Raw genomic sequence first — 115343 nt, forward strand, 5'->3', positions numbered from 1 at the left:
ACGATGCAAAATACTGCCTTTGAAATCGCTGTTTTGATCGTACGTTCTTTCCCAGACCCAGATCGTTGCCGCGCTCAGGCCATGAATGCCTCCTTGCCACAACACGGAACGCACATGCGGCGCAAACTCTGGAATATAGCGCTCCTCGCCGTCCACGATCATATGATGCTCTGAATTGAAGACAGGAGCCTGCTTCATCGAAGTCTGCAAATCATAAAATTTCAATTCGCTTGTAAAGTTTCTGGTTGGGCTGCCATAAATATTGTAGTTATCATTGCCATTAATTTGGGAGAGTTGGCTAAATTCCTCCGGATCTACTCCCCATGTCAAATTGCCAATCTCATCTAGTGCACGATTCATAATTTTTGCATGCAGAGGAATATCGGGCGCCATTTCATGGATGATATCCCCCATCCACTTATGCCAATCAGAAAACAATTTATTATTGAATTTCACATAATCATAGAATGCAGGTGTTCGGGTTACTCTGTCCGGCAGCGCCACATCGGAAAAGCTCGTATAGCTTGTGCGATGCAAGGCGTTAAGAGCTGCAATATCGCCCTCGTATTTCTCCTCCAAATAAGATTGCCATGCCGGCGTATTCGCTTCATCCATGTTGGAATGGTGAACGCTTTCATTAGATAGCGTAATACTATGCAACGATTTGTAATCCTTGACTAAAGGAATGACCAGCCGCAAATAGTCCTCCATCAATTGTCGCGCCCGCGGGTTGTCAATCGTGAATTTGATCCCTAAACTGTTGCTGCGAAGCTCAGGCCACTTCTCCAAAGCCCATGCCGGAAAATAATGCGGCGACAGCAGAAGCGTAACCGCAACATCGTTTTCCTCGGCTGCTTTCAGAGGTTCAATAACGTTTTTTTGAATAGGAACAATATCCCCAACATAATCGTCGTTGCCTAACTCAACGAATTTATTGGCATCAAAACTTCCATTGACCACCAGATTCTCGCCGGATCCATTTTTGACATACATGCGCACATCGTCAATCCATAGATTTTGGGTCACATTTTCTGAAGCAATCATCAATCGAAACTTGCGATCATTTTGCCCGCTCTTATACTCATAAGTGAACTCCTGCCAATCAAAGGTGCCTTGCGGGAACGAGGAGCGATGTACCCAACCCGGACCTCCCGGAAACCATGCATTGTTCACCTCTTCTCCTTTGGCCCACACTTTGATTTCATAGGTCGTGTCCGGTTCAATATTTACTTCCTGCCAAACATTTATATATTTCCCAGGGCTTTTAGGCGTCTGATTGCTAATGCGAAGCGACCCGCCGCTATCGCCATGACCGATCACCAAATCACGTACTGCTTGAGCGGATACGCTTGATTTATCGATATTCCAATCCGTAAAGTTTTCCTTGGGCTTAATCACCGAGTTAGGTCCAATCTCTATTTGGATCGCATTAGCCCCGTATTCCTTAAATAAAGGAATATCTTTTTTCGCCTGTGCGAAATGGCCATATCCCGTGAACAACACGGGTTTACGCACAATTTCATCACTTATCGAGGAACGAGTGTCTGCAATAAAAGCCGTTTTGTCGATATCAATAGAACCTGTGACATATCGATTCACCGCAAACGGTATCTTCTCTCCGCTTATATACGCTTGCACATTGCCGGCAGCCTCCTCATACAGCTTCTCAAGCTCTTTAATTACATAGGAAGCCCGATCATAATATTGCCGATCAATATCCTCTAGTCCATAAGCAATAAACTGATCGATAATCGTATAATTTACCCGCTCATAATCAACGGCAAGCCCGGCTGTTTCAGCCGTCGTCAACAATGCTGCGAGCGCCGGCAACTTTAAACGCAATTGCTCAAATTCCACTGCCAGATCCTGCGGATTGGCCAACACATTAATCGCGAACTGATCCTGCTTTACCAGATTGCCTGCTAGTGACTGTGCAGATACAGAGAGTGTGTAACTGCCCAGCTCCCTCATAGTAAGCGGAAGCTCCTTTTTCCACACTTTTCCGCCCGGTATCACTACCTCATAGTTTTGAAGCCCTAATATTTCAGAGGTAACGGCCAGTGTAATGGTTTCCTCGCCAAAGTTAGGAATTGCTAGATCGTATTGTTGATTGAAACCAGCAGCGAACTCAGTAGGTCCATCCAGTACGACTGTCCATGTTTCGTCTTCCTGGAGCAGCAGCAATTCAGCCATATCCTTCGGGTTTTTCCCTCTGCCGATCGCTCCCGTCCATTCAATCCAGCCCCTTCTGGCGTTACCATCATTATCATTGATGAGCAAAGTCATCGATACTTTGCTGTCGGGTTTATCTGCCAAAATGGCCTCCCAGGGCAGCTTGGCTTCATAATTTGTCGTGGTACCGTTTCTGCTGACATGATATTCCACCGCCTCCTTGGGCAGCTTTGCCTCTCCATCACTCCATCTCCAAATTTGCTTTCGCCCGTCGTTAAGTACGTTGAAGCCATACTCGGGCCCATACAACTCTGTATCAGGCGTAAACGCAAGTTGCAAACTGTCCCCTAGCCACATGTCGCCGTCTGCCACTCCGTGATGGATGTTATCTTCAACCTTGATCGCAATGTACAATGCATCATCGTCGTAAGCAAACTTGGCCTCTGCCGACAAATCCTCCGGGCCTTTCCAATCCGACATCAATACTTGCCGTTCTTTATCACCAGGCAATAAAATACCGGTGGACGAATGCCATTTGTCCCAGTTGCCGTCAACTTCCAGCGGCGCCGTTTTTCCAATCGGGACCTTCCGTCCTTTTCCGGCGGCTGCTATGTAAGCTTCAAAATCCAGCAACTCCTCTCCTTCCGCTTCAGCAGCAATCGTATAGTTGAACGCAATCGGCTCTATTTCCCCTCCATCACTTGTTCGCGCGTAAGCTTTAATCCGAACCGCCTTATCAATCATTATGGGCTGTTCGTACGCTTTCGCCGTCGCAGAATGATATGGATCGCTTCCGTCAGTCGTATAATAAATGGTTGCTTCCTGTCCTTCTGCAGCCAAGGAAAGCTTCGTCCCTCTCTTTACTTCTCCTGAGGGAGGATTGGCTGAAAGTACAATCGACTTGCCCTCGAAACTTCCATTTCGAATCAGATTGCCGTCGGTTCCCTGCTTAACCATTCTCACTTCATCTACCCATAAATTCGTGGTCCGCCCCTCCAGCAAAATCATAAAGTCAAAGGAGGTTTGGTTTGATCCGGTTTTATAATTGATGCTGAATTCCTTCCAGTCGTATGTTCCTGTCAAGTTGCTCCGAAGCGCCCAGCCTGGTCCCCCGCCAAACCAGGCTCTCCCTACGGAGTCCCCCTTCGCCCACAGGCTGATGGAGTAGTTTGTATCTGCTTCCACAGGAATGCTTTGTTTGGCAAAATAATATTTATTCGGCACACTATCCGCGTTAAACTCGAACTGCAACGCATATTTGCCTTGATGAACGTCAGGCTCGCCGACCAGCTCATAACTGCCGGCGGACACTCCTTCAAACTTCCAGTAGTCGACTTTCTCCGGTGCGCTGTCCGCAGCAAACACTCTAACGTGGGACAGGTTCGTTGCTAGCAACGATACAATCAAACTTACTGCAAGTATCCATCTTCTAAACTTTACTCGAGTCATCTTATCCCTCTTTTCGATTCAATTACGGATCGGTCACAGCTTTTGGTTAAGCGCTTTCACTTTTCGGCATCTAACACATTTCTCTTTCTGCTGCTCCGGCAAGAACATTCGTATTGCCGGAGTAAACCAACAGCAGAACACTTACTATTAGACATTTGGTTTGTTATAGAGTCGTTCACCCTTTAACAGCCGAGCTGGAGAATCCTTGAATAATATACTTCTGGCCCAGAAAGAAGACGATGAGCAGCGGTACGACGCCTGCGGTGGCGGCGGCCATCATCATGTTGTAGTCCACGCCCGCTTCCAGCATAAAGTTCTGCATGCCAAGCGGCACCGTGAACAGCCTTTTGTCCAACAGGAAAATCAGGGCGTTCTCATAATCGTTCCATGTCCATGTGAAATCAATAATGGCGAAGGTCGCCAGGACCGGTTTGGAAAGCGGCAGAAACAACTGAAAGAAAATCCGGAAATGGCCCGCGCCGTCAATAAAAGCCGCTTCCGATATTTCATGGGGAATGCTCATAAAAAACTGCCGGATCATGAAGACGCCAAATACCGTAAACAAGCCCGGGAGAATGAGAGCCCAATGGGTGTTGTAAATATTCATCCAATCAAACATAATAAATTTCGGGACGAACAGCACTTGCTGCGGAATCATCATCAGACATAAATAGAGGAGAAAAACGGCGTCCCTGCCCTTGAACGGAATGCGGCTGAAGCCGTATGCGGCGAAAGCGGCCAGCAAAGGCGCTCCAATCATCAGAACAAGGGAGATTTTCAAGGAGTTTAAATAAAACATCGCAAATCCGTCTCCGGTCGTCCAGACCTTGATGTGATTGGTCCAGACCGGGTCGGTCGGAATCCACTGAATCGGATAAGTAAACACGTCGATTGCTTTCTTGAAGGAAGTGCTGATCATCCAGATCATGGGCGACAGCAGCAGCAGGCTGGCTAGCGCCATCAAGATCGTGTTAAAGGTTTTGGTCGATTGTTCTCTGACTTTTCTGATTTTTCTGTCTTTAATAGCATCCATGTTGCGAATTCCCCTCCGTTAGTAATGGACCCACTTTTTCTGGCCTGCCCACTGAATCAATGTAATAAACAAGATAATCAGGAACATGGTCCATGAGACGGCTGACGCATACCCCATTTCGTAGAAGCTGAACGCTTTCTTATAAGCGAAAATGGAGAAAACCGTCGTACTATTGGCAGGGCCTCCCTGAGTGATGGCGTAGATCATGCCAAAACCTTTGATGGAGCCGATAAAGCCGGTAATCGTCAGAAATAACGTCGTCGGACTGACCAAAGGAAAAATGATCTGGCGCAGCAGTTGCCCGAAAGTCGCTCCGTCTATCCTCGCGGCCTCCAGCTGCTCCGAAGACAACTCCTGCAGCGCAGCCAAATAAATAATCATGTTGTACCCGATGCCGCCTGCGGTCATCATGACCAGCACCGCATACATCGCCGTATCCGGCGAAGCGAACCACAGCGGCGGATCGGATATGCCCACGGAACGCAGGAACGCGTTAATCGGGCCGTTTGTTGGCTGGAACAGCACCATCCAGACGAAGGCAATGGCAATTCCGCTCGTGAAATACGGAGCGAAGAAAAAGGCCCGCAGCGTCTTCTGAAAGTAAGTCCTGTTGTTAAGCATGACCGCGATCACAAAACCGAGCATGATTGAAATCGGTACGGGGATCAACACCAACAGGGTGTTTTTGACCGATACAGCAAAGAGATCGTCTCTCACCATCATCCTGAAATTATCCAATCCGATAAAACGCGGGGGTTGCCCGCTAGCAAATACCCAATCCGTAAACATCAAGTAAAAGGAGAACAGGGCCGGAATGAGCATAAACACCGTCATTCCGATTAGATTGGGAGCAATGAATACATAACCAATCAGCCTCTGCCGCTTCATCCAGTTCACGATCGGTCACCGCCTTTCTCTATAAGTTGGAAGAAACGCAGGCCTCTAGTCCGCGCTTCTCCCGAGCATTTCCGCTATTGCGATGACGTTTTCAAATTTCCGTTATGGACCCGCGCCAATTCCTTGGCGCCTTCCTCCGGAGTCAGCTTTCGGGAAAATACATTGTCGTAGATGGCCTGCTGTTCGCTTCCCGTCTTCCGATCCAGACGGCTTAAGCCCAGCGGAAGGTCTCCGAACATAACCCGCTTGATCGAATCCAAATCATAGGTATCCTCTACGCCTTTAAACATGAGAGCTACAGCCTCATCGACAGGGAAATCCTTGGATGCAGGCACTCTTCCGCCAGCCGCCATCGGCAGCATGCCGCTATCCGCGTACCATTTGATAAACTTCTGCGCGGCTTCCGGATGTTTGGTACGGGGATTGATCGAGATCACGTCGCCCAGACCGCCGGCGTTAATGTAATCGGATTGATCCTTGTTCACTCTGGGAGCCGGCGCTGCCGCCACCTTGAACGTCCGTGGATATTCCGCCATATTGTTCGTCGTGCGGAAAACCTGGTTTGTGGAAAACAGCATGGCCGTTTCGCCTTTTACAAACATCTGGTCCAATGCGGGCTTGGACGTTATCTGCTCGGTATGAGGCATCAAACTTTTGTCCGTGAACATCATGTCCGTATACACTTGCAGCGTTTTGACCGTCAGCGGATTATCGAAAGCCGAGGTGCCGTCCGGGTTGGTCAAGGTCAGGCTCTTTTTCAGCATGGAACCGTTGATAGGCACATTGAAGTAGTAATCGCTTTGCGCCAATCCCCAAACATTGTCATCCTTCAGCTTGGCTGCATATTCCCGAAACTCGTCCAGTCCCCATTCCGTTGGGACAGGCAGTCCTTTGGCGTCGAGCATATCTTTGTTAAGCCAGACTAAGGACGGCCCTTTCGAGGTAGGTACGCCGTAATATTTGTCGTCCACCTTCCACAAAGCGGCTCCTTCGCCCATTTTTTCTTCCACGCCGAAATCGGTGAAACCGCCTACATCAAGCGCGTTGCCCGCTTTGACCCGCTTCTCGTAGAGGCTGTAATCATAGCTGACATACATGTCCACGGGCTGACTCGAAACAAGCGCCGTATCCAGCTTCAGATTGCCGGCTTCGTCATTGACGAACCGCACATACTCCACTTGAATATCCGGATTTTCTTTGTTCCAGTTGTCGACGACTGTCTGAGGCCCGTTCTCCACCGGTACAGCTCCCCAGAAGGTGAGCTTGATTGGATCAGCGTTGGCCGTCGCGCCGGGTTTGGCGCTCGGGGATGATGCCGGCCCCTCCGTTCCGCCGTTTCCATTCCCGTTTCCGCTGCAGCCGGCAAGCATGAGAGACGCCACTACGGACCATGCCACGCCTGCGGTCAACCACTTTCTGTTTTTCATTGTTCTTGCAACCTCCCTAATGAGATGTTTGTTACATCCCAACTATATCAATTGGCTCCCGGGCCAATAAGGGACGAAACTTGCCGATTAGCCGTACAAAACTTACTTATTGTTGTCTCTCCTGAAGGAGCTGGGCGTTTGTCCGGTCATACGCTTGAATGTTTTGATAAAGTAGGCATCGTCGGCAAACCCCGTCTGGCTTGCGATTTCTTCCACGCTTAATTTGGAGTAAAGCAAAAGGCGTTTGGCTTGCTCGATCCGGATGTTTCTCAAATAAGCGATAGGAGTCAGCCCTGTTTTTTTGCCGAATATGGTGCTTAGATAGTCCACGTTGATAGCGACCAGCTTGGCCAAGTCGGTCACCTTCATATTTTCCCTGTAGTGCTCCAGCATATATTGAATAACCCGGTTAACCTCCGGATGGTCCGTATAGCTTACTTTCTCCTCCTGCTTCCGCCTAATGTGGTCCTGTATCGTCTGTTGCACAAGCGCTAGCAGCGATTCGTGGCTCTTGGCTGCGTTGACGAACGCCACGTCCTTGTACAAATCCGTGCCATCCTCCGCATTCCTTCCGGCTATCATTTCCAATACATGCAGCAAGCGGACAGCCAGTTGTTTTACGTCGATATGCGAGAACGACATCCGCTTCATGCTTTCCCAAATCAAGGCAGCCGTCTCGGCGCATTTGGCTGCATTGCGTTCCTCGAAAGCGCGCACCAGCGCTGCCTCCAGCTCGCCGATTGGCGGCAGCGCCGTCTCCTCCCCGACAGGCAGCTCCATGATGCCATACCAGCTGGCGTTCAATTGGTTGAGCACTCGCCGCCACTCCCGGGCGAATTGTTCCAGACCGCCGTCCACTGCCGGTTCGCCGGGACGGCAGAACCCGCTGTCGCAAGTCTGGCCAGCCTTGTCGGGGAAGCTCCAGCAGAAGAAGGTCGTCTGCCCGCCGTCGCAAAAGGATTGCACCAGCAGATACTCCTCCGTCAGGATTCCCGCCTGATGGGGAAGCGCGGGATCGGCTTCGCTCAATACGGCTGCTATATGAAGCCTCAGGCTATGGAATTTGCCGGCGGCTGCGGGCAGCGCGGTCGGCGCTGCATGCGCAGGCACGCGATTTCCGCTGATTTCCGCCCAGATTCTATAATACAGCGGATACAGCGCCTCCCCCGCTTCCTTCAGCTCTCCCAGCAATTCCTCCCTGATCCTGGCCAGATTCTCCAATAGAACCTCATCGCTCAGCGATAGCTTCAGCAAATAATTAAAAGCTCCGTATTGAAGCGCGTCGCGCGCATAATCAAATTGGTTCATGGCCGTCAACATAATAAACCGGCTGCGGATTCCGGCCTTCCGCGTTTCCTTAAGCAATTCGATCCCGTCCATGCCCGGCATGACAATATCGGCAATGACCACATCCGGCTTCCACTCCAAAATGGCCTCCAGAGCTTCCCTGCCGGTCCCCGCTTCGCCCGCAACGCAGAAGCCGTGGCTTTCCCAGTCCAGCGTTTCCCGAATCGCCTCGCGGACATACCCCTCATCTTCCACCAGCAAAACCGTCCACATGGCCACTATCCCCCTTCTCCGAATATGGCGCGGCGATCAGTAATGGCAATCGAATCCTGACCGTCGTTCCTTGCTCCCCGGATATAATCTCGAGATTGCCCTCCCGCTTGAACAGCAGTTGCAGCCGCTCCCTCAAATTGCTCAGCCCGATCCCGTGACCGCTGCGCCTGCCGGGCCTTGCAGCCGCCTTCTCCATGCCAATGCCGTTATCCGCCACTTCCAGCACAAGCTCGCTTCCCTCCGCGCGCGCCCTGACCCGAATGATGCCGCGACCTTCGGAAGCGTCGAAACCATGGACGATGCAATTCTCGACAAGCGGCTGCAAGCTAAGCTTGGGGACGAGCGCGTATTGCACCGCCTCTTCCGCTTCATACACCATTGTAAATTGCTCCCGAAAGCGTAATACCTGAATCGATTCGTACGAACGCAGCAGCTTGATTTCTTCCTTTAAGGCAATCAACTCAATATCTGAATTGAGACAGGCTTCCAGGATGGACCCGAGCGAGGTGCAGATGCCGGCAATATCGCTCTGCTTTTCTTTTCTTGCCATCCATTTAACCGTGTTCAGGGTATTCAGCAGAAAATGCGGGTTCATCTGAAACAGCAGCATCTGGAAGCGGACAACCTGCTTTTGCCGCTCTTCCTGTTTCAGCCTGTCAATAAGTTCGATGACATCGTCTATCATCCGATTAAAGCTTTCGCCAAGCGAACGCACCTCGACAGTCGCTCCCGTGCCGACGGATATTTTTACGTTCAGCTTTTTGTCCGACGCTTCCTCCATACTGCGCTTCAGAATATTGAGCGGCTTTGTCATACGCGTTGCCAAAAAGAAAGTAACCAGCACAAAAACGACCACCAGCACGCCCAAAAACAAATAAACGATTAATCTGAGCCGCTGAACCTCCTGTTGCAGCTCGCTTAAGGGCATTTGGCTGACCACATACCAGTCCAGCTCTTCCAAATAGCTGTAATGGACCATCGTCAAAGCTTTTGAATCCTTGTAGTGTCCTTCCTTCTCCCGGGCTGAGATCATTCTGTCCATATCGCTCGGGCCAAAGGAGGTATCCGCGTTCTGCAGCACGATTTCCCCCTCGCCGGTAAAGATAGTCAGATCGCGGCTGGCCGGGCTGTCTTTTAACGTGTTACGGAACCATTCCTGTATGTTGATGCTGATGCGCGCCAGCCCGTATTTCCCCCTGAGTTGGTCATCGAGCAGCGTGTACAGGCTGAGCAGCTTGTCCCCCTGGCTGTCCTTTATATCATTCCAGTCATCGGCTACCCAGCGGTAAGGACGTGCGCCAACCTGCAATCTGTCCTGCCAAGCTTGCAATTCCGCCAGATCATTGGTCAGCTGCGCGTTGGGGGCGTACGATGTATATACATGGCCTTTGCGGTCAATAAAACGAAAATAAAGCTCCGTTTGATGGAAAAAGAAGCTGTTGTTGATGCCGAACATTTTGCTCTCGATCACTTTTTTTCTGTGGAGAGGATCGTAGTTATCCGGGTCGTGCATAATCTGAATCAGGCTTTCGTCCTGACTCAGCATGGTATTGGCCTTATAGGCAAACGCCATCATATCGGTGAGAGAGGTATGAACCTGCTGCATGCGCTCGGACATGCGCTCCATCATATCCTGCTGCCGGATGGATTCGAAATGCTGGAATAACCAAAAAATGGCGATGCACAAAGGAAGCATTAAAAGGAGAATATATGCCGTAAAAAGTCTGTATTTCAACGTGTTCGGAAGCCACTGCCGCCATTTCCGCGCCATCTCCGACTCACTCCCCGCCGATATAGTCATGTCTTCAACTCATACTTTTTATTGTAACATGCCTTAGAGCGGGGACGGCATGCCGAAAACTTGCAACTTCGTATGACAATTCCTAGAACTGAACAGCTTGCGATACTCCTCCTAATCCCCTTGATCATGAGAAAATACTCCCTTCTATTTGCCGAACAACGCAGATAGAAGGGAGTATTTATATGGAGCTACCGCTATTATTATTTTCCGGCTTCCATTTTCGATAAAATTCGGCTTTTTGGCAGCATCCTATTTTGCGAAACAGGCATTTTACTTAGGATTCTTATCCCTATCATTTTAAAGAGAAATTTCATAATCTATCTTACACTGATATGGAGGGTGATAAAATTGGCAAATCGAGATGTTAGATTGTCCCTGTTTATGGATAATAACTTTTCTGGAAGAAGGATTTTATTTAGACGCGGTGGAGTAGCTATCAGAGACTTAAATGCATTTCGTTTCAATGATGTGCTCTCTAGCTTTAGATTGCGCAATGTTGTAAGTAGAAGACAAGTCACGCTTGTACTATTCTCAGATATTAATTTCCAAGGCTCTGTGCGTATATTCCGCGGCAGTCAGAACGTAGCGAGTCTCCCAAATTTTAACGATGTAACTTCTTCCCTCGTTCTCGTAGGACGCAGACTGACGAATTCTCAGATTAACGAGATTCGTCGCACGGGCAATCCGCCAAGAGATGTTTTAACCATTAGCCAATGAAGTTGTTGCCAAATGCCGATCATCATTGATCGGCATTCTTGTCATTTATAGGAACGCATTCTTGACATCCGATAAGATGTCAGAGGACAAGAACATATAGGCATTAGAAACCGCATAATGTTCCAAGCTTTAAAAACAATCGATAGTTTACCTCGAAAGCATAAATATCTGGACCACTTATACCTAATAAAAACTTCATTCGCTGCCCTATCTGCTTACCAGTTTGTAGAGACATCGTTCTATCCACAAGCGACAGCTCCACAACTTCCTCGTCCAGCTCGAAGGTTCCCGCTTCCGTCCAGCGGAAGCCTTCTTGTCCATGGGTGCCGAACGTCTTATTGACCCGATGCCCGTCGACCTCCACCTGGAACGTTCTGGTCCCCGGCATATTTGTAGCGTAATCCCGATCACGAACCCAAACAAAAAGCTTGGATAATCTCTTAGTGAAAGAGATTTCCAAGCCTGTTAATTGCATTTCGTTTATTCCCACTCGATCGTTGCTGGCGGCTTCGACGTCACGTCGTAAACGATACGGTTGACATTGTCGACCTCGTTGACGATACGGACGGAGATTTTCTCCAGCACGTCCCAAGGAATACGCGCCCAGTCGGCCGTCATGCCGTCGATGGACGTTACGGCGCGGATGCCTACCGTGTAGGAGTAGGTGCGTGCGTCGCCCATGACGCCAACGCTCTTCATGTTCGGGAGCGCCGTGAAGTATTGCCAGATTTCGCGGTCCAGACCCGCTTTCGCGATCTCGTCGCGAAGGATCGCATCGGACTCGCGTACGATGTGCAGCTTCTCTTCCGTTACCTCGCCAAGGACGCGAATCGCAAGGCCCGGACCCGGGAACGGCTGGCGCCATACGATGGCATCCGGCAAGCCGCACTCTTCGCCGACTTTGCGCACTTCGTCTTTGAACAACGCTTTAAGCGGCTCGACGAGCTTGAACTTGATGTCTTCCGGCAAGCCGCCAACGTTATGATGGGACTTGATCGTTTGCGCGGTAGCCGTGCCGCTCTCTACGATATCCGTATACAACGTGCCTTGCGCCAGGAATTCGAAATCGTCCAGCTTGCCCGATTCCTCCTGGAATACATAGATAAATTCGTTGCCGATGATTTTACGTTTTTGCTCGGGATCGTCAACGCCTTTCAGCTTGTCCATAAAGCGGTCGCGCGCGTCGATCTTCAGTACTTTCATATCGAATTTGCCGACGAATGTTTCCATGACGCCTTCCGCTTCGCCCTTGCGCAGCAGATTATGGTCGATAAACATACAAGTCAGTTGATCGCCGATCGCCTTGTGAAGCAGAATAGCCACTACGGACGAATCAACGCCGCCGGACAATGCGCAAAGCACTTTTTTGTCGCCGACTTGGTCGCGAATTTCGCGAATCGTATCGTCAATGAACGTTTCCATCGACCAATTGCCGTCGCAATCGCAAATGTTGTACAGGAAGTTGCGGATCATCTCGTTGCCGAACTCCGAGTGGCGCACCTCCGGGTGGAACTGAACCGCATACAGCTTGCGCTCCTCGTTGCTCATGCCGGCGATTGGCGCGTGCTCCGTGCTTGCATCGACTTTGAAGCCTGCAGGCGGCTCGATGACGAGGTCGCTGTGGCTCATCCATACCGTCTGCACGCGGTCAAGACCGTGCGCAATGTGGCCGCCCTCCGCGAATTCCACTTGCGCTTTGCCGTATTCGCGTTTGCCCGCGCGTTCGACTTTGCCGTTTAGCTGGTGGGACATCAGTTGCATCCCGTAGCAGATGCCGAAGATCGGCACGTTCAAGTCGTAGATCGCAGGATCTACAAGCGGCGAATTTTCTTCGTATACGCTAGCCGGTCCTCCCGAGAATATGATGCCTTTCGGCGCCAATTCGCGGATCCGTTCCACCGGCGTGTTATATGGCAGCAGTTCGCTGTACACGCCCAAATCCCGAATGCGGCGCGCAATCAGCTGGTTGTATTGTCCTCCGAAATCGAGAACAACGATAATTTCATTTTGCTTCGTCATGACCGAGCCTCCCTCAATTGATGCAGTAATTATACATAAGCCGCTCAAATAGAGTCAAGGTGCGAAGCGCGTTCTCGGGTGCTTCCTTCGACAAAAAACATCCCTCTCGCATATATTCGAGAAAGGATGTTTCGTCGTTTAACGCTTTTTCTCTATCCGTGCGCCCAAAAAAGACGTTAATTTGCCCCCGCCTGCTCCTTCGCTTGCATCTTATTGGAAGCAGCTCGCATCTTGCTTCCGCTTCTTTGCGAACGTTTCAACAATAAACGGCACATGCTGCGCAGCTCTTCCGCTGTCGGCGCATTGCGCAATGCTCCAGGCGGCTCATAATAGGAAGCCTCTAGCCAATTCACCAATCGAGAGAGACGATCGCGCCCGCTTTGGTCCATCGTCTCGCCTAACAGATCGGCGGTTTCGCGCAATGTTAATGCGGTCGACAGCTGCGCAGCACCGTAATGCTTGATCGCCCGGCTCCGAAGCAGCTTGATGACAGTCTCCGCCGCCAGAATCAACCCGGCTCTCTGGCGTGCCTTCGCCGTATGCAGCCGGGCTGAAGCAGCGGCTTCTGCAGCCGCCAAGCTGCGACTGCGCGGCTTCCATTCGACAGTGCGATCCTGCTCGGGATCGCCCATGCCCGAATTTTCTCGACGCGGCAGCTCCGCTTGGGTGTCCGCGCGTCTTAATTTTTCGCGCACCACAACCGGCAAGCTGCGACTGCGCGGCTTCCATTCGACAGTGCGATCCTGCTCGGGATCGCCCATGCCCGAATTTTCTCGACGCGGCAGCTCCGCTTGGGTGTCCGCGCGTCTTAATTTTTCGCGCACCACAACCGGCAAGCTACTCGCACGCTCGATGTTTGAAGCCGGCACGCTGTTGCTTGCTGCATCAGTTGCGCGCACCGCGCCCCACGGCGGCTCGCCGCTCGCAGCGCTCCGCGCGAGCACAGCGCTCGCCGCGCCATAGCGCCGCAGCGCGCCCCGCAGGCGCAGCCGCTCCCGCTGCGCCACAGCCGCGGCCGCGGCTGCCGCCGCTAGCGCGGCCCCGCCTGCGGCGGCAGCTGCGCCCGGCGACGCCGCCGCAGCGTCCCAGGCGCCGCGCGCCGCGCGCGCGAGCCATGCGGCCGCTAGCGCCACTGCAGAGGCGGCCTCCTCAGCCGCCGCCTCGAACCTCGCAAGGCCGGTCGCGCCTCCGGCTAGCCCGGCCGGCACAGAGCCGTCCGCGTCCGCCGACGCTCCCGTACCATCGCCTGCGGCTGCCGAAGCGATCTCCGTTGCGCCGCCATAGCCGGGGGTCGGGTCGAACGGCACCCATCCCGCCCCGGGAAAATAAACCTCAACCCAGGCATGCGCATCCGATCCGCGCACTTCATAGACACGCTCGGCCGCCGCTCCCGCGCTCCCTCCGCTGCCCGTCAATGCGATCTCGCCCGTAGCATCGCCTGGCGTGAAACCCTTGACCCAACGCGCCGGAATACCTTGCGAACGCAGCATAACGACCATTGCCGTAGAGAAATGGACGCAATAACCTTGACGCTGCTCGAACAGGAAGTGGTCGACGAAGTCGCTTCCCTCCGGCGGCAGCTCGCTGCCCGACTTCGTGTAGCCATACGTGGTCTCCAGGTAGAGCTCCACCGCCTTCACCCGGTCGTAGAGGTTAGTCATGCCCGCTCCAGCCACCTCGGCCGCCAGCGCGGACACCCGGCTTGGCAGCGATGCCGGCAGCTGGAGGTACGGCTTAAGCTCCGCCTCCGTCAGTGCGCCGCTTGACAGGGCCGTGTTTGTCTCCCGCGATTTTGCGCCAGGCCTGCCGCCATCATCGACTGCTTGGACGGCGCCGCCGCTCCCCAGCGAACGCAACGCCTTCTCCTCCGTCACCGGCATATAGCTTGTAACGGTATAACGCTCCAGCTTCGCCGTCTCGGAAGGCGCATACAGCGCGTCCGCCGCCTCGTTAACCAAATAGCTGCCCAGCTTGCGCCTTGGATCGGCCGCGATAAGCTCCGTCACTTTCCCGTTTACGCCAGACGCAATAATCGGCATCTCCGTCGCCGGTTTTTCCCACACTAACGTTTGCCGAATAGGCCGGCCAAGCAAGGCACCGGCACCGCCTTCACTTCCGTTGCCCGCCGCTCCTGCCGACTCCGTACCTCTGCCCGTTCCTAAAATAGGCTTCAGGGTAAGCGCCCTTTCATCGCTGATCCACCCCCTGCCGTCGTACGTGGATTTGGATTCGCCGCGCCAATACGCGCGTACGGGAGATAGTCCTTTAAACATGATGCTATCGTCGCTGCTGAGCGGCATGCCTAACTCGCTGTCGTCAAAACCGTACCCGGTCAACGCTCTGCCAAGCTGTCCGCCGTTCCAGCTTCTCATCGTCGCCACGGCTTTGCCGTCGCCTCCGATGGATTGAAAGCTCTGCTGCAGCCGGTCCGTCATGACCGTCGTCCACTTCGCGGGCGCCAGCTCGCTCTCCCTGTCCACGGTCGCCAGAAGCGCGCCGCCTGCGATAACCAGCGTGACAAAGAGCGCGCCGGCAAGCCAGCTTTTGTCGATATCCTTCAGTCGCTTCTCGCCGATGTCCAGCACGCGCCGAACTCTCGGCACAGCCACGATCGCGGCCAGCAGCAGTCCTTCCGCCGTCGTGCGCAAAAAACCGGCAAGAACGTCCATACCGAGCCAGATGTGCAAAATGCCCAGGTACAACATCGTTGCCGCCGCAATGCCAAGCGCCGCCTGCCTGACCCAGACAAGCGCCTGCAGCGCCGGCGCCAGCATAGCCCAGCCTGCGAACAGCATAAGCGTCCGGAGCTCTCCCGACATGGCCCAGAGCCCGCCTTGTGCCATTAGCCCGATATTTTCTCCGATCAGTCCAGGGAAAGCCAGGAACCATTCCGCCGGGCTTTGATCCTGTCCCTTGTACAACCACATGATGCAAAAAAGGCATATACAGGCATGCAGCAGCACGGATAACATCCATGGCATGCGGATAAGCCCCGCGGCGAGCATGCAGCATATAATAACCAACAGAGGCATGGGATGATAGATGACCGCCCATTCGCTCGCCCCCGTCCAAGGCAACAACCATTCCGCCAGCAAACCGAAAAGCAGGAGGCTGGTCAACAGCCTGTACATCAGCGTTCCTTCCGAATGCCGATCATGAACATTATCCGAGGGCATAACGATCCGCCCCCTTCCCGGCCTTGAGCCATGCCGCTACGGCTTCTGCAGGAGGCAGCCAGCGAACACGCACGCCAAGCTTTTCCAGCTCCCTTTGGCTGCTCTGCATCTCGCTCGTCACATCAGTGCCCTCCATAACCAGATGGAGTGCCGGTCTCCCGGCTTGCTCGGCGGAATAGGCTGGCAAAGGCAGCCATCGATGAGCTTCCTTCCAATTGCCGCTGAACACATGCACGGCCCCTCTCGCCGGCAGCGAAGCATGGCCGGGCCAATCCCGCCCGCTTCCTTCCGTCTCGGCCCGCAAGCATGCCAGCAAGCCAAACAACTCCTGCAGTTGGTTCGTATTGGCGGAAGTCCCGTCCATTTCGAACGTCCAGCCAGGCGTTACGATCCTGACAAGCGCTCCGGCGTCGAATAACGTTTTGGCTTCGAAGGCAGCCCAAGAGAGACAAGACTCGAATCTGGCATCTTGACCTCCATAAGACTCCGCCAACGTATCAATGTACATGGTCGAGGACGGATATTGCTCCAGCATGGCCGATTTGACGCGCAGCCCTCTCCCCCTGGCAGCGGCCCGATAGTCAAGATGGCGAATGGAGTCTCCCTCGCGGTAAGGCCTGCTGTCCGGCCCGGAACCGGATACGGTTCTTTTGCTCATGTCACGGTCGCCAATCCTGCTGCCCCATTCCGCGGAAGCCTCCGAATCATTGGCTGGTTCGTCGCCGATTGCCCCTGTTATGGGCAGCATCGTTAATCCGGCTCCCTCCGGCAAGGACGGCCATACCCTCAGTTCATCGCGTATGATCAGCGTTGTCCGAATAGCCGTTAATCCCAGCCAATCGCCAACGGTAACCGTTATATTCCTGAATGCGTAAACGCCTCTGTTTCGGAGAGGAAGAACATACCTAACGACGCTTCGAACCTCCGAACCCGGAATCCCCACATTGCGGTAAGTCATCGTGGAAGGAGACATCAGCGATTCATTGCAAATATCATCCTCCACGGCGAACCAGACAAAAGGAAACCGCCAGCGCCTTTCGACTTCAACGGAAATGACGGCTTCTTCCCCCGCGGCTTTCCCCTCGCCAGGCAGCGCCCGAACGATCTTCAAACCTCTGGATGCCGCAAGTGGCAGCACGCCGCTGAACAAAGCAACGCCGAGCAAAACGGCAAAAGCGTACCATTCGAGCGCGCCGCCGCGTATGACAGCCGCGCCGCCGCAGCACGCCAGCGCCAAAATAATGACGCACCAGGCAACCCGGCGCGTGCGGTAATAAGGCTTGTCAACCTCGGGCCACCCGCCTGCCGCATTCGACTTCCTTCCATCTTGCTCCGCTCGCTGCTTATCCCGCTTCCTTCCGTCTTGCTTCGCTCGCTGCGTCCCCCGCTTCCTTCCATCAAGACCGGCTTCCCCCGGATTTTGTTTGCTCGCTCCTCCCGGCATCATCGGCGCCCCCTGCTATTGTAGACGGCTCCCGCTTCCGGCGGGAAAGGCGTCGATCGAACGATAGAGGCCATTAGTCCGCTTGCGTCTCTGCCGCCGGCTCCCGCTCTTCCCCTGAGCGCAAGTCTATGCGACAGCACAGAATCGGCGGTACCCAGCAAATCGTCGGGAATGACATAACCTCTTCCCTCGATATATGCGGCGGCCTGCGCAGCGCGAAGCCAATCCCTGAGCGCGCGCGGACTCAGTCCGAGTGCAATGTCAGGCGATCTGCGGGTAGCGTCCGCCACCGCGACCATATACTCCAGCAGCGAGGAATGGACATGAGCCTGCCTGGCTTCGGCTTGCATCTGCAGCCATTCCTGCGGCGCCATGACAGGCCTGATGCGTTCAGGCTCCACGCGTCTTCCCAGCGCATATTGCTCCAGAATACGTTTCTCGTCGGCAATGCCCGGGTATCCGATCGACAATCGCATCATAAACCGGTCCATCTGCGCCTCCGGCAGCGCGTTCGTCCCTTCGAAGTCTAGCGGGTTCTGCGTCGCGATCAGCATAAAGGGTACAGGAAGCCGTCTCGTTTTCCCCTCTACCGTCACTCTCCTCTCCTCCATCGCCTCCAGCAGCGCGGATTGCGTGCGCGGCGACGTCCGATTGATTTCGTCGGCCAATACGACGTTCGCCATAATCGGTCCGGGACGGAATTGCAGCTCGCCCGACCGTCCGTCCAGGACGAGACCGCCCGTCACATCAGCAGGGAGCATATCGGAGGTAAATTGAATACGCTTGAACTCGCCGCCCACCGTTCGGGCTATCGCTCCTGCCAGCATCGTTTTGCCTACGCCGGGAATATCCTCCAGCAGCACATGTCCGCCTGCCAGCATGCTGGTTAACATTTGTTTTATAAGGGCACCCTTGCCGACCAACACCTGCTCCACCTTGCCCTGAAGTCTGTGCAGCAGCGCCTGCGGCGGCTCCGCCCAGGAATGGCCGGGACTGCCTGTCGTTTCTACTTGCTCGTAATCTGTTCCTATAAATTGAGGGGTTATCATCGTACTGTCGCCTCCCGAAAAATAAATCTATCTATTTTTCAGTCTCGCCAGTATCGCCCCTGTTTAGACCTGCTAGATTTCCTTGTCGGTCTTACTCTGCTCCGCATTCCCGGACTATCGTTAATCTCGCATTTCCTCTACTGCCCGATCCAGATCTCTCTCCGCTCCTTCGTCAATACATAATCCTCAATTTCCATCCCGAACTGAGCCAGCGTCGCCCGGATTGGTACATCCAGCTTCGCCTCGTTTCCCTGTCCCGATGACGCCTGGTCCGTCAGCCAGAACCATTGTCTGCCGTCCAACGTCACTTCGATGACGCCTTCCTTCTCGTCGAGCTCGGCCTTGCCGCCAAGCCATTCGCTCAGCTTGGTCAGCGGAACGCGTATGGTGCCGTTCTGCAGCGTATATTCGGAAGCCTGGAGCTCCAGACTTTTTTCTCCGCGATGAATGATAAGCGCCGGTTCAGCCTGCTTCTTGATGCCTCCCTTCCGATCCAGCCTGGAGGCGAACGCTGCCAGCGATTGCTTGTCCGACTCGGTAACGCTCCCCCTGCTCCACTTCGATTGACTCGCAACCTTGAACTGCATAGGATCAACCCCATCGCTCAGAGCGGCAAAAGAATAACCCAGTTGCTTATAGTAAGCAATGATAGAAGGCAGCGCCTTCACCGTCTCCGCGTGACCGCCGCTGTCATGCATAAGCACATTAAGCGTGTTTGCGATTTTGGATGCGCGTATATTCGCGATTATTTCCGATGCCGGAACGCCAACACGCTTGGAATCGCCGCTGTCGACGTTCCAGTCATGCACCTTGTAGCCCGCCGCCTTCATTGCGTCGAAGTATCCCTGGTCGAAGTTGGCATACGTGCCGCCCGGCGCCCGGACGAGCGTCGTTCGGATGCCCGCGGCCTGGAAAATCGCGTCATCCGTCCGCATAATTTGGTCCGCGAAGTTCCGGAAGCCGCCATACAGCTCCCTGTAGACATGATTGTATGTATGATTGCCGATGGCATGACCTTCGGCAACGATCTGCTTCACCATATCGGGCTGGCGCTCCACCTGCTGACCCAGCAGAAAGAACGTCGCGGTCACACCCTCCCGCTTCAAAATACTCAGCACCTCAGGAGTATGCTTGCTCGGGCCATCGTCGAACGTCAAGTAGACGATTTTCTCCGGCTGCTTGGAAGCCGGAACATCCTGGGCAGTGACCGTTCCCGTGCCATCCGTCTTCGTGCCTCGGGATGTTTGGCCAGACTCCTCAACGCCGACCGATCCATCATTGGTCGATTTTGCAGTCTCAACTCCGCTATTCGCTCCGTCGCTGGTCGACGCTACTGTGCCCTTGCCGCCATTCGCTCCGTCGCTGGCCGACTTTATTGTACCCTTGTCGCTACTCGTTCCGTCGCTGGTCGACTCTGCTGTACCCTTGCCGCCATTCGCTCCATCGTTGTTCGACTCTACTGTAACCTTGCCGCCATTCGCTCCGCCGTCAGCAGACTTTGCCTTATCAGCGCCTCCTTGGTGTGCCCCGTCATGAGTGGTACGGTCGACACTCTCCCCGCTTGCAACGGTACTGATTCCTTCCATCTCCGGTTGAGTCTCATCGTTTCCTCCTCCTGCTGCTCCCGCTTTAACTTTCTCCAAATTAGTCGTTTCCGCTGTATGGCCATCTCTATCATTAGGCGAAGGAGCTTCTCCCGCTTTGCCGTCCGGCTTTGCAAGCAGCGTCTTCGCCTCGTACTGATAAGTAACTGTCCGCAGATCCCCGACGTTGCTCGCCGCACCCGCCGCTTTCCCCTGCCAGCCCAGTCCGCCGTCCAATTGCATAACGCCGAACCACAATATCGTTACGCATAAAGAAGCTTGTACTACTCGTCTCATCGGAATGCACCATCCTCTATCGTGTTCCTTCTTATTACCGAATTGATAGAGTATATGAATCAGCATTCCGCCTGATGCCTGCAATCTTGCGGCTTTTCTCGCATTATCTATACCAAGCAAAAACGCCCTCCGAAGTAGGTTCGGAAAGCGTCTTATTGTATATATTAGTCTGTCGGTCTCGCCGACTTAAAAGCCATCAACCGTGCGTAACCGCAAGTTTAAGTCGGCCATACCGACTTAAATGCCACCAACCGAGCGTATCCGCAAGTTTAAGTCGGCCGTACCGACTTAAAGTCCACCAACCGAGCGCATACGCTAGTTTAAGTCGGCCATACCGACTTAAATGCCACCAACCGAGCGTATCCGCAAGTTTAAGTCGGCCATACCGACTTAAATGCCGCCAACCGAGCGCATACGCTAGTTTAAGTCGGCCATACCGACTTAAAGGCCATCAACCGTGCGTAACCGCAAGTTTAAGTCGGTCTCGCCGACTTAAATGCCGCCAACCGACCTCATCCGCAAGTTTAAGTCGGCCATACCGACTTAAAGGCGATCAACCGTGCGTAACCGCAAGTTTAAGTCGGTTTCGCCGACTTAAAAACCACCAACTGTGCGCATCCGCTAGTTTAAGTCGGTCTCGCCGACTTAAAAGCCACCAACCGACCGCATCCGCTAGTTTAAGTCGGTCCCGCCGACAATCTCGCTCGCCTCAGCAACCGCCACCGGCCCAGCTAACCGCCTCTCCGCTCGCACCGCGACGCTTAAGCGGCTACTTACGCTTAGTTCTCGCGTTCAGCGTTTTGGCGGCCTCCAGTACTTCGGCTGCGTGGCCCTTCACCTTGACCTTGCGCCATTCTCGGACCAGATTGCCCTTCGCATCGATCAGAAAAGTCGAACGCACGATGCCCATATACTCCCGGCCGTACAGCTTCTTCAACTGCCAAACGCCGTACTGCTCGCATACCTTGTGCGCCTCGTCCGCCAGCAGCAAGTACGGCAGCTCCTTCTTCGCGATAAAGTTCAAATGCGACTTCACGCTGTCCGTGCTGATGCCGAGCACCACCGTATTGTGGTTCTCGAACCCGCTATAGTTGTCCCTCATATCGCAAGCCTGCTCCGTGCAGGTCGGCGTCATATCCTTTGGGTAAAAAAACAGAACAACCTGCTTCCCCCGCAAATCCATAAGCGACAGCATCTCGCCAGTCGAAGCAGGCAGCTTGAATTTAGGTGCTTTTTTGCCTATTTCCAGCGTCATCGTTTCTCTCTCCTCTCTCAGCCCATCCGCAATCTAAGATCCCGCCCCGCGATACCGCTTCACGCCGTGATTCCATAGAGCAAGGCCGAGTCCGAATACGATCAGTCCCATGACCGGCGTCAGCAAAGCAAGCTGCGACAAGTCATCCGCTTTTTTCTCCAGGAAGAACGATGCCGGGATAACCCCCACGAACGCGAACGGCAGCAGCCAGGTGAGGAAAAAGCGGATGATTTTGTTATAAATGTTCACGGGGTAACGCCCGTAATTCTGAATGTTGTAGATCAACGGCACGATGCCCGTCGGGGCGTCGGAGTAAAAGGATATCGCGCTCAGCGCCGTATACATCCCCGCATAGATCAGCACCGCGCCAAGGACGAGCAGCAGCAGCACCAGCACATCAAGCACGCCGAACGGCAAGCCGAGCTCCGCCCAGCAAAGCCCCATAATGATAGCTCCGACCAAGGAGCCGATCAGCGATGGCGGATCAACATTCTCCAGCAGCACCTGGAACAGACTATGCGCGGGACGCGTCAGAACGCGGTCCATCTCGCCTTTGACAATATAACGTTCGCTGAAGTTCCAGATGCCAAAGAACGTGCTAAAGACGCCATACGGAATCATGAAGAAGCCATATACGAACACAACCTCCGCCTCCGACCAGCCGCCGAGCGTTGGCGTGTGCTGGAACACGACGAGGATGAAGATAAGGTTCATCCCTTGGAACAACAGGTCGGAGATGACCTCGATCCAGAAGTCGGCACGGTAGGTGAGCCTTGTTTTGGCATAGTTTTTGATATACTCCCAAAATAAAGCCATATATCGAATCATGTCTTAACCCCCTTGCACGAACAGCCGCTTGCGAGCCGCACGCCATGTCAGCCCGATCGGAACGAGCAGCAGCAAGAACCAGAACGCTTGAAGTCCGAACACTCCCGCGGCTTCGCCGATGGGGGTCCGCCCCGTAAAGACCGAGCTCGGCAAATACGTGATGGCCTGGAACGGCAGCCACTGCATAATCCCCGACAGCCAGCCCGGGAAAAAAGCGATCGGCACGACGACGCCCGAGAACAAATCGACCATGACCCGCTTCATCCGCATCATGCCCTCGTTGTTCTCGACGAAAAAGGCGAACAGTCCCGTCAAAATATTAATCTGCGAATTAATCAGGAAGCTGAAGAACAGCATGACCAGATACACGAGCCATACGACAGGATCGGTCGGAAGCTTTACCGGGAACAGCAGGCATACGATCGCCAGCCCCGGAATCATGAACAACATGAAGCGGAACAAACCTTCCCCGAAGCCCTGCATCATCTTAACCAGCAAGTAAGAATAAGGCCGAATAAGCTGCACGGATACGCTGCCGTCGCGAATCTCGTTAGCGATTTCCCGATCCAGATTGTTGAAATAAAACGCCCGAGCCATCCACGAAACCGCGATGTAAGTCGTCATTTGGGGAACGGTGAAACCCGCCAGCGACTCCTGACTTCCATAGATAGCCAGCCACAGAAAGTAATACGCCCCGATATTAATGGCATAAATTACGATGCCGCTGTAATAATTAACGCGATAAGCAAGCATCATCAGGAACCGGATGCGAATAAAATCCAGATAGGCGCTCGTCATGACGAAGCGATCTCCTTTTTTGCCGCTGCCGCCTCCGCGGAGCCGGATTGGTAGATCGCGCGGACGATCTCGTCCGTGTTCGTCTCGAAAATTTTAATGTCGCGAATATCCGCTCCCCCGACGACTCTTGCCATCGCGTCGGATACGCTGACCGAATGAGGCACGAACAGCTTGGCCGTCACGTCGTTTTCGACACTCCAAGACACATCCAGCCCTTCGGTCAATCCGCTTAGCCTGGCAATCGGCGTATGGGCGGCGAATTGGAACTGGATCTCGCGGCCTTTGCTCCACCTGGCTTTGAGATCCTCCAAACCTCCATCATAGATGATTTGCCCGTCGTCGAGCATAATGACACGTGAACATAACGCCTCGATATCCTGCAAATCGTGCGTCGTCAGCAAAATCGTCGTTCCTTCTTCCTTGTTCATCTGCATAAGGAAGTCGCGGATTTCCGTCTTGACGACGATATCGAGGCCGATCGTTGGTTCGTCGAGAAACAGGATCGACGGATTATGCAGCAGCGACGCCACCAACTCGCAGCGCATCCGCTGACCGAGACTCAGCTTGCGGACGGGGCGGTTCAGGAGATCCCCCAGTTGCAGCCTTTCGACGAGATTGTCGAGCCGCTTGCGGAAGTCGGGTTCTGACACCCGATATACCTTGCGAAGCAGCTGGAACGATTCGATAACGCCGATATCCCACCAAAGCTGGGAACGTTGTCCGAAGACGACGCCGATTCCGTTCACGAACTTCTCGCGATCTTTGAACGGAACGTAACCGTTCACCTTTAATTGACCGGCTGTAGGCACAAGAATGCCTGTCAGCATTTTGATCGTTGTCGACTTGCCGGCGCCGTTCTCTCCTATGTATCCGCAAATCTCGCCCTGTGGAATCCGGAACGAAATATCTTTTACCGCGCGGACCTCCCGATACTCTCGCTTGAACAGATCCTTGAAGGCCCCGGAGAGTCCTTCTCTATTCTTTTGCACGCGGAAGTCCTTGCGCAAATCTTTGACATCAATAGCTAACATTGCGTTGTAGCAGCCCCTCTCGCTTCGACATTTCCTGGGAAATAGCGATTATATTGTACCCCAAATGATAAAACTTGCAACTATATGCGCCTGAGCTTTATAATTTTATGATATGTAATCATACCTCAGTTATCGTGGGTCGTAAACGGAAGGTTACAGGGAAGTCCTATGCAGCCTTAATCTATAGCAGCGGCACAACCATGATCTGAATCAACTTGGCGTCTATTCGAAAGGAGACCTATTAAACGCAATGCGTACGCGGTCAGAATCCCCTAAAAAACAGTCACGTTGGAAGTGGCTTATCATTACTTTATCGATCATCATCGTCGCCGTAGTCGCGGCCCTCGTCTATTGGGGAGTCGGCGTCTACAGCGCGCTAGATGATTTTAAGAAGGAGCCGGAAAAGTCCCGGTTCACCGATGTCACTCCCGAGAAGCCCGTCGAGGTTCCCAAGTGGGAAGGCAAGGAGCGCGTGAACATTCTGCTGCTGGGCGGCGACGTCCGCGACGCGGACGAGAACGGAATAGCGCGGTCCGACTCCATGATGGTCGCATCGTTCGATCCCGTCACGAAGAAGGCCCATCTTTTTTCCGTGCTTCGAGATACTTATGCGAGAATCGAAGACCACGGCAAGGGGCGCATCAACTCCGCCATTACAATGGGAGGACCTAATCTCGCCATGAAGACGGTTGGCGACCTGCTTGGCCTCGAAATCCAGTATTTCGTCTACACCGACTTCGAAGGGTTCAAATCGCTCATCGACACGATCGGCGGCATCTACTTCGACGTTGAAAAGGATATGCGCTATACGGACAACGCGGACGGCAATCGCTACGACATCGATCTGAAGCAAGGCTACCAGCTGCTGGACGGCGATAAGGCGCTTCAGTACGTACGCTTCCGTCACGACGCCATGAGCGATTATACGCGGACGGAGCGTCAGCGTAATTTCCTTAAGGCTGTTGCCTCCGAGCTGCAGTCCGGCTGGAACCTGATCCGAATGAAAGAAATTCTGGAGAGCGTTTCGCCTTATATCGAGACGAACTTGACCGTAGGAGATATGCTGAAGCTAGGACAGCTAGGCGTAGAGAGTCATGTCGGCGGTACGGCTCAGATACCTCCGATGGAGCTTGTCAGCGAAGAGCATGTAGGCGGCGCGTCCGTCATTGGCATTCGCGACGAAGACGCGCTGATCGGATTCGTGCAGGAAATCCTGTCGACGGACGAGACGATCCCGGTTCCTACGGAGTCGCCCGCAGCGGACGGATCATCGGAGGGCGATGGTGACGGCACGAATAGCGGCTCCGGATCTTCCGGATCTTCAAACCGCTCCGGCTCGAGTTCTTCCGCCCGCTAACGGGGCGCAAGAGCAGCCGCCACTCAAGATCATCTGCTTAAGAGTGGCGTCGGGCCCTGCAAACCTATATCGCGCAAAATGAATAGAGCACCTATGTGCTCTATTTCCTTGTTCCGGCTAAGTTGTAGGCGCTACGAATTACTATTCGCCCTACTTTCGGCGCTCTCGAGCTACATAGGCGTTTTAAACGCCTATACGCCCTATTTTCAGCGCTCTCAGCCTACATAGGCGTTATAAACGCTTATACGCCCTACTTTCGGCGCTCTCGAGCTACATACGCGTTATAAACGCTTATACCGCCCTACTTTCGGCGCTCTCGAGCTACATAGGCGTTTTAAACGCCTATACGCCCTATTTTCAGCGCTCTCGAGCTAGATAGGCGTTATTAACGCCTATACGCACCAATTTCGACGCTCGCGAGCTCCAGCTTTTTAACCTTATTAACTATTCATCTCCACTCGAAAGGGGTTCTCCTACTCATGACCATTCATCGTCCCACCTCCGATCGACTCTATCAAGAAGCGCTTCAGCATATCGTCGGCGGAGTCAACAGCCCTTCCCGCTCTTACAAAGCCGTCGGCGGCGGCGCGCCCGTCTTTATGAAACGCGCCGAAGGCGCCTACTTCTGGGATGTCGACGACAATCGATATATTGACTATCTGGCCGCTTACGGCCCCATCATTACGGGACATGCCCATCCGCATATTACGGAGGCCATTATCGAGTCCGTGCGCAACGGCACGCTGTACGGCACGCCGACCGAGCTCGAAATCAAGCTGGCCCGCATGCTCAAGGAAGCAATCCCTTCCATGGACAAGGTAAGGTTCGTCAATTCCGGCACGGAGTCCGTCATGACGACGATCCGGGTAGCCAGAGCCTATACGAAGCGGAACAAAATCATCAAATTCGCGGGCTGCTACCATGGCCATTCCGATCTTGTCCTCGTCGCGGCCGGTTCGGGTCCATCTACGCTGGGCATCCCGGACAGCGCGGGTATTCCGACAAGCATAGCCCATGAAGTTATCACCGTTCCGTTCAACGATCTGGAGGCGCTTAAGGAAGCGCTGGAGCGCTGGGGCGACGATACCGCCGCCGTTATGGTGGAGCCGATCGTCGGCAATTTCGGCATGGTAATGCCGCATGAAGGCTACCTAGAGGGTCTCTGCAAGCTGACGCGCGAAGCAGGAGCACTAGTCATCTATGACGAAGTTATTAGCGCATTCCGCTTCCACTACGGATCGTCGCAGACCTATCATGCCTTCCCTGATCACAAGGCGATCGAACCGGATCTCACCGCACTGGGCAAAATCATCGGAGGCGGCCTTCCCATCGGAGCTTACGGCGGTCGCCGCGAAATTATGGAGCAGGTCGCGCCGCTCGGCCCCGCTTATCAAGCGGGAACGATGGCCGGCAACCCTGCTTCCATCTCAGCCGGCATCGCCTGCCTGGAAGTGCTGCAGGAGCCGGGCATCTATGACCGGATGGATCGTCTGGCCGCCAAGCTGGCCGACGGAATGAGGGAAGCTGCGGCGGCGAACGGAATTCCGCTGACGGTTAACCAGATCCGCGGTTCGTTCTCCGCACACTTCTGCGATCATCCCGTCACGAACTACGACGAGGCGCAGGATACGGACGGCGAACGCTTCGGCGCTTTTTTCCGCGCCATGCTGGATCAGGGCATCAATCTTGCGCCGTCGAAGTATGAAGCCTGGTTCTTGACGACCGCGCACACGGATGCCGATATCGACGCAACGATCGAAGCCGCCAGAAAAGCTATGGCGCAGCTGTAATTTCCGCACCGCGTGCAAATCCCAACGCGCGGTTAGGCGGTACGGGAGTCATGACCCATTACCAAAAGAAACATTCCATTCGGGAGAGGAGTTGCTTGGACGATGAAGGAAGAGTTGCTGACTATTGTGAAACGATTGGACGAGCGCCGCGAGACGGCGCCGTTATCGCCTGCCCAAGTATGGGACGCAAGCCTTGACGAGGATATCGTAAAGCTCGGGAAGAAGCATCCGCCTGCGAACAAGCAGGACATCGCCCTGATGGCCGGCTTGCATCTTCGCAACGACAGTCTGGATCGTTCCCACTCGTACGCTCAACAGATCGAGGACGATGCAACGGGAAGCTACTGGCATGCGATCATGCATCGGATGGAACAAGATTTCTGGAACAGCAAGTACTGGTTCCGCCAAGCGGGCCGCCATTCCGTCAAGGAGCGCACACGATCTGCTATTGCGAAGTGGTTGTCAACGCAGCCTGGCCTGGACGACCTTTCCTCGGCTCCCATCGTTAACGCCCTTAAACGATTCCGGGACGACGACGGCTGGAATACGGACGACTTCGTCGACATCATCTCCATGCAGGAATCCGGCAAAGCCACCGAGGATACCCGACTTCTGCTGGAGGAGCTTCAGCGGATCGAGTTGATGGAGCTGTTCCGCTACACGTTGGAAGCAGCGAATCGATAACGCCGCGCCGCGACAAAGAGCCTGTCTCATCAATGAGACAGGCTCTTTGCGCGTCAAGGGCTCATCAAGCCGGATAATCCATAACAACCAGCCGATCTTCCGCCTCCGAGGAGATTCCCCCGCGACCGTCGGTGTTGTTGGTGATGAAATAGAGCTTGTTGCCGACCAGCTTGACATCCCGGATCCGGCCCTCGTCCTTATGAATGATCTCCATCTCGCCAGAAGATGGCGTATACCGGTAGATCGCCTCGCCTCGGAGCGTCGCGATGACCAGCCTTCCCTCGTCGTCGATAACCGTACCGGATGGCGCGACCGCGGGGTCTCCCGTATGGTACACCGGAGGCGTCAGTCCTTCCTTCTTATCGTCTCCATAGACGGTCGGCCAGCCGTAATTGGCGCCAGGCTGGATGACGTTAATCTCGTCATGTCCGCCAGGATTGCCAGACGGGCCATGCTCAGTACTATACATGCTGCCGTCCTTCGTCCACGCCAGCCCTTGCGGATTGCGGTGTCCGAACGAATATACGTATGAGTTCGTGAACGGATTGTCGGTCGGGATATCCCCGTCCAGCGTCATCCGCAATATTTTGCCGGCCAGACTGTCCCGGTTCTGCGCTTCGCTTCGATTTTCCGCATCGCCCGTCGTCGCGTAGAGCATGCCGTCCGGCCCGATCGCGAGCCTGCCGCCGTTATGGTTGGCGCTGCCGGGAATCCCCTCCAGAAGCGCCTTCTGCTCGGACCATTCGGCGCCTTCCCGCTTAAGCTGGACGATGCGGTTCAACGCCTTGCCTCCCTCCTCGTATGTATGGTACACATACGCGAGTTGAGACTGGTCAAAGTCCGGCGCCAGCAGGAGGCCCAGCATACCTCCCTCACCTCGATGCAGCACGGCCTTCTCCAGCCTTACGTTCTGACGCTTCTGCTGCCCGTCGGCGATGACGACGATATTCCCCTCACGCTCTGTCACAATGAACTCGGATCCATAGATCGCAATGGACCAAGGAATTCGGAGCTTCTCGGCCAGAACGGCGTACGATTCTCCGTCATCGCTCTGAGCGGGTTCCTCGCTAGCGCCAGGCTTCTCCGTGGGCGCCAAACTCGGTTCGATCGTCTCCGTCGGAGACGCAGAAGGAGACGGAGACGATCCTCTCTCTTCATTATCCGCCCCGCTGCAGCCAGCTAAAATCGCAAGGCTAAGCATCCATGCCAGGGTAGCCATCTTCGTTCTGGACATCATAACATCCCTCCTGAGAGTTAACAGATTTTTATTAAGAGGTAGTTTTTATCGCCAATAAGAATTTATTTTACAGCAAGCCGAAAACGTTTAAGTCTTACGTGGTCAAATAAGGGAAAAACTCCCTTTAGTTGACTGCCCTTTCGTTTCTTCGAGATGCTAGAAGGAAATTCCCCCTTAGAGGGCGATTATCCCCTTGTTCTCTTTACGACTGCGGCACTCACATCATGCTCGATCAGCGCGCAACGTTCGTCGCCCCCTCTAACAAACAAGGACAACATAGCGCCTTGGCGTCTCTGTTGTCCTATCCTTCGAGCATGATTAGCTTCATCGGCTATATGGACGGAATGTCCCATTATCCGACCGCTTCCGCCCCGGCCAGCTTGTCTAGCAGTTCAGCATGCACAAGCCCGTTCGTTGCGGCTATATTCCGAACCGCAAGATTATAGGGACGGCCATGCGTGTCCGTTACCAACCCGCCGGATTCCTGTACGAGTAGCACTCCTGCCGCAATATCCCAGCTGCTGAGGCCGATCTCCCAGAAGCCGCTGAGCCTGCCGGCTGCGACATATGCAAGATGTATCGCCGCGGATCCTGCGATCCGAAGATTGCGCACCTCCGGCGCCACGCTCTGGATACCCTTTAAGTTAAGCGGCAGGGCATAATGATGATCCGCCGGCAGTCCGGTCGCAATCAGGCTGCCGCGCAGCGTCTCTTCTCCGGAGACGCTCATTTTTTTGCCATGCACGTAAGCGCCTTTCCCCTTCTCCGCCACAAACAATTCGTCCTTGCACGGATCATAGATGACGCCTACGATGACTTCACCCTGATAGGCTAGCGCAATAGAAACACAGAAGAATGGGAAGCCGTGCACGAAATTAGTCGTGCCGTCGATAGGATCGACGATCCATAAGTATTCCGCGTCGCTCATCTCTGCAAGCGCTCTCGACGACGCTTCCGGTCCAGGCTCTACGCCTTCTTCGCCCAAGAAAGAATGATGGGGGAAGTGCGTTCCGATCAAGTTGCGGATCAGCCGCTCCGAGCCCTTGTCCACCTCGGTCACAAGGTCGTGAGCCGAATATTTGAGCTCCAGCTTGGAGTAGCCGCCCAGCTTGGTCATAATCCATTCGCCCGCCTTGGCGGCGCAGTTGATGGCAACCGCGGTAAAGCTCTTGCCGCCAATGATCGAGCCGTTACTGCTTTCGTTCAAGTCTATCACTCTCCCAGCTATAGAGGTAGTTGTCCATTCCGAATTCATCTTTTTCCGTTCATATCTACTCATCTTATTATAATACGTCCGTTGCCCGTGACTGGTTTCATCGTAATCCATCGAATGCCTGCTGTTCGTCAGACGGCAGATATACCTTCGAATATGAGCTGGATCGCAAGCGCCAGCAGCGTAATCCGGAGCAGCCACAGCAGCTTGTTGCCGCTCAGCTTCACTGCGATTCGTGCGCCGATCCGTCCTCCGATCCAGGCTCCCGGAACCAGCGCAGCCACTAACAGCCAGTCAATCTCGCCTAAAGCTACATGCATGCCGCTCCCCAAAATGGCAGAGAGGAAGATGACGAACATGGACGTTGCGGTCGCTACATGCGGCGGGAAGCGGTAGAGAAGCACCATCATAGGTACGAACAAGGAACCCCCGCCTATGCCGAACAATCCGGAGATCAAGCCGACGCCGAATCCAATAGCCAGAGCCGACCATAGACCGTATCCATACGTATGAACGTTTCCTTGCGCATCTGTGATCGAACGCTGGATAGGCCACTCCTTCGCAAACGGTTTCATATAGTCCCGTCCGATCAATAGACCTGCCAGAAGCAGCATCAGCGAACCGAACAAGAGCTGGAACACGCCCGCCTGCATAAGGCCGGTCAGCGCCGCGCCCAAAATGGAAGCGGGACCGCTCGTAATAAAGAAAAGCAGGCCGCTTCTGAAGTCCACAATTCCCCTCTTCGTGTAGCTTAATGTTGAAGCAAGCGCCGTCACGATCAATACCGTAAGCGAAATACCGACTGCCGTCGCGTGTTCGATCGGTTCGCCGATCAGCGTCGGGGCGAATAAGAGCAGGCCGGGAACGATGATGATCCCCCCGCCCAACCCGACGAGACTGCCGAAAGCGGCAGCCACAACGCCCAGCAGCATTAACAAAATCCATTCCATTCTTTGAAAGCCACCTTATCTATTCCGAATCGCTTATGGCAAAATTCTCAATCGTAGAACCATGCCATTATTATCCGTTCGGTTCAATCTCCACACAGCCGCCGTCCAGCACCTTTACCCCTTCGCCTCTCCGCTCCAGCTCCTTCAGATCCTCCATCAGCTGTAACAGCGCCGCGTCCTTGTGCTTCGCCTCCAGCATACAATCAAGCGCCGACGTCGTTCGCGCCGCTTGCCGCAAGAAGGCCAGCACGGGCTCCGCAGCGACCAGATCGGCATGGCCGCGCGGATCGGACAGGCTCTTGGGACTGGAGACATGAATCTTGGGAGGCAACTCCCGCTCAGTGCCGAGTCCCAGTCTGTCCCGCTCTATCCGCCAGGTTTCCGAGATGCGGGGCCAAAGCGCTTCTGTAAGCTCGTCTTCCGGAATGTCGCCTGGATTAACGGCGTGATGATGGATGTCGAGCACCATGGGCACGCCTGCCTCCTCCGCCGCTGCCAGCGTCTCCTTTACGTTAAACGTCTTATCATCGTTCTCGAGCGTCACGCGCCGCTTTATTCGATCTTCCAGCTCTCCGAATTGGCGAACGAAACGTTCGGCCGAAGCAGGCTTGTCTCCATAAGCGCCGCCCATATGGATGTTATTTTTGCTGCGCTCGTCCAGCCCCATTGCTTCAAGCATCCGTACATGGTACTCCATATCCCTGATGGAGCTCCGCAGCACTTCGGGACGCGGCGTACTGAATACGCAGAAGTGATCGGGATGGAAGGAGACACGTATGCCTTGCTTCCGTGCATAATCGCCCACCTCGCGAAAGGCCTCTTGCAACGCCTGGAACGGGTCCCAGTCTAACAATGCATCATGAGTGGCGAGCGGAATCAGCTTGGAGGAGAACCGATACATTCGAATATCGTGCGCCATACAATGTTTCAGAATCCGCAGCGTGTTCCCCAAGTTCTCTTCTGCCAGCCTCTCCAGCCTTCTGAGCGCCGCATCGCGATCGCCCAACTTCGAGAAGTTGGCATAAGTCTGAGTACGGGAAGGCGAGGCGTTCTGGACGACCAGACTCATGGCGACGAATCCGAACCTTACAATCATGGTTTATTCCCGCTCTCCGAAAAACATTTCGTGCGCAAGCGCTGTCTGCACCCTGGATTCTTCTTCCGTCAGCTTGCGCACAAGCTCCATCTCCACTTGGGTGACTTCTTCTCCCTGGAAATTGATCTCAGCGATCGACGCCAGTATGCGTACGATGGCAATTGCCTGGTTGCCTGGCGTATAGGCGATGACCTTTTGCCCAGTCGGGAAAACGCGGAAACCGCTTTTTACCATCTTGCCCTTGCCGTACTCCAACAATTCATATAACTCCTGCTCCGACTTAAACTTGCATACCGAGTTAAACTCCGTCTCGAATCCCATATGTATGCCTCCCTTGTATATCGATTAGCTGTAATCATAATTGCCCTATATGGACGGGTACAGCCGAGACGCTTCTTGCGCGCCCCGGCCGCTGCCGAAAGTCCCTTCCTACTTTTTGAACTCGCATTTATTGCACGCTTTCTCCCGTGTAATCGATGCGTTGCTTGGCAGCATGGCGTTCGACAGCCAGATCGATCAAGCTGGTAAGCAACTTTTTATATGGCAGTCCGGATTCGCGCCACATGAGCGGGTACATGCTAAATGGCGTAAAGCCCGGCAGCGTATTGACCTCGTTAATGAACAGCTTGTTGTCTTCCTTGCGCAGGAAGAAATCCACGCGCGATAGTCCCGAGCCGTCGATCGCCAGAAATGCCCGCACGGCCAGCTCGCGTACTTGCTCCGCGATCCCTTCCGGCAGCTCGGCCGGAATGATCATGCTGGACTTGCCATCGATATATTTTGCCTTATAATCGTAAAATTCATTAGAAGGCGCAATTTCGCCGGGCACGGATGCCTTCGGTTCGTCGTTGCCGAGGACGCTAACCTCGATCTCGCGCGCGTCTACAAACTCCTCGACGATAACCTTGCGGTCGAAGCGCAGCGCATAATTAACCGCCTCGATCAGTTCTTCTCTGTTGCGAGCCTTGGACACGCCTACGCTGGAGCCCAAATTGGCCGGCTTTACGAAGCAAGGATAACCAAGCGACACTTCGCATTCCATAATAAAGAAAGAAGCGTCCTTTTCCCACTGCGTGCGGTTGAAATACCGGAAGACGCATTGCGGCAGTCCCTCCTGCGCGAATACCTTCTTCATCATGATCTTGTCCATCCCTACGGCAGAGGCGAGAACGCCGGCGCCTACATAAGGGATATTCGCCATCTCGAACAAACCCTGGATCGTGCCGTCTTCTCCGAACGTGCCGTGCAAGAGCGGGAACATGACGTCGATCGGCGCCTCGGCCGACGTATCGCCGCTAATCGCGATAACGTCAGTCTGTCCGCTAATATGCGCCTCTCCGCCGGGAACGATTGCCGTATGGCCAACTTGTCCCGAACCGTTGTCAAGCGCTGCGAACAGCGGTGCCAGCGAGCCGGACGAGCCGTTTTCGCTGGATAGGAATCTCAGCGCCTCGGCCGACTCCGGCGGAGACAGCAAAACGGGACCGCTCTTCCATTCGCCTTGCTTTGTAATATAAAAAGGTTTGATTTCGTATTGTCCGTAATCGAACTCGCCCATTACGGCGAATGCCGTCTGCAGAGACACCTCGTGCTCTCCGGATTTCCCCCCGTATACAAGACCTACTCTAACTTTGCTCCCCATGGCAATCCTCCGGTACGTTTATATATTTGCGCTCAGGTCGCCTGCGCTGCCATGCCGAATCAACATCAGATCATATCGGAGATATGGAAGAAACGATATCTTGTCGCAGGCGTCCAAGCATAAGAATCGCGATAATCCCAGTAACGGTGCCTGCTGGCGACCGTATTGGCGTTCACGAGCGGCTGGCCTGCGGAATCGAAGGCGGTGACGATGGTGCTGTGCTGGAATCTCCCGTCGCCATTCCAATCATAAGTAATGACGTCGCCGAGCCCGAGCTCGCCCGCCGATTGCACCACAGTGGCGCGAAGACCGGATTTGCGAGCGGCGCTCAAAAACGCCGTCATGGAATTGGCGACCGCCCAGCTGTAGCTCCACCACTCCTGGCCTTTGTTGCGGCCCTTGTACCACCATCCGCTGCCCCTTCTACCAGTATAGTCCATCGTTGCATTGCCTGCAAAGAGACATTGGGAAACGTAATTCGTGCAATTCACCTCGAACAGCTCATAAGCCGGGTTGCCTTCGTTCCACCAACGATCCGCATAGGCGGCAGCCAAATCCCTCCTGTAACGAATAGCTGCCGACCGGAGTTTGAAACCCGGCATTAGGTCATAATTTAAGTAAGGCATTGACGGCGCGATCGACGCGGCGTCAGGAGCGGCTTCCTGCTCCTCTTGCCATTCATGAACGGATGCCCCGTACTTGGGACGGCGTTCGGCAATGACGGGTTCGATCTGCATGACTTGCCATCCCCCGTCCGCAAGCCTTAGCCAGAGACGCTCGACTTCATAACGCTCTTCCATGTAGAATAATCCAGACTGTTCCATTCTGCGCTTTACGTGCAGGCGCAGCAGGACGGATACTTCGCCGGCAGACTCGTTTACTCGGATCAACTCGGCTTTCGTCTCGCTCCCGGCCGGAAGAACGCCGCGGAACAGATCCCGCTCGCGAAGCCTCTGCAGCCGTTTGCCGAAGCGTTCGCCGTGGACGGGATCAAGCACGTAATCCGTCAAGACCCGGGCATGCTGATCCGTCTCCGCTTGATTGTACAAGCGGACATAATGCTGAATCGCCGCCTTCCAGTCCTTCTTTCCCTCATGCGGCTGAGAGACAAGTCCGGAGGACTGCAAAAGCGAGCTGAGCTTCGCTTCCTTCTCCGAGGCATTGGCTATCCTCTCGGGCGCCGGCTCGGAGCGCGGCCGTCGATTCGGAGTCCCGGCTGTCGTCGACGTTTTCGCGGCGCGCTTCTGCCGCCCGCCGGCGGCCCCGATTCGGCTGCTTGGTTTGGACATCGTAATCCCTCCTGGCTATCAATATCCATGAACAAGGTGAAACGGCTGTCGCCGTCCTTTGAAGGTGCAGCGCGTTTCGTTCTAATGGCACCGAACGCGTTTGCAAGAAGGGAGTCACCGTCCTCGCGAGACGCGCATAGAACAACTGGTTCATTATATGACGGAGCCCGCGAAATCATGTGAATTGTGGTCATAATTGGACTTTACGATGCCCTGTTTTAAAGCTATACTAGAGGCATAAGGTTTTTGAAATCGTGTTTCACAGAATGAAACAACGATCATTTTTTAAGAAGAGGAGAATAATGATGTCCAAACAAAATCAATATTCTGTTCGCACGACGCTGGAATCGGGCGGCAAATCTTATGCCTACTACCGTCTCGGCGGCCTGGAAGAGCAAGGCCTGGGCGACATTTCCAAGCTTCCGTTTTCCATCAAAGTTTTGCTGGAGGCAGCCGTTCGTCAATTCGACGGCCGCGGCATTACTCCCGAACATGTAAAGCAATTGGCCAACTGGGCAAACGGTCGCGAAGACAAGGAAATTCCTTTCATTCCTGCCCGTATCGTTCTTCAGGACTTCACGGGCGTACCGGTCGTCGTCGACCTTGCGGCAATGCGCGACACCGTCAAAAAAGCCGGCGGAGATCCGAAAAACATTAACCCGCTCGTGCCGGTCGATCTCGTAATCGACCACTCCATCATGGTAGACGCCTTCGGCAGCCCTCAAGCGCTTGAGTACAACACGAAAGTCGAATTCGAACGCAACGAAGAGCGTTACCGCTTCCTGCGCTGGGCGCAGACGGCATTCGATAACTTCCGCGCCGTTCCTCCGGGCACGGGCATCGTTCACCAGGTTAACCTGGAATACCTTGCTTCCGTAGCAGCTACAAAGACGGTTGACGGCGAGACGGTCGTTTATCCGGATTCCCTGGTCGGCACGGATTCCCATACGACAATGATCAATGGTCTTGGCGTAGTGGGCTGGGGCGTTGGCGGCATCGAGGCGGAAGCCGGCATGCTGGGCCAACCGCTGTACTTCGTTATGCCAGAGGTTATCGGCTTTAAGCTGACGGGCAGCCTGGCGGAAGGTTCCACGGCTACCGACCTTGCTCTCACCGTTACCCAGATCCTCCGCAAAAAAGGCGTTGTCGGCAAGTTCGTCGAGTTCTTCGGACCCGGCCTCTCCAACATCAGCCTGGCGGACCGCGCTACCGTTGCCAACATGGCTCCGGAATACGGCGCTACGATCGGCTTCTTCCCTGTCGATGGCGAGACGCTGGACTTCATGCGCCAAACAGGCCGCAAAGAAGAGCAAATCGCATTGGTAGAAGCTTACTACAAAGCACAGGACATGTTCCGTACGGACGAGACTCCCGACCCCGTGTTCACCGACGTAATCGAGCTGGATCTGTCTTCGATCGTTCCTTCCCTTGCTGGACCGAAGCGTCCTCAGGACCGCGTCGAGCTGACGTCGATGAAGGAAGCTTTCAATGATATTATCCGTACTCCGATCGATAAAGGCGGCTACGGCCTGTCCGACGAAAAGATCGCTGAGCAGGTTCCGGTACAGCACAATGATGGCGTTCAGTCCAAAATGGGTACTGGCGCGGTCGTGATCGCCGCGATCACCAGCTGTACGAATACATCCAACCCTAGCGTTATGCTCGGCGCGGGTCTCGTCGCGAAAAAAGCCGTCGAGCGCGGCCTTACGAAACCTGCCTATGTAAAGAGCTCCCTGACTCCAGGCTCTCTGGTTGTAACGGAGTACCTGAAAAAAGCCAATCTGCTTGACTCGCTCGAAGCGCTTGGCTTCCACGTTGCCGGCTACGGCTGCGCGACTTGCATCGGCAACTCCGGCCCGCTTCCTGACGAAGTAAGCAAGGCCATTGCCGACAACGATATGACGGTAGCTGCCGTATTGTCCGGCAACCGTAACTTCGAAGGCCGCGTCCATGCGCAAGTAAAAGCCAATTACCTGGCTTCTCCACCGCTTGTCGTTGCTTACGCGCTTGCAGGCACGGTTAATATCGATCTTACGAACGATCCGATCGGTCACGACCAAGATGGCCAGCCGGTGTACCTCAAGGACATCTGGCCAACGAACGCCGAGATCAAAGACGCTGTCGCAACGGCTCTGAATCCGCAAATGTTCAACGACAAATACGAGAACGTATTTACGCAGAACGAGCGTTGGAACGCCATCGACGTGCCGGAAGGCGAAAGCTACGAGTGGGATGCGAAGTCGACATATATCCAGAACCCGCCGTTCTTCGAGAACCTGGGCTCCGAACTGTCCGATATCTCCGATATCCATTCGGCTAGCGTGCTTGCGCTCATGGGCGATTCCGTTACGACGGACCATATCTCCCCTGCGGGCAACATTACGGTTAACAGCCCGGGCGGCAAATATTTGATCGACAACGGCGTAGAGCGCAAGGACTTCAACTCCTACGGCTCCCGTCGCGGCAACCATGAAGTCATGATGCGCGGCACGTTCGCCAACATCCGGATTCGTAACCAAGTGGCTCCGGGCACGGAGGGCGGCGTAACGACTTACCTGCCGACCGGCGAAGTCATGTCGATCTACGATGCATCCATGAAGTATCAAGCCGAAGGCAAAAACCTTGTCGTTATCGCAGGCAAGGAATACGGAACAGGCAGCTCCCGCGACTGGGCAGCCAAAGGCACTTACCTCCTGGGCGTGAAAGCTGTCATCGCCGAAAGCTTCGAGCGGATTCACCGCTCCAACCTGGTCGGCATGGGCGTTCTCCCGCTGCAATTCCAGGAAGGCAATGGCTGGAGTACGCTTGGCATTACGGGTCGCGAAACGTTCGACATCGTCGGCCTGTCCAATGATGTTAAACCTGGCGAAACCGTAACCGTTAAAGCTACCCGCGAAGACGGCACTACGTTCGAATTCCCTGCGGTCGTTCGTCTGGACTCCCTTGTGGACGTGGACTACTACCGTAACGGCGGCATCCTCCAAACGGTGCTTCGCCAAATGATCGCGAACATGAACTAAGAAATAAAGATTAAACAAAAAGAACCTCACAACACTATTTTGGTGTGTGGGGTTCTTTTTTCATCCCGGGCTTACTTGCTCATCGTCCCCATCCGCTTTGCCGATTCTTTGATGACCGGGGCATATCCGCGCATCGTCTTTAGCGTCATGCGGCTGGAGGGCCCTGAAACGGATAACGCCGCAGACAGATTGCCGGATCGATCAAAGATGGGAGCCGATAGCGCCGCGGCGCCGGCTTCGCGTTCCTCGAAGCTTGTCGCATAACCCAGCTCCGTCACCTCTGTCAGATTCCTCGAGTATTGCTCCTTGTCAAAAGAATCCGGCCACTCCAGCGATTCGAGGATACTGTTCCTTACCGACTCCTCGGAGAAGGCAATCAACACCTTGCTTGACGCGCCGGCATAGAGCGGCAGCCTGACGCCAATCGGCGCCACGCGGCGCACAGCCTGGTTGCTCTGCACTGCCTGTATGCGAATCCGCTCCGAGCCGTCCCGCACGTAGATACTGACGGTCTCGCCCAGTTGATCGCGCAGGCGCACCATCTCCGGCAGCCAGATTGTGGCCTGGTCGTCGGAACCCGACAAGTTGGCCGACAGCTCCCACATCCGCAATCCCAGATGGTAGCGGTCCGTCGAACGGTCGCGCTCGATAAAACCCTTCTCTTCGAGGGTAGCGAGCATCCGATGCACGGTACTTTTGTGCAAGCCGACATGTTCCGCAATCTCCGTCATTGCCCAATCGGTTCGATGCGTAAAGCACAATAATATATCCAACGCGCGGTCAACGGCTCGCACGGTCGATTTCCCATCCTCCACGAACACGCACCTCCTCTACTTATAATATATATGTCCCCATTAAGTTTCAATGAATGAAACCGAATTCCATAATGATTGAAATCTATTCTCATTAGTATACATGAATCGCTCCATGGACGTAAAGATAATTGAATCATTACAAAATGATTACAGTCTATTAACATCCCCCTAACAATGCCTCGACATGAATTGACAGGCCGCCCGTATAGGACTACGATTAAAGTACTATACAATTAATAGCGCTTACATCGTCTTCATAACATAATCGCTTTTACAGAAGGAGGGCATGACGATGAACGCAACTATCGGAACTCCGCAGCCGCTTGAGAGCGTTGGACTAAGCGCCGTCCCTCAAGCCTTGCCCCTTCCACCTTTTCTAAAAACCAGTCTTGTTGTAGCCCAGCGGCGCAAGCATAAATGGATTGCAACGATTGCAGCTATAATTGCCATGTTTTTTATCGCGATTGTCATTTTCCATGGTTATGTAGCGTGGATGCTGGCTTATCCTTATGTTGCCCCGCTTGCCTCCAATCCCAAGGAAGCGATCGGCATCGATTACGAGGAAGTTATATACCCGAGCCATAGCGGCGAGACGACCGTCAGCGGCTGGTATCTTCCCGCTCCGGCAGTAGATGGATCTAGCGATTCGAAGCGTACCGTCGTCTTTAGCCACGGATACGGCGCGAACCGCGAGGAGAGCTGGGTGCCCATGTACGATCTCGCCAAGCTTCTTCACGATTTAAGTTACAATGTCCTGTTATTCGATTACGGCTATGCCTCCAAACAATACAAAGCTCCCGCTACAGGAGGCCGAGAGGAATCGCAGCAACTGCTGGCTTCCGTCAACTACGCGCGTTCCCGCGGCGCGGAGGATATCGTCGTATGGGGATTCTCCATGGGTGCGGGCACGGCGCTCCAGACGGCGCTCGTAACGGACGATATCGACGCGATGATTCTGGATAGTCTGTTCGTCCCGAGCTCGGAAGCGCTGTTCGATAATTTGAACCAGTTCGTGGAGCTTCCGAGATTCCCGTCGCTCCCTCTCATCGAGACGATGATTCCGCTCTGGACTGGTACGGACTTCGGATCCATTCCGGCGGAGGAAGTAGTAGCGCATCCCTACGATATGCCCATCTACATCATACACGGGACAAAGGACGCCAAGGCGTCTTACGAGACGGCGCAAGCGATCTCGGCGAACCAAAAAAATGCGATGTCCCGCTCCTGGATTGTGGAGGATGGACAACACGAAATGATCTTCCGGAAGCATCCTACAGAATACATCGGCCGAGCCGCGATGTTCCTCAGCCAGGTCGATTCCGTCATCGCGGCGGAGCATGAAGGCGAGCCCGCCGTCCAAGTCGCGGCTGCCGAATAACAGAAAGGAGCAAGGAGCATGCCCTGATAAATGCGGGCAGCTTCCTTGCTCCTTTCATGCGTTCCTTCAAAAGATTTATTGCTTCAGCAATGCCAGAAATTCCGAGCGCAGCGGCGAGCTTGTTCTGAACTCGCCTCGAACGGCAGAGGTTACCGTCTTGCTGCCAGGCTTCTTTACGCCTCTAGAGCACATGCAGAGATGTTCCCCCTCCACGACGACCATAACGCCATGGGGAGAAAGTTCTTGCTCCAGAATATCGGCGATCTGCGTCGTAACTCGCTCCTGCACTTGAAGCTTTCGCGTAATCGCATCGACCAGACGCGCCAGCTTGCTAAGTCCCGCGATCTTGCCGCTGGGAATATAGCCGATATGAGCCTTCCCGAAGAAAGGCGCCATATGATGCTCGCATAGGCTGTAATAGACGATGTCTCTGACGATGACCAGCTCTTCGTGCTGCTCGTCGAACGACACGCCGAGCACTTCGCGGGGATCGACATCGTAGCCCGCGAAAATTTCCTCATACATCCGTGTAACCCGCGCCGGCGTTTCTAGAAGTCCTTCCCGCTCGACATCCTCGCCGATCAGCTTCAGAATTTCCTTCACATGATGTTCGATTTGCTCCCGGTTGCTTGCCACTTTCGAATTGACGTAATCCTTCCGTCCCGCCATTCGCCACCGCTCCTTCCGCTCACTGCCGGTCCCCCGTTATTTGCGGGGAAACTTTTGATTTTTCATCATATTTTGAGCTTTCGACATTTGTTGTTTGTTTAGATTGTAGCCCATTTGCTTCGCCATCTTCTGAATCATCGCAGGATCGTTTTGCATACGCTCGATCTGTCTGCGAAGATAGAAAACGCCGATAAGAAATCCACCAACCGCTCCGAGAATCAAAGTAACGATCGGGATTACGATATTGTACCATTCCATGCCGTTCACCTGCACCTTTCCATATTTCGATAACACTTACAAAGCTGACATCCATGTATCATAGCATGTCCAAGCCCTGCGGCGCAATGAATTCGCACAAGGTAAAACGGTTGTATAGTCCCCTTGCAGCCCAGCGAGTATAATTAGGCGAATTACGCACGTTCTTGCTCCCGTATCGCCTCTATTGCCGCTTCGATCGAAGCAATGGCTTCCTCGTCCCGTTCCCTCATCGAAGCCTGTTCCAGAGCTTCCGCCGCGGCCTCGCCGCCGATCCGGCCAAGCGACCAGGCAGCCGTCCCGCGCAGCACCGGCCTGGGATCATCGTGGAGTACACGAATAAGGTCCGGTACGGCACTTGCTTCCTTAAAGTTGCCAAGCGCGATGACCGCGTTGCGCTGAATCGGCTTCCGTCCGCGCCAAGCGGAGGAGGTATGACCGTAACGCTCCTTGAACTTCTTGTTCCCCATCGTCAACAGAGGAATGAGAAGCGGCTTGGCGAGCTCGTTATCCGGCTGCAGCTCGGGCTGATTGGTCCAGTTTTTGCCCCGGTTGACGGGACATACGATCTGGCATGTATCGCAGCCGTACAGACGATTCCCGATCTTGCGCATAAATTCGTCCGTCACCATTCCCTTCGTCTGGGTCACGTAAGAGATGCAGCGCTGAGCGTTCAGTTGGCCCGGAGCGACGATCGCCCCGGTGGGACAGGCGTCGATACACTTCGTGCAAGAGCCGCAGTCTTCCGTTACGGGCTCGTCGGGGGGCAGCGGAAGATTGGTAATCATCTCGCCCAGATAAATCCAAGAGCCCAGTTCGGGGGAGATAATCGAGCAGTTTTTGGCGCTCCAGCCAAGCCCTGCCCGCTCGGCAACCGCCCGATCCGACAGCTCTCCTGTATCCACCATGCTTTCGACTCGTACGTCCGGAACGCGCTCCCTCAGCCATTGCTCGAGCCTCGCCAGACGGTCGCGCAATATTTTGTGGTAGTCCTCGCCCCATGCGGACCTGGACATGATGCCTCTCCTGGCGCCGGGTTCCGACTTCGGCGGGTCGATCAGCTTGGATGGGTACGCAACCGCTATCGCTATAATGCTTTGGGGGCGATCGAAAATCAGCGACGGGTTCGTGCGTTTCTCGATATCTTGCTCCTCGAAGCCGGATTCATAGCCGAGCTCGCGATGGCGAATGAGGCGTTGCTTGAGCGTTACGAATGGGTCGGACGATGCGACGCCAATCGCGTCGATGCCCAAACTTTGCGCAGCCTCTTTCATCTCGTCTTTCAACGCTTGCCACTCGTCTGTCATCGCCATCGGCTTATAACCGTTTGATCGCTTCGCGCGCCAACTCGTCGCAGCGATTGTTCCATTCATTGTCGCTATGGCCTTTCACCTTTACATACTCCACCTTGTGCTTGCCCATCAGCTCCCACAGCTGCTTCCACAGATCCTGATTCTCCACGGGCTCCTTCTTGCTGTTCTTCCAGCCGTTGCGCAGCCAGCCATGAATCCAGCCCTTCTGGAAGCAATTAACGACATAGGCAGAATCGCTGTACACTTTGACCGTGCAAGGCTCCTTAAGCAGCGCGAGTCCCTCGATCACGGCCTGGATTTCCATTCGGTTATTCGTCGTCGCCTTCTCCCCGCCGGAAATCTCCTTTTTATGCGCACCGTAAAACAATACGGCTCCCCAGCCGCCGGGGCCCGGATTGCCCGAACAGGCTCCGTCTGTATAGATCATGACATCTTTCATTGGTAACCCCCCATTCTTTCTAGCATAGATCTTGATATATCCTGACTTTTACAACAGCCTCAACTGCGGGATTGGCCATAATATCGCTTCCGCCCGGCCTATGATTAGTTCTCTTGGTACGGCATGAAACGTTCGGCTATCCAGGCTCGCCCGCTCACGCCGATTGTCCCCCATCACGAAGAAATGCCCTTGCTGGATAACTTCAGGTCCGTAGTTCATACCTTCGATAGGCGAATCCGTATACGGCTCGTCCACCAGCTCGCCGTTAATATACAACTGCTGCCCCGCTATCTCGACCCGGTCGCCCGGCATGCCGACGATTCGCTTTACGAGATATCGCAACTTGCCCTCCGATCCCGACGGGTCCTCCAGCACGATGACATCGCCCCGGCCAGGACTCCCCAGCAAATAGCCGATTTTGTTAACGAACAGCCACTCGTCTTGTACCAGCGTAGGCTCCATGGAGCGGCCATCCACGGTTGAGAGGTTAAATACGAAATAATGTAATAACAATACAAGTCCTAATGATAAAAGTATCGTCTTTAGCCAATCCATCAACTCGCGTCGCAGCTTCTTCATTGTTCGGCTTCTCCAAACCTCGTAAGCCATTCCTCGTAGTAACGTATCACCAAGTCGTCCTGAAACGGCTCCCTACTGTTTTCAATCCGCGACAACAGAGCATTCAGCCCTTCCCGCACCTTATCCTCGACTTGTCTTGGATAATGGTACAACTGCTTGTGCTGTTCGTATTCGTCCTGATCGACGATATAACGGCTTCCGTCGGCCGTTCTAATGACATCAAGATCATAGTCGATGTACGTCAATACGCCGCCCTGCAAATAAGGAGGGGATGCCACGTTGCAATAATAGCGCACCCCGTTTGTCTCCAGCAGCGCAACGACATTAAACCACTCGCCGGGGATAAAGAAGGACACGGCCGGTACTCTGCTGATCCACTGCTTGCCGTCGGATTCCTGGATGGGAGTCTGTCTGTTAATGAGCACGATCATCGATTCGGCCCGATGCCCGGGTGCGAGCGCATCGTCCGGCACAAGCCAATTCTGCTGCCATAGCCGGTGGATTTGACCATTGTGTTTGAAGCTTTTAATCACGCATCGTTCATATATTTCCATGCTGTTCATGCTCCTTGCTAATGGTAGTTCGAACGCGCATATATAGTAATAAGAAAAGCATATCCGAGCGCCAATTGCAACGGCGATGCTGGATATGCCCCTAATATACCGTCCTTGAAGGACTAACTCTCTATTTACCCGGCAACAATGCTAAGCTTCTGGAACGCATGGAAGAAATCCGACGTTTCGTACCCCATCGATTCATACAGAGGCAGTACAGGCTCATTATGTTCGTCAGCCGTAATAAGGATCTTGCTGACGCCACGCTGTTCGAATCGTCCGCGCAAACCCGTTACAAGGGCCTTGCCGATGCCGATCCGTTGATGCTCGGGGGAAACTGCGATGCGATAATAATACCCTTTGTTATTGTCGATCGTGCCGATAATCATGCCCACGATCTCTGATTCTTTGACAGCGACAAGCACCAATTCGCTATCCCATGACAATTGGCGAGCAAATGCTTCCATCGTTTGCTCATAACATTCCTCGGTAAGCACTTCCTCAAGCAATGCAGTAAGTGGTTTGTAATCGGATAATTGGAAGGAACGAACGTTCATACCTTAACACCTTCTATACCTTGTCATAGTCGAGTACTTGTCTATCATACGACGAATTCCGCCAAAATCACACTAAAAAATTTAAAATTCTTAAAAAAATCTATATAAATCGCCCATTTTCTATTGAAAACGCTTAATATTAAGCGCTTACACGATTTATCGCTTATGCAATTTTCATTTTTTCCATAATTATGCGTTTCTTTTGCATAAATCAAGGAAGCTATGGGAAATCTACAGGTTGATGTCGGCGGGAAAATCGCGTTCAAGCATTGACTTTTTCAACAACGATGTTGATTTATTCATTCCGATAGAGGATAATGGGAATGATTACACACTACATACCATTTAGGAGGACCTTATCAATGGCACATCAACTTCCTGCTCTGCCTTACGCGCACAACGCTTTGGAACCGCACATTGACGCAACGACAATGGAAATCCATCACGGACGTCACCATAACGCTTATGTAACAAACCTGAACGCTGCACTGGAGTCCGCTCCCGAGCTGCAAGAGAAATCGATCGAAGATTTGATCGCTGATCTTGCAAGCGTACCTGAGTCGATCCGCACGGCTGTCCGCAACAATGGCGGTGGACATGCTAACCACAGCCTGTTCTGGGAAACAATCGGACCGAACGCGGGCGGCGCTCCTTCTGGTGCTCTTGCAGCGGCTATCGAGAGCGAGCTGGGCGGCTTCGACACGTTCAAAGCCGACTTCGCTAAAGCTGCGGCTACTCGTTTCGGCAGCGGCTGGGCGTTCCTGGCAGTAGCTAACGGCAAGCTGAAAGTATACAGCCTGCCTAACCAAGACAGCCCGATCATGGAAGGCGAAACGCCAATCCTCGGCCTGGACGTTTGGGAGCATGCTTACTACCTGAACTACCAAAACAAACGCCCTGACTACATCGCAGCGTTCTGGAACGTTGTGAACTGGGACGAAGTGGGCAAACGTTACGAAGCAGCGGTTAAGTAATATCCGCTTGGGCTATACAAAAAACGTCAACCTTCCGGATCACCGGCGGTTGACGTTTTTTTGTTGGCGCTCACGCCCGCCAGCGCCCCGTTGTACTCGCTTTTTCATACACATTCGCCCGTCCACGCCTGCCAGTGCCCCATTGTACTCGCTTTTTCATACACATTTGCTCGTCCACTCCCGCCAACGCCCCGTTGTACTCGCTTTTTCATACACATTCGCTCGCCCCCGTCTGCCATCGCCCCATTGTACTCGCTTTTTCATACACATTCGCCCGTCCACGCCTGCCAGTGCCCCATTGTACTCGCCTTTTCATACACATTCGCTCGTCCACGCTTGTCAGCGCCCAGCTGGAGCGCCTTCCGTTTTTCACAATTACCTAATCACTGGCTGCTAAAAGTTTAATCTCACGAACATTAAGAATTACATCCTTTTTTCTGAGAATTTGTGGTTCCGTCAAAACCACTCTTACACTGTCTCCTATCTTGTAATCATCATATTTTAAATCATTCCCTTGTATATCTTTGAACATAATTTCACTAACGATTTTTATCACACAATAGTATCCTATATCGTCACCTGGTCCATCATCAATCGGACAACTCACATAAAACTCTTCATCATCAATTTTGGAGATAGAAGTATCGAAAGATTCTATCTTTTCTTTGCCACACCCTACTAAAATTACACTCACAGCAATTAGAAATATCCAGATTTTTTTATTCATGTTATCCTCCTTTAAACTTTTTACAAATAGACTTACGCATCTTATTATACACATCCCTCAGGTATATATTTCCATGTTAAACCAGCGCTCTTCTTACGGCTATACATGACCTTCTCGATTTCTGGCTCCCGGGATGTGAATGCGGGCAAACACCTCGGCTTCGTTAAACAGAAACAGATTCATCTCCACGTTATGTTTCAAATTTGACAAACAGGGTTAATGAATGAACAAGCAGCCGATCACCTAGCCGCATAGTCGGTAGCAACTCCCATCGACGCTGCAAATCTATGGAAAGAGGTGCTTTCGAAATGAGTACAACGAATACTTCTTACCGAACAGGTGAATACGCGGAACGGGAAGGCGATTACATCTGTGAGGCGGGACGCCGTCTTACGCTGAAAGAAGGCGACAAGTTCCCTTACTGTCCCATTACAGGCCTCGACACGAACTGGTACTACGCAGAATCCTAACAAGCAGCCTTCTAAGTGAGAACAAATAAGAATATCCACAGCGGAGAAGAAGCTGTCCCAAAAGCAGTTTTATTCGCTTGACGAGACAGCTCCTTCATGAAAGAAACAGCAAAAACAAAGAAATGGCGGTGCTCGGGTTCAATCCCTGCACCGCCATTTCTGTCTTTTGATCCATTGATGCTTTCTTGAGTGAACTGGTTTTCTGTACCGATCTGCACATTGTAGCCAGGTTTAAATCTTCACTTAACGTGTGCCTTGCGCATGCTCCTCCAACTTGTGGAACAAATCCTTGAAAATCGCATCCCGATTGACCCCATAGGCGCAGCGAATCAAATGACGGCCGTGATCCACGCTCCAGGTCACCTGATCCGTCAGCAACGGACTATGCACAAAATCGGTCGGGACATACGAAGGATCCAGCAAGTACGCGACAGCTGACAAATCCCAAATAACCCGGGAATATCCAAAATGATCGCCGCTGCAGCCTTCATAGCGTTCCGCCAGAAAATCGCCAATTTCCCCTCTGCCTCGCACATAACGCTCGATCTCCGGCAAACTTGTAATCAGATGAGAAGCAACGCCGGCGCATGGAATGAGGACGGACGGTACGCCGCTGTCCAGAATGACCCGCGCCGCATGTATATCTTGAACCAAATTGAATTCTTTCGTATCCCTCCATGAGAGCGCGTGACCACCGAGCCAAACGACAACGATTTTGCGAATAATGGAAGGTTCCAGCAAAATCGCCGACGCAACATTCGTGATGGCGCCGATCGCGACAACGTACAACGGTTCGTCATCGGGCATCGCAAGCGCTTTGGCAACGAGATCGCGCGCCGCCGGGCTGTCGACGGGCGTATTCGCGCCGGGCAAATAGCTTTCCGAGCCGCGAAATACGACTCCCTCTTTCATTCGCTTCAGCCTGGTCAGAATGTGCACGATTTCGTCGTAGCTTTTTTCCATCCCGTCCTTGGGTCCGTTGGACAGCTCATTGAAGAATGGAGCGGCATAGACCGCCTCCAGCCGCAGTCGTTCCGGGGACAGAAGCGCATGGGAAAGCGCGAACTGGTCGTCAATCTCGTTGAAAGCGTCGGTGTCGAGCACCATGCGAATTATTCCGTCGCGGGGTTTCAAGCGTTCCACCCGAAAGTTCTCGTCAAGCTCTGGATACATAATATGCGCCGCCTTCTTGTTGGTCATTGACCTGGCCTCCCTAAAATTATATGATTTGGTTTAATGATTTTATTTTCAACCCAATTGTACAGAAAATTAAGGTATGATGGTTACACCATCCGGCTAATTTATTTTATGATTCGGCTATATTACAAGGAGAGGACAAATGAGATGAGCACTCGCACAGACTTCATCTTTCAAGCTTGGCACGAGGCCGGAACATCGGTTTCCATGCACCGGCATCGCTGTTATGAAATTGTTTATTACCGGCAAGGCAGAGGGTCAACCCGCATCGGCCGGGATGAATACGTCTATGAGCCCGGAAGCTACGCTGTCGTACCTCCCGACACGCTTCACGACGAGATTCGCCGCGAGGCTACGGAAGTGCTGTGCGCCGGCTTCCGGCTGATCGATTCCGAGTTTCCGTCTTCCGTTCGGGAAGGGTTATATAACGATGATGACGACTGCACAATTGGCAAGTTGCTGCTCGCGATGCAGCACGAAATCACAGCGAAGCCGCCGCTCTATGCGATTCGGCTTAATCTATGTATAAGCGAGCTTCTCGTTGCGCACTTTCGTCTTTGGGGCGTAGCCGAACGGGACAAGCAGGATCGGCCGCTCTATTTTGCCCGCAACTATATGGACGAGCATTATCAAGAGCGGATCGATATCGCCAGCTTGGCGCGCATGTCGGGCTATAGCTACGATAGATTCCGGCATCTGTTCAAGTTGGCCTACGGTGTATCCCCGTTGAATTATGTATTGGAGCGACGAATCAACTTGGCGAAAAAACAGTTGGAGCAGACCGAAGTTACGGTATCCTCCATTGCCGCCGGCTGCGGCTTCTCGACAACCGCGCAGTTCTGTACATTGTTCAAGCGGGAGGCAGGATTGAGCCCGCTGAGTTATCGAAAAATATCGAGAATGGCTGACTTCAAATCGTCTGAACATGCAAGTATGTCTTCGCGCCCTGTGGACGGCGGGGATTCTTTGTAGTCAAAGATATGCAATGTATTGAAAACACCGCCCGGTGATTGCTCCCTGGCGGTGTTTCGTTGTCAAGATATCGACTGCGGCATTGGAGGCAGTTGTGGAGTCGCTGTTATCTTATAGATCAAGACCAAGCTCAAGCGTTTTGTTCAGCATCCGAACAACTATCGCCACCGCCTCATTACGGCTTGCTTTATCATCAGGCTTGAATTGATTGCCGCCAGTACCGCTGACGATGCCCGCGTTATATAGTTGCTCGATGGCCTGCTGAGCCCAACTGTTCGACGTATCCGAGAAGGAGCTCGTCGTAGCCGAAGTCATGCTCATGACACGAGCGAGAATTGCAGCGATCTCCGACCGGGAAATCGCTTGGTCAGGTTTGAAGAAACCGTCACCGGCACCATTCAGAATACCGGCATTCCTCAAAACAGCGATAGCCGAATCGGCCCAGTGACCTTGCGTATCCGTGAAAGCGCCATTGCTTGTTGCATGAGATATGTCCATACGCAAGGCTCTGACGATCATGGTTGCGAACTCGGCGCGAGTTACATTAGCATCGCCATGGAACTGCCCGTCCGGCTTGCCGGCAATAATGCCAAGTTGTGCCGCAAGTTTTACGCCGCGTGCGCTCCAGCTATTCGACTTGACATCAGGAAACGCGATCGTTGGAGCTGAAACAAGAGCTTGCTTGATCGCCTTCTGCACATCAGCCGGGCTGGGAACCAGGCTCGAATTTAAAACAGGATGCGTATCCGTCGGAACCGTCGGGAGCGACGGAGCCGGCGTAGACGTCGCAGCAGGCTCAGAAGTCGGGATCAGCGCGCTTAAGGTCGCCGCCGTATTGGCTGCATTTACCGTCACGGTATACGTCACTTTCGTTGTCCCGTCTTCCGCGGTTACAATGAGCTTCTTGCCGGTTGCCAGTGTGGTGGCGACGGTCGTGCCGTCTTCATCGTACACGTCAAACGTGGCATTCGCCGCCGGTGTGATTGCTGCCTTGAACGCGTCCAGCGATGTGCCATACGGGATGTTCGTGATCGTTTCATCCGTGGTTCCGGCCGTGCTTACCGTCCCGATGGTCGAGGTTAGCGTTGCCGCCGTGCTTCGCACAGGCCCAAATTTTACCGCAGGCATTCTTGACGAAATATACTTATTAAATTCTACCGGATGCGCAGCGTTCGAAACTTGAACCTGCGAGCCATTGTTGTCCAAGTATGCAAATCTTATCGTTAATTTAATTTCTTTTCCGTCTTCTATCGCCTCTTGGATGGACGGCACATCTTTAAGAGGGATCAAGCCTTCGCCCTGATATCCCTTGCCGTCTGGTTTCTCCCAAAGATTCAGCTTAAAGTCGTTTCTGTTTGCATACACGGAGGATGAAGTTCGCACATCGACAAGAAAAGAGCCGCCCGATGCAGTTCCGCCCATAAATATTTGTACGCTTGAATCATTGGTATTTTTGACAATCTCCATTGGATCATCCGAAGCAAGGTTGTCTGTCGCAAAAATCTCGACGCCGCTGCCCTGCCAGTAATTTCCCGAAATCCAGGACAAATTATGATCGGTTACGTCATAGTTGAAATAAATGTTATCATCATCATGTGCGAGCTTGACCTGATTAACCTTAAATTGCTCAGGATCAGGATTCGCCACGCTCAGCCCGGAACCCGTAAAACCAACCATTTGGACAGCGTTGCCCAAAATACCCCAATCACTTATATCCGTATCCGCAACATCGATGGCCCCGTTAGGAATCTTCTCTACATAAGCCGTTTGCGGGATTGCCTCGCTGCCGATATCGCTTGAATCAATGCCCTCGTTGGAAATCAGATTAAACGTGTCAAGATCCAGACCGGCGCCAACCGAAAGCGGCTTAAAGTCGGATGTACTGTTCGGTATAACACTGTTTTTTTCCACTGTTACATTTTTGGAATACGCAAGGCCGATACCCGAGTTTAAATGGGCGCTTTTGGCATCAAGCCCGGACTTTGATATCAGATTGTGGGCAATGTTGACATCATCCGAAGAAATAATATAGACACCTGCATTTCCCGTATTGGCAATAAAGTTATTCTCTATGGCAAGATTATTAAAAACGCCAGTCGCACCGTACATGCTGTTGCTTGCCCAAGCCACAGCCGATATATCACCATCCGTTCTAATATACGACGGTCCAAAATTATTGCCGACCATTTTATTGTTTTTCACTATAACATCCCTTGAACTGAGTGATTCATACCAATAATTGCTGTCTGTATAGATAAAAACCGCGCCTGAACTGTTATTTGCAAATGTATTGTTTTCTATCCTTGCATCTCTTGTTTGAACCAATACGCCGCGAGCCCGTTTATTGCGGACAAGGTTGTTTTTAAATACCAGCTTGGGCGTGCGGGTAGCGTTGGCGATTACATCTCCGATTGCAACCGTATCGGGGATCGGCTGGTCGACCTGTATGTCAAAGCCGTTGCCGCTTGCATGGTCCGTTATGCTTACAACGTTGGCGGAAAAAGTAGGTTTTAGCGTGGATGCACGTTCAAATTCGAGAGAATCTCCTACTTCGGGTTTAAAATTGTATCCACGTGGATTAAAAGCATAGACCGTTGTGCTGTCTATTTTTTGATTAATGGTGAGATAAGCGCCATGAGCGTTCAAAGCATCGTCCCCGGTGTTTTCAAAGATTGAATTTGTCACCTGTAAATCTCCGCCGCAATCCATACAGTGCATGCCATCCGCAGTTGTTGACATCATACGATCGGTATCGTCACGAAGTTTGATATTAAATCGGTTAAAGTAAAGATCTTCGCTGGAGTAGCCCAGGAAACCCATTCCGGGCGCCGTGTAAATAGTGACGCCTTCAAATTTCATGTTGTTGCTGTTCCTTGCAATTATCCCATCATATTCATAGATATGGTGACGGAGAATGGCAATGGTTCCTACAGGAGCGACAGCATGATCCGTTTTAAACGTTATGAGCAGTTTCTGACTGCCAAGATATAGAACCCGATCCACATCGCCGTAGATATCGTTGCCGTTTACCCGCGGAGTGTTTGTGGCAGGGTCATATTCAAGCAGACCTTTAACGGCCGTACTCGCATCTACCGGATATCCATTATCAACCTGAATTTCGAATGTCTTCCCATCGCTTTTGGTTATGACACCCATCGAAAACGGAGGACGTCCCCAATCTATGCTTATTCCGGCAGTCAAAATATTCGTGCAATTCTGAAATTCGATCGCCCGAAAATCCCCATGAAAAACAAGCGATGTCGAATTGCCGGCAAGTACGATATTGCTCATGTCCTCGAATAAAATGCCGACCGAGGGATCCTGATCGTTCATGCCTTCGATAAAATCGAGTTGGCCGCCTGGCAGGTTTATTTGAGTAAGTTCTCCGTTGAATGCTTTGGCGGCAGCAATGACGCTAATCATTGCTTTTGTGTCGTCGTACTGGTCATCGGCCACAACCCCGTAATCAACCGCATTAACGATATGCATGACTTCCGATGGTATCGGGTACAGCACCTGATTATTTAATGCATCGGTATTAACGCCAACATTCCACGGATCGGACAGACCGGGATTATCCAACATTTCCTCTCCTCCACTTGCGTATGCTGTACTGCTTGTCATTCCAATCGCTGAAATAATAAGAAAAGTGAATAAGCGATGAGCTATTCGAACTTTTTTTTTCTTCATTCCAGTGTCTCCTCCAAGTGAGCGTTTATTTGCGGCATCATTATGGCTTTCTGTAAATCCGAAGATTATCAACAAGCACCTTTCCGCCATTTGACGATGGGAACATAATTATCATCGGATAATAGTCATTGTAATCATCAAGCCTAAATTCGCCGGTAAAATGAGTGATAGCTCCCGTAGTATCCACCTGTACGGTCTTGTCATGCGAGTAGCCCGCCGTATCGGATCGGAACACCAGAAATAACGAATCCGGCGCATTAACCGCCTTATAATCAAACGAAACCTCATAAATTCCATTGTTGGCAAGGCCGAGATTGGGGAATGCGGCTACGGATAAGTTTCCCGGCGGCAAATCATTAAACAACATCAACGCATTTCCGCTGTCTATCGTCTCATCAACGGCTGCTGAAATATAAGAATAGTCAAGTGTATGATTTATAAATAGTATATTTTTAGCGGCTGTCGTATCATCTTCAAAATCCTCTGTAAAGCTTTCTCCCGGATCAAGCCAAAGCTTGGTATCGACGCCGGAAGCAACACCGCCAACAGCCTCGTCACTCCACACTGTCACCCTATTGCCTTTACTTGTCATTGAACGCGGCACAACCTCAAAACCGATATACTTTCCATTCAGTTCCGATGTGAGGTGCAGATTGCTGCTGTTTTCACCATTAATCAACGTTTTATTGAGGCCATTACGGTTAAGAGCCGCATACCACTTTATTGTGGTGCCGCTTTCAACATCGTCATCCGGATTTAAATAGATATAGGAGCCTGTAATCGTCGAATCAATCGCAAGATCACCGGTGATTGCAGCATCAATGGCGAGCGGTCTGGCATTCATACGGGTTATTTTTATATTGTCGACTGATATTTTACCGGGAGCTGCCGCAAAGATCATTGCATAATAATCCGAATAAAGACCCAGTTCCATGGTTATGTCTATATGCCCGGCAGCTCCATCCGCTCCCGAAAACTCTACAAACCGGTCACCGCCCGTACCGCTGCTGTCGGCCCGAAATTGAAAATAGAAAGCAGAGGAAGCTTTGATGATTTTGTAGTCAAATTCAACTCTGTATGTTCCTCCGGCAACAACACGCATATTTTTAAGAAGCGCCCCGATGAAATTCCCCGCCGTACTGTCTACAAAAAGGGAGTTGCTGCCGTTGACTGCCACTGCGGCATCGCTTGTAATGGAGACATTGGCATTGCCGTAAGAGGAAGCTGCCAACCCCCTGTTAAAATACGATGTCGATTCATCAAAGCTTTCGGTATAACTTCCCCCTACGCCAAGCGGGATTCTGCTCTGCTTTAGCTGCGACCATTCAGGATCAAGGGGCTCAACTACAACATTGCTGCCTGCGCCTCTCATTCCTTTCATAAGATTATCGTTGAGCAGGTCATCCACTCCCGGAACGCCGTCATTATTACCGGAACCATAAACGGATAAAGTAAATCCCATGATTATCATTAAAAAACAGATTCCCAGCAATACTGCTTTCTTATGCATCAAGACTCCTCCTTGTATAATCGTATTTGCAAGATCCGGGGCAGGATTTCAAGCCTGCGCTCTTGCGGCCTCATCCTTTCACTCCCGTCGTCACGATCCCTTCGATCAGATAGCGCTGTCCGAGGAAGAAGACAAGCAGAACCGGGATCATGAACAGATTGGCGCCGGCGACCGCGACTTGCTGGATGGTGATTGGGGTGCCCTCGAGCTGATAGCCGATCATGCTGAGCGCCGTCGCGAGCGGATAATGATCTACCTTGAGGAACATAAACGGCGTCATGAAGTCGCCCCAAGCTCCCTGGAAATTCATGATCGACACGGTAGCCATGACCGGAAGCGAAAGCGGCAGGAAGATGTTCCAGTACGTGCGGAAGATCGAGCAGCCGTCGATGCGCGCCGCCTCCTCCAGCTCTTTGGGGATGGCGGAGAAAAATTGGCGATACAGGAAAATGAAAAACGCATTCCCGCCAAGCCCCCAGAACACCCATGGCCAATACGTGTCCAGCAGGTTGAAGCGATGGAACAGCACGTAGGTCGGAATCTGGGTGACGATGCCCGGAAGCATCATGGTCGAGAGCACGATCAGGAACAGCCCCTTGCGTCCGGGCGCCTTGATTCTGGCAAACGCGTAGCCGACAAGGCCGCTCGTCAGCGTCGTCGTGACAAGCCCGATGACGCACAGCACGACCGAGTTTTGAGCGAATTTCCAGAAGTCGATCATCGTCACGGCATCACGGTAGTTGCTCCAATAGAAACCGTTCGGAAGGACGCTCGGAACCGACATCCACTTCTGAAGCGAGGCCACGATGGATAGATAAAGCGGAAACAGGAAAACGATCGAGCACGCGAGCAAAAAGGCGTATAGCAGCCAGCGTCGCGCATTGAAACTTTTTGTCGACATATCCACGGTTTACCCCTCCTGATCCGTCTCGTAATGAACCCAATATTTGCTCGTGGTGAAGATGGTGACGGAAAGTATCAGAATGACCACGAACAGTATCCAGAGCAGCGCCATGCCGTAAGCGAAACGCTGAAAGGCAAAGATTTGCTGGAACGCGTGGACGACATACAGATAGTTGGGACGGATCGGCGTATTGAGCAACCCCGTGCCCGACAGCAGAATGGGCTGCAAATAGATTTGCAGGGAACCGATGATGCCCATGATGACATTAAAAAAAAGAACCGGCGTCATCATCGGCACCGTAATGGCGCGAAATGATTGGACCGCCGAAGCTCCGTCGATCGAGGCGGCCTCGTACAAATCGTTCGGAATCCCCTTGAGTCCCGCCAGATTGATCAGAATGCCGCCGCCCGCTCCCCAGAGCATCATCAGGATCAGCGATGGAGTTGCCCATTCGTACCCGAGCCAGTTGATCGCCGGCAGGTGGAAAAATCCGAGAATGGCATTCAGAATGCCGTCATTGGTGGAGAACATAAACTTCCAAATCATGATGGCGGAAATAGCGGGGATGATGGACGGCAAGTAAAAAATCGTTCGGAACACGCCGACACCGCGCACTTTGCGGTTCAGCAGCAGAGCGAGCAGCAGGCCGATGATCACTCCGAGCGGCACGTTGATCAGGGTCACGAGCAGCGTTCTCCCCAGCGCGTACATCGCGTCGGAATCCGAGAATACCGTCTTGTAATTGGCCATCCCGACGAATTTGAGACGGTCGATGTTAAAGCCAAAATAATTCGTAAAGCTTAAATAAAGCCCGTACAGAAGCGGATATAGGCCAAAAAAAATAAACACGATGAACCAGGGCGAAATCATCAGATAGAAAGCGGTCGTTCTTCGGGTCGAATCCCTCATTCTCGTTCACACACTCCTTCAATAAAACGGGAGAGTTCCGTTCGGGCGAACTCTCCCTTTCTGTCTGCTGTGACTTAGGGTGCGACGGCCCCTTTGGACTCGGAGATCATAATATTGGCGTCTTTTGTCATGCTCTTGACGGCATCGTCGACCGTCGACTTCTTGAAGTAGACCGGCGTCATATATTTCTGTATCAACGTGTTTGCATTGCTCAAATACGGATTGACCGTCAAGTAGCCGTTTGTATATTGCAGCTCGCTTTGCAGGATCTCATATGTCCGCTTGTCGAAGTCCATCTCTTGCGGCATCAGGCTCATTAGCGAGCCGGTAATCGGAACGCCCCATCCTAATGACGCGCGATCCTGGGCCGGCTTGCCGACGAAGAACCATTCGAAGAACTTCCAAGCTTCTTCCGGATGCTTCGTGTTCTTATTAATGATAAGGCCGGACGCGCCTCCCGTCGGAGATACGCGGATGCCTCCTTCCGCGATCGGAGCAGGCAACATGCCATAGTCCTCCAGATGCGTCTTCGCCTTCTCGTCGCCGCGAATGACGCCGGAGAACCAGTAGCCTGCGGCGATCATTGCCACTTTGCCGTCTACGAACTGAGGCATGCCCGGCGTCGTGTCGTTGTTAATCGAATTGGGGCCGATTCCGGCTGCAACGGCGTCAGACCATAGATTAAAAAACTCTTTGACCTCAGGCGTATCGAAGTTGATGGCATCGAATCCGTTCGCGTTCAAATCTGCTCCTTTGCTCGCCAAGAATTGCAGCAGCATCGGGTATCCCGCTTCTGTTTTGTCGTTATCGTACAAGGCGAGGCCGTACTGCTGAACCTTATTGTCTTTCACGATCGTCAGTTGCTTCGCCAGATCGAACACTTGATTCCAGGTCATCGGCACGCCTGCGTCAGGAACGGGGACGTCCGCCGCATCGAACAACTGCTTATTGTAGAACAATGTGAAATCGGGCGACCAGTCCTTGGGCAGGCCATAAATCGGTCCTTGTCCGACGGTTTTGCCGTCGAAGCGGTAGACGTTGGCGACCGGCAACAGATCGTCGGCTTTGATCGCGTCGCTTGACTCGATCCGGGACGTAAGGTCCATTGCGATACCTTTGATTACGTATGAAGGCAGCTCCGTAACCCCCTGCACCCGAATCAGATCCGGTGCGTCGCCCGTTGCCAGCTGGGCGGCCAGTTTGGTTGGGTCCGTGTCTTCGCGCTGAATCTTGATGCCGGGATTCTCTTTCTCGAATTCGGCGATTTGATCCTCCGTGATTTCTCCGGCTTGCAGATTCATCCTCACCGTGACAACTTCTCCGCTCGCCTTGCCGCCGCCAGTCTGGACCGTCGCCGCATCCGGCGAGCCGGCAGGCGAATTCCCCCCGCTTTCGGATGCGCATGCGGATGCGCCGACTGCGACGAGCATAGCCATCAGCACCAACACTGCTGTTCGTTTCATACTTTCTACTCTCCTTTGTGGTCTTGGTAGACTAGGGCGTGTCTGAAAACCCGCTCAGGGGCATCTTTCACCGCCTTTCCGCCCCCTGCTTCGTCACTTTTGCTTGAAGTACCCCCGGTACGTCTTCACAAAAGTTCCTTGCATGAAACGAAAATTCGGCAAAATCTGCTCCCCTCGGAGTATCCAGACACGCCCTAACAGATGTCTGAGAGAAGTATATCAACCCCGGGATTACGCCGGTATCCGGTAATCTTCCGATTTCTAATAAATTCTTCATCGAATGGGTTCCGCGAGCGGAAGATCCATGCGGACGGACGTCCCCTTCATTCGCGCGCTGGAAACTTCCATCGCCATGTCGTCATGATAGAACAGACGGAGCCTGTGATAGACGTTTCCGAGCCCGATGCTGCCCTCTTGCCCGTTCCACTCGCCCAGACCTTGTCTCATATCCGCGTTCAGCCAGTCCAGCCTCTCCCGGCTCATGCCGATCCCATTGTCGCGGATGTCCAGCAGCAGCCTCCCGTTCGTTTCGGACACGGCGATGCGGATCAACCCGCCTTCCTCCCAACCCTCAAAGCCGTGCTTGATCGCGTTCTCCACGATCGGCTGCAAAATAAAGCGCGGAACTTTGGCTCGCCGCAGCGGCTCCGGAACGTCCAATTCCAGTTCGAAGCTGTGGTCGAAGCGGATTTGCTGGATACGCGCATAATTGCGGACATGACCCAACTCCTGTTCGAGTTCTACCTCGTCTCCCCCGCGCGTAATGCTGTAACGGAAAAGATCCGCAAGCGCCTCCACCATGACGTTGACTTCCTTGTTCCCGTTTCTCAGGCTGCGCATGTTGATCGCTTCGAGCGTGTTGTACAAAAAGTGCGGATTGATCTGCGCTTGCAACATCTGCAGCTCCGCACGGGTTTTCATCGCGATCAGATCGTTCTCGCGAATCTTGTTGTTGGCGTTTTCTTCGGTCATTTGCAGATTGTGTTGAATTTCCATCTCCAGTTGGCGCACCATCTTGTTGAAACTCTGGATGATGCTGCCGATCTCATTGCGGCCCTCGAATGCGACCTGCCTCCGCAAGTCCCCGTTCCCGACCGCGTCCATCGTTCCGACCAGCGCCTTGATCGGCCGCACCAGTATGCCGGAGATCGCCATCGCCCCGCCTACGGAGAGCATAAATACAATAAAAATAATCAGAATATACTGCGATTGATACTCCCTGCTTCGGGTGAGAATGTCGTAATCGGCATAGGCGATCGAAATGCTCCACTTCGAATCCGGAATCGGCTCCGCGAACCGAAGAAATCCTTGCTGGGACGCCTCGGGGTACAAGCGGGATTGATAAACCGTCTTCCCGTTCTCATCGGAGATCGAGAAATAGGTGCTCGTCAGACCGTACCCGACGTTCTCGAAAACGGATTCCTTGGGAACGAGCAGCAGATAGGTGGCTCCGCCTCCGTCTTGGGCTTGCGGCATCCTTTTGACGACGGCGGCCGTCTTGTGGTCGAACACATCCACGTATTCGGAAATCCAGTACAGATCGTCCTGCTCTTTCAAATAGACGGATTCCGTTTTGAAAATATCTTTGTTGTTCGAATACATCGAAGAGTAGATCGCGTTGCCCTTTTCGTCCAACAGAACAAAATAGGATACCTCATTGAGCCCTGGGAACATGGAGATCGTGATGGCGTCCCAACCGGGAGAAGAGGTGTTGACCGAACGGTCGGCCAAATACGTCTCGAACTTCTGGCTGACGGACAACTGGTTCATCAGGCTTTCCAAATATCTCACCCGGGTTTTGATATTCATACCCGAGAAGTCGCCGATCTCCTTGAGCGATGCGTTCATCTGGCTCTGGGCCGCCTGGGTGGAAAATCGGGAGTAGAGGAAGCCGTCGGAGATGGTCGGAATCATGACCGCCGTGCACAGCACCAGCATAAGTTTGGTGCGCATGGAAGCGGCTTGGAAGCGGCTGCTGCCAAGCTGTTCGGGAATGACCCGGAGCGCCTTCTCCCCTCCGATGGACTGGCTTCGAAGCAGTTGGGAGATCTCGCGGAAAGGCTTGAATACCTGCTTCATGTAGAACCAGCTGATAAGCAGCGTCAGCACCATCGCGGCGGCCGACAACACAATCATCTTGACGAACAGCCCATGCTCCGAGAAATACCGCTTTCCTTCCTGCACGGAATAGACGATTTGGGATTTGAAGGGGGCCAGTCCTACTATCCGGCTCGCATAAGCGGCGCCGTTCAGTTCGAAACGGTACTGGCCTCCGCTCAGCGCCTGTCGCGCTTCTTCGTTGCTTGCGCTGGTCCAGATCAACCTCCGGTCCGGGGACAGGATCGAAAAGATCGATTGGTCCGAATAGTCCGGAGGCAAGCCGGATTCGAAAAAGCCGTCGGCCAGCACGATCACAATCAAAACACCGTTCAAGCCGCCATTTGTCAGGATCAGCCGATCCTCGATATGCGAAACAAAATCGCGCACCGCGTCGGCCTCGGCCGTGCCGAGCAGCTTGCTGCGATAGGACACAACATTGTCGAAGTCATCCTTGCCATAAGACGTGAATTGATCGTGATCCTTCAGGATCAGCTGGTCCAGCTTTGCGAATTGCAGCGAGTCTATGCTCAGATGCCCAAGCTCCTCGAAGCCGGAGGAGCCGGCCCGCTTGCGAAGCGCCGCCTGATTCTCGTCGGCTCCGATCAAGTAGATGGCGTTCACCGTTTGCGGAGATATATACAGAGTGTCGATCTTATCCAGCAGAGCCCGCCGCTCCGCCGCCTCGGTATTGGCATCGCGAAGCGGCATATTGCTTTTGAAGTAGCCGCTGAACTCCGAAGTCTGCAGCAGCTGAAGCAGATTGTTGATGTCGTTCATCAAATACAAGGAGCTCTGCTGATATTGGCTGAGCACGTTCTCCGACCTCTTGTCGCTGATGCTGCGATCGATCGAATTCGCATAGGTAAGGCCGATGTTCAGAAGCACGGCCTGTGCGATGAAGGTCAACAGCACCGCCAGAAGCACCGTACGGCCCAACGTTGGACTGAATCTTGCGAGCAGCTTGTCCACCGTTAGTCTCTCCCGTCCACGGAAAGGCTGCTGCGATATTCGAACGGCGTTTTCCCCGTATGCTTCTTAAACACCGCCGCGAAATAGGCCGGATCGGAATAGCCGACCATCTCCACGATCTCGTACACTTTCTTGCCGACATCCGGCAGCAGCTCCATCGCACGCTGCATGCGAAGCGATGTCAGATGCTTCAGAAACGTGTCGCCCGTCTCCTTGAACAGGGACGACAAGTGGCCGGGAGAGACATACACATGGGCGGCCACATCATGAAGCGTAAGACTGCGATGGTAGTTGGCTTCCATATATTGCTTAGCCTGGGCAAGCACATAGGATCTGCCTTCCGCTTTATCCGTTCCGTCATTCGCCGCTGTTTCCGGCTCTGCCAGAGCGGTTTCACCGGATGGGACGGGCCTGTGCCTATGCAACTCATCGAAAACAACAACGGCGCCCGGCTCCGGGCAAGAAGCCAGCGACTGCAGCGCGGCCGTCGCCGATGCCGGAATAGCGCCGGGGACCCGCGCAGGGAAGCCGACGCCCAGCGATATCGTCGATTTGAACAAACCCATAAACCGATCCAGCTGTCGGATGACGGAGACGAACGCTTCCGTTCCCGCCCCGCGGACCGATAGCAGGTAGAACATGCCGGCTGCTTGGTCGATCCAGTGGTACCCGCTCCCGTGCGCATCCCAGATGTCGCCGAGCAGGTTGTCCAGCGCGAAGAGAATCAGCTTCCGTTCACGCTCCGGAACGGAAGCCTCCGGCTCGGCAAACCTGTCGAGCATGCCGACCGCCACCGCAAATCCGCCTTCCCCCAGAAGGACTTCGCCTTCCGAGCTTGCTTGCTCCAGTTCGTCTTCGGGAATCGGGGAGCGGAGCAGCCGTTGCAGAAATTCCTCCCGCAGCTTCTTGGCCAGAAGCTTCTCTTTCCGTTTTAGAACGGCTGTGCGGTACTCAATCTGCTTTTTCTCGTCCAATCGGGCCGTCAGCTTGCGGAACGACTCCGCCAGGTCATCCGGATTGACCGGTTTAAGCAAGTAATCCGCCGCACCGTTCAAGATCGCCTGCCTTGCATAGTCGAAGTCGCTGTAGCCGGATAAGATCAGCATTTGGGTAAACGGAAACTGCCGATGAATCGCCTCCATCAGCTCCAGCCCGCTCATAAACGGCATGCGGATATCCGTCAACACGATGTCGACGGGTTGTCTTGCAACAAACTGAAGCGCTTCCATTCCATGCCGGCACAATCCTACCAACTCGATGCCCAAGGAGTGCCAGGGCCGTTCGGCCAATCCGTTGCGGATTTCCTTCTCGTCGTCCACGATCAGCAATTTATACATCAACTAATCCCCCTCCGGATAGTAACCGTCCTCTAAGGCGGAGTCCCGCCCGTCATTTCACCTATTTTAGTGGCGGATCCGCGAGACTGTCAATCTGAGGATGGAGCTACGCACCAGTCTCCGGAATTCGCACGGAATAGGCGATAGTGCATATGATACTTTATGATATTCGCCTAATTCGTTCAGATCGAGATCGGAGGTCAACATGACAGACATAAGCTCAAGCATCAACACCAAGGATCAACATAATAAAATGAGCATCCGCTACGCGGCAACCAGAGGTTGTGGCTGCGGGGGCAACATTCGCAGCAGCGAACGAGGCTTGTTGCCCCTTCTATTGCCTGGACTGGGACTGGGAGGTCCAGGTCCCTGGGGACCCGGACCAGGACCTTGGGGGCCCGGACCAGGACCTTGGGGACCCGGACCAGGACCTTGGGGGCCCGGACCAGGACCTTGGGGACCTGGACACGGACCTTGGGGGCCCGGACACGGACCTTGGGGGCCCGGACACGGACCTTGGGGGCCCGGACACGGACCTTGGGGGCCGGGTCACGGACCTGGCGGTGGACCGGGGCACGGATCTGGCGGCGGGCCAGGACACGGACCTGGCGGTGGACCGGGGCACGGACCTGGCGGCGGGCCAGGACACGGACCTGGCGGTGGACCGGGGCACGGACCTGGCGGCGGATCAGGGCACGGGCCCGGCGGTGGACCGGGAGGACGCCTGCAATTCCCCCTTGAAGAAGCACATGATTCCGACAATGAACCGAACATGTACGACACCGATCAGACCACTCGCCCGCCTCATGGTTCTGGCGGTTCCGGACACGGGACGGGGCATGGCTCTGGGCACGGGCAAAGTCACGGCTCCGGTCATGGGCACGGCCATGGATCCGGACACGGACACGGGCCGGGGCACGGTCATGGACCCGGACACGGTCATGGATCCGGACACGGACACGGGCCGGGGCACGGTCATGGACCCGGACACGGCCATGGACCGGGGCACGGTCATGGACCCGGACACGGCCATGGACCGGGGCACGGTCATGGACCGGGGCATGGACCAGGACACGGACACGGTCACGGGCCTGGCTGGCATGGTCCTGGGCTGGGACCATGGGGCGGACCGGGCTTTTGGCCGCCTGTCCCCCTTCCGATTCCTCTCCCCATTCCTGTTCCGGTATCGGGTCCAGGACCGGCAATTGCCTCTGCGCCTCAAGCCTTCGTAACGGTTGTCATCAATGGCGGGGCCGCGTTTCCGGGAGTGACGAACAGCTTCACGATTCCATATCGGCAAGGACTTACGATCGGAAGAGCGCTTGCTTCGACAGGCTCTGTCGGCTTCTCAGCAGGCGACCAGATCGTCAGCATCGGCGGTGTTCCGATAAACGGCAATGTCGGTTATCAGATCAAGCTGAACGGAGGAACCGTACCGGCAACATTATTAAATTACACGATTCAGCCTTCCGATACCGTTGCATTAGAGCTTTACGCTTTATGAGCCGCCGTCCCGGCTGCTAACCTCTTATCCTGCGAGTCATCTTCCGCCAAGCAATTAGGGCATTACACCAAACAGACGCCCCATCCTCCCAGTCAGGGTAGGATAGAGCGTCTGTTTTTTCATTGCCTAAGTTGATCTCGGCATGCTAACCGCATGTCCCCACTTAAAGCTTCACCGACAACCCGCTCGCTCTGCTCTCTTCCGCCGCCTCAAGAAACCGGATGATCTCCACCGTCTCCGAAATCTCAACCGCGGGTTTCCTTGTTTGCAAGAAAGGGATGACCTGCTCCAGCAAGCTGGCGTAAAAAGGTTTTGGCGCGGAACCGACCTGGACATAAACCGTCTCATCGAGGCGATGAATATGCGCACCGAACTCGTCATTGCCATTGAGATTGCCGCGCAACGTACCGATTCTCCCATCCCGCCATCTGCCTTTGATCAGCTCGTACTCTACCGTAGATTCCACCGATACTTCCTCGCAGCCAGGACCAAGGATGGCGTACAGCATCTCTGCTGCATGAATACCGTACCAAAAGTAATGAGACTGCGTAGCCTGAATATGCAGCGGACCAAAAGCTTCCGCTCCCGAGATTGAGGCAGCCGCTTCTCGACCAAGCTCCGCGCTAAGCGCTTCTGCGTATCGCAGCGAAGAAGAACTCATGATCGCAACGCCGTTAACGTCGGCGATTAACGCGATTTCCTTGGCTTCGGATGTCGTTAACGCCAATGGTTTATCAATGAATACCGGCTTGCCGTACTTCGCGATGGCCCGGAATTGCTCCAGATGGACCCGTCCGTCGGCCGACTCCAGCATAATCGCGTCGCACTCTTCCGCCACCTCTTCCAGCGAATCTGCGATACGCACGCCGTATTGCTCCCGCAGCTCCCCCGTATATCCCTCTACCCGATTGAAGCTGAGCGGGAAGTCCGGAGAGCCTCCCGGATACGCGGCGACAACTCGCCCGCCGGTCACATGATAGGGATGCGTTGCGTCATGCAACAGCTTGGTGAATATGGATACGTGCGAGGTATCGAGACCAATCATACCGATTCGAAGATTATTCATACGTCTATGTTAACTCCTTCCCCCATATGCTGCCTGAATATCGCCATACGCCCAATGATCGCTCGGCACGTCGGGCCAGAGAGGATCAGCATGAACATTTGGCTCTACGCCAAGCAACGCGTTGATCATAACAACCGCTTCGGCTCGTGTCAACGGCCGATCCGGACGGAAGGTGCCGTCTTCATACCCCTTCACGAGTCCGCTCGACTTCAAACGCGTTACGGCGTCGCTTGCCCAATGTCCCTCCATATCATGGAAGGATGCCGTATCGGATGGCTTCGCGCCGTCTGAGGCCGTCTCGTCGAGAGCCAGCGCCGCCAATACGACTGCCATCTCAGCCCGCGTAACATCCCGCTCCGGCCGGAACGTTCCATCCTCATACCCTCGCACGATTCCGGATGAAGCCAACTCATCAATATAACGCTTCGCCCAGTGGCTGCCTGTGAGGTCGTAGAACGCCACCGTCTCGCCCGTCGTCCAATCTTCGCTTTTCGCTGTTGCGTTCGTCTTAGGAGCCCCCCATGCACGCACGATCATGGCTGCCATCTCGGCAGGCGACACTATTCGGTCGGGACGGAACGTTCCATCCTCATACCCTTGCATATAATGCTGGGCGTCAGCCTCATTGACCTCCCAGCCGCTCACGACCGCTGCTGAGAATGTGCTAAATCGATCGACAGTAATGGAAACGTAGACCTCGCCGGGCTCCAGTCCATATACGAGCTTGCCTTTAACCAGTTCCATGCTCCCATCGCTATGCTCGATATATACGCCCAGTTCGCTTGCCGAAGTAGAAGAAACGATATCCGGATCGAGCGGAAGCAGAAGAGTGACAGGTTTGCCCCCGACATCCGTGTCAATAGCGACCGGTGTTCCAATTAACCGGATCCTGCTCCCTCCAGCACTCTCCGCGATGCCTGCATCGTTATTGGCCGCAGCTTCCAGCTTCAATCTCTCCCCGCTCGTACGCAGAGCCTTGATGCGGAATGACAGTTCTTGATTTAATCCGAGCCAGCTATCGCCAGACAGGGAGATTCGAATCTCGGCGCCGGAAAGGACCAGGGATAACCCCGCTTTCGACAGAAGTTCGGAAGCGGACTGATCCAGTGCAAGCACCCACTCTACTGCCGCTCCTCCCGTTTCGGGCATACGAATGTCAATAACCGACGCGCCGTTTGCATTCTCCGTCAAGCGGCGAGCCAGTTCCTCTCCAATAGCCAGTCTGTCTGACAGTTGACCGTCCGGTTGCTTTGTGCGAATCACATGGAAGTCAATGCCTACAAGCGATCCATTAGAGGTTGTCCCCTCTACGACTATCGTCTCTGTGCCGCCCGTTCCCGAAGGAGGTCCGACCGGTGATTCCGGCTCGCTCGAACCGCCGGTAACGGACACAGAAACTGCATTGGACGTCACCGTCACCCCGTCAAGCGTCACTTGAACCGTCAATTGGGCAGTACCCGCTCCGACAGCCGTAACGAGGCCGTCTTCATTTACTGCTGCTACAGCGGAATTACTGCTTGCGTATGTCGTAACGGCGCCGGACAAGTCCTTCGTTGTACGTCTCTGCTCCAGCAATCCTGTCGTTTCGAGCATTGCCGTTTCCCCAGCCTTGAGCTCGGTCTCCGATATCGTCAGCTGCGCCCCCGTCAGATTGAGCAGCAACTCTTCAATCGTATATTTATACAAAATAGGCGTCTCCGGATCTGTAAACATATAAAAGTTTCCGAAGTCATCCTGCGTCAGCTTGCGCACGCCGGTCGCTAATACTTCGATTTCTTTCGACCTGGCATCCACCTTAAAGAAATTGCCGCCTACAGTGGCGTATACATTGCCATCCGTTCCCGTCGTCATCGAACCGTCGATCCAGCGGCCTCGAGCATTCGGAAAAGCAGGATCCCTATGCACGATTTCCCTCGACTCGATGTCAAAAATAAATATAGTGCCGTTCGCGAGCCCCCACACATTGCCGTCCGGGCCGATATGCAGCGCCGTAATGGCTTGTTTCCCTGCTGCTGGAACAAGCTCGAGCACCTTTTCCTTTGCTGCCACATCCCAGACGAACAGCTTGGCGTCCGTTTGCGTCGTCGCCCCGCCTTGCCCCCCGTGTATGGAAGTGCCGCCGTACAAATAACCATTTTTATACACCAAAGAAAGAATGCTTTGATCCGGAACAAGATTGGGGTAAATGTCGGGCTCTCCCCTGCTTTCCAGATCATAGACGGCAAGCGCTCCGCCCAGCATGCCGTTTTTCGGAACAGTTCCGACGAACAGCTTGTTCATATCCTCCGAACCCGCCATGCCGAACGGACGATCCTGATTGATGTCGCCCATGGTAAACAAACGACTCGGATTCAATTGCTCGGAGTTGGTGCGGTCCCAGGGTTTGGACAGGTCATATTCAAAAATGGCGGCACCCGGATAAACGCCCAGATACAGCTTGTCGTGAACAACCGTCATCCCTTCGCCTTGCCCAATCCCTTCATAGTACATGCTTTCGCCTGATGAAGGCGCATACACGCCAAGATTGCCCTGCAGGTAGCCTGCGGAATATATTTTCCCGTTCGGCCCCTTCGTAATCTCATGAATATTGACAGGCTCGGCCGGCACTTGTACGTCAGTCAGCTTGACTGAGCCCGTTTCCAAATTATATTTGAACATCTTGCCCGTGTTGCCCGACAGTCCAACAAGGCTATACCCCGGGAAACCAGGCTCATTTAACTCGACATAAGCATACGCGATTGCGGCGCCTTCGATCGAAGCTCCCGTAGTGCGGTAACTGTCCGTGTCGAGGTTATACTCGAACAGCTCTCCTCCGGTTCCGGCGAAATAAATTTTATTCGCAATCGGCGATACAGGAGAAACTCCTCGGGAGAAGTTAATGAACGTCGTCGAAAGCTCGCCCGTATCTTCATTCTCGAATTCGATCATGTCGCCGCTCTCGATATCGATAACAAACGTTTCGTTCGGGTTATTGGCCTCCTTGCGGGCAAACAGCTTGCCGTCTGCGATATTTAAATCATAGACGGACACAATTTTGCCGAAGCCCTCAGGCAACAAATCTCGTTTGGCTCCCGTGGCAAGATCATACTCCACCAGGCGCGGAACATTGCCGACGCCTGCATAGATTTTATGCGTCGTTTCATCGTAGGCGGTTACGCGAGTCCACCGTTCTCCGGACGTTTGAGTCGACAGCGTTCCGTAATCGGTAAATCCTCCTCCATCCGGATCATAGGCATATAGATGAGCCGTTGGGTAGGTGCTGCCATACATAATGCCGTCTTTGCCGGCGGCCATCGGATACAGGACGGAATCCTTCGACGCCAGCGGATGACCCAAATTGATCAGTTCGTCCGAATCCGGGATATATCGGTACAGCAATCCGAGATTATACGCTCCCAGGTAAACGGAGCCGTCGCTAGACATCGTTACGGACCAGGCGCCGGACGTATCCGGCATCGGAAGACTCTTCACCACTTGTTCCGCCTCGATGTCGATCACAGTGAATATAGAAGGCGCCCCCGCAACCACCGTATATATGACATTGCGGCCATTGTTGTCCTTGCCGATAGCTCCGCGCATCAAAGTCGCTTTACGAATCTGCGGGCCCAAATTTTCTCCCACCAGCGTAATCGAATTGTCCGGAGTAGGCTCCTCCGGAATATCATGCGCGCCTCGCAGCAGCTTGATGTCGTCTACATAATAGGAATAATTTTTAGTAGGGCTTCCGGCAAACAGGATTGCCGCATATTCCGCATCATCCGGTATAGTACCTGTCACGTACTGGTCGAACCACACGTCAACCGGTTCGGATACAATACTCCAGTTTTGTTTGCCCGTATAACTGCCGTCCGCCCGGAAATAACGCATATACATATCGGCTGATCCGGCCTCGATCAAAGTGCGGGCTTTGGCCGTATACGTTGCTCCCGGCTCGACCGGAACAAGGTCGCTGATCACATTAATGAACGCCCCCTGCGTGTTCCGAATGTGCAAGCTGTGCTCCCCGGAGCTTTGATGCGTATCCGTAACAGAAAAAGAATCGGCATCGGCAGGTTTCGTCTTGCTCCAACCCGGGATGGCGCCATCGACAACAGGCTGCTCCATGCCGCCGTTGACCATCTGTTTCATGATATTGACCTCGTCTACATAGAAAGTAAAAGAATTTTTTGCTCCGGTTATTAGCGCCACTTTAAGCTTGTGCCCGCCCGGCTGTACGGTAAACGGCTGCTCGATATATTGCCAATCCTCTTTGGGTGCCGTGATCGCTTGATACAGATGGAAATCCCGTCCATCGGCGCCTTTTACGAGCTGTCCGTTCGTATCGTAAACGTATACATAAAAGCCTTGAATCGATCCAAGCTCCAGGTAGACCTGGGTCGAAAACAAATAAGACGTGTTTTCCTCCACATTTATCAAGCCGGATTCGATATTTATCGCCGGCTGACCTTGATCCTTGACCAAATGAGCCTTCAAGCTCCGCTCTCCAACATGCGCTTGCTCGTTGCTTATGACTGGATTGCCTGATCTGATCAACCAATCTGGAATTTCGCCAGCTTCTCCCGCGTTCTCAAAGCCGGCGTTCGCAATATGGTACGTTTCGCTCCCGGAGCCATGAGATACCTTACCGGTCACACCCATGGACATTGCCGCGAGCAAAAAGCAAAGCAGCAACATCAATGGCTTGGACTTGCTTGTAAACATCATTATAAACACTCCTTTCGAAATCACGCGCCTACTTCGCTGTCTGCCTTTTTCGTCCGCCGCACCAATAGATACGTGTATATTACATGTATACAACTGATCCTGGCAGCAGTCAAGTTATATTTTGTGACATAATTAATTTTAGTAAGCGGTTGCTTTTTCCACACAAAAAAAACATGTGAGTGTTATTGACACCCTTTAAAAAGCAATATTGATTAGTAGACAGGTAAAAATAGGTAGGATTAGGTGGGGCTATCGTAGGCAAGTTGCTAAACAGAAGATAGGGGAACATCCCCTTTTATACGTAAAAGGACCTCGAATTCCGCTGTAAGTGGGAAATGAGGTCCTTCTCAAGGCGAAACGGCTGTCGCCGTCCTTTGGCAGAGCCGCGCATTTCATTCCGAGAATTATAGGTCAAGTATGGACATAACTTATACTTTCTTATAATTTTAAAAATCCGACTTAATGCGGGGGGCTCAAATTATTTGCGTATCGCCTTGCCTTTGCCGGATATCAGCTTAAGCTGGTCGTTTTCGTAGCCGATCCGATAGCTGACTTGATATTTGCTCAGTGCGTACTTGCCGTCCTTGCGTTCGTCGACGGATAAAATCGCCGTTACAGTCGCTTCGTTGTCCTCTGGAGAAGAGACGTGCATATCGTCAATGACGACGTTACGAGTTGTCAGATATCCCTCGCGGAATTTGACATAGCTCGTCCCCTCCTTCCATCCTTCTCCAAGCAACGAATAAGCATACACGTAATCGCGATTGTTCAGGCTGTCGTAATAATGATTCACCAAATATTCCGCCATCTGATCCAGAGAAACATCTTGTTCTTTCTCATCGTGCGTCTCCACAACCTTCAGATTGGGAAGCCTGTCCATCGGCTGCCTGGACCATCCCTCTGCCATCGACAATACGTTCGAGATCGGTATGCTAAAGCCGATGCCTTCATCCTCCAGGCCCGCCGAATTAATCCCTAGCACGGCGCCGGTATTCATGTCGACAAGCGGACCTCCGCTGTTGCCGCGGGCGATTGGAGCGGAGATTTGATATAAATCCTTGTACGTGTACGGCGCGATCTGGAAGCTTCGTCCGACGCCGCTTATAATGCCTGTCGTGACCGTGTTCTGGAAGCCCAGCGGGCTTCCGATCGCCATGACATCATCGCCGACTTCCCCGCGCTCATATCGCATCATGGACAGCGGCTGGGTGCCGACAAGCTCCTTCACCCGCACAACCGCCACATCCGTTTCGGTGCTGATTCCGATAACCTCTCCATCGAGATCGCGCGCATCAGCCGTCTTCACTCGCACGTGACTGACTCCTTCCACGACATGGGCGTTCGTAATGAGATCCCCCTCGAGATTGTATAGAAAGCCGGAGCCCTGCAAGCCCGTTTCCGTCTCGATCATGACAACCATCTTCTGCGTTTCAAAAATAATATCCTTTAGCGACTTCTTTACTTCGCCTACGGCGATAAGCGGAGTGCCGTTTAATTGACCCGGCACTTGCTCGTTCACCGCGTAACCCGCAGCAGCGCCTCCCGCCAGAATAAGAAGGGAGCCGATGAGCGCAATCCGCCATTTGATTCCCATATCCATGCTCCTTAATCCAAATACCAAGTCTTATTATCGATAACGGCAACGACATCCCCCTCATAAATGCCGCTTACTGTCGCCGTAAATGTCATCTCTTCGCCCGGTTCGATATATTCCGGCGTTGCGCTCGCCGTTCCGCTTCCCAGCACTTCACCGGTCGAACTCTTAACGGAATAAGTAATTTCGACGCCGTAAATCGGTCTTGTCGCCTTGTTTCTGAGCTTGCCGACAACCGAAAGGTCGCCGAAATCATCCAACGAATGATCAATGCTTATGACCTCGATCGCGTCCGTCTGATTAATCAAATCTTCCTCCGCCGCGTTTTCCATCGCCTGCTGAATTCGAAGCTGCTCCGCTTGCTCATAAGCATGTTTCTCTTGCTTGACGCGCTCCTTAAGAGCTAGCAGCTCCACATCCTCCTTTGCCCAAGTCAACGCTTTGTCGCAGGCTGACAACGCACCGGAGAAGTTTTTTCGCTGGAGCAAATACTCCGTTTCGGCAATCGTTATCTTTCGAATACTGTCCAGGATAAGAGCGCGAAGCTCCTCCGCCTCCTGCCCGATCAAGCCGTTCACGACGTTTAACATTTCTCCGTGCTCCTCGATCGTCTTCAAGGTGGTCAGATCGCCTGCCAGCTCCAGCAGCGTAAGCTCCATAGAAAAGCCGTCCGCCTTCTCCTTCAGCTTGTCGTAGATAGGCTCCTTGTGTCCGTTCAGCTCGGACTTCAGATGCTCAAGCTCGCTCAGGGCAACCTCCGCATCGCCTTTGTCCAGCCTTTGCCGAATTTCAACGGACAGTCGTTCGAGCTCCGCCGCGTGATGAACCGTTTCGTTATCGTCGATAATCGCGCGAAAATCCGGCCGGGCTCTTATCGCTTGCTCGAGCAGCGCGATCGCCTCGTCGTACTGGCCGCCCAAGGCTGCCGCCCTTGCTTCGACCTGCAGCCGCAGCACGTCTTCGTTCGTTTTCAGTTCATGCTTGTAGAAAAGGAAAAGCCCCGACGCAACGACAAGAGCCAGCGCCGCGAGTCCAAAGAAGACGGGCCCGAGCGTCTCGCGCTTTTGTACGGCTTGCGTTCCTCCCATCGTCTCGACGTCCCCCGGGAGCTTCGTCTCTTTCGTATCGATACGATTCCCGTCCGCTATTTCCAGCGATGCCGCACTCTCCTGCTCCGCCAATCCGACAGCGCCGTGATCCCCTTGTTCCGCTTGAATCGTTATAGCATGAAGCCTTCTTCCGCATTGGCTGCAGAACCTTGCATCCCTTGCGTAGCTTCTTATACATTGATGGCAATACAAGTAAGTCATCTCCCAGCCCAGTAACTCTCTCTATCTCTCTATTCTAGCTCAAACAGTAAAAAATCACCATTTCAAAATAGTGGCAGGCTTTCGACATCAGCGCTCTCCCTGCAACCTGCCGCAACAAGGCGAAACGGCCGCGCCTTCCTTTGGCGGCGGGATGCGATTCGTTCCGAGCAATATATTCGTATATTTGCAAAAAGACAGCCGACGCGGCGCTGAGCCATGAGCGACTGTCTTTTTGTGCGAGTTCAAAACCTCCATGACTTGACGGCCGCAGCCTGTCACGAGTCTTCGAGAAAGACAATGTACAAACAGTCTTTTCTCTTAGACAGTCGACCGAGCCGTTTTAAGATTCCTTCGGCAAGCCCAGACTCTCCAGCATATAACGCCTCACATCCGCGGACAAATCATCCCGCTCCAAAGCGAAATCGATCGTCGCTTGCACGAAGCCCAGCTTGTCGCCGACATCGTGCCTGCGGCCATCGAAGCGAAAAGCCGTTAGCGAAGACAACCGGTTCAGCTCTTGCAAGCTGTCGGTCAATTGAATTTCTCCCCCTTTGCCAGGCTTCGCGGCTTCCAGCAATCCGAAGATGGACGGATGCAGCACGTAACGCCCGACTACCGCATAATTGGATGGCGCTTGACCTGGCGCCGGCTTCTCGATAATATCTTTGACCCTGGCTACCCGGCTCCCTTGTTCGATGTCCACGATACCGTATTTATGAGTTTGATCCCAGGGCACTTCCATAACCGCTACAACGGATGATTGCTCCTGCTCGTAAATTTCGATCATTTGCTTCAGGCAAGGCGGGTTCGAGGTCAAAATGTCGTCGCCGAGCAGTACCGCAAACGGTTCGTCCGCGACGAACCTGCGAGCGCACAATACGGCATGCCCAAGCCCGAGCGGCTCCTTTTGCCTGACATAATAGATATCCGCGAGCTGCGAAATTTCTTTGACGATGGCAAGCATCGTCTCGTTATTGCGCGCTTCCAGCTCCGCCTCCAGCTCGAATGACTTGTCGAAGTGATCCTCGATCGCACGCTTGTGCCGGCCGCTTACGATGACGATGCTGTCGATTCCGGAACGAACGGCTTCCTCCACAATGTATTGAATGGCCGGCTTGTCGATCAGCGGCAGCATCTCCTTGGGCTGCGCTTTCGTTGCCGGCAGGAACCGCGTGCCGAGTCCTCCCGCAGGTATGACGGCTTTCCGGATTGATGTACTCATACGCAATTCGCTGCTCCTCTCTTAAAGACGGTTGCGACTGGCAATCAACGTCTTATTCTCTGTCTCCATCATACTCGTTTTGGGATGAAATCGCCAACTAGCAGCCGTGGATTTTGATGGCTTGATCCATTCTATCGCAGGTAAGATGAAGGTTAGATGAACTGTATTGACTTACGTTACAGTTTGTAATAATTTTAAGGTAACACATACGCAATCACGAATAGAGAGAACATCATACTGGAGGTAACGATTATGCACAAAACCATTATTATCGGAACAGGTCCTGCAGGCTTGACGGCGGCCATCTATCTCGCCCGCGCCAACATGGAGCCCCTCGTCATCGAGGGCTGGCAGCCTGGCGGCCAGTTGACGACAACAACGGAGGTCGAAAACTTTCCCGGTTTCCCGGATGGCATCCTCGGAAGCGAGTTAATGGACAATATGCGAAAACAAGCGCAGAAGTTCGGCGCTACGTTCAAGATGGGCTCCGTCAAGAGCGTCGACTTCGGCAAGCGGCCTTATACGCTTGAAGTTGAAGGACTTGGGCAGCTGCAAGCAGAATCCATCATTATCTCGACAGGCGCGTCCGCCAAGTATCTCGGCATTCCCGGAGAGCAGGATAATATCGGTCGCGGCGTCAGCACCTGCGCCACTTGCGACGGCTTCTTCTTCCGCGGCAAAAAGCTGATCGTCATCGGCGGCGGCGACTCCGCCATGGAAGAAGCAAGCTTCTTAACCCGCTTCGCCACCGAGGTTCGCGTCGTAAACCGTCGCGAAGAGCTGCGCGCTTCGAAAATCATGCAGGATCGCGCCCGCTCCAACGAGAAGGTAGCCTGGAGCCTGAACCGTACGCCGCTTGAAGTCGTAGCCGGCGAGAACGGACTGCAAGGCCTGAAGGTCCGTAACAACGAGACCGGCGAAGAAGAGCTGCTGGAAGCGGACGGCGTATTTGTCGCTATCGGCCATACGCCGAATACAGGTTTCCTTGGCGGACAGATCGAGACGGATGCTCAAGGCTACATTTTGGTGAAGCCGGGCACTTCCGCGACGAATATTCCCGGCGTGTTTGCCTGCGGCGACGTGCAGGATACCACCTATCGCCAAGCGATCACGGCCGCTGGCAGCGGTTGTATGGCCGCTTTGGACTGCGAACGTTACCTCGAAGCGCAGGCCCACGAAGCGGCGGCGCTCGTTTAATTTTCGAATTCGCGTCTGGCTCGGACTTATTCAGAGAAGGATGCAGCCTCGGCTTTAATGCGGAGGTTGTATCCTTTTTTTCGTGTGCGTACAACCAGCCTTTTCACACCTTCGCTTGCCAGCGCCCCATTGTGCTCGCTTTTTCATACACATTCGCTCGTCACCGCCTGCCTGCATCCCATTGTACTCGCTTTTTCATACACATTCGCTCGTCCTCGCCTGCCAGCGCGCTAGCGAATGCAAATAACGATTAAAGCCTTGACATCCAGCGTCTAATTTGTAATAATTATAAATAAGGAATTGATCTAATTATAATATCCAATCTCTTGCAGCCCCAATGCATACACCCGATCACAGAAGAGCACACTAGTCGTTGGATTGAAATGATATGTTTTCCTATTGCAGGATATTCGAGGAAACAAGGTTTCACTGCCGCTATTCCGGTTTACTTATATGAAATAACCAATCTCAACAATCGAAAGGATGAAAAAACATGACTACCAAAACAACAAAAACCGTACAACAACATCTCAATCGGCAGATCGCCAACTGGAGCGTTCTCTATATTAAGCTTCACAACTACCACTGGTACGTAAAAGGCTCGCAGTTCTTCACGCTCCATGCGAAGTTCCAGGAGTTCTACGAGGAGGCGGCGCTGCATGTCGACGAGATCGCGGAACGTCTCCTTGCGGTGAAAGGCAAGCCAATCGCGACAATGAGCGAGTACTTGGAGGAATCCACCGTTAAGGAAGCCAGCGGCAAAGAATCCGCTGAAGGAATGGTCGACCAACTCATCAAGGATTTCTCGACGGTTATCGACGAGCTTAAGGAAGGTATGGAAGCCGCACAGGAAGCCGGCGACGAAACAACGGCCGATATGCTCCTTGCCATCCATACTTCCCTGGAGAAACATGTGTGGATGCTGAACGCGTTTAATGGCAAATAAGAGCGAGAAGATAAACCAGCTGAGCCCTCCTCTCTGGTGGCGCAGCTCGCTTTCACTTACTTCCTGCCCCGCGAAAGTAAACGGAATTGGCGTCGAAACTTCCACTTACTTTCTTGGCTATCAGGAAAAGGTACAAGAACTTAATAAAAGTTTTTAGAATTTCAAGAAGACGAGCACCGCGGTTTAAGCGCGGTGCTCGTCTTTTGGCTGCCACATAAGAATTTCCCTAGCTTAAAGGAATTCATGATTAACCCTACTCGTCATTGCTCCGAAGACCCTCCGCCGCCTTCAGCTTTAAAGCCGCTCTTGCGGGCGCAATATTGACGAGCACCGAGAGCAGCAGCAGCCCGAGCATGATAGGCAAAATGATCTCGTAGGGATAGGACGACTCGAACGCCATATAATCCGGCATATCCTGCCTTGCAGCTTGCGTGAATAATCTAGCGCCGCTGGCGCCGATGCCCCAACCGGTCAGCAGACCGGCTACGCTGATGACAATGCCTTCGAGCATAAACATCCAATAGATTTGTTTGCCAGGCACGCCGATGCAGCGCATCATCGCGATCTGTCGGCCTCTCTCCCTCACTGTCCGATATTGAACAACCGCGAGTCCCATTAAGCTGATGATCCCGGAGAATACCGCGCAGCCTACGAAACCATTGCCTAGCTGCTTGTTCATCAGATACTCCGCGCTATTATTCAGATAAGGCACCGTGAATCCCAGCACTCCGTTAAGCGCGAATCGATCCTCCAGTTGCTGGGCGAGCTCGACGTCCCGGTAATCGAAATCGAACAAAACGAAGCCGAGCGCTTTCTGATTTTCCCATTTGAAGCCATACGGCCGAAGCTCGTTAACGACATCAGCATGCATAAAAGTCGCGCCGTAATAATCGATGGCGTGTTGATGTGCCTCATTCTGGAGGAATCCAGCTACGGTAAGTGATTTCTCGAACAACAGCACTTTGGGTTCATCCATTGCTCTAAGCTTTTTGTATTCATACACCGGGAACGCAGCAGTGTCGCCTGCCTTTAGTCCGGGTTGAAAAACATCGTCTCTCGTCTTGTAAAAGTGCGGCAGCATAATATAATTGGAATCATTTAAAACCGCTTCCCATGCTTCCTCGTTGCTGCCGAATCGGGGATCGCGTTCCGCCAGCGGCGGAAGCTCTCTCTTCAGCAGTTCATCCGTTACAGGCACGACGGCTTGAGCCAGACCGCCCGTAGTCATATCGATCATAAACGGCTCAGAAATCATGTATGCTTCCATATTTCCGGAGATAAAGTCATCCTCGGCCGCCGCGGACAAAATATGATCCCGCTCCGACTCCGACTGGTATGGAGCATATCCGCCATTGCCCAGCACCGTCTGCGGGGTCTGGCTGACGTCGCCCGATGCCGTTATCAATCCCATGATGGTCACCGTAAACGTCACGATCATCATGATCAACGCGAATAATAACGCTGTCGTGTACGTTCTTCCGGATTGGCTGCGGGGATATTTCGTCGCAAGCATGACCGAGAGAGGCGGAATCCCCAGCCACCCGAACAGCCTGCTAAGGGGCCCGCTCATAATGGACAGCAGCCGTATGAGGAGGAACAAGAGGAAGCAACATGCGCCTAACCACGAGACGCACACCCACAGCATGTTTCCCCCGTTCATATCCGGTGTCTCGACAAATGCCAGATAAAAGTGAATCACCGTGAAATAGACCCCTGCCCCTGTCAGTACCCATCCGAAAAAACGATGCCTGTAGCCTTTTCGTACCAGCCGCTCTCCTCCGCCGCGCAGCGCTTCGACTACCGGGAATCGGCCAGCCTTGCGTGCGGCGAATGCGGATACGACAGCCAGAAACACGAAGATGGATAGAAAGAGTAATATCCCTCCAACAATCGAGAGATGCGGATGAATTGGAATATGCATGCCCGTCATCCGTTGCAAAACGTCGCTGTACGTACCGTAAAACATGGATACCAAACCGTATCCTGCGCCTATACCGATAAACGAGCCTACCAAAGCGCTAAGCAACGACAAGAGCAATGCTTCTGCCGCGAACATGGCGCCAATCTGTCCGGGAGACAATCCGATCGCTCGCAGGACGCCGTACATGCCCCTTCTCGACTCCGAGATCATGACGAGCACTTGCCGCATGAAGATCAGACTGGACGCAATGGCTACCAGGCTGATTATCCCGATGATGATAGTGAAATTTAATCTTTCCAGCCTGTCACGATAATCGGCCTTCAAATAATGAATCTCGTAATTCAGCTCCGGCAGGATGAACATCGCTCTGTCTGGCAGGGAATCATTAACCGTCCCCGCCCATATAGCGGGATAGATGCCCTCGTCGATCTTCGCAATCTCGCGCGCAAGCGCCTCCGATACGATCGCCGTGCCGCTATAAGCGCCGTAATCCCGGAAGCCCGTCAAACCTTGCTCCGACGTTATTTCGCGAACGCGCAGAAGCTTGGAACCGTCCGAGGTGATGAGTTCCAACGCATCGCCGGCCGCAACGCCGAGCTGCGACGCCGTCTCCTCGTTCAGAATGACCTCGTTTTCGCCAATGCCGCGACTCCACAGCTCGGCTCTTGCAGAATCGAAGCTCGCCGCCTTCTCCATGGAGAAGCCAAGAACCAGCACCGACTTCAGCACTCCGCCCTCTTCGCCATTTGAGTCAAGAGCCCGGAGCGTCGCCTCCGCCCCGATATAAGGCAAGATCCGATAATCGTTCGATTGTTCGTCCACATATTTCTCCAGCACGGCGACTTGTTCTCCCGTAAATCCCGCTGAGAGCTGCTCCTCCGGCGTCAGCTTCGAACTGATAGGGCCCAGCCTCGTCTCTATCCACCGTTCTCCGCTAATGCGGACAGAATCGTAATTAACGAAGCTGACCGCGATGAGCATTGCGCCGATCGCCCCAGCCGCGATCGTTAGCAGCGTCTGCTTCCATTGCTTGCGGAGATTGCCCCACGCCATCCCCCATACGATGCCGGAGCCGATCATAATCCGTTTCCTCCGTCATGAACGATTCTGCCGTTCTGCATCCGGATTGTACGATTCATGCGCGACGCGATGCCCGGATCATGCGTGACGACCGCGACCGTCGTTCCGTAATGGCGATTAAGCATTTCCAGCAGTCCGATGATTTGCTCCGCCGTATCCGTATCAAGCGCGCCTGTAGGCTCGTCCGCCCATAAAATGTCCGGTCTTGCGACAATGGCCCTGGCTATAGCGACGCGTTGATTCTGACCGCCCGACAACTGAGCCGGATAGTTGTTCTCCTTGTCCGCAAGTCCAACCTCGGACAAAGCCTCGCGCGCTCTGAGCCGAGCCTTCCCCGTGGGCAAGCCGGCTGCAATAAGCGGCATCGCCGCATTTTCCCACGCCGTCAGTACGGGCACGAGATGATAAGACTGGAAGACGAAGCCCATCTTCGCCAGCCTAAGCTTGGCGATTTTGGCATCATCCCACTCATGGATCGGCGCGTCGCCGATCCATATTTCGCCGCTGTCGCCGGATTCGATGCCCGCGAGAATGTGGAGCAGCGTCGTTTTGCCGCAGCCGGACGGCCCCGTAATGGACACCATCTCTCCCTTGTCCAGGTTAAGAGATACTTCTCTAAGCGCCTTCGTCGCCGCGATCCCCTTGCCGTAAGTTTTGGATAATCCTTGTACGCGAATAAACATGCTTTTCACCTCTTGTTCTGCTAATGACGTAACTGTAGCAGAACATTATGCACTCCTGATGAACCAAATGTGCAGATATTATGCAGAAAGGGCGGGCATCCCCCAACCTTCCATTATTCCTTCATGACCGGCAGCGTTACGACAAAGCTGGCTCCCTCGCCATAACGGCTTCGTACCGCCGTCTCCCCGCCATGGGCGCGAGCGAACTCGCGGACAATGGCGAGTCCCAGGCCAAGCCCCGTTCCGCGTCCTCTGCCGGCTTTGGCTGTCTCCGTTCCCCGATAAAAGCGGTCGAACACCCTCTCCAGCTCCTCCTCCTCGATTCCCGGACCGTCATCGCTGACCGTAAGCTGGATCATGCCTCCCGCTAACGCTAAATCTACCGTCACCAGAGATCGGGCATGACGGAACGCATTGCCGACAAGATTAATTAACAATTGCTTGATACGTCCGCGATCTCCGTACATCGTTGCATCGTGAAGTCCAGTGATGACATGCCGTATGCCGCGTTCCTCACCGGCCGCCGAAAGCGTCTCCAGCACCTCTTCGGCCAGCTCTGTCATAGAAAACCAGGACTTGAACAGCGGCAGATGTCCGCTCTCCGCAAGCGCCAGCTCCTTCAGATCGCGGACGAGACGGCTTAACCGCAGCGTCTCGTCATGAAGAACGGCAAGCTTGTCCGGCGCCAGCGGAGCACCTGACTGCAACGCATGATCCAACGTTGCACGCATAATGGCAATCGGCGTCCGCAGCTCGTGGGCGATATCCGCCACCATCGTCGTTCTGACCGTCTCCAGCTGTTGATTGCGACGCATGAGGTCGCCAATTTCTCCCTTCAAAGACGTCCAATCCCGCTCTTCGGTATCAACAGGCAAATGGCGATGCTGCGCCATATACGTCTTCAATTCTTCGGCAAGACGCCGATCGGCCTGATCTTCCGTCCGATTCAGCTTATGCTGAAGGATCAGACCGCAAGTCAATACGAATAACCCCGTCATGCATGGAACAACAAATCTTATGAACCATGAATGACCGAAAGAGGTAATGCTCGTCTCGGTATAGCCGACAATTCGACCTCCCGTCATAACCGGCAGCTTGCGTCCGCCGCTCCATTTACCGCCCCGCGAAACCTCTGCTACTTTCTCGTAATGATCATCATCGCCTGCATAGATTCGAACGGCGAAATCGGAATCCGCACCATACACATACCCGTCTCGCACAAGCCGCTCCTGTAATCCGTCAAAGCCGCCATTCAACTCGACATACATGACTGCATAGCCGTTCCAATACAGCTCTGCCCTCTCCCGTTCCCTGCTCTCCATGCCCAGAAGTACAATCTGTACGATCCATCCTGTAAGCAAAGCCGTCGCTATGCTAATCGCAACCAGTCGCAGCCGCTTTGCTAACCCATTCCGTCCGCGTCCACTAGTCAAGCCGTTAGTCTGCGCGCCGGTCATCCCGGTCACCTCGCCTCTTCGGAAAACCGATACCCGATGCCATAAACAGTCTCGATGTAAGGCTTCTCCGCTTCGTGATCGCCAAGCTTCTTGCGCAAATTGCGAATATGCGAATCAATCGTCCGCTCGTAGCCGATATAATCGTCGCCAAGCGCTTCGTCCATGAGATGGGTTCGCGTGAACACTCGTCCTGGATGAGAAGCAAGCTTCCAGAGCAGCATAAATTCCGTGCGAGTCAGCTCCAGACGGCGATCCTCGAGCTGCGCCGCATATTTGTCGTTATCCAGCAGCAGCAATCCTCGCTGTAATCGCACATCTTCGCGATGCCTTCCGTCCTCCCGGACGTTCCCCTTGGATGTGCGGCGCAATACGGCTTTCATTCTAGCGCCTAGCTCCCGCAGACCGAACGGCTTTGTCAAATAATCGTCAGCCCCCAACTCCAGCGCCAGCACCTTGTCAAACTCATCGCCTTTAGCCGTCACCATAATTATGGGCAAGCCCCATTCCCGCTCGTTGCGCTTGCATAAATCCAGCCCGCTCTCTCCTCCGGGCAGCATCCAGTCCACCAGCAGCAGATCCGGCTTCTCTTCCCTGATGAGCGTCTCAGCTTCCGACAGCGTCGCCGCACCGTGAACCTCGATATCTTCCCGCCGCAAATAATCCGCGCATTCCTTGAGCAGCTCGGTCTCGTCTTCGATCCATACGACCTTCAATCGGCTCCCCCCCCTTAATGAGGCTGTTCAACTGTCACATAATGTAGAAGATTATTCCACAAATTCGCTCCGATGTCGATTGATCTTGCATCCGGTTGCAACACTTCGCTTTTCTGGCACGTTCTTAATGCATAAGGCAAGGTGAAACGGCTACGCCATCCTTTGGCGGCGCGGCGCGTTTCATTCCGAGAAATATAGAGAAAGTATGGCGAAATGCTTTCCTATATTTTTAATAAGACGAACAGGAGGGTTCCTTTGAAAACAATAGGCAAACTCATTCTGCTGGCAGCTTTGCTGACCGGCATTGCGATGGCATACCTGCCCCAAACAACGTTTGCGTGCAGTTGCGCGGAACCGAAGCCTGTTATGGATGCCGCCGAAGGGGCACAAATCGTATTTGCCGGGACAGTGGCTGATGTAACGGAGACCAAAAGCAAACGAGGCTTTTCCATTAAAAATATCCAGTTCGAGACGGGGACCGTGTACAAAGGTGAGGCCGGCACGCGCATTACGGTGTGGACCGGCAGCGGCGGCGGCGATTGCGGTTTCTTCTTCCAGAAAGGCATGTCCTATCTGGTTTATGCCTACGCTTCCGGTCCCGACGGGAACGGAGACGAACCGGGCACGGGGATATGCACTCGTACGAAGGCCCTTTCGCAAGCTCAAGGGGATCTTGATCTATTAGGCCAAGGAGTGCCGCCGAACAAGGATCTCGATCAGCCCGTTGCCGATTCGGCGAAAGATTTTGACGTCAGGCTTCCATGGCCCGCGCTTGCCGGCGCCGTTGCGATAATAGCGGCAAGTATCGCGATTGGGTTGGTGCTGAGAAAGAAACGCCGCGCCGGACGTTGATACACGGCCAAATGGGATTCCGCTTGCCGTTGCATACGTTTGAGCGCGGCTTTCGCCTTCCTTTAGCGGTGCAACAAGTTCAAATAAGGATAAAACTACACTCGATATAGAAAACGATGGGAGAAAGCAGTGGAGGAAGCTCGAGGGACGGTAAGGCAGATAAACAGCTACGTTCGACGGCACCACACGGCTCTGTAACCCGATTTTTTCGGGCTATTGCGCTCGGCAGCTCCGGCGACGCTCCAATAGCTCGATTTTCTCGGGCTATTGCGCTTGGCAGCTCCGGCGTGGCTTCAATAGCCCGATTTTCTCGGGCTATTGCGCTCGGCAGCTCCGGCGGCGCTCCAATAGCCCGATTTTTTCGGGCTATTGCGCTCGGCAGCTCCGGCGGCGCTCCAATAGCCCGATTTTCTCGGGCTATTGCGCTCGGCAGCTCCGGCGACGCTTCAATAGCCCGATTTTCTCGGGCTATTGCGCTCGGCAGCTCCGGCGGCGCTCCAATAGCCCGATTTTCTCGGGCTATTGCGCTCGGCAGCTCCGGCGGCGCTTCAATAGCCCGATTTTTTCGGGCTATTGCGCTCGGCAGCTCCGGCGGCGCTCCAATAGCCCGATTTTCTCGGGCTATTGCGCTCGGCAGCTCCGGCGGCGCTCCAATAGCCCGATTTTCTCGGGCTATTGCGCTCGGCAGCTCCGGCGGCGCTCCAATAGCCCGATTTTCGGATTACAGCCCACAAAGTAGCTCCGCGCGGCTAACTTTGGTGAATTATAGCGGAATCTTCCACTTTATCAGACGGTTGTACCCGAATTCGGCTCGATATGGTGGATTTCTCCACTATATTGAGTCGATCCGGTCGGCTTTGGCAACTCGATTGTCGGTACCACCGACAAACTCGTGCACGATTTGGTTTCTTCTCGAGATAAATAGAGAAAGAATGCGAGATATTGCTTTCCTATTCCTATATTCCAATGAGAAAACCTCTACCTTGGCCTCTCGAGATGAGCGACCTCCAGCTTTGCAAAGCAAAGCCGCTTCGGAAGCATGAAGCAGGATTTATCGCTAAATCGAATTTCGGTTTTCGTATGGTCGAAAACTTTTAAATTTTATTGTGGTAAAAAAACTCGCCATACTCGCTCCCGTTGAGGGTGCCGAGGTATGGCGAGCTTCTTCATTTGCTTTCGCAACGGCGTTTGCCGTTTGGTGTTTGCCGTTTGGTGTTTGCCGGTTGCCGTCTGACGTGCCATTAGGCGCTTGCCGTTTTCCGCGCGGTTTCCATTGCTCGGCAACGGTTTAATTCTTTAATGCCACCGTGCAAGCGCCCAACTTCTGCTCGCCCCAGAACGCCTGGAGCGTATCCCCGTCCCGAAGGGCGGCTACGCCCGCGGGCGTGCCCGTGAAGATCAGATCGCCGGGGCCAAGGCCGTAGTTCGCCTCGATATGGCGGACAAGCTCGGTCACGCCGAACAGCATGTCCTTCGCGCAGCCGCGCTGAGCGACTTCTTCTCCGCGCTGCAGGATGAACTCCGTCCCTGCAAGAGCTGCCTCGCCCGGGTACGGAATCCAATCGCCCAGCGGGGCCGAACTCTTGAATCCTTTGGCCGCGAGCCATGGATGCCCCTTTGCCTTAAGCTTTGACTGCACGTCGCGAAGCGTCAAGTCGAGTCCCAGTGTCATGGCGTCAAACATTTCGTCAACCGGAGCGCCTGGCTTGTACCCTTCTCCGACGCGCAACACGATCTCCAGCTCGAAATGCACTTCGCCGACGCCACCAGGCAGTTCTACCGTGCTTCCATCCATTGCGGCCACCGCGTGGCTGGGTTTCGTAAACACCATCGGCGACTCCGGCACCTCGTTGCCCAGCTCCAGCGCATGCAGCCGGTAGTTGCGGCCGATGCAGTAGATGTTTTTGATTTCTTTGGTTTCGACGCTATGTGCTCCCATTCGAGTGGCCTCCTTTAATGAGAAAAACTTTTATCGAAGTACTTCAGTGATGAGCGACCTTCAGCTTTGCAAAGCAAAGCCGCTTCGTAAGCATAAGGAAGTTTTATCGCCAATAAGAATTAGTTTTTCGGTACGCCGAAAAACTAATTCTTATGTGGTAAACAAAATCGCTATAGTGAATATCGTTGGTTATGCCGTATTGCGTATTTTGGTTATGCCATATTACGTATTATCAAGGTATGTTGCCTAGCTCCGCGCGTCATGAATTGGATCAGCCCTTCTTCTGCGCGGCAATCTCTTCCGCGAGCAGATTAAGCTCCGTCCACCGCTCCATAAGCGATTCCAGCTTTTCTTCCAGCTGCTGCTGCTTGGCGGCAAGCTCTTGCAGCCGCACCGAATCGCTGCTGGCGGCTTCCATTTCTACTGCTACGGCGGAGAGCTCCTCCTCGGCTTCAGCGATCCATCCGTCGATCGCTTCGTAGTCCTTCTGATCCTTGTACGACATCTTGAGCGCGCGCTCGCGACCGGATGAACCACTCGCAGCCGCACTGCTTTGTGAGGCAGAAGCTCCGCTTGCGGAGCCGCTCGCCTTGCCTCCATTCGCGCCAGAGCCTGCTCCGCCAGCGAATCCGCCCGACTTGCTAGTATTCCCTCCGCCGCCGGACACCGCCGAGCTGCCGCCTCCAGTTCCTGCAGCGGAGCGCTTGTCCGCAAACTCCCGGTATTCCGAATAATTGCCGGTATGCTGCGTAATGACGCCGCCTTCTTCGAAGGCGATAATGCGATCCACCGTACGGTCGAGGAAGTAGCGGTCATGGGAGACGACGAATACGACGCCGGGGAAGTCGTCGAGATAATCCTCCAACACGGTCAACGTTGCGATATCGAGATCGTTTGTCGGCTCATCTAGCAGAAGCACGTTCGGCGCGTTCATCAGTACGCGCAACAGCTGCAAACGCCGCTTCTCGCCTCCCGACAGCTTCGAGATCGGCGACCATTGCAGCGCCGGAGGGAACAGGAACCGCTCCAGCATTTGGCCGGCGGAGATCGTCGTGCCATCCGCCGTCTTCACCTGCTCGGCGTCCTCGCGAATATATTCGATAACGCGAAGACTTTCGTCCATCTCCTCGCGCTCCTGCGAGAACCAGCCCAGCTTTACGGTCAAGCCGCGCTCCACCGTTCCTTCGTCCGGCTCTATCTTCCCGGCCAATATGCGAAGAAGCGTCGACTTGCCGCTTCCGTTGCGTCCGACGATGCCGACTCGATCCTCCGGCACGGCGATGTAGCTGAACCCGGAGAAAAGCTGGCGATCTCCGTAGCTTTTGCCTACATCCTCGGCTTCGACGATCTTCTTGCCCAGCCGCGAGGAAGCCACCGACAGCTCCAGCTTGCCGTCCGCTCCCTTGGGTCCTGCCGCCTTAAGCGCCTCGAACCGGTCGATCCGCGCCTTCTGCTTCGTCGTCCGGGCCTTTGCTCCCCGCCGAATCCACGCCAGCTCATTGCGCAATAAGTTCTGGCGCTTCGCTTCCGATGCGGCCTCCCGCTCCTCGCGCTCCAGCTTGAGCTCCAGAAAGCGGCTATAGTTCGCCTGGTAGAAATGGGCTTGTCCGCGGTCCAGCTCGATCACGCGGTTGCTGACCCGATCAAGGAAGTAGCGGTCATGCGTAATCATGAGCAGCGCGCCGCGCCGCTTTTGCAGCATCCCCTCCAGCCAGGCGACCGACTCATTATCGATATGGTTCGTCGGCTCGTCCAAAATCAGCACGTCGGAGGGCAGCAGCAGCGCCGCCGCCATGGCAACCCGCTTGCGCTGGCCGCCCGACATCGTCTCTACCTTGGCGCCATGATCGTAGATTCCCAGCTTGGTGAGGGCCGTCTTCGCTTCGTTCTCGAGTCCCCACGCGTCCAGTTCATCCATCTTCGCGTTCGCCGCGATAAGTTCCTGCTGCAGCTTCTCGCTGCCCGCATTTAGCCCAATAGCTTCCATAGCCTCCGCATAAGCTTGAACCGCCCGCAGTTGCGGGGAGTCCCCGCCAAGCACATGCTCCAGCGCCGTCTCGCCGGCCGCGAATACGGGGTCCTGCGACAACATGCGGATGACAACCCGGCTTCCCACCGAAACGGTTCCGGAATCCGGCTGCTCCAGCCCCGCGATGACCTTCAGAAACGTTGACTTGCCCGTGCCATTGACGCCGATGATGCCGATTTTGTCCCCGTCCTCAACACCAAACGTGACATCCTCGAACAGCAGCTTCTCGCCATAGCTTTTTGTTATATGTTCAACCGATATCAGATGCATATGCAAACCTACTTTATATTTAGTATGAAACGAATGGAAACCATAAGTATCATACCATAATCGGCAGCAGCCACGCGACGCTTGTGAGCGCAAGGCTCGATCACTCCAAAAAAATAAAGAAAAGTATCTGGTCAACGACCAAATACTTCTCCCCAGCGTACGTCTAATTCATTTTCTCGCGGCACACCGCGTTTGCGCAACTAATCGATCACCCATCGGCCACGAGAAACTTGATAGGTAAACCGCTTCGCTATTAAACTTACGTTTTCCGTTCATTAAGCTGTAATGGAATATCGACTAACCTCGCGCCGCAGCGTCCGCGTAAAAGATGACCGCGAAAAACTTCGCCGTCTCCTCGCCATGATTGCGGTACGTATGGGGCCGATTCGCGTGGAAATGAACGGCGCTGCCTGCCGGCACTTCGTAGCGTTCATCCCCGTGCTCCAGCTCCAGGACGCCCTCCTGGACGAATAAATACTCCTCTACGCCGTCGTTATGAGGCTCGGAGTCATGCTCGCAGCCCGGCTCTATAACGACCAGGTAGGATTCGAATTTGTTCCGCAGCCGATACGGGAACAGCGGAAATGTCCGGTACGCGCCCTCTTCTTCCGCAAACGACTCCAGATCGCCCGGCGTCGCGATTGTGACGTCCGAATCTACCTCTTCGATCAGCGTCGTAAAAGAGATGCCCAGTCCGTTTACGATGCGCCACAGCACCGAAATCGTCGGATTGGAATCTCCCCGTTCGATCTGGCCCAGCATCGCTTTGCTCACGCCGGTCATCTCGGCGACGTTGTCGAGGCTGAGGCCCCTCGACTTCCGGATGGCGTGCAGATTTTTGCCAACCTTCTTATGGATCGGCTCCATCGGAATCGGCCTCCTCGCATTATCGTTTTGTCGTTTCATTCTAGCCTAACATGAGCAAAACTTCAATCGGAGCAATGCAAGGACTTAGACACTTAAAAATCCTCTATTCGAGGCCTTTCAGAGATGAGCGACCTTCAGCTTTGCAAAGCAAAGCCTCAAATTCTATTGTGGCAACAAAATCGAGCCTCCCTCGCTACTAAGCAGCTTGCGGGAGAGAGTCGTCAGCATCTCGTCGGTCGTCCGGTCCAGATCATATGCGGGCCGGAACCCCCACTCCTCGCGCGCGGCCGAAGCATCGATCGCGTCGGGCCAACCGTCCGCAATCGCCTGGCGAAGGGGATCGATATGGTAGCGGAGCTCGAAACCCGGCAGTTGTCTTCGGATGCTGGCCGCAATCGCTTCGGGATCTATGCTCATGGCCGTTATGTTATAGGCACTGCGGCGCTTTAGCCGGGAAGCGTCGGCTTCCATCAGCAAAGCGACGGAATCGATCGCGTCAGGCATGTACATCATATCGAGGAACGTTCCTTTCCCGATATATGAAGTATAATTTCCGTTTTTGACAGCTTCGACGTACATCTCGACGGCGTAATCGGTCGTTCCGCCGCCAGGAGGAGCGGCATGCGAGATCAAGCCGGGAAACCGCAAGCCTCTTACGTCTACGGCATACTTCCTGTAATAATAGTCGCTCAACTGCTCGCCGGCCGCTTTGCTAATCCCGTACATCGTTCCCGGACGCAGCGGCGCGTCCTGCGGCGTGCCTTGCCTGGGGGCGTCCGGTCCAAAAGCGGCGATCGAGCTCGGCACGAACAACTGACAGCTCAGCTCCCGTGCCGTCTCCAGCGCGTTCAGCAGCCCTCCCATATTCAGCTGCCAAGCGAACAATGGCTTCGCTTCGGCCGTGGCGGACAGGAGTGCCGCCAGATGGATGATCGTGTCGGCCCGATGGACCCTGGCCGCCTCATAAAACGCCCGGCCGTCCGTAACGTCCAGCAGCTGGAAGGCTCCGCCTTGCGCCGCCTCGCTCCGGTCTTCCCGAACGTCCGTCGTCAAGACTGCGTCACTCCCGTACAATTCCCGAAGCCTGACCGCGAGCTCGCTCCCGATCTGTCCAAGCGCACCGGTCAACAGTATTCGTTTCATCCCGCACTCCTCCTATCCAATGATTCCGAGTTCGCGGCCCGCCTTCGCGTATGCGGCGAGCGTACGGTCGAGCATTTCCGATGTATGCTCGGCAGTCGGCATGTTTCGGATGCGCCCCGTTCCTTTTGGCACGGTTGGGAACACGATCGCTTTGGCGTATATGCCTTCCTCGTACAGCATGGCACTGAAACGCTGCGTCTTCTCTTCGTCTCCGATGATACACGGAGTGATAGGCGTCTGAGTCGGGCCAATGGAAAATCCCAGCTTCCGGAGACCGTTCTGCAGATAGGCCGCGTTGCTCCACAACCTCTCCTGCAGCTCCCGGCTCTCTTGCAGCCGATCGATCGCCGCGATGCTTGCCGCAACCGCTCCCGGAGGCAGCGACGTCGAGAAGAGGAACGGCCTGCTGCGCGCCTTGAGCCAGTCCGCAACCGATTCGGAGCATGCCACGTACCCTCCGACGACGCCGACGGCCTTGGACAGCGTGCCGATCTGCAGATCGACGCGGCCGGATAACCCGAAATGCTTCACGGTACCCGCACCGCCGCCGAGTACACCCGAACCATGGGCATCGTCCACATAGGTGATCAGGTCATAGGTCTCCGCGATATCGACAATCTCGGGAAGTTTCGCGATGTCGCCATCCATCGAGAACACGCCGTCCGTGATGACCATGATCTTTGCGTATTGGCCCGATTCTCTGGCCTCCTTCGCCTTTCCTCGCAGATCGTCCATATCGGAGTGGGCGTACCGGATGACTTTCGCCTTCGTCAATCTGCAGCCGTCGATAATGGACGCGTGGTTGAGCTCATCCGACAGAATCGCATCCCCTTCGCCCATAATGGCCGAGATTGCCGCCATGTTGCAGTTGAATCCCGACGGATACGCGACAGCTGCTTCCGTCCCTTTGAACGCCGCCAGCTTCTCCTCCAGCTCGACGTGGAGAGACAACGTCCCGTTAATCGTACGGACGGCGCCGCTGCCGACCCCGAATTTTAACGTAGCCTGTACGGCAGCGTCCACGAGCCCCTTGTCGGTCGCCAAACCCAGGTAGTTATTGGAAGACAAGTTCACGAACGACCGGCCTCCCATTCGGATAACCGGACCGTTCGCGCTCTCCAGCGGCTCGATCGTATTGTATAACCCCCGGACCTTTAGATCGGCCAATTGAGCGTTTATAAACGAAGACAAAGTAGAGCTCCCCATTCGAATTCCCCCATTCGTCGCTTGGACAACATGTATGCGATAGTATATTTTATTACACTATCGCATTTATATGTTATACTACACAAAAATACGACATATTGCAATATAGCGTTTTCATTCGAACTCCTTTGAGCCACGAATCTCTATTCCGAACCGGCTCTCGGACGTCGTAGAATCTTGGAACACCGCTAGATATAGAGGCTTGCGGAAATGAGAGACGTTATTCGTCGAATTATGGTACTTTTTTAGCAGTGACGGAACTGAGAGCCTTTATTGCTTGGGATTTGTTTGAAATCACCTTAATTGCAGGCCAATAGCGGCGCTTAGTTCCATAAGCATTAAAAAAACGTTGGAATTCCCGAAATAAGGTTCCTCATTTCCGCTACATTCAAATCGGGGTATCGCAATCGGCCGTGCTATTCAGACTGTAATAACACAACAAAAAGGCCTCCGTCTGTAAAACAACGGAGGCCTTCCCGGTATTCAATATTCAAATATTAGCGTTTGCCGATCATATTCTCCGGACGGACGTACTGGTCGAACTGCTCCGACGTCAGAAGGCCGCTTGCGATTGCGGATTCCTTAAGCGTCAGCCCTTTTTTGTGCGCGTTCTTTGCGATCGCCGCCGCGTTTTCGTAACCGATATGCGGGTTGAGCGCCGTAACCAACATCAGGGACTGGTCCAGATTACGTTTGATGACTTCTTCGTTCGGCTCGATGCCGACCGCGCAGTTGTCGTTAAACGAAATCATGGAATCCGCCATCAGCGCCACGGATTGAATGAAGTTATACAAGATGACCGGCTTGAACACGTTCAACTCGAAGTTGCCTTGGCTCGCCGCCATGCCGATCGCCGCGTCGTTGCCGATAACCTGGCAAACCGCCATGGTCATGGCTTCGCTTTGCGTCGGATTGACCTTGCCCGGCATGATGGAGCTGCCCGGCTCGTTCTCCGGAATGGAAATTTCGCCGATGCCGCAGCGAGGACCGCTCGCCAGCCATCTGACGTCGTTGGCGATCTTCATCAGGTTCGCGGCCAGCGCTTTGATCGCGCCGTGCGTATAAACCATTTGGTCATGGCTCGTCAAGGAATGGAACTTGTTGCGCGCCGTTATGAACTTCTTGCCTGTCAGTGCCGTAACTTCCTCGGCTACCGCGACCGCGTAATCCGGATGAGCGTTAAGGCCCGTGCCGACCGCCGTGCCGCCAAGCGCCAGCTCGCGCATCGTGTCCACGCTCTGAATGAGCATCGCGCGCGTGTTGTCCAGCATGGAGTACCAGCCGCTGATCTCTTGGCCGAACGTAATCGGAGTCGCGTCCTGCAGGTGGGTACGGCCGATTTTTACGAGATTGTCGAACTTCTCCGCCTTCGCGCGCAGCGTTCCGTTAAGCACGTCCAGCGCAGGGATGAGCCGGTCTTCGACCGCGATGACGCCCGCGATATGCATAGCCGCCGGGAATGTATCGTTCGAGCTTTGCGAGCGGTTGACGTCGTCATTCGGGTGAATGCGCGTCGCGCTGCCGCGAGCTTCTAGAATTTGGTTCGCGCGGCGCGCGACCACTTCGTTGACGTTCATGTTCGTTTGCGTGCCGCTGCCAGTCTGCCAAACAACGAGAGGGAATTCCGCATCCCACTTGCCGCTTAGAATTTCGTCGACGGCTTCGCCGATGACCGCTGCCTTCTCCTCATCAAGCACGCCAACCTTCAGGTTCGCGAACGCGGATGCTTTCTTAACGATCGCCATGCCGTAGACGACCTCGAGCGGCATCTTCTCACCGCTGATTTTAAAGTTTTGCAAACTGCGCTGCGTCTGTGCTCCCCACAGCTTATCCGCGGGAACTTGAATTTCGCCCATCGTGTCCTTCTCAATCCGATAATCCATTACAGCAACGTCTCCTTTGCGCTAAAAATGATTCCTTCTTGCAATACATGTTCAAAAAGTTCGGTTTTCAGTACCGAGAAGATTGAAGGCAGCTAGAAACTGAGTAGCGGAGCGTAGCAGAGCTACGTGAGCAACCGCATTGTTTCCGGAGGAAACATACTTCGAAAGCATATGCTTAGGTTCGGCTGCATTCAATATTCGATGTCGAGTAAACTCCTAGGATTACTTCGTAATGGGAAGCGGACTTTTTGAACTACTATAGTAAACAACCTCTTTCATTTATAACGCTAATCGGACGCAGAAGCAAGCCGGAGCGTTTATTTCAACACCCATTCCTGCGCTCTCTTGCGCTCCTGCCAGAACCGGCGGTATAAGCCGTCGCTGGCGATCAGCTCGAGATGATTGCCGAATTGCGCAACCCGTCCCTTGTCAATGACGGCAATCGTATCCGCATGACGCACCGTATTCAGCCGATGGGCGATGATGACCACCGTCTTGTCGCGGGCCAGCTCCTCGAACGCCTCCTGTATATGCTTCTCGTTGTCGGGATCCACGCTAGCCGTCGCTTCGTCGAGAAGAATGATCGGCGCGTCCTTCAGCATGGCTCTGGCAATCGAGATCCGCTGCTTCTGGCCGCCGGAAAGCAAGCCTCCTCCTTCGCCGACCACCGTATCGTAACCGTTCGGCAGCTTCTCGACAAAGTCGTGGCAACGGGCTTTGCGTGCCGCCTCCATCACTTCCTCCATCGTGGCGTCGGGATTGCCGTAACGGATATTGTTCGCGACCGTGTCGTTGAAGAGGTACACATCCTGGAACACAAAAGCAATCTTCTCCATCAGCTCATCGGATTCCAGGCCCCGCACGTCCGCGCCGCCAATCGAGACAGCTCCTTGGCCCGCATCCCAGAAGCGCGCGATCAGGTTCAGGATAGTCGTTTTGCCACCTCCGGAAGGACCGACAAGCGCCGTAATTCCCTTCTCCGGGATAGTTAGATTCAAATTCATCAACACGGATTCATCGCCGTAGCCAAAGGTCACGTCGCGGAAGACGATGCCGTGGCCCTCTGGCTCACGCCTTTCGGTAGCCGGCAGCAGCTTGACGTCGTCGGTCAGAATAATATCGTTCATATGATCGACCGTCGTCATGAACATGCGACGGAACACGGCATAATCCATAAGCGGCAGCGGCTCGTAGAAGCAGATCGCCAGAATGAGGAACGCGACGAACTGTCCGGGCTCGAGCGTTCCCTGGCCGATCAACGCGCCTCCGACAAGCAACACAAGCGCAAGACCAAGCTCGAACGAGACGTTGTACACCGCCGTAAACGGCGTTAGTTCTTTGTTAATGGAAATGCTGGCCTTCTTGTAGGCCAGAATCGTCCGGGAATAGCTTTGCATCCGGCTGCCCGTCAAGCCTAGCGAACGTATGACCGCAATGCCGCGAATGTATTCCAGAATGCGGCTGTTGGCTTCCTGGCGCGCATCCGACAGCTTCCGCATAATGTCCTTGAGCTTCCGCTCCGCCAGCCAGGTGGCAGCGAGGCTAATCGGCACGCCCGCCAACGATACTAGCGCCAGCCGCCAGTCGATCCACATCATGGCGGCCAGAATCATCGGCGGGATAACCCAGCCCTTAATGAGGCCGACCACGATGGAAGGCATAAAGATGTAGGTGCCCGCATCCGACTTCACTCTCGATTCCAGCAGGGAGGCGTCCTTTTGCAGGAAAAATCCGTAAGGCACTTTGCGAAGCCGGTCTCCCAAATACAAGCGCATATGCGTCAGGAAGTGGCCGAACATCGGAAAGGACCACTTGTTCGTCCAATAGTAGAAGACCGCCTGCCCGCCGAACATGGCGACCATCCACAGGACGGCCTGCCAGGCATCTTCCATGCGACCGGACAATGCCGCATACACGGCGATCGCCACCGCGATGGAGCCGAGCGCGACGAACACGTTCTCCAGCACCGAAAACGCATATACGCCCCAGAGCTTGCCTTTTTTCTCATCGCCTGCGAGCAGCATGGATTGCTCAAGGGAGGACATCTCGTTCAAGCGGCGATGCGGATCGTCGATCTCGTCAGCCTCCCGCTCGTGCAAAACCCCCGAGCTGCCATTCGTCTCGACTGCGCTGCCCGCGAGTACCGTCTCCGGATCCAGCCGACGGGCTCTCTCACCCGTACTGTCTCTTGCAACGACAGGCTCCTCCCGCTCAAGATCCTCCGCGCCGCTTTCGTAAGCTTCCCACATGCGCCGGTACAACTCGCTCGCCAGCAGCAGCTCCTCGTGCGTCCCTTTCGCGACGACCCTGCCTTCGTCGACGACCACGATTTGATCGGCGTGCACGATCGTACCCAAACGATGGGCGATGGCAAGAATCGTTTTGCGTTCGCCGTCCGTCGTTCGGGTGAGGGATGCCAGCGCGTCTCTTATGCGCGCTTCGTTCTCAGGATCCACAAGCGCCGTCGCTTCGTCCAGGATAATAATCGGAGCAGCCTTAAGAATCGCCCTCACGAGGCTGATTCGCTGCCGCTGGCCTCCGCTGAGCGCCATTCCCCCTTCTCCCACCTCCGTGGCATACCCTTGAGGCAGCTCCGCAATAAAGTCGTGGCAGGCTGCCCGTCGGGCCGCGTCCATCACTTCCTCATCGGTCGCCTCAGGTTTCCCGTACCGAATGTTGTCCATGATCGTTCCGCGGAACAGGTAAGCATCCTGGAATACGAACGACACGAGGGACATAAGCTTCTCCTCGTCCATTTCGCGCACATCGACTCCGCCTATCACGACCGAGCCGTCCGTGACATCCCAGAAGCGGGGCAGCAGGCGCGCGATCGTCGTTTTGCCTGCGCCCGAAGGGCCCACCAGCGCCGTAAACGTGCCGGCAGGCACCTCCAGCGACACCTCGTTCAGCACCGGCTGCTCGTTATAGGCGAAGCTGACTTCCCTCAATGCGATGGAAGCGTTCTGAGGCTCGCGTGCGGCTGCCTTATCGACGGCTGGCATCTCCGCTTCTTCCAGCAGTCGGCTGACGTTCTTGAGCGATGCGGACAGACGGAAGGCCGTCATGCCGCTGGAACGAAGCATTTTAAACAGAGCCGCTCCCACGCCGAGCGACATCAGGATGAAGAACACTAGCGCGGGAACCGTCAATTGATCGCGGCCGATTAGCCATAATCCCGACGGAACGACGATCAGAAGCGCCGTACGCGACAGCAGCACGGCTAGCGTCTTGAAGGGCATGCCCTTGCGTTCGATCTCCGAGCTGACGTCGGAGAATTCCCGAACGGCCTTCGCGTACGATTCGAAGGCTTCGCCGGTTCGCGAGAAAGCCCGGATGACCTTCATGCCGTATACGTAAGTAAGTATGGCGCTGCTGACTGCGGCGCCCGCCTTGCCGAATCCGGCCTGAATCGGCTTCAGGCGCGTCATGACGAACGAATAGCCGATCACCGTCACGGCGATGAACGCGAACACGGCCAGCCCCATCCGCCACTCCAGCGCGAACATGATGGCGAATGACAGAATCGGCAACGCAGCGCTTTTCGTAATATCCGGCAAAAGATGAGCGATCCCTTCCTCCAGCCCCTCGACATCCTCGTTAACCGTATGTTTGATTTGGCCGCTGTCCGTCCGGTCGAAGTAACCGAGCGGAATCTTGGCCAGCTTGTCGGCCAGTGCCATCCGCACTTCATAGACGACGTCATAGGCGACTCGGTGCGTCCAGTCCGTCGATATGGCGGTCAGTACGCCCTTAAGCGCAACGGCCAGCAGGGCGAGCCCTGCGAGCAGCATCAATTCGGAGCTGTCGGCCAGCAGAGTTCCGTTCACCAGCCCCACGCAAATGCGATAGATAATCCAATAAGGCACGAGCCCCATCAGCGTCGCCAAAACGCCTGTCGCGATGGAGCCGGCAAGCGACATCTTGCGCTTCATCAAAAACGGCTTCAGCCGGGCGAACGGCGTCGGCGGCTTCTTATTGGCCGCCTTTTTTCCTTGGCTGCCTTGGGGAGTCGAACCGGACTTCGAGCTGGCAGATGATTCGGAATTCTGCGATGCTGCGGGTTCCTGCCGCGTCTCGCTATTCCGGGTTGCGGTGGTCATAGTTATCACCCTTCTAATATTGATAATGATTATCATTATAATTCTAATGCACAGGCTCGGAAAATGGAATGGATAATTTGCCATTAACGGGATGGACTTGTGCCAGCGGGCTGGAGCTTGGCTTGCCGGCCGCAATTCGCGCAGTGGACGGCAGCGCCTGCGAAAACCGGAAAAAACGCGGGGGATTTTTCTCTTTTTAGAAGCCGGTCATTCCCTTATGCTTAGTGTCGAGATCCATGAACAGCCGCCTATCCGGCGACATAAAGAGGTGATTCCGCTATGAAATCCGTTATTCAGCTGTTGCATTTCGGCTACCATCAGGCTATGAGCTGCCTGTTTCCCGTCGCCATCTTCGGCACTTTAGCGCTGTCCGGCATGGTGGATTGGCCCTTCATCCATCGTTACGACGCCATTTTGCTCGTCTTGCTCGCCGTGCAATTCCTGATGTATCGCAGCGGGTTGGAGACGCTTGATGAGATCAAAGTGATTTGCGTATTCCATCTCATAGGATTGGCTCTTGAAATTTATAAGGTGAAGATGGGCTCGTGGTCTTATCCGGAACCCGGGTTCACGAAGGTGTTTGGGGTACCGCTCTACAGTGGTTTTATGTATGCGAGCGTAGCGAGCTTCATGTGCCAAATTTGGCGAAGACTGCGCATGGACATGACCGGCTGGCCGGGGCTTCCCGCCGCCGGCTTGCTGGGAGGCGCGATCTATTTGAACTTTTTTACGCATCACTTTATTCCCGACTTCCGTTGGTGGCTGACGGGGCTTGTGCTGATCGTGTTCTGGAGAACATGGATTCTGTACCGGGTTCGCGGCGTCACGTACCGAATGCCCTTGACGCTTGCCTTCGCCATCGTCGGCTTCTTTATCTGGCTGGCCGAGAATATCGCGACCTTTTTCGATGCCTGGAAATATCCCGACCAGCACCAGTCCTGGCAGCTCGTCGGCTTTAGCAAGATCAGCTCGTGGTTCTTGCTGGTCATCATCAGCGTCATCATCGTGGCGCAATTAAAGCATGTAAAGGCGGGCATGCACCCGAGGGGGAGCGAGAAGTGATCGACAAAGCGTCAGTTTGGCGCAGACTTCGTCCGCTAATGGACGTATGAGCTTATCACTGACGATGTCTGTACGTTGCCGATGATTCCTTCCCGCTCTCGTCCGATACGGACGAAAGAGCTTTTCACTAACGATGTCCGTACGTTGCCGATGACTCTTCCCTGCTCCCATCCGCTAACGGACGTATGAGCTTTTCACTGACGATGTCCGTACGTTGCCGATGATTCCTCCCCGCTCTCGTCCGCTAACGGACAGGGATGATCTTATTTCGACCTATTGACCTGCTTTGGAGATCTAATGGACACTGGTGACTCTATTGCACCAAAAATGACGCATTTCCCGCTGCTTTGAGGCTAATAAGGTTTCTGATGTCCGTTACGTTTCGCAACGTCCCTTTTTTGACGAAATAGCGACGCTGGTGTCTGTTAGGTGCCGCGACTCCCCTTAAACTGATGTGCTCGCACGCCAAGCAAGTTCAAAAATAAGGATTCATCACTGTCACGCGATACCGTCTGGCCACTTCCAAGCTTGCTAATCCATTCAAGCGCAAAAAAGCGCCCGGCGAAGCCATAAGCTTCGTCAGGCGCTTGTTGCCATCGTATGGGGACAGTCTCGTCGGGCCTACAGCCCTTTGGCTTCGCGGTAAGCGGCCATATAAGCGGCGGCCTTCTGCTCGATGATCGAGAAGTCGCCCGTCTTCACCGCGTCCTTTGTCAGGTCGGAACCGATGCCGACGGCAACAGCGCCCGCCTTGATCCAATCCTTCAGATTGTCAAGCGACACGCCACCTGTCGGCATAATATTCGCCTGCGGAAGCGGTCCCTTGATGGACGGAATAACGCCAGGCGAATACAGATTGCCAGGGAACAGCTTGACCACGTCCGCGCCAAGCTCGAGCGCGTTCTGAATTTCCTGGATCGTCATCGTCCCCGGCATGACCGGCACTGCATAGCGGTTGCACAGCTTGATGGTATCCGGATTCAGCGCGGGGGCAACTACGTATTCCGCTCCTGCCAGAATCGCGGCGCGGGCCGTCTCCGGATCCAGCACCGTTCCCACTCCGATGATGGCGAAGTTGTCCGCTTCCGGAGATACGTCGCAGGAATATTCCTTGGACAGCTGCTCGATCGCGCGAAGCGCAAACGGTACAGTCATGGTGATTTCGATTGCCTTGATGCCGCCCTTAATGGCGCGTCTCGCCATCTCTGCTACTTCCTCCGCCGAATCGGCGCGAAGCACGGCCACGACTCCGGCATCCGTCAATTGCTGCAATACTTTCAGCTTTTTCAACACGCTAGTCCCTCTCCCTTTTTCGTACGTCTATGTTCGAAATTGTTCGTTTTCTCTAGCGTCATTATAGAGCTTTTCCGTAAATCCGGCAACTAGGAGCCTGCGTTCGTCACTCGCTCGGTAGTCTAAACAAATGAAATCCAATTTTAACCTCTGGGAATTGTCGTTTAACAAAAGCGCCTCGAGACGCGCTACTCCTTACAGCTTGTAGTCGATCTCCAGAAACTTCTCGACTTCCTTCTCCCAACGCTCCGACACAAATGACGTGTGCAAGTCATGATTGTTGTAGGCGTCATATTCCTCCTGGCTGTCGAATTCCATGGCGAACCCGAAGTCGTAGTCGTTTTTGACGCTGACTTGCTTGTACGCCTTGAATCCCTTCACTACGGGGATGGAAGTGAGAATTCGTTCGCCGTCCTCCAGGAACCGGCGCTCCGCTTCGGAGCCTTTCTCATGCTTCAGCGTGAAAATAACGGAATGCAGAATCCAGCCGCTTTCATTGCTCATTATGTAACTCTCCCTCTTGTTTAATGGAATTCTTGTCTATTTCATTATAAGGTGGATGCCCGGTTAAGGCGAATGGCATCAGCTATTGTTGTAAACGGAATTTCGACCTCCTCCTATCCGGCTCGTCCACTATTTAGCTATACTTGTCATATATCAGGGACGGAGGATGATCAGATGTCTGCCTTTCAACTTAGCCGAAAATGTTTAAATCGGACGTTGCTCCATCGCCAGCTTCTGCTTGAACGATCCACTCTGTCGCCACTCGAGGCCGTAGAGCAACTGATGGGGCTGCAAGCCCAATCGCCGAAACCGCCCTATTACGCTTTGTGGAGCAGGCTGCAGGGTTTTGAGCCATCCATGCTGTCGGAATTATTGCTCGGCAGGGATGCAGTGCGCATCGCGCTTATGCGATCTACCATCCATCTTGTGTCCGCACGCGATTGTCTTTCCTTTCGTTCGGTTCTGCAGCCGGTGCAGAATCGCTTGCTAATGGGGACGCATGGGAAATCTCTAGCCGGCGTAGACATGGAACTGCTTGAGGATCGCGCTCAAAAACTGATTGCGGCAGGCCACGGTACATTCGAAGAGCTGGGCAAGCTGCTTCGGGAGCAATGGCCTTCTGCAGCGTCCGGCTCGCTAGCGGCAGCCGTCCGCGGCCGCTTGCCGCTCGTTCAATTACCGCCAAGGGGCGTATGGGGACGTTCTGGCGCAGCCACGCATGCAACAGTAGAAGAGTGGCTCGGAGAGCCGCTGGCGGAAGGAAACGAGTACGCCTTGCTGGAGCTGATCCGCCGCTATTTGCGCGCCTTCGGCCCCGCGTCGGTCAAGGATATCGGCGTCTGGTCCGGACTCTCCAAGCTGGGTCCCGTGCTTGAGAAGCTGCGCCCCGAGCTTCGGACATACCGTGACGAAGCAGGCCAGGAGTTGTTTGACATGGCCGACATGATATTGCTTTCGGAAGATACGGCAGCCCCTGTCCGATTCCTCTCGGAGTTTGACAACATGCTGCTATCCTACCAGGATCGAAGCCGGATCATGGATCCGGCCTACAAGCCGCTCGTATTCACGGTGAACGGCATCATTAAGTCCACCTTCCTCGTCGACGGTTTCGTAGCAGGGCTGTGGCGCATTGAGTCATCGAAACACGCCGCTATCCTGCACCTTCGTCCGCTGGGACCGATAAGGGATGAAGATCGTGGATTGCTGGAGGAGGAGGGCGGCCTCTTGTTAGCGTTCGCTGAGCCCGAACGCGAGCCTTCTATCGTCTGGGAAGCCGATTAGACGATTCCCCCTTGATTTCCGCTAACGAGACGTTATAATACTCTATAACGTCAGTGAACGGGACAGTAATTCATCGGAGCAACGTTGCATAGCGAGCCGGGATGGTGGGAGCCGGTCAACGTCCGTCGAACGAAGAGGGCCCTGGAGGCGGCTTTCCGAGAGACTTATCGTGGTCTCAAGGTCGGTCCGGTTCGGCCACGTTACGGCCAAGACAAGATCCGAACGCCATTGCGCATTCGGATAATCAGAGTGGCACCGCGGGTATTCCCCGTCTCTAGCAGAGACGGGGATTTTTTGCGTTCATGCGGCTGGCCGCCTCGAATTAGGAGGAAAAAACATGATCAAAGAAAGACTGGTGGATGCGCTAGCCCCTCTTCTCCCCCTTGCCAAGGAAGAAATTACGCCCCTGCTGGAATTCCCGCCGAACGATGAGCTTGGCGACCTGGCTTTGCCATGTTTCGTGCTGGCCAAGAAGCTGAAGCAAAGCCCGGGGCAGATCGCCGCGGCTCTTGCGGACACTATCGTCCATCCTCTCTTTCGCGCCGAAGCGGCAGGACCGTATTTGAACTTCAAGCTGGATCGATCCGCATTCGGCGCAGAGCTTCTCGAGCGTTCGCAATCGGAAACATTCTGGCGGCCAAACATCGGGGAAGGAAAACGCGTCGTCATCGACATGTCGTCTCCGAACATTGCCAAGCCGTTCGGCATCGGGCATCTGCGTTCCACCATGATCGGCAACGCGATCTATCGCATGTTGGACGAGGTGGGCTACGACACCGTAAATGTCAATCATCTCGGCGACTGGGGCACGCAATTCGGCAAAATGATCGTCGCCTACCTCAAATGGGGCGACGCTTCCGCGATTCGGGCCAGCGACAACCCCACGAAGGACTATCTGTCGTTGTATGTGAAATTCCACGAGGAAGCGGAGCGTCATCCCGAGCTGGAGGACGAAGCCCGGGAGTGGTTCCGCAGGCTGGAGACCGGGGACGAGTTGGCGGCGGGGTTGTGGCGGGATATGATCGGCGAAAGTCTGAAGCAGTTCACTAAGCTGTATGAGCGGCTCGGGGTTACATTCGATCATGTGCTTGGCGAAAGCTTCTACAATGACAAGATGGAGTCGGTCATCGAAAAGCTTCGTTACCAAAGCTTACTGGAGGAAAGCGATGGCGCCCTTGTCGTCCGGCTGGACGAATTCGGGATGCCGCCTTGCTTGCTCGTCAAGTCCGACGGTACCTCGATCTATGCCACGCGCGACCTGGCGACCGCCATCTATCGCCGCGACGTCATGAAGGCTTCGCAGCTGCTTTATGTGGTGGGCGGCGAACAATCGCTGCATTTCGAGCAGGTATTCAAGGTGCTCGGCAAGATGGATAACGTATGGGAAGGCCGTTGCAAGCATATTCCATTCGGGCTGATGAGGATGGAAGGGCAGAAAATGTCCACTCGCAAAGGGAAGGTATTATTTCTGGAGGATGTGCTTAACGAGGCGGTGGCACAAGCGAGACGCATCATTGAGGAGAAGAATCCCGCTCTCCGCGACAAAGAAGCCGCAGCCGAGGCGATCGGAATCGGCGCGGTCGTGTTCGGCGATTTGAAAAACACGCGCACGCTCGACGTCGACTTCTCGCTGGCGGACGTGTTGAACTTCGAGGGAGAGACCGGACCTTATCTGCAATACACGTATGCCCGGATGGCAAGCATTCAGCGGAAGGCGGCGGCGGGGATGGCCGAGTTGCAGAACGATGGAAACAAGTCTGAATCAGACGATCAGCCCGCAGCAAACACGACGCCTTTATCTCCTGACAGTCTGTACGTCAACGGCCCGCTGACTGGAAGCCGCTCGCACTTAGCTGAACATGATCACGTGTGGCCGCTGCTCAAGCAGATCTCGTTTTATCCAGCCCGTCTGGCTCAAGCTGCCGAACGACACGAGCCGTCCGTGCTCGCTCGTTATCTTTTGGAGCTGGCGCAATCGTTCAACCGGTTCTACCACCACGTCAAAGTGCTGGACGGCAGCGTTTCGGAGCAGTCATTTAAGCTCGGCCTCGTCCTGGCGGCTTCCAAGGCGCTCGGCAAAGGATTGACGCTTTTAGGCGTTAGGACGCTCGAGGAGCTCTAAGTGACGAGACCAACTGCGGCTGCTGCAAACGCCCCGTGACGTCTGAGCGCTAACGAAGAGGGTCTGCCCCACCAGTCATTACTAGATGACTGGTGAGGCAGACCCTTCGTACATGGCATGACGCGGGGCCTTCGGCTGATCGTGTATGATTTTTTATACACGTTGCCGCTGGCACAAGCCCTTACGGCTGATTGTGTATGATTTTTCATACACGTTGCCTCTGGCGGTGGGCCCTTCGGCTGATCGTGTATGATTTTTCATACACGTTGCCGCTGGCGCAGGGCCTTCAGGCTGATTGTGTATGATTTTTCATACACGTTGCCGCTGGCACAAGCCCTTACGGCTGATTGTGTATGATTTTTCATACACGTTGCCGCTGGCGCAGGACCCTCCGGCTGATCGTGTATGATTTTTCATACACGTTGCCGCTGGCACAAGCCCTTACGGCTGATTGTGTATGATTTTTCATACACGTTGCCGCTGGCGCAGGACCCTCCGGCTGATCGTGTATGATTTTTCATACACATCGACATCGCCACTGGCGTAGTGCCTTAAGGCCGGTTCCCCTGCGCGCTGCGGCGGCTAACGCCCAGCCGCATCCTCGGCTCTCTTTGGCCCGCGCGTAAACAACGCGTAACACACGACGGCCGCCGCGATCAACGCCATCATGACGATTGCCAGCGGCAGAGCCGTCCCTTCGCCGCCAAGACCTACGAGCGGCGCTGCGATTCCGCCGAAGACGAAGGACAGCATGCCGAGCAGCGCCGAGGCGCTTCCCGCCGAACGTCCTTGATCTTGCAGCGCCAACGATGTCGTCGTCGCGCTGGTAATGCCGATGCTGGACACGACGAAGAAAAAGCCGGCAATGACCATCGGCAAGCCGAGACCAAGCAAAACGGCGGCCATCAGAATAATCGCGCCGAGGCTTGCCATCGACAGACCTGCCGCAAGCAGCCTGCGTGCAGGCACTTTGCCTGCCAACCTACCCGCGATTTGGCTCGCCAGGATGATGCCTGCGCCATTAAGCCCGAACACAAGACTATATCCGCGCGGCGTCACGCCGTACAGCTCTTGCAGAACAAAGGACGATCCTGAAATATAAGCGAACATGGCAGCCATCATAAGGCCCTGCGTGAACGCGTAGCCCATAAAAACGGAATTGCCCAGCAGCTTGCGGAACGTCGCCAACGTATTGCGCAAACCTCCGCGAGATCGGCGATCGACAGGTAGGGTCTCCCGAAGCCCTACGTAAACGGCTGCCAGCATGAGCAAGCCCGACGCGCTCAGAACAGCGAATACACCCCTCCAGGACGTAAACGTGACGATCTCCGCTCCGATCATTGGAGCTAAAATCGGGGCAGCCCCGTTAATAAGCATCAGCAGCGCAAAAAACTTCGTCAGCTCCGCGCCGGCATACAAGTCTCTTGCGCTAGCTCGGGAAATTACGATACCCGCTGCACCCGCGAAACCCTGTACGAAACGAAGCAAAATAAAAGTCCATATGCTCGGAGAAAACACGCATAGCAATGAAATGACGGCATATACGGCCATGCCGATTAACAAAGGCATCCTGCGCCCTCTTACGTCGCTGATCGGTCCAACGATCAACTGCCCGAGCGCGATGCCGACCAGGCATGCGGTCAAGCTGAGCTGCGCAAGCGACGTCGAAGCGTTAAAATCATCCGCAAGCGCCGGGAGCGCCGGCAAATACATATCGATGCTAAGCGGGCCTATACCCGCAAGCAGGCCGAGTATGACGGCTATGAAAAGACGTCTGGATTTAACCCCGCGCTCGGCAATGGTGTTGGTGGAAGACATGATGGTGCATACTCCTCTCTTGCTGCAGTAAATCTCAGCTTTCATTGTAGTCCCGGCAGGCCGCATTTGGCAATCGCATACCAAAAAGAAGCATTCGGGGCTGATTTCTGTTAAAATGGAAGCGGCGATACTCATAGCGGAGGTTACAGCATTGGACTATATTGTATTGGATATCGAATTTAACGGCCGCAAGTTTGCAAGCGATCTGCCCATGGAGGTCATCGAGATCGGCGCCGTTCGGCTTAACGAGCGTCTCGAGCTTGTAGACGAATTTACGGCTTTTATAAAACCGGTTTATTTTGCAAAATTGAATAGCTTTATTCAGAAAAAAACGGGCATCCCGCAGCAATCCATCGATACGGCGGAACGGTTCCCGCGCGTCATCGGAGCTTTCCTGCAATGGCTTTCGCGCAGCGAGTCTCCGCTCCTTGTCACTTGGGGCGGCGAAGACTTGAAGCGAATCGTGCTGGATACCCGCATGCACAAGCTCGACGACGCCTATTGGTTAAGCGTAAATTACTTTGACCTGCTCAAAGGCTTTCTGCGTTATCGCGGACTCACGAACGACGTAAGCGTTGAGGCAGCGCTGCAGGAACTGGGATTAAGCTCAGAGGGCTCCGCCCACCGGGCGCTGGACGACGCGCGGATGACGGCGGATATTTTCCGCACGGCATTTCCTCACCTCGACTTCAGCTTCACGCAGAAATACAAGGATATGCACTCCAATGCCAAGGAACGACGGCTGGTCAAAAATGCGATTCGGCTGCTCCGCTCCCAGAAGAAGGAGCCGACTTGGGAAGCGCTCGTGGAGCATGTGTTCAAAGACAAGGTGAAGCTGGATAATCCCAAGAAGGTAGCGGAATTGCAAGCTTACTTCGAGGTCGAGGCCGCGAAGAAACCCAAGCCGCCTGCACCGAAGCCGCGCAAAGAAGCTGCCTCCGACAGCGAAACTGCTCCTATGCAAAATGTCAGCGGTGAAGCTGCTCCTGCACAAAATGCCGGCAGCGTAACTGCGCCAACGCAAAATGCCGGCAGCGAGTCCCCAGCCGACATTGGAGGCCCCGATGCAATCAGCGGCGAAACAGCTTCGAACGCCATTGCGGACAATACCGGCGAGCAAGTCTAGCTCCCCCTGCTTACGTACAAAGGAAACAGGCCGGCCTGCTTTTTCCGTTCCATAGCAATTAAAAAAATGCAGCTGTTCTGCGAGAAGTTGGTTATTCTCGCGACGAATAGCTGCTTTTTTGCATCCGAACTTCAATACCAATTTTTTTTAGCGCAACCTTTCCTTTCTAGCCACGTCTATTTGTAGAGCAATTATTCCTCATCAATGGTAGGAGTGGAAAATGATGATAACACACAAATTAGCCAAAACTCTGCTAGCCGTTTCGCTTTCTTTTGGAGCCGTGCTGGCCGCAGCTCCCGCACCTGCCGCTTATGCGGCGGAAGCCGCCGCGGTTAAGATCGATACCGCCGCCCAAGCCATCGATCGGGCCAATGCGCTTCATCTTATTCCCGCAGCTGCGAAAGCAGACGCCAAGCTTGTTGACGGAATTTGGGAAATCACGTTCAGGGGAGAAAAATCGTTCCCTAGAACGACTAACCCGTACTTGGCTGGCTTCATTAAATTGCAAGCAAAAGACGGCAAGGTTACGGAGTATGCGGCAAGCTTGCAATCGGATTACGTCGTGGAGTATCCCAGCGATCCTAACGATGAAAGCACCTTTAAGTTTACTGTCGAAGAAGTACGGGATATCGCCTCCAAATTCGTAGAGCAACAAAACTGGACGCTGGATGTCCAATGGATGGACGATCCATATCCCATCTCCGATTATATAGCAGGCAGAGAATTCCATACGGCCAGAATGCATATCATTCGCTACGACCGGTCCCACAACGGAATTCGCGACGGATCAAACGGAGGTTATGTGACTGTTGACCGAGTAACGGGCGACGTCCGAGCATATTCGGTTTATTGGAAAGAGCAAACCTATAGTCCGAATTCCGCCCAAAATGCCGCCGGCCTAATTTCTTTGAATGAAGCAGCCAATCGCTTCTATTCCGCTGTTGATCCGTTTTTGAAATGGCAGGCTATTTACGATCCCGAGCAGCCAAGGCTTATCCATGCGCTGCATCCTCAATATTTGATGACCTACGACGGCAAGTTCCCGAAGGAATATCAATGGGAGAATCCGACGATTCCGGAAAAAATCAAACCCGCCTATTCCAGCGTTTTGGCCAAAAAACGATTGTTGTCGATGTATGATTTGAATCTGGAATACGTGGGAGGCAAGCTGGCCTACAAGCTGCGCTTGAAGCCGGAGATCAACTTCTTCCAGGAAGGTCTGCAACCATCCATCGACGCGAATACGGGCGCATGGCTGGATTTCTTAAATCATCCCCTTGAGAAGCCTCTGCCCGACGCAGGAGAATGGCTCGAGCAGGCTGCTCCATTTGTCAAGGTAGGATATGCTGCCGCGTTCCTCTGGGATAACGAGCTGCTGCGACTAGAGAACGAACCTTTTATTCAGAATGCCTATACGCTTGTCCCATTCCGGGAGCTGTTGACAAAGCTGGGAGCCAAGATCGGCTGGGATCCCGTGGCGCGCAAAGTAACCGCAAGCAAAGACGGCACGACCCTCGTGCTGACCGTAGATTCCGATACAGCCATAATTAATGGCGAAACGAAGAGGCTGGAAGCGCCCGCGCGGATCAAAAACGGCAGGACCTACGTCCCTGCAAGACTTGTACTGGAGACATTTGGGGCGGATGTCGGCTGGAACGACGCATCCAGGCTTGTCATCGTAAAGACTGCCGACAACGTGCCAAATCCATCTGCAGATGAGCTCAAGAAGCATCGGTTCCAGGCACAGCTCAATTGGGAGAATAAAGCGCTCAAGTAAGCGGACTTAAGCTAGCGGACTGTAGACACTCCGAATCGGGGATAACACATGAGAAGAAGAACGGGGACGCTCTTGGGAGCGTTGATTGTCCTATTGACGGTCTGGGCCGGGGCTGCTACATATATGTGGCTAAAGGCCGATAGGCATCAGCATGCGGAGTGGAACAACATCCTCCATCGCCGACAATACACGGGACGGAATGAGCTCCGGAGCCGACAAAGGGAAACAGGAGTTTATTTGCAAAAACATTCAAATTCGCGAAAACTCCGAGCGTTATGTTTATGCGTTGGAACAGTGCGCCGGCGAAGGCGACGAAATCCTGCCCGTTTTCACCTACAGGAAGGATAGCATCGCCGAAAACACGAAAAAGCATCGCTAGATTCGTTAACGCTCGGCTATTCTGCTTAATCGCAATGCTCTGCTGAAAATCCATCATTGCCAACCTGTTAACGGAAATGTGGGTCCTTATATGGATCGTTTGGCTTGATATTAAAATCTAACGGAACTCTGCGACGTTATTCGTGAGAAATCCAGGCAAACTGCGGATTTTTGCCCATCATAAGGGCTGTCAGTTCCATTAGATTTGCAAAGTGCTGCTTTTTGCTTAAATAACGCCTTTCATTTCCGTTACAGTTGCCCCCGTTCATTTCTAAGCAAACACTTGCCCGCAATTTCATTTTTGCAAAATTCATAGACAGCCTCTGCCTGTCCGTTAGATTGGGGAGAAGTCAAAAAACGTTCAAATAGCGTTGCTGGTGTCCTTTAAATTTTTCATGCCCCACGTTTAGTCGGATTTTTTTGAGAAAAAGGACCTCATCTCCCACGTTTACAGTGGAATTTGGGGTCCTTTCACGTATAAATTGGAACGTTCCCCTATTATTCGAACACTTTTGGGACAGCCCCGTCTTTCTTTTTGCCTTTACACGCGCCGCCGTATCCTCGTCTCTCGAACAACAAGATCAAGGCAGCGCCACGCGCCTCTCGAGAATCGGTGCCTTCGATCTGGTTTAGCTTGCTTAATAAGTGATTATCATGACAGCGCATTCATCAGCAATAACCATTTTTGCCCAATCGTCCATTAACCAAAAATTGCACTGGCAAACATCCCCGTCCATAAGCTATATTCAACTATGGAATTCATTACACGACCGAAAGAGAGACAAAACTCATGAATCGCGGCACGAAAGGCATTCCCGCCTATGAACTGCTCTATGTAGTAGGCATTATCGCCATCTCCTTCTCTTCCATCTTCGTCAAATGGTCGGAGGCCGACGTCGCCGTCATAGCGATGTACCGGCTGTATCTCACCAATCTGCTCTTGCTGCCGTTTGCCTGGAAATACCGTCGCGAGCTGTTCGCGCTTACGAGGAAGCAATGGCTGATGCTGGGTGCATCCGGTCTGATGCTGGGGCTCCACTTTCTGCTCTGGATGGCATCCCTGCGCCTGACGACCGTCGCAAGCTCCACCGTCATTCTTACGCTGGAGCCCGTCCTTGTTATGCTGGGCTCTTACTGGATCTATAAAACAAAAGCCAATTCCGCCATGCTGGCCGGCATGGGCATCGCCATCATCGGCTCCGTTATGATCGGGGCCGGCGATTTCAGTCTGTCCGGCGACGCGCTGGCGGGCGATATTCTCTCCTTTCTGGGGACTGTCGCCGTGGCTGCGCATATGCTGATCGGCAAAGGTCTCCGCGACAACGTAGGAGCGTTCCCTTACAACTTCTGGGTGTTTCTGTTCGCCGCTACCGCGCTGGCCGTCTACAACGTCGCTGTCGGCAATCCGTTTACGGGCTACTCCGGACAAGAATGGGGACTGTTTCTGCTGCTCGCCATCGTGCCAACCCTGTTCGGACATTATTTGTTCAACTGGCTGCTCAAATATATGAACGCGACCGCCGTGTCCATGTCCGTGCTCGGTGAGCCCGTCATTTCGTCGCTTCTCGCTTGGGTGCTGCTAAAAGAAGCGTTGACCGGCTATCAGTTGGTTGCCGGCGCTTTCATCCTGTCAGGCGTATGGTTGTTCATCCGCCGTGGTCAGGACCGCGCCGAGCTCGCCTCCAAAACGACCGCTCGGAGCTCAAGCATTTAACGACCGCTCTTTGTTTTTGATTCCCGTCGATTCGACCGTAACATGCAGCAATTCCCCTTCCGCCAAAAGCCGCACGCCTTCCGAATTGGATGGCTTGCGGCTTTTGCTGTCCATTGGATGAATGCTTCATTTCGTAGTTTTATTACTGCAGTAGAGATAAGTCTATATAAATGCTGTCTCTATACTTCTCGAGGAGCTTCCGTTGGAAGTCGCCGAATTCTCGGTAATCTTTGATTGTGCCCTCGTCAATCAGGATAACGGCCAACTCGCCAAGCAGCACCGACCGCTCGTAGTTCGCCCTGGTCTCTTCGCTGGACCAGAACTCTTCCTCCGTCAGCCCAGTCTTCCCTATTCGCTGTTTCATCAGCTCAATGACTGGCCCATGGTCGGGATCCGCTTCCGCCAGCGCCGATCTTTCGGCATCGATTACTTCGTCGATCTCTTCCCTCGCGGCAGTTAAACCTTTGTCCCGGGCATAGGCAACGGCAAGCTCGGTCGCCGTTAACTCGTCCAATATCTCCTTTTCGCTCGGCACCTTCGTATCCGAAACCGCGGCAACCAGCTCCACGTTTTCCTTAAAGGAGCGGAATCGTTCTACCGTAATGGCAACGCCTCGCCCCTCCACGAGAAGCCGCTGCTTGTTATCGCCGGACCTCGAATCAATGATCAGCATCGCCGACAGCAGCAAAACGGCAGCCAGGCAAACAAGGATGACTATGCGCTTCTTCTTCAGTTGCAAGCACCTCCACGATCTTCCTATCGCTATCGAAGTGCTCCTCTTATACGCAGTTTTCCGGCTGGAAGCTTCAAAAAAAGCTGCCGCACAAGCTTTTGCTTCAATTCCAGCCATCCGCAATAACGCGCTAACGGACATCACGGACGTTATTGTGCCGATTGTTGCGTGCTTAAAAACGTAACGGACACAGATGCCCCTATTTGCGCATCTCAAGGCAGGTATAGCCGCGATCGCGCGAAATAGTGTCGCCTATGTCCGTTACTATCGTACAAGGCGAAAAAACGGTTAAATAGCGTCTCTTATGTCCCTTAGCCGAGTCAGCTACCGGAGTTTCACACGCCTGCCGGTCCACCGTTCGGCATTGTTCATGTGAAACTATCCTTCTTACAACAACCACAACAGCAAAAGACTGGCCGCCGCCAGTACGAGATGAATCCAGCCGAAAGCCTTCGCGGTCCTGTAATCCTTGCTCCCCCTGTCCGCCATCGCGACATCGATCGTGAGCAGGAACAGGCCGCAGGCTGCGCAAAGCAGACAGAGGTAACCCGAAACGCCGATCGTCAGCACGCCTACTTCCATATCGGATCCCCTTTCTTACATCGCGTTCATACCAACCCTTCTGATCTTCACGTTCACGTCGATATCGAATTCAAGCCGCTTGTACATCTCCTGCCACTTCTCCTTCGATCCGATGTTCCTATTCCAATAACCCGGCTTCTTCGCCCGAACCTGCTCGCCGAAGCCGAAGATGTCGGAGCCCTTGAGTTGGGTCTGCTGGATGACATTCTGGTAGAACACGGCGGAGGCCTCGCTCTGCACTTGCTCGATTCGCCGTATCGTTTCGGGATCGTCGATGGATAACTCGCCGTCGATTTTCTCCTCCAGATTGGCCTCAAGCTCCACCAAAATGCGGAAACGGGGCAGGCCGTCCTTGATGTCCAGTTTGATTCTGGAATAACGGTGCGTGACGTTCGTGGTAACCGTCTTGTGGGAATTGCCCTTCTCCAGCTGGACGATTGCCCGATAGCCCGCCGGGTTGACTCCTCTTATGCCTAGAAACCCCGAAATCTCCGCCGGCTTGGTCGTTCCGACCAAATAATTGCCGCGGAAATACGCGAGCCCTTGCACGCCCACGTTTTCGTTCTCCTTTATATCTATATAAGGCAGAAATCCTTCCTGACCCAGCTTCGACGAATTGCTCCAGAACTGTCCAATGTAATTCTTCGGAAACTTTCCCATGCGGATCGAATTCTCCAGAGTCGACATCAAATATAACGTAGGCACGCGCTCCAGCTTGGGAGAAGCTTCGATAAGTTTCTCCGCGCGGCCCTTGGCCACCATCATCCAAGCCATTCGACGAACCTCCGGGTTGCGCCGGAAGAAGTCGTTAATATTCTCGATTCCCTTTTTGGCAACGGCTTCGGATAATACAATGACTCTCAGATGGCCGAAAAAAATACGAGCCGAAATTTGCTGCTGCAGGTTCATGAACGCATCGTCGACGGTATGGCCTACGACGCTGATGACCCAGACGGTATCTTTCGTTTCCCCATTGCCTCCCCCAGCTTCGCCGGGACCGAGCGGGATGCGGCCGGGCAGAGCGATTTGAACACCGATGCGGACCATCCCTTTGCTTGGAGGAGGAAGGGAGCCCTTTACATGCGATACCTCTTGTTCCTCTTCTTCGCCCTCTTGGTCACTGACTTCATCGATGGAAACGCCCAGCACGACCGCTCTGTCATCGATCTCAAGCCTGTCCCAGCAGCCGGCGAGCAATGGCATAAACAGAAGCAGGACCAATACGGTCGCTATCAGCCTCGTCTTCGCCACGCCACTCATGCCTGCGCCCCTTTCTTCCTTCGCGCCAACGCCAAAAGAAGCAGAATAAAGGGGTAGACGATCGTCACCAACAAGCCGTAACGTCCCACGTCTTCAATAATGCGATACATATACTTGACGTTCTGCGGAAGCATCGCCATGAAATAGATGAAGGGCAGCATGACAAAGGACAAGGTGCGGTGCTCCTTCATTCCAAAAAGTTGTTTCATGGCATAGATCGTCAGGAAATAACTGGACAGCAGCGTCGTAAAAACGGCAGTTACCCACACCGCCAGGAAGGCTGCGTCCAATCGCTCCAGCACGTTGGCGGGCAGCGAAGTCGCTTTCGCGAGCTCAAGAGTGGGCCATAACAGCATCTTGATTTCTTCCGAGCCGAACACGCTGACAGCCGCCGTGACAATGATCAGATATAAGCCTCCTGCTATAACGATTCCAAAAAAGCTTGCTTTCATCGCCTTTTCTGGTTTGCGCATGGACGGAATGATCATGGTAATGATAAAGGAGCCTTGGAACAATCCGCCAACCGTCAGCATACCCAATACTACCTTGCCGGAATGGGTCGAGATGATGGGCTCCAGATTAAGCAACTCGGCATTTTTGAGCGATAGGAACGCGATCAGCAGGCACGGGACAAGAAGGAAGGGGAAATAGAAGTTATGCATATACGCGAACTGCACGATCGACTTGCGCACGGCCGCAGCCGCCAGCAGCAGCATGCAGATAACCGTCACTTCTACGGGAGTCGTCTTGAGAACCGTCGTGACGACCACTTCGCCGAATTCCCGTGCGGTCAGCGATGTCAAGATCGCGAAAAACAGAATGATCACGAAACTTCCGATCGCCGCTCCCCATTTGCCCAGCACGCTGCTGCTATATTGGATGATCGTCTGATCGGGAAAACGAATGCCCAGCCAAGTGATGACCGAAAGTCCCGCCAAAGCAACGAGCATGCCGAGCAGCGTGACGAGCGGCGCGGCAGAATCGGCCGCATTCGCCGCGAAAAGCGGCAGGGGCAAAACGCCGACGCCGATTATGGTGCTGACAAGAATGGCCGTAGCCTGGAATACCGTAATGGAACGGTTCGAATCAGGGGATTGGGAATCGTTCATGGAACAGATATCTCCTTTCCGCTTTCGTTGTTGGGTTAGTTCTCAGCTTGATTGGTCCCCGTCTGGGCGCTCTCCGTCCTGATGTTTCTGCGGAGGCCGAAGCTTGACATCATCCTGCGGAGCCAGGAAGGACGGCCTTCTATTCATCCAATTTAGCGGACTGCGAATGAGCACGTCTTTCATCCCTTGAAAGTTGCCTGGAACAATCGGGCTAAGATAAGGGACGCCGAACGATTTTAACGAAAGCATGTGGTTGGCGATGAGGATCAAACCGATCATGACGCCGTAGAGTCCGAACGTGCCCGCCATGAAAATGAGAGGAAACCGAAGCAATCGAAGCGCCAGCGCTGCGTTGTAAGCCGGGGTGGCGAAAGAACCAATCGTCGTAAGCGCGATGATGACGACGGTGATGGGGCTCGCGAAACCGGCAGCTACGGCCGCTTGTCCGATAACGAGCACGCCCACGATGGAGAGCGCGCCGCCTACCTGCTGCGGAAGCCGTATCGTCGCTTCGCGCAACACTTCCATGGACACCTCCATGATAAGCACCTCCACGACCGCCGGGAATGGAACGCCAGCCCTGCCGCCAGCCACCGCAACCGCAAATTCCGTAGGAATCAACTCGGGGTTAAACGAAATGACGGCTACGTACAACGCGGGAAACACGAGGGAGAAGATTAACGCTACAAGCCGAGCCAATCGGATGGCGCTCATTAGCAGAAACCGCTCTGTGTAATCCTCTACCGTCTGATAGAATTGAGCGAAGATTGTCGGCACGACAAGTGCCAGCGGGGATCCATCCACGAGGATGGCGATCCGGCCTTCCAGCAAATTCGCTACGATTTTGTCCGGCCTCTCCGTGTACTGCACCTGCGGAAACGGGGACCACTTGTTATCCTCGATGAACTGCTCCAAATATCCGGAATCCAATATGCCGTCGATGTCGATGTTCGAAAGCCGGCGTTTCAGCTCCTTTAGAAGGTTGGGATCCGTAATATCACGCAAGTAGCAGAGGGCAACCTTGGACTTGGTTCGCCGGCCGATCTCCATGGATTCCACCCGCAATTGCGTGGATTGCAGCCGATAACGAATCAATCCCAGATTAGTGCCGAGCGTTTCAATAAAGCCTTCGCGCGGACCTCGTATAACCTGCTCGGTTGCCGGCTGCTCGATGCCTCTTTTCTCGATGCCCCGGGTAGATATAAGAAGAGCCGCCTTCACGCCTTCGATCGCGATGACGGTATCACCCGCAAGCACCGCGCTCAATAACCTGTCCATCATTTTCTCGGTTTCGACGCCGCAATGGTACAACGTCTCATTGACGAGAAACTCCGCCAGCTCCTCCCTAACAAGCAATTCGGGATTTAAGTGACCGGGCACATTCATAAGGGGCCTCATGATCTCTTCGTTCAGCATCGTCTGCTGCACCATATGGGAGAAGCAGTATATGACCGCGGGATAATGTCCAAAGATGCGGAAGCGGCGAACGGAGAAGTCGGCGCTTTCGCCGACTGTCTCCTGCATGATGGTGTCGAGCTGGACGAGATCGCCGTTTAGCTCCATCCCCTCGTATTCCTCCAGCGTATGGTTGACGCTGATCGACTCGGACTGTTGCCTATTCGATTGTCCCTTCCTATTTAGCGAATTCATCAAATCACCACCGACGGCAAATAGATGCCCAAGATTAAGTTATCTCGAGTAGTCTCTGCCATCCGGGGAAATTCTATCCATGGACCTGGAAATGGGCAAGAGGCCCTTGCAGTCATTCGCCGCATGGACCTCTCTAGTCGTATAGAAATAATCATAGAATACGTTTGCCCATAAATGCCGCTGCCAGCGCTACTGCCAGTCCGGACGTTCGGCTTTCTTTATCTTTCAGCGGATTCACTCCTACGATATCCATAGAAGCGATGGCGCGACTGGCCGCTAGTCCCTCCATCCCGAGCCGCGCTTCCCGGAATGTAAGTCCGCCATGCACGGGCGTCCCTACGCCTGGGGCCTCTCCAGGATCCAACGCATCCATGTCGAGACTTAGATGAATGCCGTCCGAATCGTTGCCTGCCAGCAGAAGCGCGCGCTCGATAACTTCCTGGATACCGAGCCGATCGATGTCCATTATCGTAAAACAATGAATACCGTGCGTGCGAATCAAGGTTTTCTCCCCATCGTCAAGTTGCCGGATGCCTACGAGAACGATATTCCGATTGCGCAGAAGCCGTCTCGTCTGTCCGATATCCGTCTGTTTGAATGCAGCGAGCCCCGAAGCGATCGCCAGCACCATCCCGTTTGCGTAGCCGGAAGGA

86 protein-coding genes (2 of these 86 only partly in view) are annotated in these 115343 nt (G+C 54.0%); 18 read left to right on the forward strand and 68 right to left on the reverse strand.

The genetic code is table 11. The features are described from left to right. The 16 genes from H7F31_RS29600 to H7F31_RS29675 all read right to left on the reverse strand — a co-directional run. On the reverse strand, positions 1-3621 hold the 5' portion of the coding sequence (locus H7F31_RS29600) for an S-layer homology domain-containing protein (RefSeq protein WP_187101744.1). The gene continues 2052 nt to the left of window position 1, outside the view; 3621 of the gene's 5673 nt are visible here — the first part of the coding sequence; it begins with the start codon at positions 3619-3621; its stop codon lies off the left edge, out of view. A 175-nt stretch (positions 3622-3796) separates the two neighbouring features. After that, complete coding sequence (locus H7F31_RS29605) at positions 3797-4654, reverse strand: carbohydrate ABC transporter permease (protein WP_187101745.1); 858 nt, start codon at positions 4652-4654, stop codon at positions 3797-3799. An 18-nt stretch (positions 4655-4672) separates the two neighbouring features. Further along, a complete protein-coding gene (locus tag H7F31_RS29610) occupies positions 4673-5542 on the reverse strand; it encodes a carbohydrate ABC transporter permease (RefSeq protein WP_187105602.1) in 870 nt (289 codons plus the stop codon). An 83-nt stretch (positions 5543-5625) separates the two neighbouring features. Beyond that, the gene (locus tag H7F31_RS29615; RefSeq protein ID WP_187101746.1) at positions 5626-6978 is read right to left on the reverse strand and encodes an ABC transporter substrate-binding protein; all 1353 of its coding nucleotides are present in this window, start codon (positions 6976-6978) and stop codon (positions 5626-5628) included. A gap of 102 nt (positions 6979-7080) precedes the next feature. Beyond that, positions 7081-8538, reverse strand: coding sequence for a response regulator transcription factor (locus H7F31_RS29620; RefSeq protein WP_187101747.1), 1458 nt, complete (start codon positions 8536-8538; stop codon positions 7081-7083). Continuing rightward, positions 8510-10309 carry a cache domain-containing sensor histidine kinase gene (locus tag H7F31_RS29625; protein ID WP_187101748.1) on the reverse strand — a complete coding sequence of 600 codons (1800 nt, stop codon included), beginning with the start codon at positions 10307-10309 and terminating at the stop codon, positions 8510-8512. Before H7F31_RS29625 ends, H7F31_RS29620 begins: the two co-directional genes overlap by 29 nt. Before the next feature lie 850 nt (positions 10310-11159). After that, positions 11160-11444 (reverse strand): hypothetical protein, encoded by a 285-nt coding sequence (locus tag H7F31_RS29630; RefSeq protein WP_187101749.1) that lies wholly within the window; start codon positions 11442-11444, stop codon positions 11160-11162. A 92-nt stretch (positions 11445-11536) separates the two neighbouring features. Next, entirely contained in the window at positions 11537-13075 is a 1539-nt protein-coding gene (guaA, locus tag H7F31_RS29635; protein ID WP_187101750.1) for a glutamine-hydrolyzing GMP synthase, read from the reverse strand. 176 nt (positions 13076-13251) lie between these two features. After that, a complete protein-coding gene (locus tag H7F31_RS29640) occupies positions 13252-16251 on the reverse strand; it encodes a transglutaminase-like domain-containing protein (protein WP_187101751.1) in 3000 nt (999 codons plus the stop codon). Continuing rightward, a complete protein-coding gene (locus H7F31_RS29645) occupies positions 16238-17698 on the reverse strand; it encodes a DUF58 domain-containing protein (protein WP_187101752.1) in 1461 nt (486 codons plus the stop codon). The genes H7F31_RS29640 and H7F31_RS29645 overlap by 14 nt, the downstream gene beginning before the upstream one ends. After that, positions 17695-18744 carry an AAA family ATPase gene (locus H7F31_RS29650; protein ID WP_187101753.1) on the reverse strand — a complete coding sequence of 350 codons (1050 nt, stop codon included), beginning with the start codon at positions 18742-18744 and terminating at the stop codon, positions 17695-17697. Before H7F31_RS29650 ends, H7F31_RS29645 begins: the two co-directional genes overlap by 4 nt. Before the next feature lie 137 nt (positions 18745-18881). Beyond that, positions 18882-20624: a polysaccharide deacetylase family protein gene (locus H7F31_RS29655; RefSeq protein WP_187101754.1), complete on the reverse strand. Its 1743-nt coding sequence runs from the start codon at positions 20622-20624 to the stop codon at positions 18882-18884. A 769-nt stretch (positions 20625-21393) separates the two neighbouring features. Next, entirely contained in the window at positions 21394-21879 is a 486-nt protein-coding gene (gene bcp / locus H7F31_RS29660; RefSeq protein ID WP_187101755.1) for a thioredoxin-dependent thiol peroxidase, read from the reverse strand. A gap of 33 nt (positions 21880-21912) precedes the next feature. After that, complete coding sequence (locus H7F31_RS29665) at positions 21913-22704, reverse strand: ABC transporter permease (protein ID WP_087569897.1); 792 nt, start codon at positions 22702-22704, stop codon at positions 21913-21915. A 6-nt stretch (positions 22705-22710) separates the two neighbouring features. Next, a complete protein-coding gene (locus tag H7F31_RS29670; RefSeq protein ID WP_087569804.1) occupies positions 22711-23505 on the reverse strand; it encodes an ABC transporter permease in 795 nt (264 codons plus the stop codon). Further along, the gene (locus H7F31_RS29675) at positions 23502-24536 is read right to left on the reverse strand and encodes an ABC transporter ATP-binding protein (RefSeq protein ID WP_108994685.1); all 1035 of its coding nucleotides are present in this window, start codon (positions 24534-24536) and stop codon (positions 23502-23504) included. Before H7F31_RS29675 ends, H7F31_RS29670 begins: the two co-directional genes overlap by 4 nt. 250 nt (positions 24537-24786) lie before the next feature. On the opposite strand from H7F31_RS29675, the gene H7F31_RS29680 reads away from it, so the two are divergent. The 3 genes from H7F31_RS29680 to H7F31_RS29690 all read left to right on the forward strand — a co-directional run bounded on the left by H7F31_RS29680 (position 24787) and on the right by H7F31_RS29690 (position 28367). Beyond that, complete coding sequence (locus tag H7F31_RS29680; RefSeq protein ID WP_187101756.1) at positions 24787-25893, forward strand: LCP family protein; 1107 nt, start codon at positions 24787-24789, stop codon at positions 25891-25893. A 479-nt stretch (positions 25894-26372) separates the two neighbouring features. Beyond that, positions 26373-27683 (forward strand): glutamate-1-semialdehyde 2,1-aminomutase, encoded by a 1311-nt coding sequence (locus H7F31_RS29685; protein ID WP_187101757.1) that lies wholly within the window; start codon positions 26373-26375, stop codon positions 27681-27683. A gap of 102 nt (positions 27684-27785) precedes the next feature. Then, positions 27786-28367 (forward strand): hypothetical protein, encoded by a 582-nt coding sequence (locus H7F31_RS29690; protein ID WP_187101758.1) that lies wholly within the window; start codon positions 27786-27788, stop codon positions 28365-28367. Positions 28368-28431: 64 nt separating this feature from the next. On the opposite strand, the gene H7F31_RS29695 is transcribed toward H7F31_RS29690, so the two are convergent. The 7 genes from H7F31_RS29695 to H7F31_RS29725 all read right to left on the reverse strand — a co-directional run bounded on the left by H7F31_RS29695 (position 28432) and on the right by H7F31_RS29725 (position 35794). After that, positions 28432-29604, reverse strand: a complete 1173-nt coding sequence (locus H7F31_RS29695) for a PQQ-dependent sugar dehydrogenase (RefSeq protein ID WP_261800179.1) — start codon at positions 29602-29604, stop codon at positions 28432-28434. Between the two features lie 352 nt (positions 29605-29956). Next, positions 29957-30859 (reverse strand): inositol monophosphatase family protein, encoded by a 903-nt coding sequence (locus tag H7F31_RS29700; RefSeq protein ID WP_187105604.1) that lies wholly within the window; start codon positions 30857-30859, stop codon positions 29957-29959. An 89-nt stretch (positions 30860-30948) separates the two neighbouring features. Continuing rightward, positions 30949-31767: a sulfite exporter TauE/SafE family protein gene (locus H7F31_RS29705; RefSeq protein WP_187101759.1), complete on the reverse strand. Its 819-nt coding sequence runs from the start codon at positions 31765-31767 to the stop codon at positions 30949-30951. 70 nt (positions 31768-31837) lie between these two features. Continuing rightward, on the reverse strand, positions 31838-32863 hold the full coding sequence (gene uvsE, locus H7F31_RS29710; protein ID WP_187101760.1) for a UV DNA damage repair endonuclease UvsE: 1026 nt from the start codon (positions 32861-32863) through the stop codon (positions 31838-31840). 3 nt (positions 32864-32866) lie between these two features. Beyond that, positions 32867-33184 carry a hypothetical protein gene (locus tag H7F31_RS29715; RefSeq protein ID WP_087569812.1) on the reverse strand — a complete coding sequence of 106 codons (318 nt, stop codon included), beginning with the start codon at positions 33182-33184 and terminating at the stop codon, positions 32867-32869. A 127-nt stretch (positions 33185-33311) separates the two neighbouring features. Then, positions 33312-34505, reverse strand: coding sequence for a D-alanine--D-alanine ligase (locus tag H7F31_RS29720; protein WP_187101761.1), 1194 nt, complete (start codon positions 34503-34505; stop codon positions 33312-33314). Between the two features lie 65 nt (positions 34506-34570). Then, positions 34571-35794, reverse strand: coding sequence for an amidase domain-containing protein (locus H7F31_RS29725; protein WP_187101762.1), 1224 nt, complete (start codon positions 35792-35794; stop codon positions 34571-34573). Between the two features lie 305 nt (positions 35795-36099). On the opposite strand from H7F31_RS29725, the gene acnA reads away from it, so the two are divergent. Beyond that, positions 36100-38814 carry an aconitate hydratase AcnA gene (acnA, locus tag H7F31_RS29730; protein ID WP_187105605.1) on the forward strand — a complete coding sequence of 905 codons (2715 nt, stop codon included), beginning with the start codon at positions 36100-36102 and terminating at the stop codon, positions 38812-38814. A 71-nt stretch (positions 38815-38885) separates the two neighbouring features. Here acnA and H7F31_RS29735 read toward each other — a convergent pair whose 3' ends face one another. Continuing rightward, positions 38886-39629 (reverse strand): IclR family transcriptional regulator, encoded by a 744-nt coding sequence (locus tag H7F31_RS29735; protein ID WP_187101763.1) that lies wholly within the window; start codon positions 39627-39629, stop codon positions 38886-38888. A gap of 292 nt (positions 39630-39921) precedes the next feature. Between H7F31_RS29735 and H7F31_RS29740 the strand changes: the two genes are divergently transcribed. Continuing rightward, the gene (locus tag H7F31_RS29740) at positions 39922-41007 is read left to right on the forward strand and encodes an alpha/beta hydrolase (protein WP_187101764.1); all 1086 of its coding nucleotides are present in this window, start codon (positions 39922-39924) and stop codon (positions 41005-41007) included. A 75-nt stretch (positions 41008-41082) separates the two neighbouring features. Here the strand turns inward: H7F31_RS29740 and folE are convergent, their stop codons facing one another. From folE to H7F31_RS29775, 7 genes are all read right to left on the reverse strand, one after another. Beyond that, a complete protein-coding gene (gene folE / locus H7F31_RS29745) occupies positions 41083-41676 on the reverse strand; it encodes a GTP cyclohydrolase I FolE (protein WP_087569816.1) in 594 nt (197 codons plus the stop codon). Between the two features lie 36 nt (positions 41677-41712). Continuing rightward, on the reverse strand, positions 41713-41934 hold the full coding sequence (locus H7F31_RS29750) for a YneF family protein (RefSeq protein WP_087569900.1): 222 nt from the start codon (positions 41932-41934) through the stop codon (positions 41713-41715). Positions 41935-42086: 152 nt separating this feature from the next. Next, positions 42087-43244, reverse strand: coding sequence for a tRNA epoxyqueuosine(34) reductase QueG (queG, locus tag H7F31_RS29755; protein WP_397374763.1), 1158 nt, complete (start codon positions 43242-43244; stop codon positions 42087-42089). Between the two features lie 4 nt (positions 43245-43248). Further along, the gene (gene rnhA / locus H7F31_RS29760; RefSeq protein ID WP_087569817.1) at positions 43249-43683 is read right to left on the reverse strand and encodes a ribonuclease HI; all 435 of its coding nucleotides are present in this window, start codon (positions 43681-43683) and stop codon (positions 43249-43251) included. Between the two features lie 48 nt (positions 43684-43731). Continuing rightward, positions 43732-44262, reverse strand: a complete 531-nt coding sequence (gene lepB, locus H7F31_RS29765) for a signal peptidase I (RefSeq protein WP_261800181.1) — start codon at positions 44260-44262, stop codon at positions 43732-43734. Continuing rightward, on the reverse strand, positions 44259-44816 hold the full coding sequence (locus H7F31_RS29770; RefSeq protein ID WP_187101766.1) for a DUF402 domain-containing protein: 558 nt from the start codon (positions 44814-44816) through the stop codon (positions 44259-44261). The genes lepB and H7F31_RS29770 overlap by 4 nt, the downstream gene beginning before the upstream one ends. Before the next feature lie 134 nt (positions 44817-44950). Beyond that, on the reverse strand, positions 44951-45373 hold the full coding sequence (locus H7F31_RS29775) for a GNAT family N-acetyltransferase (RefSeq protein ID WP_087569820.1): 423 nt from the start codon (positions 45371-45373) through the stop codon (positions 44951-44953). Positions 45374-45735: 362 nt separating this feature from the next. Between H7F31_RS29775 and H7F31_RS29780 the strand changes: the two genes are divergently transcribed. Next, positions 45736-46347 (forward strand): superoxide dismutase, encoded by a 612-nt coding sequence (locus tag H7F31_RS29780; protein ID WP_087569821.1) that lies wholly within the window; start codon positions 45736-45738, stop codon positions 46345-46347. A 379-nt stretch (positions 46348-46726) separates the two neighbouring features. Here the strand turns inward: H7F31_RS29780 and H7F31_RS29785 are convergent, their stop codons facing one another. Further along, positions 46727-47074, reverse strand: coding sequence for a hypothetical protein (locus H7F31_RS29785; RefSeq protein ID WP_187101767.1), 348 nt, complete (start codon positions 47072-47074; stop codon positions 46727-46729). Positions 47075-47382: 308 nt separating this feature from the next. On the opposite strand from H7F31_RS29785, the gene H7F31_RS29790 reads away from it, so the two are divergent. After that, complete coding sequence (locus tag H7F31_RS29790; RefSeq protein ID WP_179215706.1) at positions 47383-47544, forward strand: hypothetical protein; 162 nt, start codon at positions 47383-47385, stop codon at positions 47542-47544. Between the two features lie 243 nt (positions 47545-47787). On the opposite strand, the gene H7F31_RS29795 is transcribed toward H7F31_RS29790, so the two are convergent. Then, on the reverse strand, positions 47788-48744 hold the full coding sequence (locus H7F31_RS29795) for a nucleoside hydrolase (protein ID WP_261800182.1): 957 nt from the start codon (positions 48742-48744) through the stop codon (positions 47788-47790). A 144-nt stretch (positions 48745-48888) separates the two neighbouring features. On the opposite strand from H7F31_RS29795, the gene H7F31_RS29800 reads away from it, so the two are divergent. Further along, positions 48889-49713: an AraC family transcriptional regulator gene (locus H7F31_RS29800; protein WP_187101768.1), complete on the forward strand. Its 825-nt coding sequence runs from the start codon at positions 48889-48891 to the stop codon at positions 49711-49713. A 111-nt stretch (positions 49714-49824) separates the two neighbouring features. Here the strand turns inward: H7F31_RS29800 and H7F31_RS29805 are convergent, their stop codons facing one another. From H7F31_RS29805 to H7F31_RS29835, 7 genes are all read right to left on the reverse strand, one after another. Next, the gene (locus tag H7F31_RS29805) at positions 49825-53298 is read right to left on the reverse strand and encodes an S-layer homology domain-containing protein (protein WP_187101769.1); all 3474 of its coding nucleotides are present in this window, start codon (positions 53296-53298) and stop codon (positions 49825-49827) included. Between the two features lie 145 nt (positions 53299-53443). Beyond that, on the reverse strand, positions 53444-54913 hold the full coding sequence (locus tag H7F31_RS29810; protein ID WP_187101770.1) for a hypothetical protein: 1470 nt from the start codon (positions 54911-54913) through the stop codon (positions 53444-53446). Positions 54914-54983: 70 nt separating this feature from the next. Then, positions 54984-55814 carry a carbohydrate ABC transporter permease gene (locus H7F31_RS29815; protein ID WP_261800577.1) on the reverse strand — a complete coding sequence of 277 codons (831 nt, stop codon included), beginning with the start codon at positions 55812-55814 and terminating at the stop codon, positions 54984-54986. 9 nt (positions 55815-55823) lie between these two features. Continuing rightward, positions 55824-56726: a carbohydrate ABC transporter permease gene (locus H7F31_RS29820; RefSeq protein ID WP_187101772.1), complete on the reverse strand. Its 903-nt coding sequence runs from the start codon at positions 56724-56726 to the stop codon at positions 55824-55826. A 74-nt stretch (positions 56727-56800) separates the two neighbouring features. Continuing rightward, positions 56801-58189 (reverse strand): ABC transporter substrate-binding protein, encoded by a 1389-nt coding sequence (locus tag H7F31_RS29825; protein ID WP_187101773.1) that lies wholly within the window; start codon positions 58187-58189, stop codon positions 56801-56803. Positions 58190-58462: 273 nt separating this feature from the next. Then, positions 58463-61258, reverse strand: coding sequence for a sensor histidine kinase (locus H7F31_RS29830; protein WP_187101774.1), 2796 nt, complete (start codon positions 61256-61258; stop codon positions 58463-58465). Between the two features lie 2 nt (positions 61259-61260). Beyond that, on the reverse strand, positions 61261-62595 hold the full coding sequence (locus H7F31_RS29835; protein ID WP_187101775.1) for a response regulator: 1335 nt from the start codon (positions 62593-62595) through the stop codon (positions 61261-61263). 205 nt (positions 62596-62800) lie between these two features. On the opposite strand from H7F31_RS29835, the gene H7F31_RS29840 reads away from it, so the two are divergent. After that, positions 62801-64099 (forward strand): hypothetical protein, encoded by a 1299-nt coding sequence (locus tag H7F31_RS29840; RefSeq protein WP_187101776.1) that lies wholly within the window; start codon positions 62801-62803, stop codon positions 64097-64099. Between the two features lie 163 nt (positions 64100-64262). On the opposite strand, the gene H7F31_RS29845 is transcribed toward H7F31_RS29840, so the two are convergent. The 5 genes from H7F31_RS29845 to galU form a co-directional block, all read right to left on the reverse strand. Next, positions 64263-65165, reverse strand: a complete 903-nt coding sequence (locus H7F31_RS29845) for a Gfo/Idh/MocA family protein (RefSeq protein ID WP_187101777.1) — start codon at positions 65163-65165, stop codon at positions 64263-64265. Positions 65166-65174: 9 nt separating this feature from the next. Further along, complete coding sequence (locus tag H7F31_RS29850) at positions 65175-69869, reverse strand: S-layer homology domain-containing protein (RefSeq protein WP_187101778.1); 4695 nt, start codon at positions 69867-69869, stop codon at positions 65175-65177. Positions 69870-70347: 478 nt separating this feature from the next. After that, positions 70348-71463: a S1C family serine protease gene (locus H7F31_RS29855; protein WP_261800183.1), complete on the reverse strand. Its 1116-nt coding sequence runs from the start codon at positions 71461-71463 to the stop codon at positions 70348-70350. Positions 71464-71474: 11 nt separating this feature from the next. Continuing rightward, positions 71475-72764 carry an FxLYD domain-containing protein gene (locus H7F31_RS29860; protein ID WP_187101780.1) on the reverse strand — a complete coding sequence of 430 codons (1290 nt, stop codon included), beginning with the start codon at positions 72762-72764 and terminating at the stop codon, positions 71475-71477. A gap of 349 nt (positions 72765-73113) precedes the next feature. After that, positions 73114-73995, reverse strand: a complete 882-nt coding sequence (galU, locus tag H7F31_RS29865) for a UTP--glucose-1-phosphate uridylyltransferase GalU (RefSeq protein WP_187101781.1) — start codon at positions 73993-73995, stop codon at positions 73114-73116. Positions 73996-74247: 252 nt separating this feature from the next. On the opposite strand from galU, the gene trxB reads away from it, so the two are divergent. Together trxB and H7F31_RS29875 are read left to right on the forward strand one after the other, a co-directional pair. Beyond that, complete coding sequence (gene trxB / locus H7F31_RS29870) at positions 74248-75192, forward strand: thioredoxin-disulfide reductase (protein ID WP_087569830.1); 945 nt, start codon at positions 74248-74250, stop codon at positions 75190-75192. Positions 75193-75685: 493 nt separating this feature from the next. Then, entirely contained in the window at positions 75686-76138 is a 453-nt protein-coding gene (locus H7F31_RS29875) for a Dps family protein (RefSeq protein ID WP_087569831.1), read from the forward strand. A gap of 253 nt (positions 76139-76391) precedes the next feature. Here the strand turns inward: H7F31_RS29875 and H7F31_RS29880 are convergent, their stop codons facing one another. The 4 genes from H7F31_RS29880 to H7F31_RS29895 all read right to left on the reverse strand — a co-directional run bounded on the left by H7F31_RS29880 (position 76392) and on the right by H7F31_RS29895 (position 81992). Next, positions 76392-79139 carry an ABC transporter permease gene (locus H7F31_RS29880; RefSeq protein ID WP_187101782.1) on the reverse strand — a complete coding sequence of 916 codons (2748 nt, stop codon included), beginning with the start codon at positions 79137-79139 and terminating at the stop codon, positions 76392-76394. Beyond that, entirely contained in the window at positions 79136-79822 is a 687-nt protein-coding gene (locus H7F31_RS29885; RefSeq protein WP_187101783.1) for an ABC transporter ATP-binding protein, read from the reverse strand. The genes H7F31_RS29880 and H7F31_RS29885 overlap by 4 nt, the downstream gene beginning before the upstream one ends. Positions 79823-79935: 113 nt before the next feature. Next, positions 79936-81279 carry a sensor histidine kinase gene (locus H7F31_RS29890; protein WP_187101784.1) on the reverse strand — a complete coding sequence of 448 codons (1344 nt, stop codon included), beginning with the start codon at positions 81277-81279 and terminating at the stop codon, positions 79936-79938. A 5-nt stretch (positions 81280-81284) separates the two neighbouring features. Further along, positions 81285-81992: a response regulator transcription factor gene (locus H7F31_RS29895; RefSeq protein WP_187101785.1), complete on the reverse strand. Its 708-nt coding sequence runs from the start codon at positions 81990-81992 to the stop codon at positions 81285-81287. A 255-nt stretch (positions 81993-82247) separates the two neighbouring features. On the opposite strand from H7F31_RS29895, the gene H7F31_RS29900 reads away from it, so the two are divergent. Beyond that, on the forward strand, positions 82248-82844 hold the full coding sequence (locus H7F31_RS29900) for a hypothetical protein (protein ID WP_187101786.1): 597 nt from the start codon (positions 82248-82250) through the stop codon (positions 82842-82844). A gap of 1288 nt (positions 82845-84132) precedes the next feature. Here H7F31_RS29900 and H7F31_RS29905 read toward each other — a convergent pair. The 7 genes from H7F31_RS29905 to H7F31_RS29935 all read right to left on the reverse strand — a co-directional run bounded on the left by H7F31_RS29905 (position 84133) and on the right by H7F31_RS29935 (position 96281). After that, positions 84133-84783 (reverse strand): fumarylacetoacetate hydrolase family protein, encoded by a 651-nt coding sequence (locus H7F31_RS29905; RefSeq protein WP_187101787.1) that lies wholly within the window; start codon positions 84781-84783, stop codon positions 84133-84135. 271 nt (positions 84784-85054) lie between these two features. Next, positions 85055-87082: an ABC-F family ATP-binding cassette domain-containing protein gene (locus H7F31_RS29910; RefSeq protein WP_187101788.1), complete on the reverse strand. Its 2028-nt coding sequence runs from the start codon at positions 87080-87082 to the stop codon at positions 85055-85057. 297 nt (positions 87083-87379) lie between these two features. After that, positions 87380-87949 (reverse strand): helix-turn-helix domain-containing protein, encoded by a 570-nt coding sequence (locus H7F31_RS29915; RefSeq protein ID WP_187101789.1) that lies wholly within the window; start codon positions 87947-87949, stop codon positions 87380-87382. A gap of 162 nt (positions 87950-88111) precedes the next feature. Continuing rightward, on the reverse strand, positions 88112-89092 hold the full coding sequence (locus tag H7F31_RS29920) for an NAD-dependent epimerase/dehydratase family protein (RefSeq protein ID WP_187101790.1): 981 nt from the start codon (positions 89090-89092) through the stop codon (positions 88112-88114). Positions 89093-89104: 12 nt separating this feature from the next. Continuing rightward, the gene (locus tag H7F31_RS29925) at positions 89105-90298 is read right to left on the reverse strand and encodes a glycine C-acetyltransferase (protein WP_187101791.1); all 1194 of its coding nucleotides are present in this window, start codon (positions 90296-90298) and stop codon (positions 89105-89107) included. A gap of 497 nt (positions 90299-90795) precedes the next feature. Beyond that, positions 90796-92181, reverse strand: a complete 1386-nt coding sequence (fumC, locus tag H7F31_RS29930; protein WP_187101792.1) for a class II fumarate hydratase — start codon at positions 92179-92181, stop codon at positions 90796-90798. A gap of 317 nt (positions 92182-92498) precedes the next feature. Next, a complete protein-coding gene (locus tag H7F31_RS29935; protein WP_187101793.1) occupies positions 92499-96281 on the reverse strand; it encodes an ABC transporter ATP-binding protein in 3783 nt (1260 codons plus the stop codon). Positions 96282-96560: 279 nt separating this feature from the next. On the opposite strand from H7F31_RS29935, the gene H7F31_RS29940 reads away from it, so the two are divergent. Further along, positions 96561-97343, forward strand: coding sequence for a DUF817 domain-containing protein (locus H7F31_RS29940; RefSeq protein WP_187101794.1), 783 nt, complete (start codon positions 96561-96563; stop codon positions 97341-97343). A gap of 621 nt (positions 97344-97964) precedes the next feature. On the opposite strand, the gene H7F31_RS29945 is transcribed toward H7F31_RS29940, so the two are convergent. Both H7F31_RS29945 and H7F31_RS29950 read right to left on the reverse strand, forming a co-directional pair. Then, positions 97965-98633, reverse strand: coding sequence for a bifunctional 2-keto-4-hydroxyglutarate aldolase/2-keto-3-deoxy-6-phosphogluconate aldolase (locus H7F31_RS29945; protein WP_187105608.1), 669 nt, complete (start codon positions 98631-98633; stop codon positions 97965-97967). Positions 98634-98831: 198 nt separating this feature from the next. Next, positions 98832-99140, reverse strand: coding sequence for a Dabb family protein (locus tag H7F31_RS29950; protein WP_187101795.1), 309 nt, complete (start codon positions 99138-99140; stop codon positions 98832-98834). 174 nt (positions 99141-99314) lie between these two features. On the opposite strand from H7F31_RS29950, the gene H7F31_RS29955 reads away from it, so the two are divergent. Continuing rightward, positions 99315-100421 (forward strand): winged helix DNA-binding domain-containing protein, encoded by a 1107-nt coding sequence (locus tag H7F31_RS29955; RefSeq protein WP_187101796.1) that lies wholly within the window; start codon positions 99315-99317, stop codon positions 100419-100421. Positions 100422-100758: 337 nt separating this feature from the next. Further along, entirely contained in the window at positions 100759-102543 is a 1785-nt protein-coding gene (argS, locus tag H7F31_RS29960) for an arginine--tRNA ligase (RefSeq protein WP_187101797.1), read from the forward strand. 582 nt (positions 102544-103125) lie between these two features. On the opposite strand, the gene H7F31_RS29965 is transcribed toward argS, so the two are convergent. Next, the gene (locus tag H7F31_RS29965; protein WP_187101798.1) at positions 103126-104361 is read right to left on the reverse strand and encodes a multidrug effflux MFS transporter; all 1236 of its coding nucleotides are present in this window, start codon (positions 104359-104361) and stop codon (positions 103126-103128) included. A gap of 151 nt (positions 104362-104512) precedes the next feature. Between H7F31_RS29965 and H7F31_RS29970 the strand changes: the two genes are divergently transcribed. Both H7F31_RS29970 and H7F31_RS29975 read left to right on the forward strand, forming a co-directional pair. Beyond that, entirely contained in the window at positions 104513-105487 is a 975-nt protein-coding gene (locus H7F31_RS29970; protein WP_187101799.1) for a 3'-5' exonuclease, read from the forward strand. Positions 105488-105710: 223 nt separating this feature from the next. After that, complete coding sequence (locus tag H7F31_RS29975; RefSeq protein WP_187101800.1) at positions 105711-107264, forward strand: copper amine oxidase N-terminal domain-containing protein; 1554 nt, start codon at positions 105711-105713, stop codon at positions 107262-107264. Between the two features lie 115 nt (positions 107265-107379). Here H7F31_RS29975 and H7F31_RS29980 read toward each other — a convergent pair whose 3' ends face one another. Together H7F31_RS29980 and H7F31_RS29985 are read right to left on the reverse strand one after the other, a co-directional pair. After that, positions 107380-107700, reverse strand: coding sequence for a hypothetical protein (locus tag H7F31_RS29980; protein WP_187101801.1), 321 nt, complete (start codon positions 107698-107700; stop codon positions 107380-107382). Between the two features lie 79 nt (positions 107701-107779). Further along, on the reverse strand, positions 107780-107956 hold the full coding sequence (locus H7F31_RS29985; protein WP_187101802.1) for a hypothetical protein: 177 nt from the start codon (positions 107954-107956) through the stop codon (positions 107780-107782). Positions 107957-108432: 476 nt separating this feature from the next. Here H7F31_RS29985 and H7F31_RS29990 point away from each other — a divergent pair, with 476 nt between their 5' ends. Then, positions 108433-109356, forward strand: a complete 924-nt coding sequence (locus tag H7F31_RS29990; protein ID WP_187101803.1) for a DMT family transporter — start codon at positions 108433-108435, stop codon at positions 109354-109356. On the opposite strand, the gene H7F31_RS34385 is transcribed toward H7F31_RS29990, so the two are convergent. From H7F31_RS34385 to rocF, 7 genes are all read right to left on the reverse strand, one after another. Further along, on the reverse strand, positions 109345-109470 hold the full coding sequence (locus H7F31_RS34385) for a hypothetical protein (RefSeq protein WP_261800184.1): 126 nt from the start codon (positions 109468-109470) through the stop codon (positions 109345-109347). The two genes, H7F31_RS29990 and H7F31_RS34385, sit on opposite strands and share 12 nt — an antisense overlap. Before the next feature lie 28 nt (positions 109471-109498). Further along, the gene (locus tag H7F31_RS29995; RefSeq protein ID WP_187101804.1) at positions 109499-110095 is read right to left on the reverse strand and encodes a hypothetical protein; all 597 of its coding nucleotides are present in this window, start codon (positions 110093-110095) and stop codon (positions 109499-109501) included. Positions 110096-110476: 381 nt separating this feature from the next. Next, a complete protein-coding gene (locus tag H7F31_RS30000) occupies positions 110477-110671 on the reverse strand; it encodes a CLC_0170 family protein (RefSeq protein ID WP_187101805.1) in 195 nt (64 codons plus the stop codon). A gap of 15 nt (positions 110672-110686) precedes the next feature. Beyond that, complete coding sequence (locus H7F31_RS30005) at positions 110687-111931, reverse strand: Ger(x)C family spore germination protein (protein ID WP_187101806.1); 1245 nt, start codon at positions 111929-111931, stop codon at positions 110687-110689. Further along, the gene (locus H7F31_RS30010) at positions 111928-113040 is read right to left on the reverse strand and encodes a GerAB/ArcD/ProY family transporter (protein ID WP_187101807.1); all 1113 of its coding nucleotides are present in this window, start codon (positions 113038-113040) and stop codon (positions 111928-111930) included. Before H7F31_RS30010 ends, H7F31_RS30005 begins: the two co-directional genes overlap by 4 nt. A 42-nt stretch (positions 113041-113082) precedes the next feature. Next, positions 113083-114690: a spore germination protein gene (locus H7F31_RS30015; protein WP_187101808.1), complete on the reverse strand. Its 1608-nt coding sequence runs from the start codon at positions 114688-114690 to the stop codon at positions 113083-113085. Between the two features lie 151 nt (positions 114691-114841). Beyond that, a protein-coding gene (gene rocF / locus H7F31_RS30020) for an arginase (RefSeq protein ID WP_187101809.1) crosses the window boundary here: on the reverse strand, positions 114842-115343 show its 3' portion. It continues 473 nt past the right edge of the window; only the last 502 of its 975 coding nucleotides appear in the window; its start codon lies off the right edge, out of view; its stop codon occupies positions 114842-114844.

This window comes from Paenibacillus sp. PAMC21692, from assembly GCF_014303795.1.
In the GTDB taxonomy this organism is placed as follows: Bacteria; Bacillota; Bacilli; order Paenibacillales; family Paenibacillaceae; genus Pristimantibacillus; species Pristimantibacillus agaridevorans.

Coding starts and splice junctions, on each gene's coding strand:
- H7F31_RS29605 (WP_187101745.1), bottom strand. CDS start 4,654: ATGGATGCTATTAAAGACAGAAAAATCAGAAAAGTCAGAGAACAATCG.
- H7F31_RS29610 (WP_187105602.1), bottom strand. CDS start 5,542: ATGAAGCGGCAGAGGCTGATTGGTTATGTATTCATTGCTCCCAATCTA.
- H7F31_RS29615 (WP_187101746.1), bottom strand. CDS start 6,978: ATGAAAAACAGAAAGTGGTTGACCGCAGGCGTGGCATGGTCCGTAGTG.
- H7F31_RS29620 (WP_187101747.1), bottom strand. CDS start 8,538: ATGTGGACGGTTTTGCTGGTGGAAGATGAGGGGTATGTCCGCGAGGCG.
- H7F31_RS29625 (WP_187101748.1), bottom strand. CDS start 10,309: ATGGCGCGGAAATGGCGGCAGTGGCTTCCGAACACGTTGAAATACAGA.
- H7F31_RS29630 (WP_187101749.1), bottom strand. CDS start 11,444: ATGCCGGGGACCAGAACGTTCCAGGTGGAGGTCGACGGGCATCGGGTC.
- guaA (WP_187101750.1), bottom strand. CDS start 13,075: ATGACGAAGCAAAATGAAATTATCGTTGTTCTCGATTTCGGAGGACAA.
- H7F31_RS29640 (WP_187101751.1), bottom strand. CDS start 16,251: ATGCCCTCGGATAATGTTCATGATCGGCATTCGGAAGGAACGCTGATG.
- H7F31_RS29645 (WP_187101752.1), bottom strand. CDS start 17,698: ATGATGCCGGGAGGAGCGAGCAAACAAAATCCGGGGGAAGCCGGTCTT.
- H7F31_RS29650 (WP_187101753.1), bottom strand. CDS start 18,744: ATGATAACCCCTCAATTTATAGGAACAGATTACGAGCAAGTAGAAACG.
- H7F31_RS29655 (WP_187101754.1), bottom strand. CDS start 20,624: ATGAGACGAGTAGTACAAGCTTCTTTATGCGTAACGATATTGTGGTTC.
- bcp (WP_187101755.1), bottom strand. CDS start 21,879: ATGACGCTGGAAATAGGCAAAAAAGCACCTAAATTCAAGCTGCCTGCT.
- H7F31_RS29670 (WP_087569804.1), bottom strand. CDS start 23,505: ATGACGAGCGCCTATCTGGATTTTATTCGCATCCGGTTCCTGATGATG.
- H7F31_RS29675 (WP_108994685.1), bottom strand. CDS start 24,536: ATGTTAGCTATTGATGTCAAAGATTTGCGCAAGGACTTCCGCGTGCAA.
- H7F31_RS29680 (WP_187101756.1), top strand. CDS start 24,787: ATGCGTACGCGGTCAGAATCCCCTAAAAAACAGTCACGTTGGAAGTGG.
- H7F31_RS29685 (WP_187101757.1), top strand. CDS start 26,373: ATGACCATTCATCGTCCCACCTCCGATCGACTCTATCAAGAAGCGCTT.
- H7F31_RS29690 (WP_187101758.1), top strand. CDS start 27,786: ATGAAGGAAGAGTTGCTGACTATTGTGAAACGATTGGACGAGCGCCGC.
- H7F31_RS29695 (WP_261800179.1), bottom strand. CDS start 29,604: ATGATGTCCAGAACGAAGATGGCTACCCTGGCATGGATGCTTAGCCTT.
- H7F31_RS29700 (WP_187105604.1), bottom strand. CDS start 30,859: ATGAATTCGGAATGGACAACTACCTCTATAGCTGGGAGAGTGATAGAC.
- H7F31_RS29705 (WP_187101759.1), bottom strand. CDS start 31,767: ATGGAATGGATTTTGTTAATGCTGCTGGGCGTTGTGGCTGCCGCTTTC.
- uvsE (WP_187101760.1), bottom strand. CDS start 32,863: ATGATTGTAAGGTTCGGATTCGTCGCCATGAGTCTGGTCGTCCAGAAC.
- H7F31_RS29715 (WP_087569812.1), bottom strand. CDS start 33,184: ATGGGATTCGAGACGGAGTTTAACTCGGTATGCAAGTTTAAGTCGGAG.
- H7F31_RS29720 (WP_187101761.1), bottom strand. CDS start 34,505: ATGGGGAGCAAAGTTAGAGTAGGTCTTGTATACGGGGGGAAATCCGGA.
- H7F31_RS29725 (WP_187101762.1), bottom strand. CDS start 35,794: ATGTCCAAACCAAGCAGCCGAATCGGGGCCGCCGGCGGGCGGCAGAAG.
- acnA (WP_187105605.1), top strand. CDS start 36,100: ATGTCCAAACAAAATCAATATTCTGTTCGCACGACGCTGGAATCGGGC.
- H7F31_RS29740 (WP_187101764.1), top strand. CDS start 39,922: ATGAACGCAACTATCGGAACTCCGCAGCCGCTTGAGAGCGTTGGACTA.
- folE (WP_087569816.1), bottom strand. CDS start 41,676: ATGGCGGGACGGAAGGATTACGTCAATTCGAAAGTGGCAAGCAACCGG.
- H7F31_RS29750 (WP_087569900.1), bottom strand. CDS start 41,934: ATGGAATGGTACAATATCGTAATCCCGATCGTTACTTTGATTCTCGGA.
- queG (WP_397374763.1), bottom strand. CDS start 43,244: ATGGCGATGACAGACGAGTGGCAAGCGTTGAAAGACGAGATGAAAGAG.
- rnhA (WP_087569817.1), bottom strand. CDS start 43,683: ATGAAAGATGTCATGATCTATACAGACGGAGCCTGTTCGGGCAATCCG.
- lepB (WP_261800181.1), bottom strand. CDS start 44,262: ATGAAGAAGCTGCGACGCGAGTTGATGGATTGGCTAAAGACGATACTT.
- H7F31_RS29770 (WP_187101766.1), bottom strand. CDS start 44,816: ATGGAAATATATGAACGATGCGTGATTAAAAGCTTCAAACACAATGGT.
- H7F31_RS29775 (WP_087569820.1), bottom strand. CDS start 45,373: ATGAACGTTCGTTCCTTCCAATTATCCGATTACAAACCACTTACTGCA.
- H7F31_RS29780 (WP_087569821.1), top strand. CDS start 45,736: ATGGCACATCAACTTCCTGCTCTGCCTTACGCGCACAACGCTTTGGAA.
- H7F31_RS29785 (WP_187101767.1), bottom strand. CDS start 47,074: ATGAATAAAAAAATCTGGATATTTCTAATTGCTGTGAGTGTAATTTTA.
- H7F31_RS29790 (WP_179215706.1), top strand. CDS start 47,383: ATGAGTACAACGAATACTTCTTACCGAACAGGTGAATACGCGGAACGG.
- H7F31_RS29795 (WP_261800182.1), bottom strand. CDS start 48,744: ATGACCAACAAGAAGGCGGCGCATATTATGTATCCAGAGCTTGACGAG.
- H7F31_RS29800 (WP_187101768.1), top strand. CDS start 48,889: ATGAGCACTCGCACAGACTTCATCTTTCAAGCTTGGCACGAGGCCGGA.
- H7F31_RS29805 (WP_187101769.1), bottom strand. CDS start 53,298: ATGTTGGATAATCCCGGTCTGTCCGATCCGTGGAATGTTGGCGTTAAT.
- H7F31_RS29810 (WP_187101770.1), bottom strand. CDS start 54,913: ATGCATAAGAAAGCAGTATTGCTGGGAATCTGTTTTTTAATGATAATC.
- H7F31_RS29815 (WP_261800577.1), bottom strand. CDS start 55,814: ATGTCGACAAAAAGTTTCAATGCGCGACGCTGGCTGCTATACGCCTTT.
- H7F31_RS29820 (WP_187101772.1), bottom strand. CDS start 56,726: ATGAGGGATTCGACCCGAAGAACGACCGCTTTCTATCTGATGATTTCG.
- H7F31_RS29825 (WP_187101773.1), bottom strand. CDS start 58,189: ATGAAACGAACAGCAGTGTTGGTGCTGATGGCTATGCTCGTCGCAGTC.
- H7F31_RS29835 (WP_187101775.1), bottom strand. CDS start 62,595: ATGTATAAATTGCTGATCGTGGACGACGAGAAGGAAATCCGCAACGGA.
- H7F31_RS29840 (WP_187101776.1), top strand. CDS start 62,801: ATGACAGACATAAGCTCAAGCATCAACACCAAGGATCAACATAATAAA.
- H7F31_RS29845 (WP_187101777.1), bottom strand. CDS start 65,165: ATGAATAATCTTCGAATCGGTATGATTGGTCTCGATACCTCGCACGTA.
- H7F31_RS29850 (WP_187101778.1), bottom strand. CDS start 69,869: ATGATGTTTACAAGCAAGTCCAAGCCATTGATGTTGCTGCTTTGCTTT.
- H7F31_RS29855 (WP_261800183.1), bottom strand. CDS start 71,463: ATGGGAATCAAATGGCGGATTGCGCTCATCGGCTCCCTTCTTATTCTG.
- galU (WP_187101781.1), bottom strand. CDS start 73,995: ATGAGTACATCAATCCGGAAAGCCGTCATACCTGCGGGAGGACTCGGC.
- trxB (WP_087569830.1), top strand. CDS start 74,248: ATGCACAAAACCATTATTATCGGAACAGGTCCTGCAGGCTTGACGGCG.
- H7F31_RS29875 (WP_087569831.1), top strand. CDS start 75,686: ATGACTACCAAAACAACAAAAACCGTACAACAACATCTCAATCGGCAG.
- H7F31_RS29880 (WP_187101782.1), bottom strand. CDS start 79,139: ATGATCGGCTCCGGCATCGTATGGGGGATGGCGTGGGGCAATCTCCGC.
- H7F31_RS29885 (WP_187101783.1), bottom strand. CDS start 79,822: ATGTTTATTCGCGTACAAGGATTATCCAAAACTTACGGCAAGGGGATC.
- H7F31_RS29890 (WP_187101784.1), bottom strand. CDS start 81,279: ATGACCGGCGCGCAGACTAACGGCTTGACTAGTGGACGCGGACGGAAT.
- H7F31_RS29905 (WP_187101787.1), bottom strand. CDS start 84,783: ATGGGAGCACATAGCGTCGAAACCAAAGAAATCAAAAACATCTACTGC.
- H7F31_RS29910 (WP_187101788.1), bottom strand. CDS start 87,082: ATGCATCTGATATCGGTTGAACATATAACAAAAAGCTATGGCGAGAAG.
- H7F31_RS29915 (WP_187101789.1), bottom strand. CDS start 87,949: ATGGAGCCGATCCATAAGAAGGTTGGCAAAAATCTGCACGCCATCCGG.
- H7F31_RS29920 (WP_187101790.1), bottom strand. CDS start 89,092: ATGAAACGAATACTGTTGACCGGTGCGCTTGGACAGATCGGGAGCGAG.
- H7F31_RS29925 (WP_187101791.1), bottom strand. CDS start 90,298: ATGGGGAGCTCTACTTTGTCTTCGTTTATAAACGCTCAATTGGCCGAT.
- fumC (WP_187101792.1), bottom strand. CDS start 92,181: ATGGATTATCGGATTGAGAAGGACACGATGGGCGAAATTCAAGTTCCC.
- H7F31_RS29935 (WP_187101793.1), bottom strand. CDS start 96,281: ATGACCACCGCAACCCGGAATAGCGAGACGCGGCAGGAACCCGCAGCA.
- H7F31_RS29940 (WP_187101794.1), top strand. CDS start 96,561: ATGAAATCCGTTATTCAGCTGTTGCATTTCGGCTACCATCAGGCTATG.
- H7F31_RS29950 (WP_187101795.1), bottom strand. CDS start 99,140: ATGAGCAATGAAAGCGGCTGGATTCTGCATTCCGTTATTTTCACGCTG.
- H7F31_RS29955 (WP_187101796.1), top strand. CDS start 99,315: ATGTCTGCCTTTCAACTTAGCCGAAAATGTTTAAATCGGACGTTGCTC.
- argS (WP_187101797.1), top strand. CDS start 100,759: ATGATCAAAGAAAGACTGGTGGATGCGCTAGCCCCTCTTCTCCCCCTT.
- H7F31_RS29965 (WP_187101798.1), bottom strand. CDS start 104,361: ATGTCTTCCACCAACACCATTGCCGAGCGCGGGGTTAAATCCAGACGT.
- H7F31_RS29975 (WP_187101800.1), top strand. CDS start 105,711: ATGATAACACACAAATTAGCCAAAACTCTGCTAGCCGTTTCGCTTTCT.
- H7F31_RS29980 (WP_187101801.1), bottom strand. CDS start 107,700: ATGATGGATTTTCAGCAGAGCATTGCGATTAAGCAGAATAGCCGAGCG.
- H7F31_RS29985 (WP_187101802.1), bottom strand. CDS start 107,956: ATGAATTTTGCAAAAATGAAATTGCGGGCAAGTGTTTGCTTAGAAATG.
- H7F31_RS29990 (WP_187101803.1), top strand. CDS start 108,433: ATGAATCGCGGCACGAAAGGCATTCCCGCCTATGAACTGCTCTATGTA.
- H7F31_RS34385 (WP_261800184.1), bottom strand. CDS start 109,470: ATGGACAGCAAAAGCCGCAAGCCATCCAATTCGGAAGGCGTGCGGCTT.
- H7F31_RS30000 (WP_187101805.1), bottom strand. CDS start 110,671: ATGGAAGTAGGCGTGCTGACGATCGGCGTTTCGGGTTACCTCTGTCTG.
- H7F31_RS30005 (WP_187101806.1), bottom strand. CDS start 111,931: ATGAGTGGCGTGGCGAAGACGAGGCTGATAGCGACCGTATTGGTCCTG.
- H7F31_RS30010 (WP_187101807.1), bottom strand. CDS start 113,040: ATGAACGATTCCCAATCCCCTGATTCGAACCGTTCCATTACGGTATTC.
- H7F31_RS30015 (WP_187101808.1), bottom strand. CDS start 114,690: ATGAATTCGCTAAATAGGAAGGGACAATCGAATAGGCAACAGTCCGAG.